This is a genomic window from Gryllotalpicola protaetiae, from assembly GCF_003627055.1.
Classification (GTDB): domain Bacteria; phylum Actinomycetota; class Actinomycetes; order Actinomycetales; family Microbacteriaceae; genus Gryllotalpicola; species Gryllotalpicola protaetiae.
This window is the reverse complement of the sequence record NZ_CP032624.1, coordinates 1,972,064-2,084,092: the sequence shown is the minus strand read 5'-3', so window position 1 is coordinate 2,084,092 and position 112,029 is coordinate 1,972,064. Positions and strand designations below refer to the sequence as shown.

General features: G+C 69.5%; 114 protein-coding genes and 4 tRNA genes (2 of these 118 only partly in view). 46 read left to right on the top strand and 72 right to left on the bottom strand.

What is annotated here, in order from left to right; genetic code table 11:
• Together D7I44_RS10210 and D7I44_RS10205 are read right to left on the bottom strand one after the other, a co-directional pair.
• Window positions 1-703 carry the 5' portion of an RNA polymerase sigma factor gene (locus D7I44_RS10210; protein WP_120789403.1) on the bottom strand. It extends 41 nt beyond the left edge of the window, so the window shows 703 of its 744 coding nt (coding positions 1-703); its start codon is at window positions 701-703; its stop codon lies beyond the left edge, outside the window.
• 426 nt (window positions 704-1,129) lie between these two features.
• Window positions 1,130-1,342, bottom strand: a complete 213-nt coding sequence (locus tag D7I44_RS10205) for a helix-turn-helix transcriptional regulator (RefSeq protein WP_120789402.1) — start codon at window positions 1,340-1,342, stop codon at window positions 1,130-1,132.
• 87 nt (window positions 1,343-1,429) lie between these two features.
• Here D7I44_RS10205 and D7I44_RS10200 point away from each other — a divergent pair, with 87 nt between their 5' ends.
• The 4 genes from D7I44_RS10200 (at window position 1,430) to D7I44_RS10185 (ending at window position 4,404) form a co-directional block, all read left to right on the top strand.
• Window positions 1,430-2,053 carry a helix-turn-helix domain-containing protein gene (locus D7I44_RS10200; RefSeq protein ID WP_120789401.1) on the top strand — a complete coding sequence of 208 codons (624 nt, stop codon included), beginning with the start codon at window positions 1,430-1,432 and terminating at the stop codon, window positions 2,051-2,053.
• 234 nt (window positions 2,054-2,287) lie between these two features.
• Window positions 2,288-3,199 carry a tyrosine-type recombinase/integrase gene (locus D7I44_RS10195; RefSeq protein ID WP_162940195.1) on the top strand — a complete coding sequence of 304 codons (912 nt, stop codon included), beginning with the start codon at window positions 2,288-2,290 and terminating at the stop codon, window positions 3,197-3,199.
• Entirely contained in the window at window positions 3,196-3,564 is a 369-nt protein-coding gene (locus D7I44_RS10190) for a hypothetical protein (protein ID WP_245979525.1), read from the top strand. The genes D7I44_RS10195 and D7I44_RS10190 overlap by 4 nt, the downstream gene beginning before the upstream one ends.
• 57 nt (window positions 3,565-3,621) lie before the next feature.
• Window positions 3,622-4,404 carry a hypothetical protein gene (locus D7I44_RS10185; RefSeq protein ID WP_162940194.1) on the top strand — a complete coding sequence of 261 codons (783 nt, stop codon included), beginning with the start codon at window positions 3,622-3,624 and terminating at the stop codon, window positions 4,402-4,404.
• Between the two features lie 116 nt (window positions 4,405-4,520).
• Here the strand turns inward: D7I44_RS10185 and D7I44_RS10180 are convergent.
• Both D7I44_RS10180 and D7I44_RS10175 read right to left on the bottom strand, forming a co-directional pair.
• Window positions 4,521-4,597: transfer RNA gene (locus D7I44_RS10180), tRNA-Met, on the bottom strand.
• 13 nt (window positions 4,598-4,610) lie between these two features.
• Window positions 4,611-4,682, bottom strand: a tRNA-Thr gene (locus D7I44_RS10175).
• A 162-nt stretch (window positions 4,683-4,844) separates the two neighbouring features.
• Between D7I44_RS10175 and D7I44_RS10170 the strand changes: the two genes are divergently transcribed.
• The gene (locus tag D7I44_RS10170; RefSeq protein WP_120789397.1) at window positions 4,845-6,506 is read left to right on the top strand and encodes a glycoside hydrolase family 13 protein; all 1,662 of its coding nucleotides are present in this window, start codon (window positions 4,845-4,847) and stop codon (window positions 6,504-6,506) included.
• A gap of 104 nt (window positions 6,507-6,610) precedes the next feature.
• Here the strand turns inward: D7I44_RS10170 and D7I44_RS10165 are convergent, their stop codons facing one another.
• The 9 genes from D7I44_RS10165 to D7I44_RS10125 all read right to left on the bottom strand — a co-directional run bounded on the left by D7I44_RS10165 (window position 6,611) and on the right by D7I44_RS10125 (window position 16,242).
• Window positions 6,611-7,954 (bottom strand): MBL fold metallo-hydrolase, encoded by a 1,344-nt coding sequence (locus tag D7I44_RS10165; RefSeq protein ID WP_120789396.1) that lies wholly within the window; start codon window positions 7,952-7,954, stop codon window positions 6,611-6,613.
• Window positions 7,951-8,745, bottom strand: a complete 795-nt coding sequence (locus D7I44_RS10160; protein WP_162940193.1) for a carbohydrate ABC transporter permease — start codon at window positions 8,743-8,745, stop codon at window positions 7,951-7,953. The genes D7I44_RS10165 and D7I44_RS10160 overlap by 4 nt, the downstream gene beginning before the upstream one ends.
• A gap of 52 nt (window positions 8,746-8,797) precedes the next feature.
• Window positions 8,798-10,126: an ABC transporter substrate-binding protein gene (locus tag D7I44_RS10155; RefSeq protein WP_120789394.1), complete on the bottom strand. Its 1,329-nt coding sequence runs from the start codon at window positions 10,124-10,126 to the stop codon at window positions 8,798-8,800.
• Window positions 10,123-11,070 carry a carbohydrate ABC transporter permease gene (locus D7I44_RS10150; RefSeq protein WP_162940192.1) on the bottom strand — a complete coding sequence of 316 codons (948 nt, stop codon included), beginning with the start codon at window positions 11,068-11,070 and terminating at the stop codon, window positions 10,123-10,125. The genes D7I44_RS10155 and D7I44_RS10150 overlap by 4 nt, the downstream gene beginning before the upstream one ends.
• Window positions 11,071-11,205: 135 nt before the next feature.
• Window positions 11,206-12,021: a M23 family metallopeptidase gene (locus D7I44_RS10145; RefSeq protein WP_120789392.1), complete on the bottom strand. Its 816-nt coding sequence runs from the start codon at window positions 12,019-12,021 to the stop codon at window positions 11,206-11,208.
• 112 nt (window positions 12,022-12,133) lie between these two features.
• Entirely contained in the window at window positions 12,134-12,508 is a 375-nt protein-coding gene (locus tag D7I44_RS10140) for a RidA family protein (protein WP_120789391.1), read from the bottom strand.
• Window positions 12,509-12,531: 23 nt separating this feature from the next.
• On the bottom strand, window positions 12,532-13,842 hold the full coding sequence (locus D7I44_RS10135) for a type III PLP-dependent enzyme domain-containing protein (protein ID WP_120789390.1): 1,311 nt from the start codon (window positions 13,840-13,842) through the stop codon (window positions 12,532-12,534).
• Window positions 13,839-15,419, bottom strand: coding sequence for an N-acyl-D-amino-acid deacylase family protein (locus D7I44_RS10130; protein WP_120789389.1), 1,581 nt, complete (start codon window positions 15,417-15,419; stop codon window positions 13,839-13,841). The genes D7I44_RS10135 and D7I44_RS10130 overlap by 4 nt, the downstream gene beginning before the upstream one ends.
• Window positions 15,420-15,426: 7 nt before the next feature.
• Entirely contained in the window at window positions 15,427-16,242 is an 816-nt protein-coding gene (locus tag D7I44_RS10125) for an inositol monophosphatase family protein (RefSeq protein ID WP_120789388.1), read from the bottom strand.
• 310 nt (window positions 16,243-16,552) lie between these two features.
• Between D7I44_RS10125 and D7I44_RS10120 the strand changes: the two genes are divergently transcribed.
• Complete coding sequence (locus tag D7I44_RS10120) at window positions 16,553-17,062, top strand: DUF805 domain-containing protein (protein ID WP_220093754.1); 510 nt, start codon at window positions 16,553-16,555, stop codon at window positions 17,060-17,062.
• A 10-nt stretch (window positions 17,063-17,072) separates the two neighbouring features.
• On the opposite strand, the gene D7I44_RS10115 is transcribed toward D7I44_RS10120, so the two are convergent.
• The gene (locus D7I44_RS10115; protein ID WP_120789387.1) at window positions 17,073-17,342 is read right to left on the bottom strand and encodes a hypothetical protein; all 270 of its coding nucleotides are present in this window, start codon (window positions 17,340-17,342) and stop codon (window positions 17,073-17,075) included.
• Window positions 17,343-17,429: 87 nt separating this feature from the next.
• Window positions 17,430-17,511: transfer RNA gene (locus D7I44_RS10110), tRNA-Tyr, on the bottom strand.
• A 101-nt stretch (window positions 17,512-17,612) separates the two neighbouring features.
• Here D7I44_RS10110 and D7I44_RS10105 point away from each other — a divergent pair.
• Entirely contained in the window at window positions 17,613-18,101 is a 489-nt protein-coding gene (locus tag D7I44_RS10105; protein ID WP_120789386.1) for a YajQ family cyclic di-GMP-binding protein, read from the top strand.
• A 50-nt stretch (window positions 18,102-18,151) separates the two neighbouring features.
• On the opposite strand, the gene D7I44_RS10100 is transcribed toward D7I44_RS10105, so the two are convergent.
• From D7I44_RS10100 to D7I44_RS10090, 3 genes are read right to left on the bottom strand one after another with little or no spacing between them, the layout of a single operon-like run.
• Window positions 18,152-19,510, bottom strand: coding sequence for an FAD-dependent oxidoreductase (locus D7I44_RS10100; protein WP_120789385.1), 1,359 nt, complete (start codon window positions 19,508-19,510; stop codon window positions 18,152-18,154).
• Window positions 19,511-19,524: 14 nt separating this feature from the next.
• Window positions 19,525-20,565 (bottom strand): polyprenyl synthetase family protein, encoded by a 1,041-nt coding sequence (locus D7I44_RS10095; RefSeq protein ID WP_120789384.1) that lies wholly within the window; start codon window positions 20,563-20,565, stop codon window positions 19,525-19,527.
• Entirely contained in the window at window positions 20,562-21,290 is a 729-nt protein-coding gene (locus D7I44_RS10090; RefSeq protein WP_120789383.1) for a class I SAM-dependent methyltransferase, read from the bottom strand. Before D7I44_RS10090 ends, D7I44_RS10095 begins: the two co-directional genes overlap by 4 nt.
• A 111-nt stretch (window positions 21,291-21,401) precedes the next feature.
• Between D7I44_RS10090 and D7I44_RS10085 the strand changes: the two genes are divergently transcribed.
• Window positions 21,402-22,643, top strand: coding sequence for an isochorismate synthase (locus D7I44_RS10085; protein ID WP_245979524.1), 1,242 nt, complete (start codon window positions 21,402-21,404; stop codon window positions 22,641-22,643).
• A gap of 54 nt (window positions 22,644-22,697) precedes the next feature.
• Here the strand turns inward: D7I44_RS10085 and menD are convergent, their stop codons facing one another.
• Entirely contained in the window at window positions 22,698-24,446 is a 1,749-nt protein-coding gene (gene menD, locus D7I44_RS10080; RefSeq protein WP_120789382.1) for a 2-succinyl-5-enolpyruvyl-6-hydroxy-3-cyclohexene-1-carboxylic-acid synthase, read from the bottom strand.
• Window positions 24,439-24,714 (bottom strand): PLDc N-terminal domain-containing protein, encoded by a 276-nt coding sequence (locus D7I44_RS10075; RefSeq protein WP_120789381.1) that lies wholly within the window; start codon window positions 24,712-24,714, stop codon window positions 24,439-24,441. The genes menD and D7I44_RS10075 overlap by 8 nt, the downstream gene beginning before the upstream one ends.
• 90 nt (window positions 24,715-24,804) lie before the next feature.
• On the opposite strand from D7I44_RS10075, the gene D7I44_RS10070 reads away from it, so the two are divergent.
• Window positions 24,805-25,086 (top strand): DUF4229 domain-containing protein, encoded by a 282-nt coding sequence (locus D7I44_RS10070; protein WP_245980246.1) that lies wholly within the window; start codon window positions 24,805-24,807, stop codon window positions 25,084-25,086.
• A 3-nt stretch (window positions 25,087-25,089) separates the two neighbouring features.
• Here the strand turns inward: D7I44_RS10070 and D7I44_RS10065 are convergent, their stop codons facing one another.
• Both D7I44_RS10065 and D7I44_RS10060 read right to left on the bottom strand, forming a co-directional pair.
• Complete coding sequence (locus tag D7I44_RS10065; protein WP_120789379.1) at window positions 25,090-26,028, bottom strand: 1,4-dihydroxy-2-naphthoate polyprenyltransferase; 939 nt, start codon at window positions 26,026-26,028, stop codon at window positions 25,090-25,092.
• 137 nt (window positions 26,029-26,165) lie between these two features.
• Window positions 26,166-26,723, bottom strand: a complete 558-nt coding sequence (locus D7I44_RS10060) for a TetR/AcrR family transcriptional regulator (protein ID WP_120789378.1) — start codon at window positions 26,721-26,723, stop codon at window positions 26,166-26,168.
• 92 nt (window positions 26,724-26,815) lie between these two features.
• Between D7I44_RS10060 and D7I44_RS10055 the strand changes: the two genes are divergently transcribed.
• Window positions 26,816-27,781: an NADP-dependent oxidoreductase gene (locus tag D7I44_RS10055; RefSeq protein WP_120789377.1), complete on the top strand. Its 966-nt coding sequence runs from the start codon at window positions 26,816-26,818 to the stop codon at window positions 27,779-27,781.
• 71 nt (window positions 27,782-27,852) lie between these two features.
• Here the strand turns inward: D7I44_RS10055 and D7I44_RS10050 are convergent, their stop codons facing one another.
• Both D7I44_RS10050 and D7I44_RS10045 read right to left on the bottom strand, forming a co-directional pair.
• Window positions 27,853-29,046: an AMP-binding protein gene (locus D7I44_RS10050; RefSeq protein WP_120789376.1), complete on the bottom strand. Its 1,194-nt coding sequence runs from the start codon at window positions 29,044-29,046 to the stop codon at window positions 27,853-27,855.
• An 82-nt stretch (window positions 29,047-29,128) separates the two neighbouring features.
• Complete coding sequence (locus D7I44_RS10045) at window positions 29,129-30,049, bottom strand: 1,4-dihydroxy-2-naphthoyl-CoA synthase (protein WP_120789375.1); 921 nt, start codon at window positions 30,047-30,049, stop codon at window positions 29,129-29,131.
• An 84-nt stretch (window positions 30,050-30,133) separates the two neighbouring features.
• Here D7I44_RS10045 and D7I44_RS10040 point away from each other — a divergent pair, with 84 nt between their 5' ends.
• Window positions 30,134-31,633 (top strand): LCP family protein, encoded by a 1,500-nt coding sequence (locus D7I44_RS10040; RefSeq protein WP_120789374.1) that lies wholly within the window; start codon window positions 30,134-30,136, stop codon window positions 31,631-31,633.
• A complete protein-coding gene (locus D7I44_RS10035) occupies window positions 31,633-32,649 on the top strand; it encodes an o-succinylbenzoate synthase (RefSeq protein WP_120789373.1) in 1,017 nt (338 codons plus the stop codon). Before D7I44_RS10040 ends, D7I44_RS10035 begins: the two co-directional genes overlap by 1 nt.
• An 83-nt stretch (window positions 32,650-32,732) precedes the next feature.
• On the opposite strand, the gene D7I44_RS10030 is transcribed toward D7I44_RS10035, so the two are convergent.
• Window positions 32,733-33,386 (bottom strand): class I SAM-dependent methyltransferase, encoded by a 654-nt coding sequence (locus D7I44_RS10030; RefSeq protein ID WP_120789372.1) that lies wholly within the window; start codon window positions 33,384-33,386, stop codon window positions 32,733-32,735.
• An 81-nt stretch (window positions 33,387-33,467) separates the two neighbouring features.
• Entirely contained in the window at window positions 33,468-35,018 is a 1,551-nt protein-coding gene (locus D7I44_RS10025; RefSeq protein ID WP_120789371.1) for an amino acid permease, read from the bottom strand.
• 170 nt (window positions 35,019-35,188) lie between these two features.
• On the opposite strand from D7I44_RS10025, the gene D7I44_RS10020 reads away from it, so the two are divergent.
• From D7I44_RS10020 to D7I44_RS10000, 5 genes are all read left to right on the top strand, one after another.
• On the top strand, window positions 35,189-36,562 hold the full coding sequence (locus D7I44_RS10020) for a glutamine synthetase family protein (protein ID WP_120789370.1): 1,374 nt from the start codon (window positions 35,189-35,191) through the stop codon (window positions 36,560-36,562).
• Entirely contained in the window at window positions 36,543-37,352 is an 810-nt protein-coding gene (locus D7I44_RS10015) for a gamma-glutamyl-gamma-aminobutyrate hydrolase family protein (protein ID WP_342768572.1), read from the top strand. The genes D7I44_RS10020 and D7I44_RS10015 overlap by 20 nt, the downstream gene beginning before the upstream one ends.
• Window positions 37,349-38,716 carry an aldehyde dehydrogenase family protein gene (locus tag D7I44_RS10010; protein ID WP_120789369.1) on the top strand — a complete coding sequence of 456 codons (1,368 nt, stop codon included), beginning with the start codon at window positions 37,349-37,351 and terminating at the stop codon, window positions 38,714-38,716. Before D7I44_RS10015 ends, D7I44_RS10010 begins: the two co-directional genes overlap by 4 nt.
• The gene (locus D7I44_RS10005) at window positions 38,716-39,504 is read left to right on the top strand and encodes a 3-oxoacyl-ACP reductase (protein ID WP_245979521.1); all 789 of its coding nucleotides are present in this window, start codon (window positions 38,716-38,718) and stop codon (window positions 39,502-39,504) included. Before D7I44_RS10010 ends, D7I44_RS10005 begins: the two co-directional genes overlap by 1 nt.
• Before the next feature lie 115 nt (window positions 39,505-39,619).
• Entirely contained in the window at window positions 39,620-40,333 is a 714-nt protein-coding gene (locus D7I44_RS10000) for a FadR/GntR family transcriptional regulator (protein ID WP_120789368.1), read from the top strand.
• Between the two features lie 4 nt (window positions 40,334-40,337).
• Here the strand turns inward: D7I44_RS10000 and D7I44_RS09995 are convergent, their stop codons facing one another.
• Window positions 40,338-41,399: a TDT family transporter gene (locus tag D7I44_RS09995; RefSeq protein ID WP_120789367.1), complete on the bottom strand. Its 1,062-nt coding sequence runs from the start codon at window positions 41,397-41,399 to the stop codon at window positions 40,338-40,340.
• Between the two features lie 48 nt (window positions 41,400-41,447).
• Between D7I44_RS09995 and D7I44_RS09990 the strand changes: the two genes are divergently transcribed.
• Window positions 41,448-42,374 carry a LysR family transcriptional regulator gene (locus D7I44_RS09990; RefSeq protein ID WP_120790889.1) on the top strand — a complete coding sequence of 309 codons (927 nt, stop codon included), beginning with the start codon at window positions 41,448-41,450 and terminating at the stop codon, window positions 42,372-42,374.
• Between the two features lie 21 nt (window positions 42,375-42,395).
• Here the strand turns inward: D7I44_RS09990 and D7I44_RS09985 are convergent, their stop codons facing one another.
• From D7I44_RS09985 to D7I44_RS09955, 7 genes are all read right to left on the bottom strand, one after another.
• Window positions 42,396-42,845: a hypothetical protein gene (locus tag D7I44_RS09985; protein ID WP_120789366.1), complete on the bottom strand. Its 450-nt coding sequence runs from the start codon at window positions 42,843-42,845 to the stop codon at window positions 42,396-42,398.
• A gap of 27 nt (window positions 42,846-42,872) precedes the next feature.
• Window positions 42,873-43,889 (bottom strand): c-type cytochrome biogenesis protein CcsB, encoded by a 1,017-nt coding sequence (ccsB, locus tag D7I44_RS09980; RefSeq protein WP_245979519.1) that lies wholly within the window; start codon window positions 43,887-43,889, stop codon window positions 42,873-42,875.
• Window positions 43,890-43,898: 9 nt separating this feature from the next.
• The gene (gene resB, locus D7I44_RS09975; protein ID WP_245979518.1) at window positions 43,899-45,605 is read right to left on the bottom strand and encodes a cytochrome c biogenesis protein ResB; all 1,707 of its coding nucleotides are present in this window, start codon (window positions 45,603-45,605) and stop codon (window positions 43,899-43,901) included.
• Between the two features lie 4 nt (window positions 45,606-45,609).
• Window positions 45,610-46,368: a cytochrome c biogenesis CcdA family protein gene (locus D7I44_RS09970; RefSeq protein WP_120789365.1), complete on the bottom strand. Its 759-nt coding sequence runs from the start codon at window positions 46,366-46,368 to the stop codon at window positions 45,610-45,612.
• Entirely contained in the window at window positions 46,365-47,042 is a 678-nt protein-coding gene (locus D7I44_RS09965; RefSeq protein WP_245979516.1) for a TlpA family protein disulfide reductase, read from the bottom strand. Before D7I44_RS09965 ends, D7I44_RS09970 begins: the two co-directional genes overlap by 4 nt.
• Window positions 47,039-47,692 carry a histidine phosphatase family protein gene (locus tag D7I44_RS09960; protein WP_120789364.1) on the bottom strand — a complete coding sequence of 218 codons (654 nt, stop codon included), beginning with the start codon at window positions 47,690-47,692 and terminating at the stop codon, window positions 47,039-47,041. The genes D7I44_RS09965 and D7I44_RS09960 overlap by 4 nt, the downstream gene beginning before the upstream one ends.
• A 95-nt stretch (window positions 47,693-47,787) precedes the next feature.
• Window positions 47,788-48,699, bottom strand: a complete 912-nt coding sequence (locus D7I44_RS09955; RefSeq protein WP_120789363.1) for an alpha/beta hydrolase — start codon at window positions 48,697-48,699, stop codon at window positions 47,788-47,790.
• Between the two features lie 45 nt (window positions 48,700-48,744).
• Here D7I44_RS09955 and aspS point away from each other — a divergent pair, with 45 nt between their 5' ends.
• Entirely contained in the window at window positions 48,745-50,109 is a 1,365-nt protein-coding gene (gene aspS / locus D7I44_RS09950) for an aspartate--tRNA(Asn) ligase (RefSeq protein ID WP_120789362.1), read from the top strand.
• Between the two features lie 106 nt (window positions 50,110-50,215).
• Here aspS and D7I44_RS09945 read toward each other — a convergent pair whose 3' ends face one another.
• The 4 genes from D7I44_RS09945 to D7I44_RS09930 all read right to left on the bottom strand — a co-directional run bounded on the left by D7I44_RS09945 (window position 50,216) and on the right by D7I44_RS09930 (window position 51,476).
• Window positions 50,216-50,524: a Dabb family protein gene (locus D7I44_RS09945; protein ID WP_120789361.1), complete on the bottom strand. Its 309-nt coding sequence runs from the start codon at window positions 50,522-50,524 to the stop codon at window positions 50,216-50,218.
• Window positions 50,521-50,775 (bottom strand): glutaredoxin family protein, encoded by a 255-nt coding sequence (locus D7I44_RS09940; RefSeq protein WP_120789360.1) that lies wholly within the window; start codon window positions 50,773-50,775, stop codon window positions 50,521-50,523. The genes D7I44_RS09945 and D7I44_RS09940 overlap by 4 nt, the downstream gene beginning before the upstream one ends.
• Window positions 50,776-50,862: 87 nt before the next feature.
• Window positions 50,863-50,961, bottom strand: a complete 99-nt coding sequence (locus D7I44_RS09935; RefSeq protein ID WP_003792170.1) for a 30S ribosomal protein bS22 — start codon at window positions 50,959-50,961, stop codon at window positions 50,863-50,865.
• Window positions 50,962-51,032: 71 nt separating this feature from the next.
• A complete protein-coding gene (locus tag D7I44_RS09930; protein WP_120789359.1) occupies window positions 51,033-51,476 on the bottom strand; it encodes an ArsR/SmtB family transcription factor in 444 nt (147 codons plus the stop codon).
• Between the two features lie 125 nt (window positions 51,477-51,601).
• Between D7I44_RS09930 and D7I44_RS09925 the strand changes: the two genes are divergently transcribed.
• A complete protein-coding gene (locus D7I44_RS09925) occupies window positions 51,602-53,047 on the top strand; it encodes a TrkH family potassium uptake protein (RefSeq protein WP_120789358.1) in 1,446 nt (481 codons plus the stop codon).
• Window positions 53,040-53,711 (top strand): potassium channel family protein, encoded by a 672-nt coding sequence (locus D7I44_RS09920; RefSeq protein ID WP_120789357.1) that lies wholly within the window; start codon window positions 53,040-53,042, stop codon window positions 53,709-53,711. Before D7I44_RS09925 ends, D7I44_RS09920 begins: the two co-directional genes overlap by 8 nt.
• Here D7I44_RS09920 and proC read toward each other — a convergent pair.
• Window positions 53,708-54,562 (bottom strand): pyrroline-5-carboxylate reductase, encoded by an 855-nt coding sequence (gene proC / locus D7I44_RS09915; protein ID WP_120789356.1) that lies wholly within the window; start codon window positions 54,560-54,562, stop codon window positions 53,708-53,710. The two genes, D7I44_RS09920 and proC, sit on opposite strands and share 4 nt — an antisense overlap.
• A 22-nt stretch (window positions 54,563-54,584) precedes the next feature.
• On the opposite strand from proC, the gene D7I44_RS09910 reads away from it, so the two are divergent.
• On the top strand, window positions 54,585-55,541 hold the full coding sequence (locus D7I44_RS09910) for a cation diffusion facilitator family transporter (protein WP_120789355.1): 957 nt from the start codon (window positions 54,585-54,587) through the stop codon (window positions 55,539-55,541).
• On the opposite strand, the gene D7I44_RS09905 is transcribed toward D7I44_RS09910, so the two are convergent.
• Window positions 55,542-55,973 carry a nucleoside deaminase gene (locus D7I44_RS09905; protein ID WP_120789354.1) on the bottom strand — a complete coding sequence of 144 codons (432 nt, stop codon included), beginning with the start codon at window positions 55,971-55,973 and terminating at the stop codon, window positions 55,542-55,544. It abuts the gene before it with no gap.
• A gap of 53 nt (window positions 55,974-56,026) precedes the next feature.
• On the opposite strand from D7I44_RS09905, the gene upp reads away from it, so the two are divergent.
• The 4 genes from upp (at window position 56,027) to D7I44_RS09885 (ending at window position 59,194) form a co-directional block, all read left to right on the top strand.
• A complete protein-coding gene (gene upp / locus D7I44_RS09900) occupies window positions 56,027-56,662 on the top strand; it encodes a uracil phosphoribosyltransferase (protein WP_120789353.1) in 636 nt (211 codons plus the stop codon).
• 310 nt (window positions 56,663-56,972) lie between these two features.
• Window positions 56,973-57,650 (top strand): winged helix-turn-helix domain-containing protein, encoded by a 678-nt coding sequence (locus D7I44_RS09895; protein ID WP_120789352.1) that lies wholly within the window; start codon window positions 56,973-56,975, stop codon window positions 57,648-57,650.
• A 135-nt stretch (window positions 57,651-57,785) separates the two neighbouring features.
• Window positions 57,786-58,439 carry an NAD(P)-dependent oxidoreductase gene (locus D7I44_RS09890; protein ID WP_120789351.1) on the top strand — a complete coding sequence of 218 codons (654 nt, stop codon included), beginning with the start codon at window positions 57,786-57,788 and terminating at the stop codon, window positions 58,437-58,439.
• Window positions 58,440-58,750: 311 nt separating this feature from the next.
• Window positions 58,751-59,194 carry a MarR family winged helix-turn-helix transcriptional regulator gene (locus tag D7I44_RS09885; protein WP_245979514.1) on the top strand — a complete coding sequence of 148 codons (444 nt, stop codon included), beginning with the start codon at window positions 58,751-58,753 and terminating at the stop codon, window positions 59,192-59,194.
• 185 nt (window positions 59,195-59,379) lie between these two features.
• Here the strand turns inward: D7I44_RS09885 and D7I44_RS09880 are convergent, their stop codons facing one another.
• From D7I44_RS09880 to D7I44_RS09870, 3 genes are read right to left on the bottom strand one after another with little or no spacing between them, the layout of a single operon-like run.
• Complete coding sequence (locus D7I44_RS09880; protein WP_120789350.1) at window positions 59,380-60,363, bottom strand: sensor histidine kinase; 984 nt, start codon at window positions 60,361-60,363, stop codon at window positions 59,380-59,382.
• Window positions 60,360-61,025, bottom strand: coding sequence for a response regulator transcription factor (locus D7I44_RS09875; protein WP_120789349.1), 666 nt, complete (start codon window positions 61,023-61,025; stop codon window positions 60,360-60,362). The genes D7I44_RS09880 and D7I44_RS09875 overlap by 4 nt, the downstream gene beginning before the upstream one ends.
• A gap of 49 nt (window positions 61,026-61,074) precedes the next feature.
• Window positions 61,075-62,277, bottom strand: coding sequence for a MarP family serine protease (locus D7I44_RS09870; RefSeq protein WP_162940190.1), 1,203 nt, complete (start codon window positions 62,275-62,277; stop codon window positions 61,075-61,077).
• A gap of 76 nt (window positions 62,278-62,353) precedes the next feature.
• Here D7I44_RS09870 and D7I44_RS09865 point away from each other — a divergent pair, with 76 nt between their 5' ends.
• Entirely contained in the window at window positions 62,354-63,187 is an 834-nt protein-coding gene (locus D7I44_RS09865; protein ID WP_245979512.1) for an LLM class F420-dependent oxidoreductase, read from the top strand.
• A gap of 28 nt (window positions 63,188-63,215) precedes the next feature.
• On the opposite strand, the gene D7I44_RS09860 is transcribed toward D7I44_RS09865, so the two are convergent.
• On the bottom strand, window positions 63,216-64,307 hold the full coding sequence (locus tag D7I44_RS09860; RefSeq protein WP_120789346.1) for a VIT1/CCC1 transporter family protein: 1,092 nt from the start codon (window positions 64,305-64,307) through the stop codon (window positions 63,216-63,218).
• Window positions 64,308-64,448: 141 nt separating this feature from the next.
• On the opposite strand from D7I44_RS09860, the gene D7I44_RS09855 reads away from it, so the two are divergent.
• From D7I44_RS09855 to D7I44_RS09825, 7 genes are all read left to right on the top strand, one after another.
• Window positions 64,449-65,153 (top strand): NUDIX hydrolase, encoded by a 705-nt coding sequence (locus tag D7I44_RS09855; protein WP_120789345.1) that lies wholly within the window; start codon window positions 64,449-64,451, stop codon window positions 65,151-65,153.
• A 14-nt stretch (window positions 65,154-65,167) separates the two neighbouring features.
• The gene (nadA, locus tag D7I44_RS09850) at window positions 65,168-66,481 is read left to right on the top strand and encodes a quinolinate synthase NadA (protein WP_120789344.1); all 1,314 of its coding nucleotides are present in this window, start codon (window positions 65,168-65,170) and stop codon (window positions 66,479-66,481) included.
• Window positions 66,482-66,588: 107 nt separating this feature from the next.
• Entirely contained in the window at window positions 66,589-68,154 is a 1,566-nt protein-coding gene (gene nadB, locus D7I44_RS09845; protein ID WP_120789343.1) for an L-aspartate oxidase, read from the top strand.
• A complete protein-coding gene (gene nadC / locus D7I44_RS09840; RefSeq protein ID WP_120789342.1) occupies window positions 68,148-69,008 on the top strand; it encodes a carboxylating nicotinate-nucleotide diphosphorylase in 861 nt (286 codons plus the stop codon). The genes nadB and nadC overlap by 7 nt, the downstream gene beginning before the upstream one ends.
• Entirely contained in the window at window positions 69,005-70,168 is a 1,164-nt protein-coding gene (locus D7I44_RS09835) for a cysteine desulfurase family protein (RefSeq protein ID WP_120789341.1), read from the top strand. The genes nadC and D7I44_RS09835 overlap by 4 nt, the downstream gene beginning before the upstream one ends.
• 122 nt (window positions 70,169-70,290) lie before the next feature.
• Window positions 70,291-70,656: a PadR family transcriptional regulator gene (locus D7I44_RS09830; protein ID WP_120789340.1), complete on the top strand. Its 366-nt coding sequence runs from the start codon at window positions 70,291-70,293 to the stop codon at window positions 70,654-70,656.
• Window positions 70,656-71,693 carry an HAAS signaling domain-containing protein gene (locus D7I44_RS09825; RefSeq protein ID WP_120789339.1) on the top strand — a complete coding sequence of 346 codons (1,038 nt, stop codon included), beginning with the start codon at window positions 70,656-70,658 and terminating at the stop codon, window positions 71,691-71,693. The genes D7I44_RS09830 and D7I44_RS09825 overlap by 1 nt, the downstream gene beginning before the upstream one ends.
• A gap of 136 nt (window positions 71,694-71,829) precedes the next feature.
• On the opposite strand, the gene D7I44_RS09820 is transcribed toward D7I44_RS09825, so the two are convergent.
• The 7 genes from D7I44_RS09820 to D7I44_RS09790 form a co-directional block, all read right to left on the bottom strand.
• Window positions 71,830-73,173, bottom strand: a complete 1,344-nt coding sequence (locus tag D7I44_RS09820; RefSeq protein ID WP_120789338.1) for a YibE/F family protein — start codon at window positions 73,171-73,173, stop codon at window positions 71,830-71,832.
• Window positions 73,170-74,591, bottom strand: a complete 1,422-nt coding sequence (locus D7I44_RS09815; protein WP_120789337.1) for an MFS transporter — start codon at window positions 74,589-74,591, stop codon at window positions 73,170-73,172. The genes D7I44_RS09820 and D7I44_RS09815 overlap by 4 nt, the downstream gene beginning before the upstream one ends.
• A complete protein-coding gene (locus tag D7I44_RS09810) occupies window positions 74,588-75,592 on the bottom strand; it encodes an alpha/beta fold hydrolase (protein ID WP_162940189.1) in 1,005 nt (334 codons plus the stop codon). The genes D7I44_RS09815 and D7I44_RS09810 overlap by 4 nt, the downstream gene beginning before the upstream one ends.
• Before the next feature lie 2 nt (window positions 75,593-75,594).
• Entirely contained in the window at window positions 75,595-76,425 is an 831-nt protein-coding gene (locus D7I44_RS09805) for a carbohydrate ABC transporter permease (RefSeq protein ID WP_162940188.1), read from the bottom strand.
• A gap of 54 nt (window positions 76,426-76,479) precedes the next feature.
• A complete protein-coding gene (locus D7I44_RS09800; RefSeq protein ID WP_120789334.1) occupies window positions 76,480-77,307 on the bottom strand; it encodes an alpha/beta fold hydrolase in 828 nt (275 codons plus the stop codon).
• Between the two features lie 62 nt (window positions 77,308-77,369).
• Complete coding sequence (locus D7I44_RS09795; RefSeq protein ID WP_120789333.1) at window positions 77,370-78,740, bottom strand: M20/M25/M40 family metallo-hydrolase; 1,371 nt, start codon at window positions 78,738-78,740, stop codon at window positions 77,370-77,372.
• Window positions 78,741-78,751: 11 nt separating this feature from the next.
• On the bottom strand, window positions 78,752-79,882 hold the full coding sequence (locus D7I44_RS09790) for a glutamate--cysteine ligase (RefSeq protein WP_120789332.1): 1,131 nt from the start codon (window positions 79,880-79,882) through the stop codon (window positions 78,752-78,754).
• A 210-nt stretch (window positions 79,883-80,092) separates the two neighbouring features.
• Here D7I44_RS09790 and D7I44_RS09785 point away from each other — a divergent pair, with 210 nt between their 5' ends.
• The gene (locus D7I44_RS09785) at window positions 80,093-81,406 is read left to right on the top strand and encodes an ABC transporter substrate-binding protein (RefSeq protein ID WP_120789331.1); all 1,314 of its coding nucleotides are present in this window, start codon (window positions 80,093-80,095) and stop codon (window positions 81,404-81,406) included.
• Window positions 81,407-81,469: 63 nt separating this feature from the next.
• Here D7I44_RS09785 and D7I44_RS09780 read toward each other — a convergent pair.
• Window positions 81,470-81,542 (bottom strand) — tRNA-Arg (locus D7I44_RS09780).
• Window positions 81,543-81,605: 63 nt separating this feature from the next.
• Here D7I44_RS09780 and D7I44_RS09775 point away from each other — a divergent pair.
• Complete coding sequence (locus tag D7I44_RS09775; protein WP_162940187.1) at window positions 81,606-82,304, top strand: HAD family hydrolase; 699 nt, start codon at window positions 81,606-81,608, stop codon at window positions 82,302-82,304.
• Here D7I44_RS09775 and D7I44_RS09770 read toward each other — a convergent pair.
• Window positions 82,289-83,476 carry a hypothetical protein gene (locus D7I44_RS09770; RefSeq protein WP_120789329.1) on the bottom strand — a complete coding sequence of 396 codons (1,188 nt, stop codon included), beginning with the start codon at window positions 83,474-83,476 and terminating at the stop codon, window positions 82,289-82,291. The two genes, D7I44_RS09775 and D7I44_RS09770, sit on opposite strands and share 16 nt — an antisense overlap.
• A 155-nt stretch (window positions 83,477-83,631) precedes the next feature.
• Here D7I44_RS09770 and D7I44_RS09765 point away from each other — a divergent pair, with 155 nt between their 5' ends.
• A complete protein-coding gene (locus tag D7I44_RS09765) occupies window positions 83,632-84,285 on the top strand; it encodes a DUF1294 domain-containing protein (protein ID WP_162940186.1) in 654 nt (217 codons plus the stop codon).
• A 41-nt stretch (window positions 84,286-84,326) separates the two neighbouring features.
• On the opposite strand, the gene D7I44_RS09760 is transcribed toward D7I44_RS09765, so the two are convergent.
• Entirely contained in the window at window positions 84,327-85,226 is a 900-nt protein-coding gene (locus tag D7I44_RS09760; protein WP_120789327.1) for an Fpg/Nei family DNA glycosylase, read from the bottom strand.
• Window positions 85,227-85,276: 50 nt separating this feature from the next.
• On the opposite strand from D7I44_RS09760, the gene D7I44_RS09755 reads away from it, so the two are divergent.
• The 5 genes from D7I44_RS09755 to D7I44_RS09735 all read left to right on the top strand — a co-directional run bounded on the left by D7I44_RS09755 (window position 85,277) and on the right by D7I44_RS09735 (window position 90,147).
• Window positions 85,277-86,326 carry a ketopantoate reductase family protein gene (locus tag D7I44_RS09755; protein ID WP_120789326.1) on the top strand — a complete coding sequence of 350 codons (1,050 nt, stop codon included), beginning with the start codon at window positions 85,277-85,279 and terminating at the stop codon, window positions 86,324-86,326.
• A 35-nt stretch (window positions 86,327-86,361) separates the two neighbouring features.
• Window positions 86,362-87,933, top strand: a complete 1,572-nt coding sequence (locus D7I44_RS09750) for a phospholipase D-like domain-containing protein (protein WP_162940185.1) — start codon at window positions 86,362-86,364, stop codon at window positions 87,931-87,933.
• Window positions 87,934-88,021: 88 nt separating this feature from the next.
• On the top strand, window positions 88,022-89,374 hold the full coding sequence (locus D7I44_RS09745) for an HNH endonuclease signature motif containing protein (protein ID WP_162940184.1): 1,353 nt from the start codon (window positions 88,022-88,024) through the stop codon (window positions 89,372-89,374).
• Window positions 89,375-89,410: 36 nt separating this feature from the next.
• Window positions 89,411-89,809 (top strand): DMT family transporter, encoded by a 399-nt coding sequence (locus D7I44_RS09740; RefSeq protein WP_120789323.1) that lies wholly within the window; start codon window positions 89,411-89,413, stop codon window positions 89,807-89,809.
• The gene (locus D7I44_RS09735) at window positions 89,806-90,147 is read left to right on the top strand and encodes a DMT family transporter (RefSeq protein WP_120789322.1); all 342 of its coding nucleotides are present in this window, start codon (window positions 89,806-89,808) and stop codon (window positions 90,145-90,147) included. Before D7I44_RS09740 ends, D7I44_RS09735 begins: the two co-directional genes overlap by 4 nt.
• A 7-nt stretch (window positions 90,148-90,154) precedes the next feature.
• Here D7I44_RS09735 and argG read toward each other — a convergent pair whose 3' ends face one another.
• From argG to D7I44_RS09680, 11 genes are all read right to left on the bottom strand, one after another.
• Window positions 90,155-91,597, bottom strand: coding sequence for an argininosuccinate synthase (gene argG, locus D7I44_RS09730; protein ID WP_120789321.1), 1,443 nt, complete (start codon window positions 91,595-91,597; stop codon window positions 90,155-90,157).
• Window positions 91,598-91,642: 45 nt separating this feature from the next.
• Entirely contained in the window at window positions 91,643-91,906 is a 264-nt protein-coding gene (locus D7I44_RS09725; protein ID WP_120789320.1) for a hypothetical protein, read from the bottom strand.
• Window positions 91,907-92,023: 117 nt separating this feature from the next.
• Window positions 92,024-93,109, bottom strand: coding sequence for a Gfo/Idh/MocA family protein (locus D7I44_RS09720; protein WP_120789319.1), 1,086 nt, complete (start codon window positions 93,107-93,109; stop codon window positions 92,024-92,026).
• Window positions 93,106-93,852 (bottom strand): cupin domain-containing protein, encoded by a 747-nt coding sequence (locus D7I44_RS09715; RefSeq protein ID WP_245979510.1) that lies wholly within the window; start codon window positions 93,850-93,852, stop codon window positions 93,106-93,108. Before D7I44_RS09715 ends, D7I44_RS09720 begins: the two co-directional genes overlap by 4 nt.
• On the bottom strand, window positions 93,849-94,823 hold the full coding sequence (locus tag D7I44_RS09710; protein WP_120789318.1) for a DUF6807 domain-containing protein: 975 nt from the start codon (window positions 94,821-94,823) through the stop codon (window positions 93,849-93,851). Before D7I44_RS09710 ends, D7I44_RS09715 begins: the two co-directional genes overlap by 4 nt.
• A complete protein-coding gene (locus D7I44_RS09705; protein WP_120789317.1) occupies window positions 94,823-95,962 on the bottom strand; it encodes a Gfo/Idh/MocA family protein in 1,140 nt (379 codons plus the stop codon). Before D7I44_RS09705 ends, D7I44_RS09710 begins: the two co-directional genes overlap by 1 nt.
• Window positions 95,963-95,992: 30 nt before the next feature.
• Window positions 95,993-96,883: an ABC transporter permease gene (locus D7I44_RS09700; RefSeq protein ID WP_120789316.1), complete on the bottom strand. Its 891-nt coding sequence runs from the start codon at window positions 96,881-96,883 to the stop codon at window positions 95,993-95,995.
• Between the two features lies 1 nt (window position 96,884).
• Window positions 96,885-97,820 carry an ABC transporter permease gene (locus D7I44_RS09695; RefSeq protein WP_120789315.1) on the bottom strand — a complete coding sequence of 312 codons (936 nt, stop codon included), beginning with the start codon at window positions 97,818-97,820 and terminating at the stop codon, window positions 96,885-96,887.
• Complete coding sequence (locus D7I44_RS09690) at window positions 97,804-98,922, bottom strand: ABC transporter ATP-binding protein (protein ID WP_162940183.1); 1,119 nt, start codon at window positions 98,920-98,922, stop codon at window positions 97,804-97,806. Before D7I44_RS09690 ends, D7I44_RS09695 begins: the two co-directional genes overlap by 17 nt.
• The gene (locus tag D7I44_RS09685; protein WP_120789314.1) at window positions 98,919-100,151 is read right to left on the bottom strand and encodes an extracellular solute-binding protein; all 1,233 of its coding nucleotides are present in this window, start codon (window positions 100,149-100,151) and stop codon (window positions 98,919-98,921) included. The genes D7I44_RS09690 and D7I44_RS09685 overlap by 4 nt, the downstream gene beginning before the upstream one ends.
• Before the next feature lie 256 nt (window positions 100,152-100,407).
• The gene (locus D7I44_RS09680) at window positions 100,408-101,883 is read right to left on the bottom strand and encodes an MFS transporter (protein WP_120789313.1); all 1,476 of its coding nucleotides are present in this window, start codon (window positions 101,881-101,883) and stop codon (window positions 100,408-100,410) included.
• A gap of 185 nt (window positions 101,884-102,068) precedes the next feature.
• On the opposite strand from D7I44_RS09680, the gene D7I44_RS09675 reads away from it, so the two are divergent.
• The 4 genes from D7I44_RS09675 (at window position 102,069) to D7I44_RS09660 (ending at window position 106,374) form a co-directional block, all read left to right on the top strand.
• On the top strand, window positions 102,069-103,067 hold the full coding sequence (locus tag D7I44_RS09675; RefSeq protein ID WP_120789312.1) for a zinc-binding metallopeptidase family protein: 999 nt from the start codon (window positions 102,069-102,071) through the stop codon (window positions 103,065-103,067).
• A gap of 100 nt (window positions 103,068-103,167) precedes the next feature.
• A complete protein-coding gene (locus D7I44_RS09670) occupies window positions 103,168-104,661 on the top strand; it encodes a basic amino acid/polyamine antiporter (protein ID WP_120789311.1) in 1,494 nt (497 codons plus the stop codon).
• Between the two features lie 24 nt (window positions 104,662-104,685).
• A complete protein-coding gene (locus D7I44_RS09665; protein WP_120789310.1) occupies window positions 104,686-105,927 on the top strand; it encodes an arginine deiminase in 1,242 nt (413 codons plus the stop codon).
• A gap of 51 nt (window positions 105,928-105,978) precedes the next feature.
• Window positions 105,979-106,374, top strand: coding sequence for an META domain-containing protein (locus tag D7I44_RS09660; RefSeq protein ID WP_120789309.1), 396 nt, complete (start codon window positions 105,979-105,981; stop codon window positions 106,372-106,374).
• Window positions 106,375-106,419: 45 nt separating this feature from the next.
• Here D7I44_RS09660 and D7I44_RS09655 read toward each other — a convergent pair whose 3' ends face one another.
• The 7 genes from D7I44_RS09655 to D7I44_RS09625 form a co-directional block, all read right to left on the bottom strand.
• Complete coding sequence (locus D7I44_RS09655; protein ID WP_162940182.1) at window positions 106,420-106,614, bottom strand: hypothetical protein; 195 nt, start codon at window positions 106,612-106,614, stop codon at window positions 106,420-106,422.
• A gap of 10 nt (window positions 106,615-106,624) precedes the next feature.
• Complete coding sequence (locus tag D7I44_RS09650; protein ID WP_162940181.1) at window positions 106,625-107,617, bottom strand: ABC transporter substrate-binding protein; 993 nt, start codon at window positions 107,615-107,617, stop codon at window positions 106,625-106,627.
• A gap of 33 nt (window positions 107,618-107,650) precedes the next feature.
• Window positions 107,651-108,502, bottom strand: coding sequence for an ABC transporter ATP-binding protein (locus D7I44_RS09645; protein ID WP_120789306.1), 852 nt, complete (start codon window positions 108,500-108,502; stop codon window positions 107,651-107,653).
• The gene (locus tag D7I44_RS09640; RefSeq protein ID WP_120789305.1) at window positions 108,499-109,563 is read right to left on the bottom strand and encodes a FecCD family ABC transporter permease; all 1,065 of its coding nucleotides are present in this window, start codon (window positions 109,561-109,563) and stop codon (window positions 108,499-108,501) included. The genes D7I44_RS09645 and D7I44_RS09640 overlap by 4 nt, the downstream gene beginning before the upstream one ends.
• Window positions 109,560-110,636, bottom strand: a complete 1,077-nt coding sequence (locus tag D7I44_RS18580; RefSeq protein WP_120789304.1) for a FecCD family ABC transporter permease — start codon at window positions 110,634-110,636, stop codon at window positions 109,560-109,562. Before D7I44_RS18580 ends, D7I44_RS09640 begins: the two co-directional genes overlap by 4 nt.
• On the bottom strand, window positions 110,633-111,592 hold the full coding sequence (locus D7I44_RS09630) for an ABC transporter substrate-binding protein (protein WP_120789303.1): 960 nt from the start codon (window positions 111,590-111,592) through the stop codon (window positions 110,633-110,635). The genes D7I44_RS18580 and D7I44_RS09630 overlap by 4 nt, the downstream gene beginning before the upstream one ends.
• A gap of 94 nt (window positions 111,593-111,686) precedes the next feature.
• Window positions 111,687-112,029, bottom strand: partial view of an AraC family transcriptional regulator gene (locus tag D7I44_RS09625; RefSeq protein WP_120789302.1) — the 3' portion only. Its footprint extends 431 nt past the window's final position; the window shows 343 of its 774 coding nt (coding positions 432-774); the start codon falls outside the window, past its right edge; it ends in the stop codon at window positions 111,687-111,689.

Sequence of the window (112,029 nt, the reverse complement as noted above, 5' to 3'; positions counted from 1 at the left end):
TGAGCAGCCGCTTGGCGTTGGCGATCCGGGCCCGAGCCGCGCCAGGGTGGATATGGAGCGTGGCCGCGATCGTGTTGGCATCGGTGCCCATCAATACCGCGACCTCGCGCAAGCCTCCGCGGTCGGGCAGGCAGTGCAGGATCACCGGTCCGGTGATCGGGTCACCCGAGTCTGCTGCGGCCAGTGCGGCCCTCACCGTGTAGGCGGTCAAACTCACCCGGTCGCGGACAGTGCGCAGCGCGCGCGAGGTCAGGCTGTGGCCGGCAAGGATTTCGTCTGCTGCACCGTCGGAGAGCGCGAGCTCGGCGAACAGCGTCCAGTCGTCTTCACCGACGAAGCCGGCCACGAGCGACATCCACCGGTGTGCGTCGAAACGGCGGATCAGAGCGGTGAGCGGGTCGGGTGTCGCCTCGCTCTCGATGTCCTCGGGCACTTCTTCCGAGACTCGGGCCCGGCGGCCCAGGGTGCTGCGCAGGACGTTCCGGGTGATGCCGAACACGAACGCGTTCGGCGTTCCCAGTCGCTCGTCATAGCTGCTGTACCGGTGCCAGACCACTTCGCGCACGTGCTGCAGCACTGGGTCGATGTCGTTCGGCCGGCCACGCAGGCGGCTCCGGACGAACGGGAGCATGTTGTCGACCTCGCGGAGCAGAGCGTTAAGCTGCGCCTCGGGGGTCGCACCGACGTTCACTTCGACAGCCACGCCATCACGACCTTCCTGAGCGACGCGGACGGTTCGTTCTGGAGGCTCGGCCTGGGGCTCGCGAGCCGGTCGAGCGCCGACGCCCCGCGACACGGGTGCGCATGGGGAGATGGCCGCCCCTAGAGATGACGCGGGGCGTCGGTGGATTGGGGTGAGGAGGTGACTGCGACCTTGTGCCAGCGGAGTCTCAGCCACGTCGACTCACCGCCGCCCTGGCTCGGTCCGGCAGTGGAGCGGCGTTGCAAAGAGGGCGAGAACCTGCCTCCTCATGGTTCGGAAAGTAGCCCCCGGTTGGGGGTAGACGATGGATGCCACGCCTGTGTCGGCACGCTGTTTATTCGCAGCAGTCACGGCCGAGCTCTTCCATCGGATCGAGCGGGACAAAATATGGTTCAGCGAGCGAGTCCCGATCGCTCGAAGCCGGAGCTACGCCGTGATCCCGGACATCGCGTGCACTGTCGCTTCGAGCCATGCGATCACTTCCTCTCGCTTGTAGAGAACCGTGCGGGCGGTCGGCTTGTAGAAGCGCGGGCCTCTGTCATCGGAGCGCAGTCGCGCCAGCGCACCGACCGTCAGGCCCATAATCTCCGCCGCCTCGGCGGGCTGAATGAATTCACTAGACATGCCCCACTCCCCCATTCGACAGATTCTGAGTATCGGAGCTGTTGGAATGACAATAGAGTGGTTTCTCTGTTTTGACAACAGATTCGGCGTTACGCTGTCAAAATGACAGATTTTCGCGGCGCTGACGGCATCGGGACTCGCATCAAGCTCGCGCGACGCGAGCGCGGATTTCGCACGACGCGCGAGCTTGCCGAGGCGGTCCCTGACGGAAACGTCTCCCCCGCCGTCCTCGAGAACATCGAGTCGGGCAGAAAAGCAGATATCAGCGTCAGCCAATTGCTGAACATCGCGCGAGCGCTTGACGTGCCGCCCAGCCTGCTTCTTGCGCCGGTTGCCAGGCCGGAGGCGCTGCTAGACCTTCCAAATCTGAGTGCAGACTTCAACGGCATGACGAGCGCCGAGTTCGACTCATGGTTCTCGTCGTCACCGGCTGGCTACTATCGCCCGAGGCTTGCCGCGGAACGAGCCGATATCGAACTCCTCGGCTCATTACGCGAGCTTGGAGTCCTGCGGCGCGAGCTTGAGCGGCTCCAGATCATCAAGGATGTCTCCACCGGTGCTGGTGACGCCGACCTCGTCGCCGGCCTGCCAGCGATCGACAAGCGGATCGAGGCGCTTACGGGGGAAGCGGCTCGCTTGGCCGGGTTGCTGTCCAGCGCGGGAGTCGTTTCCGTCGACGAGACGCCGCTGATCACGGCCCCCGATCAGCCCGAGCCAAGCCAGTAGGTCAAAGTGGTACGACCGCGAACCCCGATTGGCAGTTACGGCGCGATCCGCGTCCAGCAGCTGGACGGCGCCAAATGGCGCGCCAGAACGCGCTACCGCTTCGACGATGGCGTCCTGCGGCAGATCGAGCGGTTCGGACCCAGCAGGGCGAAGGCCCGGAACGCACTTCAGCGAGCCCTCGCCGTCGTCGAGTCGGCTCCGACCGCCCCGCTGAAGCGTGAGACTACTTTGTCAGTGCTCGCTGACGCGTTCTTGGCAACCAAGGCGGACCGTGCCCCTCGCACCGTTGACACCTACAGACAGACCATCGAGCACCTGATTCGACCTGGCATCGGCTCGCTCGCCGTCTCCGAAGCCAGCACCGACCGACTGGGGCGCTTCATCGCCGGCGTTAGCGCCAACAACGGCCCCGGGGCCGCGAAAGCCTGCCGTGCGGTGCTCTCGGGGATGATGGGGCTCGCCGCACGTTCCGACCTCGTTCGCGTCAATCCCATTCGCGAGGTGGACCGGATCACACGGAAGCGCGGCGGAGCGACCGCGGTGCCGCTCGATCAACTGGCGGAACTTCTCTCGGCGGTTACGCACGACGAGCGCCTCCGCGAGCTCGATCAAGCCGATGTGATCCTTTTCCTCGCGAGCACCGGATGCCGACTTGGGGAAGCACTCGCGGTGCGATGGTCGTCGGTTGATCTCGATCGCGGCTTGCTGACGGTCAACGCGAACGTCGTCCGCGCCCATGGCAAGGGCGTACTTCTGCAAGACCACCCGAAGACCGCCGCCGGCGCCCGCACGATCGCCATCCCGCAGACGCTCGTGGAGCTGCTGCGTCAAAGGGAGGAAAGGTTCAGGGTCGCCAACACACACGACCTCGTCTTCCCGACCATCCGCGGGCACATCCGCGATCCGCGGAACTCCACTCGCAGCTGGTCGCAAGAACTCACTCGGCTCGGCTTCCCCGGGGTCACGAGCCACAGTTTCCGCAAGACCGTCGCAACCGCGCTCGACCAGGCCGGCATGACCGCGCGCGAGATCGCCGAATACCTCGGTCACGCAAACCCATCGCTCACGCAGGACGTTTACATGGCCAAGAACACCGGCGGAATTCGCGCCGCCGCAGCGCTCGACAACGTCGTCAGGTCCGCGTGACACTTTCCTCCTTCGCGGACCTTCGGAGATTGCGGAATGGATCGATCTCTGATTGGGTTACCAGCATCTATTGGTACTTTGGTACCGATCCGAGGGAAGACATCATGACAACCATCACTGCACCGATCAAAGTCGACGCCGAAACCGATTCGCGCATCTCGCACGCTGCTCACTTTCTGCAGCAGTCGAAGAAGGACTTTGTCGACGCTGCTGTGCGCGAGTACATCGAGAACCATCGTGCAGACATCGAAGCCGGCGTTCGCGATGCCTTGCTCAAGCTTGACGGCTCGACTCAGAGCGCCGTCGCGCTTGTCACTGGCATGAGCGCCGAAGAGCTCGACGAGCTCGGGGGCTTCGCGAAGTAGCGCCGACAGTAGGGGCCCTACCCACGAGCATCACAGCTCGCAGGTAGGGTCCTTTGTATGTCTGCCCCAGTGCGCCCGACCCGGCGGGCGCTCGCTGATCTCAACGTTCCGATGCCGCCGCTGACAGTAGAACTTGGATCCATCGACGAGCCCCTCGTACGCAAAGCACAACAGGTTCCTGACGAAGTTGAAGCTGGCGGTGCCGAGCGGGTTCTCGCGTTGGACGACCGGACTTGGTTCAAGGTGAAGACCGGTGACGAGCGAGGCGTCGTGGGCGAACTCCCCTCCGTGACCGATGAAGCGGTTCCGTCTGACGGTTGGTGGCTCGCAGCGGCTGGACATCGCAAGGCCGACACCCCGAGCCAGGACTTCTATGGGCGCATTACTGAAGAAGCCGCAAGGCAGGGCAAGGGAACCGGCAAGGTCAGCACCGAGCATCTGCTCCCTACGGACTTCGACTACCGCCGCTGGAAGGCCGAACTGGCAACGCTCAGTATCGAGTCGATCCATCAAGTAGTGCGAGAAGTGATCGCCCGTTCAGCGCTCGACGGCAAACTCTGGACGGCCGGCGTCCCGGGCTACACTATCGGCGCCCAAGTTCGCCGAATCGAGGGCGACAGCTACCTCGCGATCTGCGCCGAGGGCTACTACGACCCGAACATGGTGGCCGTGATTCTCCACTCTGTGCCCGACGTCAACGCGGAGGATTGGCTGCCCGAGCCTGGGGAGGTCCTCGGTATCAAACCGGACCTCGGCCAGATTGTCTTCTCCACGATCATTCCGCCGCGCGCTCTTGCCAGGCTGATTGACGATTTCGAAGACGAGCAAGCTTCGTCCTGAGGTCGCAGCCTGCGACGCTCGCTTCCCGTCGCCAAAACGAAAGTGCGGGGTTTATGCGGGGTCGGCCTCGCTGCCAAGCAAACGAAACCCCCGGAACCGCAGGATTCCGGGGGTCTTGGTAGCTGAGGCGGGACTCGAACCCGCGACCTCACGATTATGAGTCGTGCGCTCTCACCAACTGAGCTACTCAGCCAAGAGAAGAACAGAGCCCCGAGTCAGGATTGAACTGACGACCCCTTCCTTACCATGGAAGTGCTCTACCACTGAGCTATCGGGGCGTTCGCCAGGTTTTCCGCATCAACAGAGCCGCTGGCAACCTGCACGAGCATACCAGAGGCGACTTGCCTCCTTGAAATCGAGACGGGCATGAGCGGATGCGTGAACCGGACGCGCATCGCAAGCCCTCGGCTTCCGCCGCCCTCCCCGATAGCGTGAAAGACATGGCTTCAGAGTGGTGGCGCAGCGCAGTGATCTACCAGGTGTACCCGCGGTCGTTCGCGGACTCCAACGGCGACGGCATCGGCGACCTCCCCGGCATCACGAGCCGGCTCGAAGCGATCGCCGACCTGGGTGCCGACGCGGTGTGGCTGTCGCCGTTCCAGCCGTCTCCGCAGCACGACGCCGGCTACGACGTCGCCGACTACGTCGGGGTGGCCCCGCTGTTCGGGACGCTCGACGACTTCGACGCGCTCGTCGCGCGCGCCAAGGCGCTCACCCTCAAGGTCATCGTCGACCTGGTTCCCAATCACACCTCGAGCGATCACGAGTGGTTCCAGGCTGCGCTCAAGGCGGCCCCCGGCTCTCCAGAGCGCGATCGCTACATGTTCCGCGACGGCAAGGGTGACGGCGGCAGCGAGCCGCCGAACAATTGGGAGTCCGTGTTCGGCGGCGGCGCCTGGACCCGCGTGACCGAGGCCGACGGCACGCCCGGCCAGTGGTACCTCCACCTCTTCGACGTGAGCCAGCCGGACCTCAACTGGCGCTCGCCCGTTGTCAGAGAAGCGTTCCGCGACATCCTGCGCTTCTGGCTGGATCGCGGGGTCGACGGCTTCCGTGTCGACGTCGCGCACGGCCTGATCAAGGCCGACGGCCTGCCCGACTACGACCCGCCGAAGCACCAGGCCTCGATGGGCGGCCACACCGGCGCGGAGGACAAAGAGGACGAGCCCGAGCCCGCGCCCTACTGGGGCCAGGAGGGCGTGCACGAGATCTTCCGCGAATGGCACGCGGTGCTCGCCGAGTACGACGGCGACCGCGCACTGTGCGGCGAGGCATGGGTCGAGCCGCTGTCGAAGCTCGCCAAGTGGGTCCGCCCCGACGAGATGCAGCAGACGTTCAACTTCAGCTATCTGCTCACCGAGTGGCAGGCCGAGGCGCAGCGCGAGGTGATTCAGGAATCCCTCGAGGCGTTCGCGTCGGTCGGCGCTCCGTCGACCTGGGTGCTGTCGAACCACGACGTGCTGCGCCACGCGACCCGGCTCGCGCTCACATTCGAGAGCGCCCAGGGCGCAGGCATCGGCCCGCGCGACCTGCCGAACCTGCCCGAGCGGCACTTCGCCCTGCGCCGCGGGCGTGCAGCCACAGCCCTGATGCTCGCCCTGCCCGGTTCCGCCTACCTCTACCAGGGCGAGGAGCTCGGCCTTCCCGAGGTCGCCGACCTGCCCGACGACGCCCGCCAAGACCCGACCTGGTTCCGCACGGGCGGCGAGAAATATGGGCGGGACGGATGCCGCGTGCCGATCCCCTGGGAGTCGGCGGCCCCCGCCTACGGCTTCAGCCCGACCGGCGCGTCCTGGCTGCCCCAGCCGCCGGAGTGGGCCGAGCTGGCGCGTGACGAGCAGGAATCCGACCCGGGCTCGACTCTCGCCATGTACCGCGAGTTGCTCGCCGTGCGCCGCGAGCACGCCCTCGGGGAAGGCTCGGTCGAGTTCCTCGACGGCTTCGGCGAGGACGTCGTGGCGCTCCGCAACGGCGACGTCACGGTGCTCACGAACCTCGGCGGCTGGGACCTCTACCTGCCCGACGGTCGCGTGATCGCCGCAAGCGCGCCCGTCGGCCGCAACCTGCCGCCGGACACCACCGTCTGGATGGTCTCGGAGTAGGACCGCTTGCACAAAAGCGGCAACACATCGTGCTACGCCGCGCTTCGTACCGGAACCGCCGGACGGGAGCCCCGATTGCCGCTCTTGTGCGTAGGCGTTCCAGCTCAGAGCTCCGCGAGGCGGTACTTCACCCCATATTCCGCGATCACGCGGCGCGTGCCGGCCGGCACCTGCAGGCGCCGCGGGCTGAAGGTGTGGATCGGGAAGACGACGCGCGGCGCGATCTGCTCGACCATGGCGTGCAGGTCGTCGGCGCTCGCATGCCCGCCGGAGCCGGCTGAGCGCAGCTCGACCCCGAGCTGCCCGAGCCAGGCAATGAACGGCCGCCACCACGTGTCGAAGTCGCCGAGCGGCTGCCCGTTCGAGTGCAGCAGCACATCGCCCGGCCCGAGCGGCAGGTCGAGCAGGCTCGGCAGGTCGTGGGGGTCGGGCATGACGACGAAGCGGCCGGGATCGGCGCGCACCGCGTCGATCGAGACGGTCGAGAACCGGAGTCCGTCGCCCTCGGCGCGCGCGATCGCTTCACGATGATCGGATGCCTGCGGGCGACTCGCGTCCCACGTGACGACGTCTTCCCATCCGAGCCGCGCGAACAACGCGGCGATGCGGCCGGGCCACACCAGCCTGCGACCGGCCGCGCGCGCGGCTTCGACGAAGGCCCCCGCGCGCAACGTGTTCCGGGGGTACAGCGCCACGAGCACGAGGCCCCGCGCCTCGTCGAGCGTCGCGTGGAAGCGCGCGACCGCGTCGGATTCGGCGACGGGCGCGGGCAGTGGCTCCCACGAGAGCGTCGTCCCCTCGGTGATGAGCACGTCGACGCCCGCGACGGCCGCGATGAAGTCGCGGCTCAGCCGCGCCTCCTCACCGTGGAAGCGCAGGTCGCCGGTGAAGGCGATGCGGCCGTCGGGGGTCGTGACCAGGAATCCGCACGCGCCGACCACGTCGTGATCGACGGGAAGGGCCTCGACCGTGAGGTCGCCCACCGTCACGGGCGCACCCGGCTCGATCGGCAGCCAATCGGGCTCGGCGCCGAGCACGGGCTCGCCGCTCAGCTGCAGCGCCCGAAGCAGCGCGATGGTCTGCGGGGTGGCGTAGACGGGTACGGCCGGCCGCACAAACCCCGCCAGTCCCATGTGGTCGAGGTGGCCGTGGCTGATGAACAGGGCGTGCTCGCCTGCGGCATCCGTCGTCAGCTCATCGCTTGCAACGTCAGAAGGGAGCCAGCGCGGGTCGTACAGTCCGGGCACACGCGGCGCCGCGCCGATGCGCAACAGGTCGGCGAGCTCACGGCCCGGCCGTGAGCCGAGGCCGACCGGCGCGGCCATCAGATCCTCGCCGTTCGGAATGTCGAGGCCCATGTCGAGCTGCACTCGTGCGTCGCCGTGCGCGATCACGATCTTCGACGAGCCGATGACACCGAGGCCGCCGAAGAATTCAATGGTCGTCAACGAACAGCTCCTGAGGTCGAGTAAAGGCCGGTCACGAAGTATTTCTGCAGGAACAGGAAGAGAACGACGATCGGGATCGTCGTGAAGACGACGGCGGCAGAGAGCGTCGTCCAGTCGGTGCCGTTCACGCCGTAGAACGCGTTCAGCCCGACCTCGATCGGACGGATCGAGTCCTTGGTGGTCATGATGTAGGGCCACACGAACGAGTTCCAGGCCCCCATGAAGGTGTTGAGCCCTACGAGGATCAGTGACGGGCGCGCGAGCGGTCCGGCGATCTGGAACGCCATGCGCACCGGGCCGGCGCCGTCGAGCTGCGCGGCGTCGAAGATCTCCTGCGGGATCGACAGGAAGAACTGCCGCAGCAGGAAGATGCCGAACACCGACGCCCCGAACGGAAGGATCTGGATCCAGTAGGTGTCGAGCAGGTGCAACCGAGACGCGATCACATAGTTGGGGATGATGAGCACCGTCTGCGGCACCATCATCACCGCGAGCACGAGCAGGAACAGCGGCGTGCGCCCGAGGAAGCGCATGCGGGCGAAGGCGAACCCGGCGAGGACAGACGTCACGAGCACCAGGGCGACCGTGCACGCCCCGATGAACACCGTGTTGAGGAAGTACCTCACCCACGGCGCCGCCGACCAGGCGCGGGCGTAGTTGCCCCACTGCCAGTCGGGCCACAGCGCCGGCGGGAAGCGGTAGACGTCGCCGCGGCTCGACAGGCTGGTGATCAGCACCCACAGCAGCGGTGCGAGGAACGCCAGCCCGACGACGACGGCGACGATGGCCACGATCGTGCGGCCCCGCCGGGTTCGCCTTCTTCTCATAGACGGATGCCTGTTCCTACTTGTCCGCCGCCATGGCCTTCTCGGCCTTGTCCTGCGCGTCCTTCAGGGCCGCCTCGGGGGCCGCGTTGCCGGCGAGCGCCGACTGCAGGGCGGCGGCCAAGTCGCCAGAGGCCTCCTCGACCCAGGCGTACGGCGGGGTCGCCGACGAGCTGGCGAGGTCCTTGCTGGCGAAGGTGACATAGGGGTTCTTCGCGATGTAGTCCTTCATGTCGGCAAGCTCGAGGGTCTTCGGGTTCACCGGCAGGTAACCGGTGGCCTGGGCCCACTCGCTCTGCGTCTCAGCCTCTGTGAGGAACTGCATGTACTTCCACGCGGCTGCCTTCTGGTCATCGCTCGCCTTGTTCAAGAGGGCGATGTTAGTGCCGTTGATCTGGTTGACGCGCGTGCCGTCTGCGGCGCTCGGCACCGGCGCGACCGCCAGCTGGAACTTGCCGCCGACCGCCTGCTGGTCGTAGTAGAAGCTCGTCGACGTCGAGATGTCGAACACGCCCTTCTGAGCGCCGAGCGCGGTCTCGCCCGGGTAGTTCGTGCCGGTCTGGACGGCCCCGGCCTTCTTGAGGTCGACGAGGGTCTGCAGCGCCTTCACGACGTCGGGCGAGTCGAACTGCGGAGTGCCGTCGTCCTTGAACACGGGAGTGCCGTTCGCCTGCGCCATGAGCTCGAAGATCGTCGTGCCGCCGGCGGGGCCCGAGGATGAGCCGGGGTCGATCGGCAGCGCGACGACGCCGTCCTTCGACACGGCCTTCGCGACCGTCGCGAAGTCGTCCCACGTCTTCGGCACGTCCTGGCCGGCGGCCTTGAGGATGTCCGGGTTGTAGAAGGTGACCAGGGCGCTCGCGTTGAACGGCCACATGTACAGCGTCTTGTCGATGTAGAGGCTGTCCTTGATGCCCTTGTACAGGCCGTCGGTGGCCGACGGGTCGGCGGCGGCGTAGTCAGTGAGCGGCTCGAGCACCTGAGACTGCGCATAGGCCGCAGCCCAGTCGCCGTACACCTGCGCAATGGTCGGCGGCGCGCCAGCGGTGACGGCCGCGTCGACCTTGGTCTTCAGGGTGCCGTAGTCGGGCTGCGCCTGCAGCTCGACGGTGATGTTCGGGTTCTTCGTCTCGAACTCCTGCGTGACCTTCGCGAGCTCGGTCTTGAGGGCGCCCGAGGCCATGGCCTCGGCGAAGGTGATCGTCACCTTCTTGCTCGGGTCGAGCGTCGGCACCCCCTTCGACGCGTCGGCTTTCGAGGTCGAGGAGCTGCCCGACGAGCAGCCGGTCAGGGCGAGGGCGGCGATCGCCGCGCCCGCGAGGACAGCGGTGATGGTGGTGCGCTTCATGGGTTGGCCTTTCGCAAGGGTCGTGTGGCAGGTCGGGAGTGGGAGCGTGATGGGGCGCCGTCGCCGCCCTGCAGCCGGAGCTGCAGAATGCTGAGCGCGGCGGTGACGAGGAAGAGCACGACCGCGAGCGCGGCCGCATAGCCGGTGTTCGAGAACACGAACGCCTGTTGGTAGAGCTGGAAGCCGAGCGTCGAGGTCGTGTAGCCGGGGCCGCCGCGGGTCAGCACGAAGAACTGCGTGAAGGCCTGCAGGCTGCCGACCGACTCGATGAGCAGCACGAGCGTCACGACCGGTCGGAGCTGCGGGAAGGTGACGTGCCAGAACTCCTGCCAGCCGTTGGCGCCGTCGAGCTTGGCGGCCTCGGAGAGCTCGGTCGAGATCGTGGTGAGGCCTCCGAGGAACACGATGGTCACGAACCCCAACTCGTGCCACAGCGAGTAGATGAGCACGGCGGGCATCGCCCAGTTCGAGTCGCCCAGCCAGTCGATGTTCTTGTGACCCGTCGCGTGCACGACCAGGTTGGCGAGGCCGAACTGCGGGTTGAAGATCCACACCCACACCAGCGACGTGGCGACGATCGGCGTCACGTGCGGCAGGAAGACCATAGTGCGGGCGGATGCCAGGGCGCGACCGCCCCGCGCGAGCAGCAGCGCCAGCGCGAGACCGATGGCCGTGCCGCCGATCACCATGCCGGCGACGAAGTAGAACGAGACGCCGAGCGTCGACCAGAAGCTGGGCGTGCCCTGGCCGGTGAACAGGGTCTGGTAGTTCTCGAGCCCGATGAACTTCGACAGCGCCGGGTTGAACTTGTTCCACTTGAACAGCGAGAGCGCGAAGGTGTAGACCGTCGGCCCGATCGAGAACACAAGGAAGATCAGCAGCGCCGGCAGCACGAAGAGATAGGCGACCGGCGAACGCAGCGTTCCCCAGTTCTTCAATCGCACGACGTACCCCAAGACCGTGGCGGCGGCGCTGGAATGTCGGTGCAGCGCCCCTGGCCCGCGGCCAAGATTCGACCGTACCTTGTGCCCCGTTACGGGCGTAAGGCCGGGCCGTGACTCAGAGGTGAACTCTGCTGCTTACGGCTGGCCCGCGTGCGCGGTCAGCCACGGCAGCGGGTCAACCGCAGTGCCGTCGACGTGCAGTTCGAAGTGCAGGTGCGCGCCCGTCGAGATTCCCGAGATCCCGACGTTGCCGACGATGTCGCCCGCCGAGACGACCTGGCCGTTGCTGACCTTGATCGAGCCGGGCGCCATCTCGCAGTACCAGCTCTCGATGTGGTGGCCGTCGATCACGCCGTTGTCGACCACGACGTGCACACCGAGCGAGTCGCTCGGGTTCGAGACGACCTGCGTCACCTTGCCGGCCGCGATGATCTGAATGGGGACGCCGGCGCCCGGGTCGAAGTCCACGCCCTTGTGGAAGGTCGATGCGCCTTCCATCGGGGCGACCCGCGGGCCGAAGCCGTAGGAGATCGGCGACTTGAACGGGAACGGCCACCTGATGCTGCCGCCCGCGATGAAGGTGCCCGGCTTCGTCGCGGCCGAGTACCCGTCGCGGGATGCCTGGGGCGCGGTGTCCGCGAGGGACGCCTTCCACGCCTGGACCTGCCCGGGCGCCTGCACGCCGGCCGCCGAGGCCGCCGCAGCGGTCGCGCTCTGGCCGAGGGCCAGCATCGGCACGACGCTCGTGATCGCGAGGCCGATGGCGAAGACGAATGCGGCGACCGTGAGCGGCCTGCGCGACTTCCGCTTCAGCTGGGCGACGCGCGGCGTCGCGGCGAGCGCGGGCTTGGGCGCCGCGTGCCCGAGCGCGCGCCGACGCCGGGGCACGCGGACGCGTTCCTGCTCACGCAGGGCGCGCCGCGTCAGCGGCTGGTGGGCGGTCTCGTGCACAGGGGTATCGACTTCTGTCGCAGGGGCTCGGGAGCGGTGTCCGTTCGCCGGGACGAGCGAAAACCGATTTCGTTACCCTACCGTGATGATCCTGGGAAGACGCAACCCCCGGTCAGGGGCGGGCCGCGACGACGTCGATCTCGACCAGGATGCTCGCGAGGTCGCTGCCGACGGTGGTGCGCACAGGGTACGGCGCCGGCATCACACGCTGGTACGCCGCATTGAACCCGGCGAAATCGGCGTCGAGATGCTGCAGGTGCACGGTCGCCTTGACGACATCGGCGAGCGTCAGCCCAACCACAGCCAGGGCGCGTTCGACGTTGCGCAGCACCGCCTCGGTCTGCGCCTCGACTCCGTCGGGCACCGCGCCGGACGCCGGGTCCTGCGGGCCGAATCCCGCTGTGAACACAAGCGTGCCGGTGTCGACGACCTGCGAGTACGGGCCGGCCGGGGTCGGAAGATCGGGGCTGATGTGGGCCTGCTTCATGACGTTCTCCTTTACTGGACGATTCAGAACTGAGTGTGGATGACCCCGCGCACGACGCCGGCATCGTCCGCCAGCGCGGCCAGGCACCACTTGTCGAAGGTCGTGCACGGGTGTGAGATGCCGAGCACCATGCGGTCGCCCGGCTGCAGCCCGCTGCCCTCCGGCAGCGCGAGGAACGCATGCTGGTCATTGAGCGCCGTCACGCGAACGCCCGGCACGGCGACGGCATCGCCGCCATGGCGCTCGGCGCGCAGCACGACGGGAAGGCCCTCGTCGAACGAGACGTCGCGCCGACCTGCCCCGAGCAACGCCAGGCCGGGCTCCGGACGCGAGAGCACCCGAGCGTGCACCTCGAGAGCCGGCCGGAACTCCGGCAGCGCCGCGCCGCGCACGGCTGGGCTGCTCTCGAGGTAGACGCCATGGTCGTGCACGACGTAGCTGCCGCTGCGCACGACGGTCGCCGTGCCCGGCACGGCGCACGCCGCGAACGCGTCGATCACGAGATCGAAGTAGTGGCTGCCGCCCGCGCTCAGCACGAGCGCGACACCGTCGTCGGATGCCTGCGCCAGCAGCCCCTGCGCCGCGATCGCCTCGCCCAGTCCGCGCACCTCGGCGAGGAAGGCACGGACGGAGTCGAGGGTCGCGTCGTCCGCCCCGCCGCCGAGCACGCCCTCGAAGCACGTGGCGCCGGCGACGGCGAGCGTGCCCGTCGCGGCCGCCGCGCGCGCCACGGCGATGCCCTGCTCGCGGGTGCGCACGCCCGCCCGACCGCCCACCGGCCCGAGCTCGACGAGCACGCGCAGCCGCGGCGTCTCGAGCCCCGCCGCGCGCAGCCCGGCGTCGAGCAGCGCCACGCCCCGGGCAGAGTCGATACAGCAGTAGACCGTGAGCGCCGGGTCAGCGGCGAGCAGCGTCGCGAGGCGGCCGACGGCGGCGGCATCCGCCACCTCGTTCGCGATCAGCACACGGCGCGCACCGGCGCGGTAGAAGACCTCTGCCTGCCGCACGTCGGCCGCCGTGATCGCCCAGGCGCCGGCCTCGAGCTGGCGCGCGACGATCTCGGGGCTCATCGTCGTCTTGCCGTGCGGGGCGAACAGCGCGCCGCGATCCGCGAGATACGCGGCCATCACGGCGACGTTGTGCTCGAGCGCGCTCTCGCGCACGACCAGCAACGGCAGCGTGAACGCGCCGTCCGCGAGCGGCAGGCCGACGAGCTCGCGCGCGATCGCGCCTGGCGGCACACCCCCGAAGCCCTTGTCGACGGGGTCGACGGGCGCCTCGGCCCACGCGGCGAGCGCGGCCCCGAGCGCCTCGCGATCGGCTGCAGGTGTCATCCGCCCTCCTTCACGATGCGCGCGAACCCGCGCAGCAGCGGCCGACCCGGCCGCTCGGCGGTGACCTCTCCGTCGCGCAGCGCGAACCGGCCGGCGACGAGCACGTGCGGCACGCCGACCGCCGGGCGTACCGGCGCACCGTAGTCGGCGACGTCGGCCACAACCGCCGGGTCGACCACGGCGAGGTCGGCCATCGTCCCCTGGGTCACGCTGCCGCGATCGGCCAACCCGAATCGCTGGGCCGCGTGTCCGGCGAGGTGCCAGGCCGCTTCGCCCCACGTCCAGTCGCCGAGCTCGCGCACGTGGCGACCGAGCAGGCGTGCGAAGGCCCCCCAGCCACGTGGGTGCGGGTGAGAGCCGAGATAGATCGCGTCAGAGGACGCCAATTGCTCCGGACGCCGCAGCAGGGCTCGCACGTCGCACTCGTCGCGGTCGGCGCCGTTGTCGACGACGCAGCCGACGGCGAGGTCGCTCGCGACGAGCAGCTCGCAGACGAAGTCGGCCAGGTCGGCGCCGTGCGCTCGGGCCGCCTCGGTGAGCGGCATCCCCTCCGCCCAGGCGAAGTCATGGCTCGCGATGTACGCGAGTCGCACGGTAAAGAGCCGCGGATTGGCGGGGAACCAGCGCATGCGCAGTTCATGGCGAACGGATGCCTGACCGAGCCGCGCGACCGTCGCGCCGGGTCCGCCCGCCTGCAGCTCGGGCGGCAGCGCGATCATCGCGAGGATCGTCGCGCCGCGCAGGTACGGGTAGCTGTCGAAGCTGAGCACCGTGCCGCGCTCGGCTGCCGCGTCGAGCAGCGGCTCGACGAGCGCGAACCGGGCGGTGAGGTGCGAGATATGGCCATTCGCACCGGAGCGCTCTGCGATCAGAGCGAGCTCCCCGATGGCATCCGCTATTCGCTCGCTCGCGTAGCCGCGCAGGTGGCTGACGAGCGCGCCGGCCGCCGCCCCCACCGGGTCCGCGAGCGCGACCAGCTCGTCGATGCCGGCGAAGCCGCCAGGCACGTAGTCGAGCCCGGTCGACAGGCCGAGCGCGCCCTCGGCGAGCGCCTGCTCGACCACCCCGACCATCCGCGCCAGCTCGGCGGGCGTCGCGGGCCGGTCATCCAGCCCGATCACGTCGGCGCGCACGGTTCCGGCCGGGACGAGCTGCCCGACGTTGACGGCGCTGCCGCCGGCGAGCGACCGCAACCGCTCGGCGACTCCGTAGCCTTCCCCGCCGACGCGTCCGTTGACGGCCGCGAAGTAGCGCTCGGCGTGACGCAGCCCGCGTGTGCCGGTCGGCGCGAACGAGATGCCGTCCTGCCCGATGATCACCGAGGTGACGCCCTGGCGCAGCAGCGCCTGCTGCACGCGCGGCTCGGGGAGCACGGCGTCGACGTGGGCGTGCACATCGATGAAGCCCGGGAAGACGAGCAGGCCTGTGACGTCGAGTCGCTCCGCCGCATCGGCGCCCGCGAGGTCGCCGACCGCGGTGATGCGGTCGGCGCCGATGCCGACATCGGCGCGCAGCGGCTCTGCACCGCTGCCGTCGACGACGCGGCCACCGGAAAGGATCAGGTCGAAGGCCGGCACCAGCGGTCTAGAACGCCGCGCCGAACTCGTCGAGCAGCGGCGCGAGCTGCGCGAAAAGGCCGGGCTCTGCCGCGAGCGTGAACAGCGACCCGGCGGGGGCGCCGTGCAGACCGCCGACCTGCGCGCCCGCCTCGGCGGCGATCAGGGCGCCTGCCGCGTGGTCCCACGGGTTCAGGCCGCGCTCGTAGTACGCGTCGACCCTGCCCGCAGCGACCGAGCACAGGTCGAGTGCGGCCGAGCCGGCGCGGCGGATGTCGCGGATCAGCGGGATGAGACGGGTGAGGGCGGATGCCTGCCGCTCACGGCGCTCGGCCGTGTAGCTGAACCCTGTGGCCACAAGCGACGTCGCGAGCTGCTTCCCCTGCTGCACCTGCAGTCGCTGCCTGCCCAGGAACGCCCCACCGCCGCGCGTCGCGGCGTAGACCTCGCCGAGCACGGGGTTCACGACGACGCCGGCGAGCGCCGTCCACTCCGCCGGGTCGCTGCCGCCTTCGACCGCGGCGATCGACACCGCGTAGGCGGGGATGTCGTAGAGGTAGTTGACCGTGCCGTCGATCGGGTCGACGACCCAGGTGACACCGGTGGTGGAGGCGTCACCGGCCCCGGACTCCTCGCCGAGGAATCCGTCGCCCGGTCGCGCGTCGGCGAGCAGGGAGCGGATCAGGTCCTCTGACTCGCGGTCGGCCTCGGTGACCACGTCGACCGGCGAGGATTTGAGGGCCGCGACCGCGACACCGGCCGTGCGCTTCGCGCGCACGAGGTCGGCCGCGGCGACGGCGGTGGAACGGGCGATCTCGAGCAGCTCGTCATTCGCGTTCGTCACGACTCGAGCCTATGGCCGCGCGGGGCGGCTGGTCAGGAATCCGCTTAACACCCGATTCATAGGCGGGGGCAAAGCCCCTGCCAGACGCGCGGACCAACGTAGAGGTCGATGTCGGTGTGCGTGACCGATGTTCCTCCATAGCGGGCGGGCCCGGTGAGATGTGCGACTCACTCGGGCCCGCCGTTCTTTGTCACGCCGTGTGTCGCATTCCGCGGAACACGCTCGCGCGCCGCTGCTGCGCGCGGCGCCTGTACCCCTAATCTGGCGCCGAATCCCCCGATCAGCGGGGGTCGCCGATGGAGGTCCCTAGATGTCCGACGTCCCACCGCCGCCTGTGCCGCCGACGCCGCCGCAGCCGCCCGTCCCCCCGATCGCGCCGCCCCCGCCGCCGCCCGGTTACGGCTCGACGCCCGGTTATGGGGCGCCTGGCGCCGGCGAGCCGCCGCTCAACCAGCCGTACTACGGTGCGCCGCTGCCCGCGGCCGTCCGCCGCTTCTTCACGAAGTACGCCGTGTTCTCGGGCCGCGCGAGCCGCGCCGAGTACTGGTGGTGGTACCTGGTCACGATCATCATCAACGGTGTGCTGAGCAGCCTCGGCCGAATCGACGGCGCCACGGGCACGACATTCGACGTGATCAGCTACGTCTGGAGCCTCGCGATTCTCGTGCCGAGCCTCGCACTGCTCTGGCGCCGCCTGCACGACGCCAACCACAGCGGCTGGAACGTCTTCTGGGTGTTCCTGCCGATCATCGGCTGGATCATCCTGTTGGTCTTCGTGATCCAGGGCCCGCGGCCCGAAGGTGCGCGCTTCGATCGCTGACGCGCGGGCGTCAGGCCGGCTCGTCGTCAGAAAGGTACTTGGCGGCGAGCCGCGCCTGCATCGCTTCGATGTCTGCGAAGTCGTCAGACTCGACGATGATCGGCACGCCCGGCGTGATGAGAAGGTCGATGGCAACCTTCTTCTCGTCGGGCCGCGTGATCTCGAACGGATACCACTCGGTCTCGCCCTTGCGCAGGATCGCGCTGACGAGATTCCGGATGGCACCCGCGTGCTGGTCGGTCGCCTGGAAGATGTGCTGCCCGTAACGGATCGTTGCCATGCGGACAGCATCGCAGCCCCAACCGGCAACGAGAAACCCCGGCAGGCAAGCCCCATGAAAAGGGCACCTGACCGGGGTTTTCTCGGGTGGCGAGTGAGGGATTCGAACCCCCGAAGGCTAAGCCGGCTGATTTACAGTCAGATCCCTTTGGCCGCTTGGGTAACTCGCCGTTGACGCTTCCGACCGCGTGTATTCACCCGATCGAAGGCGCCTGCCAATGTTACCTGGGCCGCCGTTTCTCACGAAATCGAGCGGCCTATGCTGGGGCCCATGGCAGATTCTTCCTTCGACATCGTCAGCAAGGTCGACAAGATGGAGGCCGACAACGCGGTCAACCAGGCCAAGAAGGAGATCGAGCAGCGCTACGACTTCAAGGGTGTCGGCGCCTCGGTCGACTGGTCGGGCGATGACCTGCTGCTGAAGGCCAGCTCCGAGGAGCGCGTCGGCGCGGTGCTCGACGTGCTGCAGTCGAAGCTGATCAAGCGCGGGATCTCTTTGAAGTCACTGGATGCCGGCAAGCCGTTCCCGTCCGGCAAGGAATTCCGCATCGAGGCGAAGCTCAAGAACGGCATCGAGCAGGACGCCGCGAAGAAGATCTCGAAGATCATCCGCGACGAGGCGCCCAAGTCGATCAAGAGCCAGATCCAGGGCGACGAGCTGCGCGTCTCGTCGAAGAGCCGCGATGACCTGCAGGCGACCATCGCGCTGCTCAAGGGCAAGGACCTCGAAGTCGACCTGCAGTTCGTGAACTTCCGATAGGTCGATCGTTTCGAGACGCTCGCTTCGCGTGCTCCTCAGCGATCGGGTCGCTACTCGCGGCGACTGACCGCAACCATCTCGTCGCGGTCGACGACCTTGATGCGCGCGCGGCCCTCGGGCTCGCCGAGGGCGATCTCGTGCTCATCGAGCGCATGCCAGCCGTCGAGCGTCGTGTAGCGGATACCGCGCGACTCGAGCAGTTCGACGACCGAGGCCTCCGAGGGCGACGCCGGCGTCCACCAGTTCCCCACGTCGTTGATGACGTGCTCGATCGTCTCCATGGCGTCCGACTTGGTGTGCCCGATCAGGCCGACCGGGCCGCGCTTGATCCACCCCGTCGCATAGACGCCGTATACCTGCTCGTTGTTGTCGGGGTTGATGACCTGGCCCTCATGGTTCGGGATCACACCGTGCTTCTCGTCGAACGGCACCCCGGGCAGCGGCGAGCCGAAGTAGCCGACCGCGCGGTACAGCGCCTGCACCGGAGTCTCACGGAACTCGCCGGTGCCGACGACGCCGCCCTGACCATCCGGGCGGGTGCGCTCGTACTTGAGGGCGGAGACCCGGCCCGAGGCATCCGTCAGCACCTCGACCGGCTTCGCGTAGAAATGCAGGTGCAGCCGGCGGGATGCCTGACCGACCTCGCGCGCCCGCCAGGACTGCAGCACGCGGTCGATGACCATGATCTGCTTGTTGCCGGCGACGGACTCGCGGGCGTGGTCGTCGTAGTCGAAGTCCTCGTCATAGACGACCATGTCGACGTCGCGCAGCTCGCCGAGCTCGCGCAGCTCGAGCGGCGTGAACTTCACGGACGTCGGGCCGCGTCGGCCGAAGACATGCACGTCGGTGACGGGGGATGCCTTGAGACCGTCGTAGACGTTCGCGGGGATCTCGGTGGGCAGCAGATCGTCCGCGTGCTTCGCGAGCATGCGCGCGACGTCGAGGGCGACGTTGCCGTTGCCGACCACCGCGACCGACTCGGCCTCGAGCGGCCACTCGCGCGGGTAGTCGGGGTGACCGTCGAACCAGCTGACGAACTCGGCCGCGCCGTACGAGCCCGCCGCCTCGATGCCGGGGATGCGCAGGTCTGCGTCGTGCACCGCGCCGGTCGCGAAGATGACGGCGTTGTAGTGCTGCTTCAGGTCGTCGAGGGTGAGGTCGGTGCCGAAGCGCACGTTCCCGAAGATGCGGATGTCGCCGCGGTCGAGCACGTCGCGCAGCGCCGTGATGATGCCCTTGATGCGGGGGTGGTCGGGGGCGACGCCGTAGCGCACCAGGCCGTACGGCGCGGGCAGGTGGTCGAACAGGTCGATCGAGACGTCGAAGCTGCGCTCCGCTTTCAGCAGGATGTCCGCCGCGTAGATGCCGGCAGGGCCGGCGCCGACGATGGCAAGGCGCAGCTTGGTCATGCTTTCGATTGCTCCTAGTTGTTGCGGTCGACGACGGAGTCGGCGAAGCGCGTGAGCGCCTTCTTCACCGTGCCGTCGGGGAGGGGGGCGAGCGCGGCGACGGCCTGTGCGGCCCAGTCGCGGGCATCGGCGAGGGTCTCTGCGGTGACGGCGTGCGCGCGCAGGCGTTCGATGCCCTCACTGACGTCGACGTCTTCTGGAGCGCCGATCACGTCGGACTCGAGGTAGGCGAGCAGGGCTGTGGCGGAGGCATCCGTCGCAGCGCTCGCCCTCAGCTTGAGCAGCGGCATCGTGACCACGCCCGCGCGCAGGTCGGTGCCCGCCTGCTTGCCGGTGTCGGCGTCTGCGGCGGAGAGGTCGATGACGTCATCGACGAGCTGGAAGGCGATGCCGATCTTCTCGCCGAACTCAAGAACGGCTGGTTCGTACTCGGCGGGAGCGCCGGAGAACACGACGCCGAACTGGGCGGCGGCCGCGATCAGCGAGCCGGTCTTGTCGGCGAGCACCTTGAGGTAGTGCGCGACGGGGTCCTCGCCGGGCTGTGGGCCGACGGTCTCGTGCAGCTGGCCCATGCAGAGCCGCTCGAAGGTGTCCGCCTGCAGACGGATCGCCCGCTCGCCGAGGTCGGCGATCAGCTGGCTCGCCCGGGCGAACAGCAGGTCGCCGGTGAGCACCGCGACGGCGTTGCCCCACACCAGCTGGGCGGTCGGGACACCACGGCGAAGCGGCGCATCGTCCATCACGTCGTCGTGGTAGAGCGAGGCGAGGTGGGTGATCTCGACGACCTGCGCCGCTTTGATCACCTGGTCGTTCGCGCCGCCCCCGAGCTCGGCGGCGAGCAGCGTCAGCACGGGCCGCACGCGCTTCCCGCCCGCGTCGAGCAGGTAGGTGGCGGTCACGTCGGCGACCTGGTCGGCGAAACGCATCTCGTTCTTGAGGCCGGCCTCGACGCGCTCGAGCGCCGCGTCGAGCTTCTTCACGAGGGCGCGCTCAGCGGCGGAGGAGGTCAGCTTCTCGGTGAGCCCGAACTGGCTCGTGAGAACGGACGACGTCACGAAGTCTTCCCGTCGATGGCGCGGCCGGGCTTGTGCCCGCGGTGCAGCGCGACGATGCCGGCCGTGAGGTTGCGGTACGCGACGCGCTCGTAGCCGGCGTCTCGCAGCCACCCGGCGAGCGTCGGCTGGCTCGGCCAGGCGCGGATCGAGTCCATCAGGTACTCGTACGCCTCGGCGTTCGACGAGGCGAGGCGCGCGACGATCGGCATGCCGAACTGCAGGTAGCCGTAGTACGCGGCGCGCACGGCGGCGAGCGGCGGCGTCGAGAACTCGCAGATCACGACACGGCCGCCCGGCTTCGTCACGCGGAAGAACTCGGCGAGCGCCTTCTTCGGCTGAACGATGTTGCGCAGGCCGAACGAGATGGTCACGGCGTCGAACTCGTCGTCGCCGAACGGCAGGTCCGTGGCATCCGCCTGCACGAATTCGACGCGGGGATTGCCAGCCTGCCTGGCCTTGCCCACCTCGATCATGCCCGCAGAGAAATCGGCGGCGACGACGTGCGCGCCGAAGGTGGCGATCGCCGCGCTGCTCGTGCCGGTGCCCGCCGCCACGTCGAGCACGAGCTCGCCGGGCCGCGGATCGATCGCGCGGGTCGTGGCGATGCGCCAGAGGTGGTCGTTGCCGGCCGAGAGGACCGTGTTCATGCGGTCGTAGTGCGCTGAGACCTCGTCGAACATGGAGGCGACCTCGGCAGGTCGCTTCGTGAGGTCGGCCTTGTTCACGCTCCAAGCCTAGGCGAACCGGCGGCGTGTACGCCGGTTCGCCGTGTCCGCCGGGCGGGGACCGGCGGACCAACAGGTACCGTGCCGGGGCTCAGCGTAAAGTCTGAGTTCGTGACACGAACCGCCGCCACCGTGCAGGCGCTGTCGGTCGAGACCACCCCCCTCGACGACGTGCGCCAGCTCATCCCGTTCCTCGACGCACGCGACCCGCTGCTGTGGCAGCGCCGCGGCGAGGGGATCGCGGGAATCGGCGAGGCGGTGCGGCTCGAGTTCGCGGGGCCGACACGGGTGACGGATGCCGCAGCGGCGTGGCGCCAGATGGCGGCTGCCGCGACCGTGAGCGACCCGCTGCAGGTGCCCGGTTCGGGACTGGTCGCGTTCGGCACCTTCGCCTTCGCGGACGAGTCGGAGCAGGCATCCGTTCTCATCGTCCCGTCCGTCATCGTGGGACGCAGAGCGGGCCGCTCATGGGTCACCACGATCTCCACGACGGATGCTTCACCCGTCGCCGCCCCGAAGCCGACCCCCTTCGGCCCCGAGTTCCGGCTGACCATGGCGTCGGGCGCGCTGTCGGCGGCGGGCTACGGCGATGCCGTGGCGTCCGTCATCTCGCGCATCGCCGCGGGCGACGTGCGCAAGGTCGTGCTCTCGCGCGAGCTGCACGCGCACCTGCCTGCCGGAGCCGATGTGCGCCGGGCTCTCGTCGAGCTCGCCCTCGGCTACTCGGACTGCTGGACCTTCGCCGTCGACGGCTTCGTCGGCGCCTCGCCGGAGACGCTCGTGCGCGTGACCGCGGGCCGCGTCGACGCGCAGGTGCTCGCAGGAACCGCCGCCCGCGGGGCGAACTCCGACACCGATGCGGTGGCCGCCGCCGCGCTGCGTTCGAGCCGCAAGGATCGGGCGGAGCACGCCTTCGCCGTCGACAGCGTGCTCGAATCGCTCGCGCCCCACACGGGCGCGCTCGAGACCAGTGAGCCGTTCACCCTCAAGCTGCCGAACCTCTGGCACCTCGCGACCGACGTCGCGGGACCGCTCGCCGATGGCAGCTCTGCGCTCGACCTCGTCGCGGCGCTGCACCCGACGGCGGCTGTCGCCGGGACGCCGCGGGCGGCCGCTCTTGCGGTGATCGGCGAGCTCGAGCCGTTCGACCGCGGACGCTACGCGGGGCCGGTCGGGTGGATCGGCGCCGATGGGTCCGGCGAGTGGGCCGTCGCCTTGCGCAGCGCGCAGATCGACGAGTCCGGCGACATCACGGCGTACGCCGGCGGCGGCATCGTCGCCGACAGCGACCCCGTGCTCGAGGTCGCCGAGACCACGATGAAGTTCCGCCCGATCGTCGAAGCGTTCGGGTAGCGCCCGCCGCGCGAGCTGTGCTCGCGAGGGATCACATTTTGGGGCCGGGGCGCGTCAGGCGAGTGGCACTTCGATGATCGTCGGCTCCGGTGTGACCGCCGAGAGCGCCTGGTCGAGCTCGCCGCGCGTGGCCGCCCGGCGGTACTGCCAGCCGTACGCCTGCGCGAGCGCCGCGACGTCGACATCGCGCGGGGTCAGCTGCACGCGCTCGAAGGCATCCGGTGCGGCGGATGCCGCGACCTCGAGCCCCTCGAAGATCGTGCCGCCGCGGTCGTTGCCGACGACGATCTGCACGGGCGGAATCCGCTCGCCAGGTGCGCGCAGCAGCGCGCCCACGTCGTGCAGCAGGGTGAGGTCGCCGAGGAGGACGCGGGTCACGCCCGGCGGTGTCGAGACGCCGATGCGCGGATCCTCAGCCTTCGCAGACGCCGCGAGCGCGACGCCGATGCCGGTCGCGACGGTGCCGTCGATGCCGCCGAGCCCGCGGTTCGCGTGCACGGTGATCTTCTTGCCGCCGACGGTGCCGTCGAGCACCCTGATCAGTCGCGACGCCCCCAGCACCAGTCGGTCGCGCGGCCAGGTGAAGCGCCACACCGCGTCGGCGAGCATGCGCCGGGTCACGGACTCGCGCACCGCGGCGAGCTCGCCGCGCAGGTAGGCGGCGCGGGTCGCACTGTCGCTGATGTCGCCGCTCTCGACGGGGGCGCCCCGCTGCGCGGCGAGGTCGACGAGGCGGCGGCTGGTGAAGACCCAGCGGCCGGTCCAGTTGCGCACGTCGGGCTCGTTCGGGTCGACGGATGCCTCCAGCTCGACCTCGCTCACCCGGCGGGCGCCGCGCCCCGGGTCGAAGAACTCCGGCACGTCGGTGTCGTCGACAACGATGACCTCGACGTCGGGCCTGGTGAGCAGCGCCGGGATCTCGCGACTCAGCGTCGGATGGCCGAAGACGATCGCGCGCTCGACGGCGCCGCCGAAGTCGGCGTCATTCAGCAGCTCGCGGTAGGCGACGACCAGGTTCGGCCCGAACCTCGCGCCGCTCGACACCTCGGCGATGAGCGGCCAGCCGCCCGCGCGCGCGAGCTCTTCGGCGGCGGGGCCGGCCTTGTCCCCTGCGATGACGACGGTGCGCGGACCCTGTGCCAGCCGCTCGGTCGTCACAAAGTCACCCGCGACCCCGGCCGAAACGAGACTTTCCGACGACCGGGCGCTGAAGTCGAGAGACGACAGGTCGGGGACCGGAGCCGAGAGAGGGTCTCGCAGGGCGAGGTTCAGATGGACGGGGCCGTGCGCGGCCGAGGCCCACAGCGAGGCGGCGAGGGCCGAGGCGTCCGCCCCGGCATTCGCATCGACGTCGAGCGAGACGCGCGCCGCAGCGCCGAACGCTCCCGGCTGCGTCGTCGTCTGATTCGAGCGGATGCCGCGCAGCTCGACCGGCCGATCGGCGGTGATCACGATCATCGGCACCCGAGCCTCGTGCGCTTCCATCACAGCGGGGTGCACGTTTGCGATCGCGGTGCCGCTCGTCGTCACGACGACAGCCGGAGCGCCTGACTCGAGGGCGAGGCCGAGCGCGAGGAATCCGCCGACGCGCTCGTCGATGCGGACGTGCAACTCGATCGCGCCGATGCGCTCGAGCTCTGCGGCGACGAGGGCGAGCGCCTGCGAGCGCGACCCGGGGGACACGATGACGTGCCGCACGCCGAGGCGCACCAGGGCGGTGAGAAGTTCGATCGAGAAGTCGGTGGCCGGGTTGGAAGTCGCGGGCGATGGTTGCGAGACGCCGCTGTGCGGCCCGTCACCCATCGGATCCGTGGTCGTTCTTCTTCTTGAGGCTGGAGAGGAATTCGACGTCGTCGTCGGGTGCGATCACTCGGCCGCCGCGCCGGCCGTCGACGCGCCCGACCCAGAACCACAGCGCAGCGCCGATGATCGGGAAGATCACGACCACGGCGACCCAGGCGGCCTTCGGCAGGCCGCGCACGCCGAGCCGGTCGGCCAGGCACACGCTCACGATCGAATAGACGTAGAACACTGCGGCGAGAAACCCGATGACGAGCCACAGGCGGAACATGTGCTCATGCTAAGCCCCGGCGGCCGCGGGAGGGCCGGGCGCTGGGCGAGCATACAGAACCGTGACTTTAGGCTTGCAGTTGTGAGACGGATGCCCGCCTGGTTGCGCTACACGATCCTGCGACTGCTGTTCATCGTGGTGCCCCTGGTGATCCTGCTCATCGCGTTCGGACCGCACTACTGGCTGGTCTGGACGGTCGCGTCGGTCATCGCCGGCTTCGCCCTGTCGTACATCTTCCTGAAGGGCCCGCGCGACGCGATGGCGGCCGAGCTCGCCGAGCGACGCGCAGCCAAGCCCGTGGCGAAGGGCGACGATGCCGCTGAGGATGCCGAGATCGAGGCATCCGCTCGTCGTGACGGCGACGAGCTGTAACCCCTAAAAGGCGAAGGCGACGAACAGCACCACCGCGTACGCCAGCGCGGTGAAGCTCGTGAGCTGCAGCGAGAGCACCAGTTCGCGCCCCGTGCGACCGGTAAGCGCGATCAGCGCAGCGGGCGCCGCGAGCAGCAGCACCAGCATGCCGAGCCACGCGATCGGGTAGACGAGCGCGAACATGGCGAGCACGACGAACGGCGCGAACAGGAAGACGCAGTAGATGATCTTCGACCAGCGCCGGCCGACGAGCACGGCGAGGGTGCGCTTGCGGGCGAGCTTGTCGGAGTCGATGTCGCGCAGGTTGTTGACCATCAGCACCGCGCACGCGAGCAGGCCCGCGGCGACGGAGCCGAGCCAGCCCTCCTGGCTCACGGTCTTCACCTGCACGTACTGCGTGCCGGCGGTCGCGGCGACGCCGAAGAAGAGGAAGACGAAGACCTCGCCGAGGCCGTAGTAGCCGTACGGCCGCTTGCCGCCGGTGTAGAACCACGCGGCGACGACCGCGGCAGCGCCGACGGCGAGCAGCCACCACAGCCGCGTGTCGATCACGGTGATGACGCCGACGACCGCGGCGGCGGCGAAGAAGCTGAGCGCGACGATGAGCACGGTGCGCGGCTTGGCCTTGCCCGAGCCGGTGAGCCGGCCGGGGCCGACGCGGTAGGCGTCCGTGCCCCGCACCCCGTCGGAGTAGTCGTTCGAGTAGTTCACGCCGATCTGCAGCAGCAGCGCCACGGCGAGCGCGGCGAGCGCGCGGACCCAGTGCCACTCCCCCGGGTTCGCGACCGTCTGCGCGGCGCCCGTGCCGATGAGCACCGGAGCGATCGCAAGGGGCAGGGTGCGCAGGCGGGCGCCGCCCACCCAGTCGCCGGCGGTGGCGGGCGCGACCTTGGCCGGGTTGCCGCCCGGGCGACGGGTGTTCTTCTTGGCCTTCGTACTCATATCGAGCGGAAGTTTATCGGTGGCGGCTTTGCCCGGGCGCGGCGCCCCGTGCGCGGGAGATAAAGCGCTTCCGCGGGCGTCGTTTCACCCGCCGAAACGACGTTTCACCCGCGCGCGAGAGCTGCGAAGCGCGAATATTAGGCGCTCAGCCCGCGGAGTTCCTCCGTGGCGTGCGCGATGAGGCGCCCGAGTTCGGCGGCAGACGTGCCGCCCCACGCGCGGCTCGCGTGCTCGAACGCCGCGGCGCCGGCGCGCACCGCTAGGCGCGCGGTGGGCTCGGGCACGCCGCGCCCGACCAGCGCGTCGATCACCGCTTGCGCGATCGCCGCGGACTTGGTGTTCGCGCGCTCCTGTAGCGCGCTCGAGCCGGCCATAATCCGCGCACGCCGCTCGGCGACCGGGCGGCCGGCGACGAAGAGCGGGATCGCTGCGATGTAGGCGTCCATAACGAGGTCAAGCGGCGCCCGGTCGGGCGGCGCCACCGCGATCGCGGCGGTCATCGTGTCGCGCAGCTCCACCTCGCCGTCGAACAGCACCTCGCGCTTATCGGCGAAGTGGCGGAAATAGGTCCGCTCGGTAACCCCGGCGTGCTCGGCGATCTGGGCGGTGGTCGTCGCGTCATAGCCGCGCCGCTCGTACAGCTCCAGAGCAGCGGCGCGCAGCCGCGCGCGGGCGGCGGCTCCACTTCTCGGCATCCCCACATCGTACTTGACGTCAGTCACTGTCGGAATAAGGATGGATACTGTCAGTTACTGTCACTACGATTCAATCTGGTTGGAGCCCTGCAATGTCCACTGAGCCGTCCCGCGTCCTTCGCTTCCAGGAGAACGGCGAGCCCCTCGACGTCCTGCTCGACGAGCAGGCCGAGGTCGCCGATCCGCCTTCCGGCAGCATCCGTGTCCACGTCATCGCCACGGGGCTGAACCCCGCCGACTGGGCGCTGACCACTGGATTCCTGCCCGGGCCGCTGCCGCGTGGCGTCGGCTACGACGTGGCCGGCGTTGTCGAGTCGATCGGCGACGGGGTCGCCGCGACGCACGTCGGCGATGTCGTGTTCGGCTCGGCCGACCTCAGCCTGCCGAGCGCCGGCGTCGCCGAGCTCGCGATTCTCAACCATTGGGCGGCCGTACCCACGGGGCTCGACCCGGTGCAGGCGGCCACACTGCCAATGGTCGCGATCACCACGGCGTGGACCCTCGATGTGCTCGACCTGCAGCCGGGCACGACCCTGCTCGTCAACGGCGCAGGCGGAATGGTCGGCTACGCGATGGTCCAGATCGCGCTGCGACGCGGCCTGAAGGTGATCGCCACGGCGGGTCCCGCCTTCACCCGCGACCTCGAGGCCTTCGGCGCTCAGGTCACCGCCTATGGCGACGGCATCGTCGAGCGCGTGCGCGCCATCACCGGCGGCGCAGGCGTCGACTTCGTGCTCGACGCATCACGCGCCAACTCGGGCAGCCTCGGCGACTTCGTCGCGCTGACCGGAGGGGACCCACAGCGCGTGATGACGATCAGCAACCATGCGGGCGCCGATGAGCTGGGCGCGCGCGTCAACCTCAGAGAGCTTCGGACCGCCGCACTCGCCCCGGCGGACGAGGTGTTCGCCGAGTTCGGCGAGCTCGCAGCGCGCGGCGAGTTCCACCTGCCGATCGCCGAGGTGTTCCCGTTCGACCGGTGGCGCGATGCCGTGGAACGCAGCGTGTCCGGGCATCCGCACGGCAAGCTCGTGCTGCTCGCGCCGCCCGCGGCGTAGTGATTTGTCGTCGCGGCGGTCCCCGCCCGCCGCGAGCCGCTGCGCGGTTCGGCGAGCGAGTAGCCGAACCACTATGGCTGGGTTGGCGACGCCAGCCGTGCGAGCGCGAGACGGTCGGGCTTCCCTGAGGCGAGGCGCGGAATGACGTCGACGACCTGCAGCCGCGCGGGCGCGGCGGCACGGCCGAGGGCCGCTGCTGTCGACGAGCGGATGCCGGCGAGTTCCGCCTCGCCCGCGGTCGTGATCACAACCGGAACCTGACCCCACTGCGCGTCGTCGACGGCGACCACGACGGCGTCCGCCAGACCCGGAAGGGACGCGATGTGCCGCTCGACCGCGTCGAGCAACACTTTCTCGCCGCCGGAGATGATGACGTTGTCTGCGCGGCCGAGAACGGTGACGCGGCCGTCTTCGGAGACTTCGCCGAGGTCGCCCGTGCGGTACCAGCGGGTGCCGTCTGCGTCTGTTGTGAAGGCCGCGGCGGTGCGCTCGGGGTCGCCGAGGTAGCCGCCGGCGAGGGTCGGGCCGCTGAGTTCGAGCTGGCCGCCGCTGACCCGGGCGCGGGTCGCGCCGATCGGCATGCCGGCGTACACGCATCCCCCGCTCGTCTCACTCGATCCGTAGGTGCGCACGACGCGGATGCCGAGGGCTTCGGCGCGCTGCCGCAGTTCGGGCCGCAGCGCCTGGCCGCCGACGAGCAGCGCGTCGAAGCGGCGCAGAGCGTCGGCCGTGTCGGCGTCGTCCTCGGCCGCGTCGACGAGACGTGCGAGCTGCACCGGCACGATCGAGGCGTAGCGCTCGGGGGCGCTCAGCCGGGCGGCGTGCGCGACGAAGTTCTCGGCGTCGAAGTGCCCCTCAGGCATCACCACCGGTTCGGTGCCCGCATGGATCGAGCGCACCAGTACATTCGTTCCCGCCACGTAGTGCGCGGGAAGGCAGAGCAGCCACTGGCCGAGCCCGGTGGTCGACTCACGCGTCGCGTGAACAGAGACCCACTCGGCACTCGCGCGTGCGCTCGCGAGCAGCGCCGCCGCAGAGAGGCCGACGCGCTTCGGCGTCCCGGTGGAGCCCGAGGTCTCGATGACGAGGGCGACGTCGTCCTCGACCATTTCGAGACGCGCGGCCTCGCCGCGCTCCGGGGTGGTCGGGTGGGGCAGCGCCGCGAAGGGAAGGACCGCGGCGCCAGAGCCGTCGAGAGCAGTGCGCAGAGCGGACAGAAGTGCCGGAACATCCGAGTCCGGCATCCGCCTCAGTGCTCTGCTCATGCGCACGTCGCCTTCACGGGTGCGAAATGCACGTGCACAAGCGATCGGGCGTCCATTGCGCACCCCTCAATGAGCGGGCGCATCAGAACTGCCACGGGAAGGGTGACCAGTCGGGGGCGCGCTTCTCGAGGAAGGCGTCGCGGCCCTCGACGGCCTCGTCGGTGCCGTAGGCGAGGCGCGTCGCCTCGCCCGCGAACAGCTGCTGGCCGACCAGCCCGTCGTCGACGGCGTTGAACGCGTACTTCAGCATGCGGATCGCGGTCGGCGACTTCCCGAGGATGATGCGCGCCCACTCGAGCGCCGTCGTCTCGATCTCGGCGTGCGGCACGACCGCGTTCACCGCGCCCATCTCGTAGGCGCGCTGGGCGGAGTACTCCTGCGCCAGGAAGAAGACCTCGCGCGCGAGCTTCTGCCCGATCTGGCGCGCGTAATACGCAGAGCCGTAGCCGGCGTCGAAACTGCCGACGTCGGCATCCGTCTGCTTGAACCGCCCGTGCTCGGCGCTCGCGATCGTCAGATCCGCAACGGCATGCAGCGAGTGGCCGCCGCCGGCCGCCCAGCCCGGAACGACCGCGATCACGACCTTGGGCATGAAGCGGATGAGCCGCTGCACCTCCAAGATGTGCAGGCGGCCGGCTCGGGCAGGGTTCGACACGGATGCCTCGGCGTCCGAGTACTTATATCCGTCGCGTCCGCGGATGCGCTGGTCGCCGCCGGAGCAGAACGCCCACCCGCCGTCCTTCGGGCTCGGCCCGTTGCCGGTCAGCAGCACGACGCCGACGCGCGGGTTCGTGCGCGCGTCTTCGAGCGCGGCGTAGAGCTCGTCGACCGTGTGCGGGCGGAACGCGTTGCGCACCTCGGGACGGTTGAACGCGACGCGAGCGACCTGGCCGGCCACGCCCTCGCCTGTCGACAGGTGGTACGTGACATCCGTCAGCGCCTCGAAACCGGGCACCGTCGTCCACTGCGTCTCGTCGAAGATCTCGGACACCCGCTCGGTCATGAAATCAACCTTAAGGCGGAGATTCATTGTTTTTCGGGGTGGTGAGCACCTCCCGCACAGGGGGCCGTGGTTTCCTTGGCGGCGGTGACCCGATACGACGACCTGCCGCTGTACGAGCCGGAGCGCAAGCGCCGGCACTGGTCCGACGGCAGAAAGAAGCGGCTGCGGCGCACCATCTCGTGGCTCGCATTCGGCCTCGCGGTACTGCTCGTCGCCGGTGTCGGCTACGTCGGCTTCACCTACTTCCACTTCGTCAACGGCGTCAACAAGGTGAGCGGAGTCGTCTCGGGCGACTCGAAGCCGGGTGTCGCGCAGAACATCCTGCTGATCGGCAACGACGAGCGTCCGGCGAACATGACCGCCCAGCAGTACCAGGAGCTGTCGACCACGGCCGACGGCGGCAGCTCGAACACCGACACGATGATCCTGCTGCACGTGCCGGCCGACGGGTCGTCGGCGACACTGATCTCCTTCCCGCGCGACTCGTGGGTCTCGATCCCCGGCCACGGCAAGGGCAAGCTCAACGCGGCCTACGTGTACGGCAAGACCGGCGCGAGCGGCACCGACCAGCAGAAAGAAGCAGCGGGGGTGAAACTGCTGATCGACACGATCCAGAACCTCACGGGGCTGACGGTGAACCACTACGTCAAGGTCAGCCTGCTCAGCTTCTACAACATCGCGAACTCGCTGGGGCCGGTCACGGTGTGCCTCAACAACCCGGTGAACGACCCGTACTCCGGGGCGCACTTCCCCGCCGGCGTGCAGAAGCTCGACGCACGACAGGCGCTGCAGTTCGTCCGCCAGCGGCACGGGCTGCCCAACGGCGACCTCGACCGCGCCGCCCGCCAGCAGTACTTCCTGTCGGTCGAGGCGCAGCAGATCCTCTCGGCCGGCACCCTGCTGAACCCCGTGAAGCTCAACAACGTCGTCGGCGCGGTCAGCTCGTCGCTCGAGACCGACGACAAGCTCAACCTCGTCTCGCTCGCGACCCAGCTCAAGGGGCTGCGCAGCGGTGGCATCACGTCGGCGACGATCCCGCTCATGGCAGACCCCTATGGCACGGAAGACGGCCAGTCGGTCGTGCTGATCAACTACGATGCGCTGCCGGACTTCATGGCCACCGTGACGGGCGGGAAGACCGCGGCGCAGCGCGTCGCGGCGACGAAGGCGGCCGATCCGGCATCCGTCACCGTCGACGTGCTGAACGGGGCGGGCACCGCGCGCGGGTCGAGCACGGCGCTTGCGACCCTCAAGTCGCTCGGCTTCCAGACCGGCAAGCCGGCGGATGCGCCCGCCTCGCAGCAGACGACCACCGTCTACTTCCCCAAGGGCGACGAGGCTCAGGCCAAGGCCGTGTCGGCCGCCGTGCCGGGGGCGGCGCTCGCGCAGTCGTCGGACTACAAGAATGTGACCGTGATCCTCGGAACGGACGGGCTCATGCCCAAGGGCGCGGCGGATTCCTCAGGCGGCTCCTCCTCGCAGGCCCCGTCGGCCGGGTCCGGCGGCTCCGGCGGCTCTGCCTCGTCGGCGCCGTCACCCAGTGCGCCCACCACGAACTACAGCAAGACGAGCTGCATCAACTGATGACGACCTCGGTGCACGAGATTCCGCCGCTCGGCGATGTGCTCAGGACCGCGCACGTGGTCGCTTTGCCGATGGTGACGCGCTTCCGCGGCATCACCGTGCGCGAAGCCGCGGTCTTCGAGGGTCCGAACGGGTGGACCGAGTTCAGCCCGTTCGTCGAGTACGGCGACGAGGAGTCGTCGGCCTGGCTGGCTGCCGCGTTCGACTACGGCTGGGCCGAGGCGCCGGCGGCCCTTCGGCCGTCGATTCCGGTGAACGCCACGGTGCCCGCCGTCGCGGCCGCCGACGTTCCCGCCGTGCTTGCCCGCTTCCCGGGCGCCCGCACGGCGAAGGTCAAGGTCGCCGACCCCGGCCAGTCGCTCGCCGACGACGTCGCTCGGGTCGCCGCCGTGCGCGAGGCCCTCGGGTCTGAGGGGCGGATCCGCGTCGACGCCAACGCGCTCTGGAACGTCGACGAGGCCGAGCACGCGATCCGCGCGCTCGAGCAGTTCGACCTCGAGTACGTCGAGCAGCCCGTCGCGACCGTGCCCGAGCTGGCGGAGCTGCGACGGCGCGTGTCGCGCCTCGGCATCCTGATCGCCGCCGATGAGAGCGTGCGCAAGGCGGCCGACCCGCTCGCCGTCGCGCGCGCCGGGGCCGCAGACGTGCTCGTCATCAAGGCGCAGCCGCTCGGCGGGGTTTCCACGGCGCTGTCGATCATGGCGGAGGCGGGCCTGCCGTGCGTGGTCTCGAGCGCGCTCGACACGTCGATCGGGCTCGCGATGGGGGCTGCGCTCGCCGCCGCGCTGCCATCGCTCGAATTCGACTGCGGGCTCGGCACCGCGGCGCTGTTCGAGAGCGATGTGACGGATGCCCCGTTGCTGCCCGTCGACGGCGCGATCCCGGTCAGGCGCGTCGTGCCGTCTGAGTCGCTGCTCGCCTCGAACGCCGCGTCGCCCGAACGGCGGCGGTGGTGGCTCGCGCGCATCGAGCGCTGCCACGGCCTGCTTTCCGCGGCCCGCGCTGCCGCCGAGTAAGGATCCTTCGGCCCGACGCAGGAGCTTTCGTCGGCAAACGGCCTCGCCCCGGCGGGTCCTCCTTCTTTCGGCCGATGTCGACGTCAGTCGACGGGGGCGAGCTCGGCGATGAGGACCCGATCGTCTTCGATGACGCGGAACTCGTAGCGGGTGACGACGAAGCCCGCAGGGGCCGCCGCCGCGGCGAGCGCCTCTGGCGTGGCGAATGCGGCGTGGTTCGGTTCGTAGCCGGGGGCGCCGACCGCCCCAGGCGGGCGCTGCTCGGGCGGGGTGCCCGTGTCGCCGTGCCCGTGGCCTGCCGGCACCTCGGCGAAGGTCGCCGTCACGAGCACGCCCTCAGGGGCGAGCACCCGCGCGAACTCCTCGAACACGGGCAACGGGTCGGCGAAGATGTGCAGCGCGGTCACACAGGTGACGAGGTCGGCTGAGGCATCCGCGACCGGCAGTTCTTCTGCCACTCCCTCGAAGAACACGGCGGACGGCAGTTCGCGGCGCGCGACGGCGAGCATGCCAGGCGAGAGGTCGACGCCCACGAGCTCGAGCCCCGGGTTGCGCGCGGCGAACGCCCGCGCCACGAGGCCGGTGCCGGTCGCGACATCGAGCACGGTGCGGACATCGTCGAGGTCGGCGAACCCGGCGACCGCCGCGGCGAGCTCGCGGTGCATCGTGTTGTCGTCATAGGCATCCGCCCGCCCGTCGAATCGCGCCCGGATCGCCGCGTTGCGCTCGTCGTTCATGCGGCCAACGCTATGCGGTGAAAACCGGCTGGGGCGCACGTTCTCTCAAGAAACGTGCGCCCGAGAGCCGATTCGCCGCGCCTACTCCCCTTTCGCGCCGCTCTGCTCCGCTTCGAGCACGACCTCGTGCTGCAGCGCCGCGATGTCCTCCGTGGCGGGATCGCCGTGGGCGCCGCCCGACAGCGCGTACTCCTCTTCAGGCGACAGGATCAGCTTCTTGCGGCCGAAGAGCGCGAACAGGGCGACGCCGATGAGGAAGACGATCGCGATGGCGATCACCGCGGGCTCGTACGCCGGCACGAACAGCAGCGAGACGAACGCGATCAGGGCGATGAGCCCCGCGTAGATCGCCCCGGGCGAACCCCACGGGCTGCGGTACGGCCGTTTCGCGCCGGGGTGGTTGCGGCGCAGCAGCACGAACGAGGTCATCTGCAGCAGGTACGAGATGACCGCGCCCCACACCGCGATGTTCAGCACGATGTTGCCCGCGTTCGTGTTGCCCGAGTACTGCGCGACGAACAGGAAGACGAATCCGATGGCGCCGCCGACGACGAGGGCGATCCACGGCGTCTGGTTCTTGCCCGTGAGCGAGAGGAACTTCGGGTAGTACCCGGCGCGCGACAGCGAGTACATGTTGCGGCCGTAGGCGTACATGATGCCCTGCAGCGACGCGAGCAGACCGACGAGCGCGAAGATCGCGAGGATGCCGACGATGCCGTCGGCGTTGCTGCCGAACATCTTCTGGAACCCGTCGAGGAGCGGCTGCAGCGAAGCGCCGGTGCCCTTGGCGCCGAGCACGGCGGAGTTGAGGAACAGCACGATCGCGCCGGTCACCATCAGGGTCACGAGCGCCCACAGGCCGCCGCGGGGGATGTCCTTCGTCGGGTTGTGCGACTCCTCCGCCGCCAGCGGCAGCTCCTCGATGCCGAGGTAGAACCAGATCGCGAACGGCAGGGTGGCCAGGATGCCGGTGAAGCCGCCCGGCAGGAATCCGCTGTCCGCGCCCTTCGCCGGCGCGTGCAGCAGCGAGCCGAAGTCGACCGAGCTCGTCGCGACCGCCACGATGCCGAAGAACACGATGATCGCGATCGAGATGATCGACACGATGATCGCGAAGCGGAAGCCGACGGAGGCGCCGAGCGAGTTGAGGCCGATGAAGACCGCGTAGAGGATGATCCACCACAGCCACGGCGGCAGGGTCGCTCCCGTGAGCAGCTTGAGGGCGCTGTCGGCGTATTGCGCGGAGAAGAACACGACCACCGCGGTCGTCATGACGTACTCGATCGTCTCCGCCATGCCGGTGACGAAGCCACCCCACGGCCCCATCGACGCGCGGGCGAACGAGTAGGCGCCACCCGTGTGCGGCATCGCGGCGCTCATCTCGCCGATCGAGTAGAACAGGCCGAAGAACATCAGGGCCACGAACACGGTGGCGACGAGCAGGCCGCCCCAGCCGGCGGTCGGGATGCCGCCGTTCCAGCCGCTGAAGTCCCCCGAGATGACGGCGGCGACCCCGAGGCCCCAGATGCCCCAGACGCCCGCGCTGCGGCGCAGCGTGCGCCTCTCGAAATAGCTCTTGTCGACGGTCGTGTAACTGACGCCGGAGGTGCTCACCTTTTCGGGCGAAGACATGCGCGGTCCTTTCGGGACAGGGGTGACGCAGGGAAGGTTGGCCGACAACATAGCGACGCGAAAGGACGAACGCCATACCTTTGGCTGTAACGGGTGTGTAAACAGAAAGCAGGACAGCACAGGCATCCGTCGTGCTGTAATGGTCGGCAACCAACCATTGGAGTCGTGTGATGACAGAGCCGAGCGGATTCCTCAGCCTGGAGCAGCTCGCATCGTTCGCCGCGGACGGCGTGATCGACACCGTGAGCATCGCCTTCACCGACATGCAGGGCCGGCTCGTCGGCAAGCGCACGACCGCGCGCCTGTTCCTCGAGGAGTACGCGAAGCACGGCGCCGAGTGCTGCAACTACCTGCTCGCCGTCGACGTCGAGATGAACACCGTCGGGGGGTACGAGATCTCGAGCTGGCAGCGCGGCTACGGCGACATGGTGATGAAGCCGGACATCGCGACGCTGCGCGCGGCGCCGTGGCTCGTGAAGACCGCGCTCGTCACCGCCGACCTCGAATGGCTCGACGGCGCGCCCGTCGTGCAGGCGCCGCGCGCGATCCTGCAGCGGCAGCTCGACCGGCTGCGCGAGCTGGGGTTCGAGGCATACGTCGGCACCGAGCTCGAGTTCATCGTCTTCGAGGACTCGTACCGCGAGGCGTGGAAGAAGGGCTACCGAGAGCTCACGCCGGCGACCGACTACAACGTCGACTACGCGCTCGCGGCGTCGACGCGGATGGAGCCGCTGCTGCACGACATCCGCGTCGCGATGGACGGCGCCGGCATGTACTGCGAGGGCGTCAAGGGCGAGTGCAACCTCGGCCAGCAGGAGATCGCGTTCCGCTACAAGACGGCGCTCGAGACGTGCGACAACCACTCGATCTACAAGAACGGCGCGAAGGAGATCGCCGCCGCTCACGGCCAGTCGCTCACCTGCATGGCCAAGTTCAACGAGCGCGAGGGCAACAGCTGCCACATCCACCTCTCGCTGCGCGGGCTCGACGGGTCTGCGGTTTTCGCTGATTCGACGGATGCCTCGGGCCTCGGCCACTCGAAGCTGTTCCGCCACTTCCTGGCCGGCCAGCTCGCGACGCTGCGTGAGCTGACGCTGTTCTACGCACCGAACATCAACTCGTACAAGCGCTACCAGCCCGGCAGCTTCGCGCCGACCGCGGTCGCCTGGGGACTCGACAACCGCACCTGCGCGCTGCGCGTCGTCGGGCACGGGCAGTCGCTGCGCTTCGAGAATCGCACCCCAGGCGGCGACGTCAACCAGTACCTCGCCGTCGCCGCGATGATCGCGGGCGGGCTCTACGGAATCGAGCACGAGCTCGAGCTCGAGGCTCCGTATGCGGGCAATGCCTACGATGCCGATGTGCCCCAGGTTCCCTCGACATTGCGCGAGGCGGCGTCGCTGTTCGCCGGTTCCGAGATCGCCCGGGCCGCCTTCGGCCCCGAGGTCGTCGCGCACTACCTGAACAATGCGCGCGTGGAGCTCGCGGCCTTCGAGGCCGCAGTGACCGATTGGGAGCGGGTGCGTGGCTTCGAACGACTCTGAGGTGCCGGCGGCGGTGTTCCCGAATCCGGGCTCGCGCCCGGATGAGCCGGGGGCCTGTGCCCCGGTCATCGGCATCACCACCTACCTGCAGCGCGCGCAGACCGGCGTCTGGGATGTGCCGGCCTCGTTCCTGCCGAAGACGTATCTCGACGGTGTGACAGATGCCGGCGGCATCGCCGTGCTGCTGCCGCCACAGCCCACGACTCCGGCTTGTGCCGCGAGGGTGCTCTCGCGGCTCGACGGGCTCATCATCGCGGGCGGCGTCGACGTCGACCCCGCGCGCTACGGCCAAGCGGCGCATGAGAAGACGGATGCCCCGCAGACCATGCGCGACACGTGGGACCTCGCCCTCCTCGACGCCGCGATCGCCACCGAGGTGCCGTTCCTCGCGATCTGCCGAGGAGCCCAGGTGCTCAACGTGCTGCGCGGGGGCACCCTGCATCAGCATCTGCCCGACGTGGTGGGATCGCCGCGCTATCAGCTCGGCGGCGGGGCGTTCAACCGGGTGGAGGTCGAGATCACCCCGGGCAGCACGATCGCCAGACTCGTCGGCGAACATTCCGTCGGCAGCATGTATCACCATCAAGCGATCGACGAGGTCGGCGACGGACTTGTCGTAACCGCCCGCAGCGACGACGGAGTGGTCGAGGCAGTCGAGCTGCCGAGCGTGCCGTTCGGCGTCGCGGTGCAGTGGCATCCGGAAGAGGAGACCGACGACCGCCGGCTGTTCGCGGGCCTCGTCGAGGCAGCGAAGGCATATGCCACTGAGCGAATGAAACAAGACGCATGACCGAACTGACGCTGATCAACCCGTCCGACGAAACGGTGATCTCCACCATCCCTGCGACGACCGTCGAAGAGACGGATGCCGCGGTGGCCCGCGCCGTCGTCGCGCAGCGCGCGTGGGCGAGGCTCGCGCCGCTCGATCGGGCGAAGGCGATGCGCCGCTTCGCCGATGCCGTCGACGGCGCGGTCGAGGAGCTCGCTGCGCTCGAGGTGCGCAACTCGGGGCATCCGATCGGCAATGCGCGGTGGGAAGCCGGGCACGTGCGCGACGTGCTCGAGTACTACTCGGCGGCGCCCGAGCGGCTGTTCGGCCGCCAGATCCCGGTGGCGGGCGGCCTCGATGTGACGTTCCATGAGCCGATCGGCGTCGTCGGCGTCATCACGCCGTGGAACTTCCCCATGACGATCGCGTCGTGGGGCTTCGCGCCCGCGCTCGCGGCCGGCAACGCCGTCGTGCTGAAGCCCGCGGAGTGGACACCGCTCACCAGCCTCAGGCTGGCCGAGCTCGCGCTCGAGTCCGGCCTGCCTGAGGGGCTCTTCCAGGTGCTGCCGGGCGAGGGCCGCGTGGTCGGCGACCGACTGGTCGAGCATCCCGACGTGCGCAAGATCGCCTTCACCGGCTCGACCGCGACGGGCACCGCGATCATGGCCAAGGCCGCCGCGAACGTGAAGCAGGTGACCCTCGAGCTCGGTGGTAAGAGCGCAAACGTCGTCTTCGCCGACAGCGACCTCGAGAAGGCCGCGGCGACCGCGCCGTACGGCGTGTTCGACAACTCCGGGCAGGACTGCTGCGCGCGCACCAGGATTCTCGTGCAGCGCTCGGTCTACGAGAGGTTCATGGGGCTGCTCGAGCCCGCCGTGCAGGGCGTGCGCGTCGGCGACCCGAACGATGCCGCGACCGAGATGGGACCGCTCGTGAGCCGCGCACATCACAACAAGGTGGCGTCCTACGTGCCGGACGACGCACCGGTCGCGTTCCGCGGCGCGGCGCCCGACGGCCCCGGCTTCTGGTTCCCGCCGACCGTGCTCACACCGTCGTCGCCCGCCGACCGCACCGTCACCGACGAGATCTTCGGCCCGGTCGTCGTCGTGCTGCCGTTCGAGGACGAGGCCGAGGCGATCGAGCTCGCGAACTCCTCGCGCTTCGGTCTGTCGGGATCGATCTGGACGCGCGACCTGAGCCGCGGCATCCGCGTCTCTCGTGCCATCGAAAGCGGAAATCTCAGCGTGAACTCGCACTCGTCCGTGCGCTACACGACGCCGTTCGGCGGCTACAAGCACTCAGGGGTCGGCCGGGAGCTCGGCCCCGACGCGCCTTTCGCCTTCACCGAGACCAAGAACGTCTTCATCGCAACAGAGGAGAGCTAGTGGCGATCGAGCCCATCAACCTGACCCAGCGCCTGGCGGGGAAGGTCGCCGTGATCACCGGCGGCGCCAGCGGCATCGGCCTCGCGACCGCGAAGCGGTTCGCCGCCGAGGGCGCGAAGGTCGTCATCGGCGACGTCGACCCGGCCGCGGGCGAGGCCGCAGCCGAATCGGTCGACGGCCTGTTCGTGAAGGCCGACGTCACCGATCAGGAGCAGGTGGATGCCCTGTTCGACACGGCGGCCGCGACGTACGGCTCTGTCGACATCGCGTTCAACAACGCCGGCATCTCGCCCCCCGATGACGACTCGATCGAGACCACCGAGCTGCCCGCGTGGCAGAAGGTGCAGGACGTCAACCTGAAGTCGGTGTATCTGTGCTCGCGCGCGGCGCTGCGGCACATGACCGCGCAGGGCAGGGGCTCGATCATCAACACGGCGTCGTTCGTGGCGGTGCTCGGCTCGGCCACTTCGCAGATCTCGTATACGGCGTCGAAGGGCGGCGTGCTCGCGATGACGCGCGAGCTGGGCGTGCAGTTCGCCCGGCAGGGGATCCGCGTGAACGCGCTCTGCCCCGGCCCCGTGAACACCCCGTTGCTGCAGGAGCTCTTCGCCAAGGACCCCGAGCGCGCCCAGCGCCGGCTGGTGCACATTCCGACGGGCCGCTTCGCCGAGCCGGAGGAACTGGCCGCCGCGGTCGCGTTCCTCGCCTCCGACGACGCGTCGTTCATCACCGCCTCGACCTTCCTCGTCGACGGCGGCATTTCCTCGGCATACGTCACCCCACTGTGATGAGACCTCCGATCGTTGAGGAGCCCGCCGCAGGCGCGCGTCTCGAAACGATCCCGCGACTGCGAGTTGGTTTCGAGACGCCCGCTGCGCGGGCCCCTCAACCAACGGAGGACGTATGACCGACGCGCTTCTGCGGCCCGTGCGCGGCGGGAACGCCTTTGAGGAGACTGTGCAGCGGTTGCTGCAGACGATCCGTCTCGGCGCGGTCGGTCCGGGCGAGCGGCTGCCGAGCGAGCGCGAGCTCGCGGTGCGGCTCGGCGTCAGTCGCGACACCCTGCGCGAGGCGATCGCGGCGCTGGCGGATGCCGGCTACCTGATCTCGCGCCGCGGCCGCTACGGCGGCACGTTCGTCGCCGACGAGCTGCCGACGGGCGGTGCGCATGAGGTGACGGATGCCTCCCCGGAACCCCTTTCCCCCGCGGCTGTGGTCGACGCACTGGCGGTTCGAGCCGTGCTCGAGACCGGCGCCGCCCGCCTCGCGGCGGCTCGCGCCCTGACCGCCGAGGAGCGCGAGCGGCTGCAGTCGGCGCTCGAAGAGAGCTCGGGCGCGGCATCCGCCGATTACCGCCGTCTCGACTCGAGGCTGCACCTCGCCATCGCCGAACTCGCGGGCGCGCCGAGCCTGGTGCCGCTCGTCGCCGACGCGCGCACGCGCATCAACAGGCTGCTGGACGAGATCCCGCTCCTGGCGCGCAACATCGCGCACTCCGACGAGCAGCACCAGCGCGTGGTCGGTGCGATCTTGGCCGGCCGCCCCGACGAGGCGGTCGCCGCGATGCAGGAGCACCTCGACGGCACCGAGGCCCTCCTCACGGGCTTCTTGGCCTAGCTCGTCAGGCGGCAAGCGCGAACCCTGTGCTCGCCCGGAAGGTGCGCACCCCGACTGCCGCCCACGCGACGACGAGGAAGGCGAACAGCGCAGCTGACAGCACGGCGACCGCGGTCAGCCCCGTGTGCGCCGCCAGCCCCGCGGTACCCGTGACCACCGTTCCGACGGGGAAGGTGAACGACCACCAGGTCAGCGAGAACGGCAGCCCGCGGCGCGCCGTGCGAATCGTGATCGCCGCCGCGATCGCAAACCACATGAGGGCGAATCCGAGCACGGGCAGCCCGAAGAGGATCGCGAACGTCATGAGCGAGTGGTCGAACGACGTGCCGAACGCGCCGCTCGCATTCCCCGCGAGCAGGTTGACTGCGGTGACCGACTGCCCGAGGGGGCCGAGCACGATCCACAGCGTCGGCACCATGCCCTCAGCGCCCACCTTGTGCACGGCGAGGCGCTGCCAGAGCTGCACGATGATGACGAAGGATGCCAGCAGGCTCAGTCCGAACATGGCGTAGCAGCCGGCCAGCAGAGTCTCTCGCGCCTGGCCCGCCGCTGCATACGGCAGCAGCAGTGCCCCCGTGGCGGCCGACACCATCGGCGGGACGACCGGCATGAGCCAGCCGCCGAACGCCGAATCCGCGCTGTTCTCGTGGCGGGTGAAGGCGAGGTACGGCACGATCACGGCCGCGACCAGCCCGCCGGCCGTGCCGAGCGACCAGAGCACCCAGTCGACCGTGACCGCCGCCGGCAGGCCGATGAGGTCGCGCCCGACGAGCAGCGTTCCTGCTCCCACGGTGAGGAAGGCCATCGGCGGCGCGCCGTAGAAGTGCGCCATCACCGGGTTGAGGTGATGCCCGCGCGCCGTCGCCGGATAGCGCACCCAGTGAATGACGGATGCCACGGTGAAGAACACCAGCAGCGCGCAGGCGATGAGCCAGACGGCGATCGCGCCCTGACGCAGGCCTGGGAATTGAAAGGGCTGGCTCGCGGCCGCGTTCGCCACGATGCCCGTCCCCATGACCGCGGCGAACCAGTTGGGCGTGACATTCGAGAGCGTGAAGCGAGGCATGCCATCAGCGTGCGCCGGCTCGGCTCGGCGCGGTATCGTCGCCTCATTGTGAGACCACAATCCACGGTTGTATCAGAAGCCGACCTGACCTCTCTACGGCTGCTCGCGGCCGTCGCGCGCACAGGCTCCATCTCGGCCGCGGCGAGCGAGCTCGTGATCAGCCAGCAGGCCGCCTCGGTGCGGATGCGGCGGCTCGAGACGTCCGTCGGTGTGCCTCTGCTCACCCGCTCGTCGCGCGGATCGACGCTGACTCCCGCGGGAGTGGCCGCGGCGGCGTGGGCGGCCGAGGTCGCCGACGCCGCGGCGCGCTTCGAGGCGGGCATCGCCGCTCTGCGCGATCACGGCGACGAGCCGATCACCGTCGCATCCAGCCTCACGATCGCCGAGTATCTGCTGCCGCGCTGGCTCATGGCACTGCACGAGACGGATGCCGCCGCGCGCGTCGCCGTGACGGCGACCAACAGTGAACGGGTCGTGGCTCTCGTCGCCGCAGGCGATGCGCGGCTCGGATTCATCGAGTCGCCGCTCGATGCCGGCGAGCTCGGCGATCTTGCGCAGAGCACGATCGCCAGGGACGAGCTCGTCACCGTGGTCTCCCCCACGCATCCGTGGGCCCACCGGCGCGAGATCAGCGTGCCCGCGCTCGCCCGCACGCCGCTCATCACGCGCGAGCGCGGCTCGGGCACCCGACTGGCAGCAGAGCGGATGCTCGCCGAGGCCGGGTGCGTCCCGGTTGCGCCGCTCGCCGAGCTGCCCACGACGGCGGCGATCCGCACCGCGGTCGTCGCCGGCGGGGGCGCGGCGATTCTGAGCATCCTGGCGGTGCGCGACGATCTGGCTGCGGGCCGGCTGGTGCGCGTCCGCGTGCGGGGTGTCCGCTTCGTGCGCGAGTTGCGAGCGGTCTATCGTGACGGCGCAGAGCGCACTGGGACCGGCGCGGCGCTGATGGCCGCGATCGCCCGGAGCGCCGGCTGACCGCCCGCCCCGAGGGAGGATTTATTCGCGAACGGAGGACGTTTTCTGCGGAAACGTCCTCCCCCGGCGCGAAAGTCCTCCGCCCACCGGCGCGTGCATCGACGCCCCCGCCACGGCAGCCCCCAGCGCCGGCACGTAGAACGTGCCGATCGTGAGAAGACCGAGCAGCACAAGCATCCCCAGCACCACGACGCACGTGATCGAAACCGCGCGCCACGCACTGCCCCGCACGAGCACCGGAATCAGACACAGCGCGACAGGTGCCAAGACGTACCAGAGGATGCCGGGCCCGTTCACCGCAAGCACCGAAGCCTGCGCCGCCGGGTGCACCGCACACGCCACCCCAGGCGGGTCGCACGTCGTCGTCCCCGATGAGTACAGCGGCGCGAACAGCACGACAACGGCCGCCGCCGCGGCGAGACCGAGCGCCGCGAGCTGCCAGATCCGCGCCGCGCGCAGCCTCCCGCTCACGGCGCCGACTCTACGCCGCAGAAACTCCTAGCTCGACAGCCCCGAGTAGGAGTGCAGGCCGTGGAAGAAGACGTTCACGACGCCGAAGTTGAACATCACGGCCGAGAACCCGATGATCGCAAGCCACGCCGATCGCGACCCGCGCCAGCCGCGCGTCGCCCGCGCGTGGATGTACCCGGCGTAGATCACCCAGATGATGAACGTCCAGACTTCCTTGGTGTCCCAGCCCCAGTAGCGACCCCAGGCCTTCTCGGCCCAGATCGCGCCGGCGATGAGCGTGAACGTCCAGCAGATGAAGCCGATGATGTTGACGCGGTAGCTGAGGTTCTCGAGCGTCAGCGCGTTCGGCAGCGTCTTGAGGAACGGCAGCACCGGCGGCATCGACAGCGCCTCGCGCCGCTCGCGCCATGCCTGCAGCAGCTGCGCGCCCGCGAGCGCGAAGCCCAGCGCGAAGAACGCGGTGCCCAGGATCGCCACCATGATGTGGATGACCAGCCAGTACGACTGCAGCGCCGGCGGCAGTGGCACGACCGGCACGTAGTAACGGGTCTGCGCGATCATCAGCAGCACACAGACCAGGCCGAGGATGAACGTGCCGATCCAGCGGATGTCCCACCGCAGGTTCGCCAGCAGGAAGATCCCGACGATGACGAGCGTGCCCGTCAGCGAGAACTCCCACATATTGGCCCACGGCACGCGGTGCGCCGCGATTCCCCGGGTCACGACCGAGAGCAGGTGGATGCCCCACGCGATCGTCGTCACCGTCATCGCCGCACGCAGCATCTTCGACGATGCCGGCACCCCCGACGCGGGTCGGGCCGCGTCGGGCGACGGCCGCACCAGGGTCGCGGTGGTCGAGTTGAGAGACCCGGAAGAAACGGATGCCTCGGCCCGGCGCTCCACCGCGCTGCGCACCGCCGCGGGCGCCGCACCCTGCGAGCTGCGCTTCGCGAGATCGAGCACGAACAAGGCGGTCGCGACGACGTACAGCCCCATGACCACGTAGATCGCGATCTCGGAGACGGTGGAGAGGGTGTCGGTCACGTCAGTACGCTACGCCTTCGAGTTGTTGAGTTCGCCTACAGACTCTGCCCGGCCGACCAGTGAAGCCGTGTGAGCGGATGCCAGCTGCTCGACCGCCTCGTCGAGACGCGGGTCCTCGCCCCGGGCAAGGCCGGCGTACTCGAGGGTGACGCCGCCCGCGGCATCCGTCTTCGCCTTCACCCACATGCGCCGTCGTGGCACGAACAGCGACGTGAGCAGCCCGCCCAGGATCAGGATCGCGAACACCAGCACCCAGCCCTGCGTCGGGTCGTGGTGGATGTCGAGCGACGCGAACCGAGCAACGCCGTCGAGTGTCACCGAGCCCATGCCGCCCGGCAGCTGCGCGGTCTGGCCGACGCCGAGGTCGAGCGCGGCGGTCTTCGACGCGGGCCCGGCGATCTGGGTGAGCCCCTTCGGGTCGAGCGCGTAGACCGACTGTGGCTCGCCGTTGTCGAGCCCGAGATCGCCCTTGTAGATCGTGAGGCTGATGCGCGGGTTGCCGAGGTCGGGGAACGTCGAGGCAGGCATCTGCCCCTTCGGCGTGGACGCGGGCGCCGTCGGGAAGAGCAGCGCCATGATGCCGAGCTGGTCAGAGAGGCCGTCGGTCACCTTGATGACGCCCTGCGAGGTCATGTTCGAGTCGAGGAACTGCGGGAACGGCACGGTCTGCGTCGAGACGACCTTGCCGGCCGGATTGCGGAAGGTGAGCGTCGGCGCGTAGCCGTTGCCGAGCAGATACACGCTCGTGCCGTCGATGCGCAGCGGATGGTTGACCTTGATGTGCGTCTGGTACGAGCTGCCGTCCTTGCGGGTGGCTGTGACGCTCGCGTCGTAGTCGAGGGGCAGACCGCGGGAATCCGCCGCGGTGCCCTTGTCGTACTTCACGACGAGCTTGTTGAGCTGCACCGAGTAGGGCGGCAGCTTGTCGCCATCGACGAAGCGGCCCGGGTTGAACGAGTCGAGGTTGACGTTGGTGTCGACGAAGGTCTGGCCGACGGTGACGACGCGCTGAGCCGTCCAGCCGAAGCCGCCGCCGATGCCGACGACGACCAGCACACCGAGCAGCGCGATGTGGAAGATGAGGTTGCCGGTCTCGCGCAGGTAGCCGCGCTCGGCACTGACCGAGGTCTCGCGCGGCCCCTCAAAGACGACCGTGCGGTAGCCCTGCCCCTTGAGCAGCTTCTGGGCGGAGGCGACGGCGGCCGCGGCATCCGTGCCTTCGGGCGCCTCGACGGCCCTGAAGCCGGCCATGCGGTTCAGTCGGAACGGGGTGCGCGGTGGCTTGCTCAGCATCGCGTCGGCGTGGTGCTTGACGCGCGGAATGATGCAGCCCACCAGCGAGACGAACAGCAGCAGGTAGATCGCCGAGAACCAGACGGACGAGTAGGTGTCGAACACCTGCAGCTTGTCGAGCACCGGGTAGAGCACCGGGTGGTCGAGCTTGTACTGCGTGACGCCGTTCGGGTCGCTCAGATGCTGCGGCACCAGCGAGCCGGGCACCGCCGCGAGGGCGAGCAGCAGCAGCAGGAACAGCGCGGTGCGCATGCTGGTCAGCTGGCGCCAGAACCAGCGCGCCCAGCCGATCGGCCCGAGCTTGACGGCGCCGACGGATGCCTCACCCGGCGCCCCCTCGTCGATGGTGTCGATGTGGTCACTCGGCAGCAGGTCGCCGTCGGCGGTGCGGTCGAACTGCGAGGTGCGGGTGGTCCCGCTCACCTCATCAGACTGCTGTCTTGAAATACGGGATCACCTCCTGCAGCTGAAGCATCCATGCGTTCCACAGACCCGACACCATCAGCACGCCGATGACGATCAGCAGGACGCCGCCGATGATGTTCACGAGGCGAATATGCCGCTTGAGGAATGCGACAGCCGAAGTGGCCCAGCCGAGGCCGAGCGCGATCAGCAGGAACGGGATGCCGAGGCCGAGCGCGTAGCAGAACGCGAGGAACGCGCCCTGCCACGGCGAGCCGCCGCCGAACCCGATGCTGTCGATCGCGGCGAGAGTCGGGCCGGTGCAGGGGCTCCAGCCGATCGCGAAGGCGATGCCGAGCAGCGGCGCGCCCGTCAGCCCCGAGCGCCCGCGCCACGACGGCTTCACGATGTTCTGCAGGAACGAGAACTGCCCGACGAACACGAGCCCCAGCAGGATCACGACGACGCCGGCGATGCGGGTGATCAGGTCGCGGTAGACCGCGAGCCAGGTGCCGAGCGCCCCGAACAGGAACCCGCTGACAACGAACACGGCCGCGAAACCGAGGATGAACAGCACGACGCCGAGCGCGAGCCGGCTCTGCCCGCGCCGGTCGCCGCGCGCGGCGGTCGACCGCCCGTCGGTGAAGCCGCCGATGTAGGCGAGATAACCAGGCACGAGCGGCAGGATGCACGGCGACGCGAACGACACCAGCCCGGCGAGCAGCGCGATCGGCACCGCGACGACCAGCTGGCCGCTTGTCACGAGCTCGCCGAACGGGTTCACGAGCCGCCCTCGGCGGTACTTGCGTGCCGGGCCTTGCCCGGCACAGCCGCGCCTTCGGCGCTGGGCGCGCGCTCCCCGCGCGCTGCGTCGATCAGCGTCGACACCGTCGACGGCTGGTCGTTCACCGGGCCCTCGATGCGCGCGGCGACCCGGCCCTGCTTGTCGAGGATGATCGTGGTCGGCGTCGCGTTCGGCCGGTACGTGCCGCTGAACGCGAGCTGGACCCTGCCCTTGCTCGCGTCGAGGATCGACGGGTAGGTCACCCCGAAGGTCTTGTCGTACGAGGCGGCGCTCGCCTTGTCATCCCGCGTGTTCACGCCGACGAAGTCGACGCCCTTGCCCTCGAACTGCACGTTCAGCTTCTGCAGCGACTTCGCCTCGAGCCGGCACGGCGGGCACCCCGCGTACCAGAAGTTCACGACGATCACATCGCCCGCATGGTCGGCCGTCGAGAACGACGTGCCCTGGTCGGTCGTGCCGGAGAACGACACGGGGTCCTTGCGATCAGCGGGCTTGATCTCGGTCACGCCGGTGCCCGAGATGTACCCCTTGTTGTCGCCGTTCTCGTATTGCGACTGCAGCGCGGTCGCCGTGCAGCCGGAGAGTACGGTCACTGCGACGACGACGGAGAGAATGGATGCCGCGAGTCGGCGAGCCTTCAGCAACGAGCTCACACCGCCCCGACGTCGATGGCACCGGGCAGCAGCGCGGCGGCCGGGTCGCTGTAGCCGACCTCGTGGATCACGCCGGCCGCGTTCTGCTCGAAGGTCGTGATGCTCGACAGATCGCAGCGCCGCTGGCGCGGGTCGTGCATGAGCCGCTCGCCGGAGAGCGACAGGTGGGTCACCCAGATCGGCAGCTGGTGGCTGACCATGATGACGTCGCCCGGCTCGTCTTCGGTGAGGCGGGGAAGCGCGAAGGCATCCGTCATCGCCGCCGTCACGCGCGCCACGATCGACCTGTACGGCTCGCCCCACGACGGCCGCGCCGGGTTGATCAGCCACGGCCAGTTGACAGGGTTCTTCACGGCCTTGGCCATGACCTTGCCCTCGAAGTGGTTGCTCGGCTCGATGATGCGCGGGTCGGTGCGCAGGTCGAGCTTGAAGAGCGCAGCATGCGGGGCGGCGGATTCCTGCGCCCGGATCAGCGGCGACGCGATCAGCGCCGCGACGGGCCGCTCGCGCGAGGTCAGCTCGTCTGCGGCGGCCTGCGCCATGCGCCGGCCGAGCTGCGACAGGTGGAACTCGGGAAGTCGGCCATAGAGCACATGGTCGGGGTTGTACACCTCGCCATGGCGCACGAGATGCACCTGCCGACTAGCCACGCCGAAAGTCTACGGAAGCGATTCCCCTGAAACTCCTGCGAACGGAGCCGCTGCCGCGAGGGCCGCCCGTATATGACCCCTGCGCCCCACCGCCTTCACAGGCAGTGGAGAGCCCTCACCAGGAACTCCGCCTGCGCGGCGCTCACCTCGGCGAACAACGGGCTCTCGTCATACAGCAGGCCGAAGTGACCGCCCGCGATCATCCGCTTCTCGGCCGCGCCGCCGGCGAGTGCGAAGCACTTCAGCGCGACGTCGGTCCCCGAGCCGGGCATCTCGTCGTCGTTCGCGATCACCCACAGCGACGGGCAGCGAAGGGCTCCGACCACGGCATCCGTCGTGTAGGGCGGGTCGGTCGCGATCGTCGCGCGACGTGCGGTGGGAAGCCAGCCCGTTCCAACGCGAGGGCCGTATTCGCTGAACCAGCGATATGCGGTGAGCGGCACAAGCTGAGACGGCTGCGTCTCCTGGTCGGGCGAGACCACCGGCAGCTCCTCACCGATGACGGCGTCGACGAGAACGTCCCTGTCGTACAGCAGCTCGCGGGCGAGCTTGAGACCGCGCGCCCGCGAGCCAGCTTCTCCCAGCGCGACGCCGCACGACGGCACTTGCACCACGAGCGCGGCGACCCGCTCGTCGCAGGCGGCGACGGTGAGCGCGACCGAGGCGCTGAAGCTGTCGCCCCACAGCCCGATGCGATCGCGATCGACGGATGCCTGCGCCGAGGCGAACTCCAGCGCGTGCAGGTACCCCCTGCACTGCAGCCAGCGGTTGACGACCGCCCGAGGCTCGCCGCCGCTCAACCCGAAGCCCTCATGGTCGAAGAGCAGAACGGTCAGCCCGGTGTCGTGCAGCACCTCGGCGTAGCGGTCGGCCACCATGCCAGAGATCGTGGCGCTGAAACCATGCGCCATGACCACGGCTGGGCGGGCGCTGTCGTGCCCGTACAGCCGCCCTCGCAGAACAGACCGCTCGCCGTCGAACTCGACGTCGCGGTATGCGGCGCTCATGCGGTCACGATAGCCCTCAGCGGACCCCAAGTAGACTGGCCGATTGTGACCGAACGCACCCTCATCAAGGACCTTTCCGCTCGTCCCGACGGGCCCGTCACCGTCGGCGGCTGGGTCGAGACCGTGCGTGATCAGAAGAAGGTGCAGTTCGTCGTGCTGCGCGACGAGTCCGGGGCGCTGCAGCTCGTGAACCCGGCGACGCGCGAGATCGACGAAGCGACCGCGTCGGACACGGAAGGTGCGGCCGCAGCATCCGCCGCCCTCGCCCTGACCGAGTCGATCTCCGGCCTGTCGCTCGGCACCTTCATCGAGGTCGCCGGCGAGCTGAAGCATGACGAGCGCGTCAAGCTGGGCGGTCTCGAGGTCAAGGTCGGCACGCTCGACGTCGCGGGCGTGAGCCTGCCCGAGGCGCCGATCGCCGCCGACTCGAGCCTCGACAAGCGCCTCGACTACCGCTGGCTCGACCTGCGCCAGCCGAAGAACGCGCTCATCTTCCGTATTCAGACGACGCTCGAGCACGCGTGGCGCACCTGGTGGGTCGAGAACGGATTCGTCGAGATCCACACCCCCAAGCTGATGGAGTCCCCGTCCGAGTCGCGCGCCGAGCTGTTCCAGCTCGACTACTTCGAGCTCGGCACCGCGTACCTCGCGCAGAGCCCGCAGCACTTCAAGCAGATGGCGCAGGCCGCCGGCTTCGGAAAGGTCTTCGAGATCTCGCCCGTGTTCCGCGCCGACCCGTCGTTCACCTCGCGGCACGCCACCGAGTTCATCTCGGTCGACGCCGAGATCTCGTGGATCGACTCGTACGAAGACGTCATGTCCATGCAGGAGCAGCTGCTCGCCGCCGGCTTCGCCGCCGTGAAGGAGAAGCACGGCGACGAGATCCGCGAGCTGTTCGGCATCGAGGTCGAGGTGCCCCAGGTCCCGTTCCCGCGCCTTCCGCTCGCCGAGGTGCACAAGGTCTTGAAGGAGGCGCGCGGCTACACCGTGCCCCGCGAAGACGGCGACCTCGACCCCGAGGGCGAGCGCCAGATCAGCGCATACGTGAAGGGCGAGTTCGGGCACGACTTCGTGTTCGTGACGGACTACCCCACGGGCATCCGCCCGTACTACCACATGCGCGATGCCGAGACCGGGCTGACCAAATCGTACGACCTGATCTACAACGGCACCGAGATCACGACCGGCGCGCAGCGCGAGCACCGCATCGACGAGCTGCTCGCGAACGCCGTCGACAAGGGACTCGACCCTGCCGGCATCGGCGAGTACCTCGAGTTCTTCAAGTACGGGATCCCCCCGCACGGCGGCTTCGGAATGGGCCTCGCGCGCGTGCTGATGCTGCTGCTCGGCGAGCAGTCGATCCGCGAGACGACGCTCCTCTTCCGCGGCCCGACCCGCCTCGCGCCGTAGCGCGCACAGCGCTCATCCGCGCGCTACGAACATCTCGGCGCGCTGCGTCCGCACGTATCGCGCGGGCGTGACCGTAGCGCGCGGATGAGACGACGGCGGCCCGGAGCTACAGCGCGCCGTCGACTGCGAGGCGCGACTCGACGTTGACGACCGTGCGGATCCAGGCGGCTGCCTCCTGGTGGACGGGGTGCACGACGTACTCCTCGAGGCCCGCCGCGTCGGCGAAGTCGGCGACGACCGCGACCGAGTTGGTCGTGCGCTCGTCGACCTCGTCGATGATCACGACGATCGACTGGATCGACCCCACCACGCCCTCGAGCGCGAGCAGTCGCGAGCGCACCCCCTCGGCATCTGCTCGACGCTGCGCCGCGTCGTCCGACTTGAGGGTCCACGAGACGATGTGACGCAGGGTCATGAGAGCTCCTTGAGTGCCTTCTCGAGACGCGCCGGGTCGACGCGCCAATAGGTGTGCATCTTCCCGTCGATGAGAACGACGGGGATCTCCTCACCGTACCGAGTCTGCAGAGCCGGGTCACCGAGGATGTCGATCTCTTCGACCGACACAGAGATGGATGCCTCAAGCCGGCCGACCACGTCGTCGACGACGCTCCTCGCGTCTTCGCACAGATGGCAGCCGGGCTTGGAGTACAGCGTGATGCGGGGCACGCCTTCAGCGTAAGCATCCGTGCGCACGCTCCGTGCATACAAAAAAGCGTCAGGGCATAGCCCTGACGCTTTCTGCAGTAGGAAGACCTACTTCTTGTTGCGACGCTGGTGGCGCGTCTTGCGAAGAAGCTTGCGGTGCTTCTTCTTCGCCATGCGCTTGCGGCGCTTCTTGATGACAGAACCCACGGAAACCTCACAAAGATCGGGGATGCCGCACACCTAGCGCGACACAAAGAGCCATCTTACCAGCCCGAACCTCAGCGCTTGACGCGTGAGGCGAGAGCGGCCGCCCGCGCGGCCGCCCCGGCGGCGACCTTTCCGACCGAGGCGGCGAACTCCTTCTGCGAGTCCGACAGGCCCGTGGCGCCGAAGCCGACCGACGAGGCGGCGCCGATGGCCGTGGCATCCGCCTGGCCCTCATCTTCCGCGGCCCCGAGGAACGGCAGCAGCCACTCGTCGACCTCTTCGAGGGGCGACGAGTCGAGGTGGTAGTAGCGGTGCTGGCCCTCTTCGCGCACACGCACGAGGCCGGAGTCGCGCAGCACCTTGAGGTGCTTCGACACCGTTGGCTGCGACAGCTCGAGCGCCTGCACGATCTGCGACACCGCGACCTCGCCGCTGCCCGAGGCCTGAGCTTCCAGCAGAACCTGCAGAATCTCTCGCCTGGTCGAGTCGGCAACGATGTCAAAGATGTCGGCCATAGGGGCAAGAGTAGCCAGTCTGTGTCTCTGGCGCGCCGGTCGCCGTCCGGCGCGCGCCGCAACGCGGCTCAGATATATGCGGCGGGCGGGCGAGCGCGGCAGGATGGGCGCGTGGAGGTCGGGGGATGTCGGTGACCGCGACCAGCGCACGAAGCGCACGACGTGCCCCGCGGCGCTTCCGCGAGCGCTTCTCGGACTTCGCCGCCGCGAGCCCCAGCCGCTTCGCGCTCATCGTCTTCGCCGCACTCGTGCTGCTCTGGACCGGCCTCCTCGCGCTTCCCGCCTCGAGCGCCGCGCACACGGCGACCGATTTCGCCGACGCCCTCTTCACGGCCGTCTCGGTCGTCTGCGTCACGGGCCTGTCGACGGTCGACATGACGACCCACTGGTCGGCGTTCGGCGAGGTCGTCATCTATGTCGGCGTGCAGATCGGCGGCATCGGCGTGCTGACGCTGGCCAGCACGCTCGGCCTCATCATCAGCCGCCACCTCGGCCTGCGCGCCCGGCTGATCGCCGCGGGCGACACCAACCCGCTGCGTTCGCACAAGGGCCCGGTCGCCGAGAGCCAGGCGGTGCGGCTCGGCGAGGTCGGCGGCCTGCTGCTCACCATCGCGATCAGCGTCGTCACGATCGAGGCGGCGGCCGCCGTCATCCTCTTCCCACTGCTGCTCGGCCACGGCTTCGCGCTCGGCGAGGCGGCGCGCGACGCCGTCTACTACTCGGCGATGGCCTTCACCAACACCGGATTCTCCCCCAACAACAACGGCCTGTTCCCGTTCGCGCACGACTACGTGTTCCTCACGACGATCGCGGTGACGGTCATGCTGGGGGCGATCGGATTCCCCGTCATCTACGCTCTCGCGCGCGTCATCCGACACCCGGCGCAGCGCCGCCGCATCGTCTCGCTGCACGTGAAGCTCACGATCGTCGGCTACCTCGTGCTGTTCGTCATCGGCGGCGGCCTGTACTGGCTGCTCGAGCATCGCAACCCCGAGACCTTCGGCCGGCTCGGCGCGGGCGACGGCGTCTTCCAGAGCTTCTTCCTGTCCGCCATGGCCCGCTCGGGCGGATTCTCGACCTTCGACATCGCCCACCTGCACAACTCGAGCCTGCTCGTCACCGACATGCTGATGTTCATCGGCGGCGGCTCGGCCTCGACCGCCGGCGGCATCAAGGTGACGACCCTGATGGTGCTGTTCCTCGCGGCCGTCGCCGAGGCGAAGGGCGTCGAGAGCATGGAGGCGTTCCACCGCCGCATCCCCGGGGACGTGCTGCGCGTCGCCGTCTCGGTCGTGCTGTGGGGCGCGACGATCGTGGCGGTGGCATCCGTCACCGTGCTCGCGATCACCCGCGACTCGCTCGACCACGTGCTCTTCGATGTGATCAGCGCCTTCGCGACCTGCGGGCTGTCGACCGGCCTCACCATGGGCGCGCCGACGCCCGCGGTCTACGTGCTCGCCATCACCATGTTCTTGGGGCGCATCGGCAGCATCACGCTCGCCGCCGCGCTCGCCCAGAGCCAGCAGCGCCGGCTCTACGCCCACCCGGAAGAGAGGCCCATCGTTGGCTAGCTCCATTCGTCACGACGCGCCCGTGCTGCTCATCGGCCTCGGACGCTTCGGCGCGGCGGCCGCCGCCGAGCTCGACCTGCTCGGCCGCGAGGTGCTCGCGGTCGACAGCAGCGCGGCACTGGTGCAGGAATGGGCGGACCAGGTCACGCACACCGTGCAGGCGGATGCCACCCAGCTCGACGCCCTGCGGCAGATCGGCGCCGAGGAATTCCAGATCGCGATCGTCGCCGTGGGGTCGCAGATCGAGGCATCCGTTCTCATCACCGCGAATCTCGTCGAGCTCGGCGTCGCCCAGATCTGGTCGAAGGCGGTGTCGCCGTCGCACGGGAAGATCCTGTCGCGCATCGGAGCGCACCACGTGATCTACCCCGAGGCGGAGGCCGGCGAGCGCATCGCACGGCTGGTGAGCGGGCGGATGCTGGATTTCATCCAGTTCGACGACGACTTCGTGCTCGTGAAGATGCACGCGCCGCGCGCGATCTGCGGCAAGACCCTCACCGACTCCGGCGTGCGCACCGTGCACAAGGTGACGGTCGTCGGCATCAAGCGGCCGGGCGAGCCCTTCACCCATGCGACGGAGGAGACCGTTGTGCATGAGGGGGACATCATCGTCGTCTCCGGCGGCGAGGCCGACGTGCAGAAGTTCGCCTCGCTGGACGATTAGCCCTTCGCGAGCTCCTGGGCACGAGCCAGCGCCGCGTCGGTGGCGCGGTCGAACAGGGTGCTCAGGCTCGCGCCTTGCAGCACCTCGACGGCCTTCTCGGTCGTGCCCTTCGGGCTCGTGACGCGACGGCGCAGCTCCGCCGGATCCTCACCGGTCGCGGCGAGCAGCTCGCTCGCGCCCAGGAAGGTCTGCTCGACGAGCAGCGTCGCCTGCTCCGCAGAGAAGCCCTTGGCGATCGCGGTCTTCACGAACTCCTCGATCAGCAGGAACACGTAGGCGGGCCCAGAGCCCGAGATGGTGGAGAGCGCGTCGAGCTGCGACTCCGGCACCTCGACGACCGCGCCGACGGTCTCGAACAGCTCGCGCACGAGCGCCACGTCGGCCTCACTCGCGCGCGACCCGGCGCTCACGCCCGTCACGCCGCGACCGACCTGGGCCGGCGTGTTCGGCATGGTGCGGATGACGGCGACGGATGCCGGCACCGCGGCCTCCATCGTGGCGACGGTCACCCCCGCGGCGACGCTCACGACGACGGCGTCGGGCTCGAGATCGCCCGCAACGTCGGCCAGCACCTCGGGCACGAGGTACGGCTTGACGGCGAGCACGACCAGCTTCGCGCCGCGGACGGCCTCGCGGTTGGCATCCGCCCTGCTCTCGGTCGCGAACGCCGTGACCCCCGCGGTCTCTGCGAAACCCGCCGCCTTCTCGGCCGTGCGCGAGGTGACGCGGATGCCGCCGGTCACGCTCACGACGGGCGAGAGCAGCCCGTTCAGGATCGCCCCGGCCATCGAGCCGGCGCCGAGGAAGGCGATGGTGGGCAGGGTCGTCGTTCGAGCCTCGGTCGTGGTCATACCCCAACCCTAGGATGTGCCTATGACCGATGCCCCGGCCACCCGAGAGACCGAGCACGCCCCCGAGTCGCACGGCGGCGCCGCGATCTACGCAGCCCTGGGCGCCAACGTCGGCATCGCGATCGTCAAGTTCCTCGCGTTCCTGTTCTCGGGCTCGAGCTCGCTGCTCGCGGAATCCGTGCACTCGCTCGCCGACTCGGGCAACCAGCTGCTGCTGCTCATCGGCGGCCGCCGCGCGAAGAAGCAGGCCGACCGCGAGCATCCGTTCGGCTACGGCCGCGAGCGCTACGTCTACGCGTTCGTCGTCGCGATCATCCTGTTCTCGGTCGGCGGCGTGTTCTCGATCTACGAGGGCGTGCACAAGCTGCAGGAAGCCGACCACTACGTGCGCCCGCACCTGTGGTGGCTGCCGCTCGCGGTGCTCCTCGTCTCGATCGTGCTCGAGGGCTTCTCGCTGCGCACCGGCCTCGCCGAGTCTCGGCCGCACAAGGGCGCCGGCACGTGGGTGCAGTTCATCCGGCGCGCGAAGAACCCTGAGCTTCCCGCGGTGCTCCTCGAAGACGTCGCCGCGCTCACCGGCCTGGTACTCGCCCTGATCGGCGTGGGCCTCGCGCTCATCACCGGAAACGGATTCTTCGACGCGGCCGGCTCGATCGCGATCGGCGTGCTGCTCGTGCTCGTCGCGATCGTGCTCGGCATGGAGGTCAAGAGCCTGCTCGTCGGCGAGGGCGCCAACGAGGCCGAGCTGCAGAAGATCGAGCAGGCGATCCTGGCCGGCCCTGAGACCGACCGCATCATCCACCTGCGCACCCTCTATCTCGGGCCGGAGGAACTGCTCGTGGCGGCGAAGATCGCGATGCCCGGGTCGCGGACGGTTGCGGATGCCTCGACCGCGACCGACCTCGTCGAGGCGCGCATCCGCTCGGCGGTCCCCGTCGCGCGCCTGATCTACCTCGAGGCCGACGTGTTCCGCGGCTAGTTAGCGGCGTACGTCGAAGAACTCGCGCAACAGAGCCGCGGATTCCTCGGCGCGCACCCCCGCATACACCGTCGCGCTCTGCGGCAGCCTCCGGTCGCGCAGCAGATCGTAGACCGAGCCGGCTGCCCCGGCCTTCTCGTCCCACGCGCCGAACACCACGGTCGGCACCCGGGCCGACAGGATCGCCCCGGCGCACATCGCGCACGGCTCGAGGGTGACGACGAGCGTGGCATCCGTCAGCTGCCAATCGCCGGTGGCGAGGGATGCCTGGCGCAGCGCCTCGACCTCCGCGTGGGCCGTCGGGTCCTGCCGCGCCTCGCGTGCGTTGCGGCCACGGCCGAGCACCGTTCCGTCGGCCGCCACCACGACCGCCCCGACCGGCACGTCGCCGGTCCCGCGAGCGGCGCGGGCCTCGGCGAGCGCGAGCCCCATCCACTCGTCGTACTGCGGGGGCGGAGGAATCAGCGTTTCGATAGCCTGAGCCTATGCGAGTGCACGTTGCAGACCACCCGCTCATCACCCACAAGCTGACGGTGCTGCGCGATCGGGAGACCCCCAGCCCGCAGTTCCGCTCGCTCGTCGCCGAGCTGATCACCCTGCTGAGCTACGAGGCGACTCGCGAGGTGCGCGTCGAGCCGGTGACGGTGCAGACTCCCGTCGCGCCGTACAGCGGTCTTGCGCTCTCGAAGCCCGTTCCGCTCGTCGTGCCGATCCTGCGCGCGGGCCTCGGCATGCTCGACGGCATGATGGCCGTGCTCCCGAACGCCGAGGTGGGATTCCTCGGCATGGCGCGCAATGAAGAGACGCTCGAGCCGACCACCTATGCCGAGCGCCTGCCGGAAGACCTGTCCGGGCGGCAATGCTTCGTGCTCGACCCGATGCTCGCCACGGGCGGGTCTCTCGGGGCGGCGCTCGAGTTCCTCTTCCAGCGCGGCGCATCCGACGTCACGGCGATCTGCATCCTCGGGGCGCCGGAGGGTCTCGCCCGCCTCGAGAAGGAGACGGAGGGGCGCGACGTGCGCCTCGTGCTCGGCGCGCTCGACGAGCGCCTCAACGAAGTGGGCTACATCGTGCCGGGGCTCGGCGACGCCGGCGACCGCCTCTACGGCCTGGCGCAGTAGAGCATCCTGTCGATTCATTCGCGCTTGTCATGTTTGACATAACGCGACGTTTTATGTTTTGCTTTGTGACATGACTGAGACCGTGAGCCTTCGTTCCGCCCTCGAGGTGAGCGAGACCGCCGGCATGATGATGGCCGGCCGCGGTGTCATGATCTGTCGAATGTGTGCGTAATCCTCGCCCGTCGACTCATCGCCCCGGTGCCACCCGCACCACGCCTGCCTCGCTGACGAGGCGCACCCCGACTGGGCCGCTCACACGCGCGAATCCGCGCCGGCCCGCAGCGACATCATCACAAAGGTTCTGATTCCCATGACTTTCACGCTTCCCGAGTCCTCTCTGACCTCCGCTACCGCCACGGCTCCCGCCGCGCGCATCGCCCCCGCGGGAACTGCCCGCGGCTTCGCCCTCTACGTCGGCCTCGACGAGGCCAAGGCCGCCGCCGCAGGCACCGATCTCGGCACCATCGTCGCCGCGCTCAAGAAGGTGCTCGCCGAGGTCGCCCCAGGCGCCGAGTCGTTCGCATCCGTGGCGCTCGCCCCCGAGGGTGCGGGTGGCCGCGATGTCGACGTCGTGCGCCTCGCGCTGCGCGACCCCGCGGCCGTCGCCAAGCAGCGCCCCGCCGGCTCGCGCACCGACGACAACGCGGACAAGACCGGCGTCACGATCGATGTGACCCGCCGCCACCTGCTGCTCGACGGCGACCGCGTCTCGCTCACCTTCAAGGAGTTCGAGCTGCTGCAGTACCTCGTTCTTCGCGAGGGCCGCACCATCGAGCGCACCGAGCTCATCGAGTCGCTGTGGTCGAACGCCACCGACGAGGAGATCCCGAACGAGCGCACCATCGACGTGCACGTGCGCCGACTGCGCGCGAAGCTCGGTCGCTACGAGGACATCGTGCGCACCGTGCGCGGCGTCGGCTACCGCTTCGACCGGCACGCCGACGTGGTCATCCGCCAGTCGCACGCACCCTCGCCTGATCGGTTCTGAGCCGGGGAGAGGGCTTCATCGGATGGGGAGGACGATTCTGCGGAATCCGTCCTCCCCATCCGCGTTTGTCCTCCCGTAATCCGTAACAAATGACCTGGTTGGAATAGCACCGGGCGCCGACCGGCTGAACCCGACATGACTTCTATTGCGATCATCGGTGGCACGGGGTACTCGGGCGGCAACATCGCCGCTGAGGCGGTCAAGCGCGGCATCAGCGTCACCGCCGTTTCACGACATGCGCCGGATGCCCAGGCCGACGGCGTCTCGTATGTCCAGGGCGACATCGCCGACCGCTCGTTCACCGACGCTCTGGCGGCGGACCACGACGTGGTCGTCGTGGCCATCCACGCCGTCGACGGCGACAACAACCCGGTCCTTCCGCAGCTCGTGGAAGGCCTCGCCGAGGGCGCGATCGCGGGCGGCGCTCGTCTCGCTTTCGTGGGCGGCGCGGGGTCGACGCACGAAGGCGTCGGCGGCCCGAGGCTGTTCGACAAGCCTGAGTTCGTCGAGGCCTACAAGCCCGAGGCGCTCGCGCACGCGGGCGTGCTCGACTGGCTGCGCAGTGACGCGACGCCTAACGGCCTGCAGTGGTTCTACGTCAGCCCCGCCGAGACGTACGGCGGCTACAACCCGGGCACGGCGATCGGCGGCTACCGCACGAGCGCCGACACCGTGCTGCGCGATGCAGAGGGCAAGTCGGAGATCTCGGGGGCGGACTTCGCCCTCGCTTTCGTCGATGAGATCGAGACCCCGACGCACGTGAACCAGCGCTTCGTGGTCGGTTACTAGGCGAGCCGCCTCACCGAGAAGTGCCATGATGTCGTCTCGACTCGGCCGGAAGGACATCACGGCACTTCTCGGCGCGCGATGCTTGAGCGCACTGCTCATCGCCCCAAATGAAACTCGCAGAAAAATCACGAAACGATAACTAGACAGCGTTATCGTCCCGTTATATCTTCATAGAGCGTTAGTTGTTTGCTGTGGCAGCCAGCGCGGAATGTGATTGCAGGACACTCTTGGTGCAAGGGAGAGGCCCGGCAGCCGAAAGGCTCCGGGCCTCTACTTTTTTGCCCGCCTGCGGGAATCCCTAGGCTGATCACGTGAGTGATGAGGCACGCGCCGTCGCCGCGTGGGAGGCCCTGTTCCGCGCCCAGGTCGCGATCATGCGCCGGCTCGGCGCCGACTTCCCGAGCGAGGAGATCTCGTTCAACGAGTACGACGTGCTCTACACCCTCAGCCGCGCGCAGGGCCGCAGACTGCGGCTGCGCGACCTCAACCAGTCGATCCTGCTGACGCAGCCGAGCGTGAGCCGGCTGATCGACCGCCTGGCCACCCGTGGACTGGTCGAGAAGCTGCCGGACGCGCGTGATGCTCGTGGCACGGTCATCAGGCTGACGGATGCCGGCTACGACGCGTTCTACCGCGTCGCGCACGTGCACGGTGCGTCGATCCACCGCGTCGTCGGCGACGCCCTCGAGTCCGACGAGCTCGCGACGCTCACAGCGCTCTGCAACAAGCTGCGCACCAACCTTCCGGCGGCGTGATCGGACTGTGCCGTTCCTGAGACGGCACCGGCGATGGTGGCTTCTGGAAGGGAACGAAGCCCATGCCTGTCCTGCTCATCGCCGTGAGCTGCGTCGCCGCGGTGTCACTCGCGGCGATGATCGCGGTGCTCACGATGCTGCTGCTCGTGGCACACGTCGACGACGACGACGAGAGCTGAGCGCGCCTACGCGCGCGGCAGCTCGAGCACGAAGCTCGTGCCGTCGGGCCCGGTGTGATCGACGCGCACCGTGCCGCCGTTGCGGGCCGCGACGTCACGAACCAGCGCGAGGCCGATGCCGAAGCCACGGCGGCGAGGCAGGCCGTCGGCGTCGACCGGGTCGGAATGGGCGAAGCGCTCGAACACGCGCTCGGGCGCGATGCCCCGGATGCCCGGGCCGTGGTCCGATACGGTGAGCGCCACCACGTCGCCGATCGCGGCCAGCTCGACCTCGACCCGGCCGCCGTCGGGCGTGTGCGCGAGCGCGTTGTCGACGAGCGCCGTCACGCATCTGCGGAATCCGACAGTCGGCATCGCGACGCGCACCGCGCTCGGAGGGCTGAACACGATGGCGACGTCGCGCTCGGCGGCGAGCAGCCGCAGCGACGCCACGACGGAGGCGGCGTCGGCCGCAGCATCCGCCGCCCGCTCTCCATCATCTGGTTCACCGCCGGCCGCTGCGAGCAGCTCGCTGACGATCCCGATGAGCGCCGCCGCATCGCCGCGCAACTCGGCGACCGTCGCGGCACTCGGGTCGTCGGCCGTGAGCCGCCGCTGCAGCAGCTGCAGCCGGGCGTCGAGCACGGCGAGTGGAGTGCGCAGCTCGTGCGAGGCGTCCGCCACGAACGCGCGCTGCAGCGCCAGCGCCTGACCGAGCGGCCGCACCGCGCGCCGAGCGATCAGGAAGCTGATCACCGCCGCGAACACGATCGCGCCGACCCCGATCACCGCGAGCGCGACGAGCACGGCGCCCGCGTCGATGTAGATCTTGTCCTCGCCGGGTGCCTGCTTCTCAGCGAGCTCGCTCGGCTGCGACTGCCAGATCACGAAGATCACGGCCATGATCACGATGAGGACGACCAGCGCGACCGTAGCGATCGAGATCTGACGGGTGACGGATGCCGCGGCCTTGCGCACCGCGACGGTGTCGCTGTCGCGCGCCCTGGTCACAGAGACCCCAGTCGGTAGCCCTTGCCGCGCACGGTGAGGACCACCGTCTCCTCCGTCTTCCGGCGCAGGTAGTGCACATAGGTGTCGACGGTGCCGGGCAGATCGGTAGGCGAGAACACCGCCTGCAGGATCTGCCCCCGGCTGAAGGTGCGCTGCGGGTTCATGGCGAGCAGCCGCAGCAGCTCGGTCTCCTTCGGGGTGAGCGCCACTGGGCCGATGTAGGGCGACTCGATGATGCGGTCCTCTGGGAAGAAGTCCCATGTGCCGATCGCGAGCGAGCTCTCGTTCGAGGTGTACGTGCGCCGCAGCGCCCGCAGGCGCGCCAGCAGCTCGGCGAAGTCGAACGGCTTCACGAGGTAGTCGTTCGCGCCGGCGTCGAGCCCCTCGACCCTGTCGTCGACCGCGCCGAGGGCCGTGAGCATGATGATCGGGGTGCCGATGTGGGCACGGCGGATGCCCTGCACCAGACTCACCCCGTCGAGGCGGGGCAGCCGGCGGTCGACGACCATCACATCGAATTCGCCGGCGAGGGCCGTCTGCAGCGCCTCCGCGCCGTCGGCACGATGGGTGACCTCGTAGGTCTCGCCGAGGTACTCGACGACGATCGGGGCGAGGCGCTCGTCGTCTTCGACGAGCAGCAGGCGCGGCATCCGCTCGCTCATGCCTTCATCATCCGCGAGTCGGCGCCAAGAATCCGCACAGAATCTCGGCTCACCCGGCTGGGCAGGCGCCCGTCGAGACGGGCTGGCTGAGCGACGGGGCCTTGGCGAGCATCGGCTGGACCTGCGCCACCGTGAGGGCGTAGCCCGTCTCGGCGTCCGTCGTCGACATCGCGAACACGACACCCGCGACGTGCCCCTTCGCATCGAGCAGGGGGCCGCCCGAGTCGCCGGGGCGCACGACAGCGCGCAGCGAGTAGACCTGGCGGGTCACGGTCTTGTCGTCGTAGATGTCCTTGCCGATCGCGTTCACCGGGGTGCGGATGCGTCCGGGCGCGACGGTGTACGACCCGCCACCCGGGTAGCCAGCGGCGAACACCGCGGCGCCCTTGGCCTGCTCGGCGGGGTCGACGGCGAGCGATTTCGCATCGAGCCCCGGCACGTCGAGGACCGCGAGGTCGGTCTCGGGGTCGTAGCCGACGACGGTCGCGCGCAGCCGCTCGGACTTGCCGTCGACCAGCACGGCGGTCGTGGTCGAACCGGCGACGACGTGCGCGTTGGTGATGATGCGCTCCGGCGAGACGACCCAGCCGCTGCCCGACGAGTCGGTGCCGCACTTCGGCTCGTCGGCGACGACCTCGACGATCGACGGGGCCGCGGCATCGACAGCGTCCGGCACGGAGGCCGGCGGCGCCGCAACGGTCGGGATCTGCTCCTTGCCGGTCTCGAACACCTTCGGCAGGCCTGCGGCCGCGATCGTGTCGTCGACCTGGGCGAACACCCGGACCGCCGGCACGGGGGCGTAGGAGTCAAGGGCGGCGACGATGCGCGATGACTCGACCAGCTGGGCGGCCGGGCGAAAACCCGTGCTCGTGATGAACCCCGCGGCGAGCCACACGACGACGGCCCAGGCGAGCGCACCGAACACGGCGCCGAGGACGGCGTCGAGGCCGCCAGCTACGGGAAGCGGCCGAACCGCACGCCGCACGAGGTTGCCGATCGTGATGACGATGATCGCGCAGACGGCGGCGATGACCAGAACGACCGCGAGGACGACCAGGTTGCGCTGCCAGGTCTGGAGCGCGGGGAACGAGCCGACCGCATCGATGAGGGCCGGTGTCAGCTGCAACGCGATCCAGAAACCGAGCACCCACCCGACCAGCGCGGCGACACCCGTGATCACGCCACGCCTCGCGTAGCGGATCACGGTGAGCACACCCACCGCGGCGAGCACCAGATCGATGATCAGCTGCATGTCATCCACTCTTCCATCCGCGGCTGAGCATCCGGCGTAGCGTGACGACATGGATCTCGGCTTTCATCTTGCGCAGTTGACATTCGATTCGGGCCCCGCCCAGCTGGGACCGACCGTCGCCCGCATGGCCCGCGACGCGGAGGACGGCGGCATCGCGCGTCTCACCGTCATGGACCACTTCTGGCAGATCAGCGCCTACGGGCCGCCCGAGCGCGACATGCTCGAGGCGTACACCTTCCTCGGCTTCCTCGCCGCGAACACGTCGAAGGTGCTGCTGCACACGATGGTCACCGGCGTCGTCTACCGCGAGCCCGGATTGCTCGCGAAGGCGGTCTCGACCCTCGACGTCCTCTCCGGCGGCCGCGCCGGGCTCGGCATCGGCGCCGCATGGAACGACGAGGAGGCGAACGGCCTGGGGCTGCCGTTCCCGTCGCAGCGCGAGCGGTTCGAGCGGCTCGAAGAGGCGATCCAGATCGCGCTGCAGATGTGGAGCGACTCCGACGAGCCCTACGAGGGCCGGCACTATCACCTCGGCCGCACCCTCTCGGTGCCGAAGACGCTGTCGCAGCCCCGGCCCTACCTCATCATCGGGGGCGTCGGCGAGCGCAAGACGCTGCGGCTCGTCGCGCAGTACGCGGACGCCTCGAACTGGTTCGCGAACGCCGACTTCCCCCACCTGATCGACGTCCTGAAGGGCCACTGCGACACCGTCGGGCGCGATTTCGACACCATCGAGAAGACGGCGCAGGGCCGCATCGACGCGTCGACGACGCGCGACGCGCTGCTCGCCGAGCTCGAGCGGCTGCGCGGCTTCGGCGTGCGGGCGGTGTACTTCTCGAGCCCGCTCAGCGACCCGCATCGCGCGATCGAGCTGCTCACGTCCGTCACGGGCGAGGTCGAGGACTGGTGACGCGGATGCCTCGGCCGAGGCATCCGCCCTACCCCGCTGCGACCCCGAAGAGCAGGCCGAGCAGATAGGTGACGGCGGCCGCGCCGTAGCCGATGGCCAGTTGCCGCAGCGCTCGCCACAGCGGCGACGAGCCGGAGAGCAGGCCGACGACCGCCCCGGTGCCGACGAGCGCGATGCCGACGAGGCCGGCCGAGAGCGCGACCGCGCCGAGGCCGCTCATGCCGAACAGGTAGGGGATGACCGGCACGATCGCGCCGGACGCGAAGAAGCAGAAGCTCGACAGGGCGGCGCCCATGCCGGTGCCGATCGCCTCGTGGTCGTCGGTCGCTCCCCCTGCCGCCAGCGCGGCCGTCTCGGTGTGCATGCCCCAGATCAAGCGGGCCGCGCTCGTCTGCGCCTGCTGCTCGGTCATGCCGCGGCTGCGGAACACGAGGGCGAGCTCGTTCTGGTTGACGTCAAGGTTCGCGATGGCGGCGCCCACCTCGGGGTTGGGGGTCGAGGCCGCGAGCAGCTCGCGCTGCGAGTGCACCGACACGAACTCGCCAGCGCCCATCGAGAGCGCGCCGGCCAGCAGCCCCGCGACGCCGGTCAGGAGGATGACGTGGTTCGAGACGCCGCTCGCCCCGACGCCGAGGACGAGCGAGAGGTTGCTGACGAGGCCGTCGTTCGCGCCGAACACGGCGGCGCGGAAGGTGCCGGAGAGCCGGTTGCGGCCGCGCTCGGCGAGCGCGCGCACGACCTCCTCGTGGATCTGCTCGTCGGCGGCCATCTCTAGCGTGGCATCCGGATCGTCGGCATACGGCGAGCGCGACTCCGCGCGCTGCACGAGCGCGAGCACGAACACCGAGCCGAGGCGGCGGGCGAGCCAGCCGAGCACGCGGCTGCGGGCTCCCGGGCGCAGCGGCTTGCCGACGTGCGGGCCGAGCAGGTCGAGCCAGTGCTGCTCGTGGCGCGACTCGGCATCGGCGAGGGCGGTGAGGATGTCGCGCTCCTCGCCCTCGCGGCGCTTGGCGAGATCGCGGTAGACGGATGCCTCGGCGCGCTCGTCCGCGAGGTAGCGCCGCCAGCGGCGCAGGGTGCGCTCGTCCGGTGTGTCGGGGGCCGGCTGTGTCGTGGTCATCGGGTGACAAGCATTCCACGCGAGCGCGCCGGCGCGACAGGCGGGCGTACAGGGTTCAGCATCGCCGAACTCGGTTACGGTCTTTTGTACTTTAACTCGCTGTAGAGGTTATGGTGTGAATGACTTGAAGAAGGAGTGTCGATGGCCGAGGTCTCGCTCGCGGTATCCACCGTGATCTTCGCGCTGCGCTCCTCCGGGCGGTTCGGCGACGACGAGGGGCAGCGCAGGCTGTGGCTGCCGCTCGTGCGCCGCATCCGCGAGCCGTTCGACGGCAGGTGGGCGCTGCCGGGCGGCCCGCTTGGTTCAGACGAGGGGCTCGCCGAGGCGGCGACGTCGACACTCGCGAAGACCACCGGGCTCGCGCCGCGCTATCTCGAGCAGCTGTACGCGTTCGGCGACCCGGGTCGCTCGGGGGAGGACGCCTCGCGGGTGGTCTCGGTCGTCTACTGGGCGCTCGTCGGCGACGACGAGGCGAAGGCCGCCCGCGTCGGGCAGAACGTACGCTGGTTCCCCGCCGACGAGCTGCCGCCGCTCGCGTTCGACCACCAGCTCGTCGTCGAGTACGCACTGTGGCGCCTGCGGAACAAGGTCGAGTACAGCCGCATCGCGAGCGCCTTCCTGGGCGCCGCGTTCACCCTGGCGCAGCTGCGCGAGGTGTACGAGGCGGTGCTCGGCCGCGCGCTCGACCCCGCGAACTTCCGACGCCAGATCGAGGCGAGCGGTGCCGTCGAGGACACCGGCGAGGTGCTCACCGGGGTGCGCCACCGGCCGCCGCGGCTGTACCGGTACAACTCCACGGTCGATCTCGCCGACCAGGGGCCGCTCGGGCGGCTCGCCCAGAAGTAGCTGTAGGAGAAACGATGACTCTGATCGACGACCGCGCACCGGCATCCGTCGCCCGCACTATCGCCGGCATCTCGAACGGCGAGCTGTCGGGCTCGACCTGCGCGCCCGAGCTGACCGAGGGGCCGTGGGCGTTCGACCTCGGCATGCCGGGGTACGGGCCAGGGGCGTCGCAGGGCGACCTGTTGCCTGCAGGCTCGGCCGCCCAGGGCGAGTTGCCCGAGCGGTATCGGCGCGCGTCGGGCGAGGAGCTCTCGTCGTGGATCGCGTCGGCCAAGGCATCCCTCGGCTCGCGCGTCGCGGTGATGGGGCACTTCTATCAGCGCGACGAGGTCGTGCAGTACGCGGACTTCGTCGGCGACTCGTTCCAGCTGGCGCGGGCGGCGCGCGAGCTGCCCGACGCCGAGGCGATCGTGTTCTGTGGCGTGCACTTCATGGCCGAGACGGCGGACATCCTCACCGGCCCCTCGCAGGCCGTGATCCTGCCGAACCTCGCGGCCGGGTGCTCGATGGCCGACATGGCCGACATCGACTCAGTGGAGGAGTGCTGGGCGGAGCTCGAGGCGCGGTTCGGGACCTCGCCCGACGAATCGGGTCGCGTGCCCGTCACCCCCGTGACGTACATGAACTCGTCGGCGGCGCTGAAAGCGTTCTGCGGCGAGCACGGCGGCATCGTGTGCACGTCGTCGAACGCGTCCACCGTGCTCGAGTGGGCGTTCGAGCGCGGGCAGCGTGTGCTCTTCTTCCCGGACCAGCACCTGGGCCGCAACACCGCGAAGGCGATGGGCGTGCCGCTTTCGACGATGCCTCTGTGGAACCCGGCGAAGGCGGGCGGCGGGCTGAGCGGCGAGGCGCTGGATGCTTCACGGGTCATCCTCTGGAACGGGTTCTGCTCGGTGCACAAGCGGTTCACTGTGTCGCAGATCTCGGCTGCGCGGGCGGCGCACCCTGGCGTGCGCGTGATCGTGCACCCCGAGTGCCCGATGGAGGTCGTGGACGCCGCTGACAGCGCCGGCTCGACGGACTACATCGTGAAGGCGATCGCGGCGGCGCCCGCCGGCTCGGTGTTCGCGATCGGCACCGAGATCAATCTCGTGCAGCGGCTCGCGGCGGACTACCCGCAGCACGAGATCTTCTGCCTCGACTCGGTCGTCTGCCCGTGCTCGACGATGTACCGCATTCACCCCGCCTACCTCGCGTGGGTGTTGGAAGAGCTCGTCGCGGGGCGCGTCGTGAACCAGATCTCGGTGCCCTCGCGGGTGGCGGCAGGGGCTCGCGTGGCGCTCGAGCGCATGCTCGCCGCGCGCCCCGACACGACGATGGCGGCGTAGCCCGTGCGCAAAAGCGGAAATCCTGGGCGTCGCGACGCCGATGCCGCACTTTGGAGCGAGTGTCGCCGAGAATCTCCACTCGTGTGCGGCCACGCGGCGGTGACCGCATGCGCGTGATCGTCGTCGGGTCCGGGCTCGCCGGGCTGCTGACCGCACGCGAGGCAGTGGATGCCGGCGCCGAGGTGCTGCTCGTCACCAAAGGCGCCCTCGCCGACGCGAACACCACCCACGCTCAAGGCGGCATCGCGGCGGCACTGTGGGCCGACGACTCGGTCGCGGCGCATGTGGCGGACACGATGGCGGCCGGCGCGGGGCTGTGCGACCGCGCGGCGGTAGAGGTGCTGTGCGCAGAGGGACCCGACCGGGTGCGCGAGCTGATCCGGCTGGGGGTGCGGTTCGACCGGGCAGGCGGCGGCCTCGCGCGCGGGCTCGAGGCGGCGCACTCGGCGCCGCGCATCCTGCACGCAGGCGGCGATGCGACGGGAGCCGAGATCGAGCGGGCGCTCATCGCGGCGGTGGTCGGCGAAGGGCGTCGGGTCGAGGTGCGCGAGCACACTGCGCTGGCCGAGCTGGTGATCGATGACGGCAGGGTCGTCGGGGTCGAGCTGGGCGACGGCACGATCGAGGTCGCCGACGCCGTCGTGCTCGCGACCGGCGGGGCCGGCCGGCTCTACGCCCACACGACCAATCCGGCGGTCGCCACCGGCGACGGCGTCGCGGCGGCCTGGCGCGCGGGCGCCGAGCTCGCGGATGCCGAGTTCTACCAGTTCCATCCGACGGCCCTCGCGGCGCCCGGCTCCTTCCTGATCTCCGAGGCCGTGCGCGGCGAGGGCGCCGTGCTGCGCAACGCTCGCGGCGAGCGCTTCATGCTCGACGTGCACCCCGATGCCGAGCTCGCGCCGCGCGACGTCGTCGCGCGAGGGATCGCCACCGAGATGGCGGCTCAGGGCGGCGAACCGGTTGTGCTCGACGCGACCTCGCTCGGGGCATCCGCCCTTGCTCGCCGCTTCCCGACCATTGATCGCGCGACCCGCGCCGCGGGGTTCGCCTGGGGGCGCGAGCCGATCCCGGTCACGCCCGCCGCGCACTACTGGATGGGCGGGATAGCGACGGATGCTTCGGGCCGCACCAGCCTGCCCGGCCTCTGGGCCGTGGGCGAGTGCGCGTCGACGGGGGTGCACGGCGCGAACCGGCTGGCGTCGAACTCGCTGCTCGAGGCGGCGGTCTTCGCGCACAGGGCTGCGCAGGACTTCATGCGCCCGGTCGTCGAAAACTCCCCGTCAGGCGCGCAAACCGGCGACAAAGTGACGACCGAGGCGACGGGTCTCGTGACCGGTCGTCAGAAAGTCGCATCGGCGAGCGCTGGAGGACGACGAAGTGACGACCGAGGCGACGGCGCCTTCGACCGCATCGCGCTGCAGGAGCTCATGTGGCAGCACGCCGGGGTGCAGCGCTCGGGCGAGGGGCTCGCGCATGCGGCATCCGTTCTCGCCGCCTGGAGCACGACCGAACTCGAAGACCGCAACCTGCTCGATCTCGCCCGTGTCGTCGTCGACGCGGCGCTCGCGCGCGAGGAATCGCGCGGCGCGCACTACCGCACCGACTTCCCCACCGCCCGACCCGAATTCGCGCAGCGGCGCCGCCGCGCCCGAGAAGGAGCCCCCGTATGCTGACCAGCCAGATCATCGACCGCGCCGTCGCAGCCGCTCTCGCCGAGGACGCCCCGTGGGGCGATGCGACGAGTGAGGCGGTGATCCCGGCGGGCGCGACCGCCTCCGCACAGCTCATCGCCCGCGAGTCGGGCGTGCTGAGCGGCGGCGCGGTGTTCGCGGCGGCGATGCGGCTCACCGATCCGGCCATCGCAACGACGCTGACGCAGCCGGACGGGGCCTTCTTCGCCGCCGGCGCGGTACTCGCCGAGGTGAGCGGCCCGGCCAGATCGGTGCTCACCGCCGAGCGCGTGGCCCTCAACTTCGCCCAGCGCATGAGCGGTGTCGCGACGCTCACCGCACGCTACGTCGGGGCCGTCACCGGAACGCGGGCGCGCATCGTCGACACCCGCAAGACGACCCCGGGGCTGCGGCCCTTCGAGCGGCACGCGGTCGTGAACGGTGGCGGCCACAACCACCGCTACTCGCTCAGCGACGCCGTCCTCGTGAAGGACAACCACCTCGCGGTTCTCACTGCAGGCGGCCTCTCGGTGACCGACGCTCTGCGGCAGGTGCGCGCGAGCATCGGACACACCGTGCACCTCGAGGTCGAGGTCGACCGTCTTGACCAGATCGAGGCGGTGCTCGCCGCGGGGGTCGACACGATCATGCTCGACAACTTCTCGCTCGACGAGCTGCGTCAGGGCGTCGCGCTCGTGCACGACCGCGCGAACATCGAGGCGTCGGGCGGCGTCGCCCTTGAGACCGTCAGAGCGATCGCGGAGACCGGCGTCGACCTGATCTCGGTCGGCGCGCTCACGCACTCGACCCGTGCGCTCGACCTCGGGCTCGACGTGGTGCTGTCGGGGGCCGCGTGATCCTGCTCGACGCCGCCGCGACGACGCCCGTGCGTCGATCGGCACTCGAGGCCGCGTGGCCGTACCTCACCGGGGTGTTCGGCAACCCGTCGAGTGTGCACGAGCCGGGTCTCGCCGCGGCGCGCGGGCTGACCGCCGCGCGCGAGGGCGTGGCCGAGTTCCTCGGCTGCCGCCCCGCTGAGGTGATCTTCACGTCAGGAGGCACCGAGGGCGCGAACCTCTGCATCAAGGGGCTCGCGCTGGCTTCCCCGCGCGGGCGCCACCTCGTCACAACGCGCATCGAGCATGAGGCGGTGCTCGAGTCGGTCGCGTACCTCAAGCGTGCGCACGGCTTCACGGTCGGCTACGTCGAAACGGATGCCACCGGCCTGGTCTCTGCCGACGCATTGCGTTCCGCGCTGCACCCTGACACCGCGCTGGTCTCGATCGGGTGGGCCAACAACGAGGTGGGCACGGTGCAGGACATCACGGAACTGGCATCCGTCGCCCATGAATTCGGCGCGCTCTTCCATACGGATGCCGTGCAGGCCGTCGCCGCGCTGCCGGTCGACGTGCGCGCGCTCGGCGTCGACGCGCTGTCGTTCTCGGGGCACAAGCTCGGGGCGCCGAAGGGGTCCGGAGCCGTGTTCGCGCGGGCGGGGCTGCCGCTCGAGCCGCTGCTGCACGGCGGCGGCCAGGAGCGCGGCCGCCGCTCGGGCACCGAGAACGTGGCGTGGGCGGTGGCGCTGCGTGCCGCGCTGAGCGACGACGACCCTGTGGCTCGTCGTACGCGGGACGCCGGGCGAGCTGTGCTCGCGAGGGGTGGCTCTGACGGTGACGACGGCTTCGAGACGCTGCTGCGCAGCTCCTCAGCCATGGGAGGGGTCCTCACCGGCCACCCGACGCAGCGGCTCCCCCGGCATGCGTCGTTCGTGTTCCCCGGGATCAACGGCGAGACCGTGCTGCTCGAGCTCGAGCGGCGCGGCATCGTCGCCTCGGCGGGCTCGGCCTGCGCGGCCGGCCGAACGGAGCCGTCGCACGTGCTGCTCGCGCTCGGGTACACGCCCGACGAGGCGTCCGCCGCCCTTAGATTCACCTGGACCGCAGACATCACGGCAGAGCAGCTGCGTGAGGCGTCCGTCGCCCTCGCCGAGTCCGTGGCCGCCGTCCGGCGACAGTAGACACGGGAATCCCGCGCTCTTTCCACCATCTTCGGTCGCCTCGCAACACACCACTAGGTGCTCTTGCACACTAGTGCGGCATGCGTAGTAGTGTGTGAGCCACACCACCGGCAGGAGGCCAGATGGATTCCACCCAGCTGCTCAAAGGCGTGCTCGACATGGCGGTGCTCGCCGTCGTGCAGGATGAGGACGGGTACGGCTACGACATCGTGCGCCGGCTGCGTGACTCGGGCCTCGAGGGCGTCGGCGACGCCTCGGTCTACGGCACGCTGCGCCGGCTTTACGCCGCCGGCGCCCTCTCGACCTACGTCGTGCCGTCCGAGGACGGCCCGCACCGCAAGTACTACGGCATCAACAACGAGGGTCGCGCACTGCTGACGCGACAGAAATCCACGTGGTCGCAGTTCGCCGCGACCGTCTCAGAACTCGTCGGCGCGGCGCGGCCCGCGCCGATGGCGAGAACCGCCCGCGCGATTGGAGCGAAGTGATGATCACCGCCGACGGCACCCGCGAGTCGGTGCACGAGTTCGCGCAGGCCGTGCGCGACGCCCTCTCAGACCTGCCCGCCGACGAGATCGACGAGCTCACCGACGGCCTCGAGGCCGACCTCTTCGAGCGCGCGGCCGAGGGCGGCGGCACGGATGCCTTCGGGGACCCCGTCGTCTACGCTGCCGAGCTGCGCACCTCGGCCGGCCTCCCCGAGCGGCCGGCGCAGCCGCGGCGCTTCACGCCAGCTGAGCAGTTCGGCGCCTCGGCCGCCGCCAAGTGGAAGGCGGCGGTGAGCGCCGTGCGCGGCAACGCGTTCGGCGCGTGGCTGATCGACCTTGCGGTGGCCCTGCGCCCGGTGTGGTGGGTGCTGCGCGGCTGGGTCGTGTGGCAGGTCGTGACCATCCTGTTGTGGGACCAGAGTTACGGATTCCTGCCGATCAGCCACGCCTCGGACTTCAACTTCTGGCCGTGGCTCCTATTGCTCGGCCTCGTGCTGATCAGCGTGCAGTGGGGGCGGGGGCGTTGGATGCGTGGTCGCTGGGCACGCGGCCTGCTCCTTCTGATCAGCATCGTCGCCGCCGTCGCGCTACTGCCGGTGTTGACGTTCGCGATCAACGCGACCTGGTCGCAGTCCAGCGTCGACGAGATGACGAGCGTGCCCACCTCCAGCGACGGCATGTTCGACAACGGCCGCCAGGTCTACAACATCTACGCATACGACTCCGACGGCAAGCTGCTGCAGAACGTGCGGCTCTACGACCAGGATGGGAAGCAGCTGATCACCGCGCCGGATGAGACCTACCCCGACTACGGCGCTCAGAACCACTATGGCGAGAGCTTCACGGTCACCCCGAACCCGCTCGGCAGCGGGGCGACCGGGTGGTCGATCTACCCGTTGCCGACGAAGGCGGCCGTGCAGTACCCGCCGTTCCCGCAGCTCGGGCCGCTCGCGCCGGCGAGCGAGACCATGACGCCGGGCGCCTCCGCCCCCACCCCCACGCCGGTCCCGACTCCGTCGGCCACGCCCGCGAGCTGAACCATGCCCATCGACCCAGCCGCCCTCGAACTGCCGCCGACGCGGCCGGTCGACCTCACCCCGCTCAACGAGGAACTGCTCGCTCAGGCATCCGTTCTCAACTGATGACCAAACCTCCCAAGGGCCCGCAGTAACGTCAGTCGGGGGCCCAGGGGTTGTCGGGCAGACGCAACGGGTCGTCCGAGGCGGCGGTGCGCTCGATGGTGACCCGAGGGACGCCCGCACGCCCCTCTGCGCGCGACGCGGCGACGCGACCCCCTCCCCCGGTGTCCGACCTCGTCACCGCCCCCGCGACCACGAGCGCGCCGATCGCGGTCGTGACGGGCATCGCCAGCACCAGTGCGAGGCCGCCGACGAGGGCGCGCACGATCTCCTGCGCGACGTCCTCAGCGGTGAGGAAGTCACCGGCCGTGCCCCCGAACAGCTGCACGGCCACGATCAGCACGAGCGCCGTGCCGAGGTAGGCGAACACGAGCGTGTAGACCGTCGACGCGACATGGTCGCGGCCGATGCGCATCGCGCGCCAGAACAGCTCCCACCTGGTCATTCCGGGCGACGCGTCGCGCAGCTCCCAGAGCGCGGACGCCTGGGTCACCGTCACGTCGTTCAGCGTCCCGAGGCCGGCCAGGATGACGGAGGCCACGACGAGCTGCTGCACGTCGACCCAGGGCGCGTTCGCGAGCAGCAGCCCGGCTTGCTCGTCGCCCACGTCGGCGAGCCGCCAGCCCGTGACTGCGGACCACGCGAACAGCGTCGAGAGCCCGACGCCCACCAGTGCGCCGGTGAGCGCGACCGAGGTGCGCATCGAGAAGCCGTGGGTGAGGTACAGCATCACGATCAAAATGAGCACCGAGGCGGCGAGCGTCACGGGCACGGCCGGCTGCCCGCTCAGCAGCGCGGGCAAGAGGAAGCCGACGACGGCCACGCCGGCGAACCCCAGGCTGACGAGGGCCATGACGCCGCGTCGCCAGGCGACCAGCACCACGACGACCGCGAACAGGATCGCGAACCACAGCATCGACGACCCGCGGTCGGCGCGGTAGTACGAGAGCGGCAGCTTCGAGTCGCCCTTGACGTCGGTCGAGTCCAGCAGCAGCACCCGGTCGCCCGGCTCGATGCCGGTCGCGATGATGTCCGGGGTCAGGCTGATCTTCATGGTGCGGCCCGCGTTCGGCCCGTCGAGTACGTGCACGGATGAGTCGCCGCACACCGCCGCGGTGCTGGCGTCGCCCGAGCACGCGAGCTCGACGGTGAGCATGTCGCCGTGCACGACCTTCGCGCCGCTCACCGCGAACGGCACCTCGCCGCGCACGCTGTCGATGCGCTGCCCGTCCGGCCACCAGTGCAGCACGCCGAACACGGCAGCCAGCCCGCACAGTGCGATGACCCCCACGATCGCGATCGCCGCTCCGCGGGCCAGCCGCAACCGCGAGGCCGACACCTCGGAATGCGCGTGGGAGTGCCGGTGCCCGCTGCTCATACGGTCAAGATAGGCACGGATTCCTCGGTGTGCCGCTCAATCGCCGCGATGACCTCGCGGTCGTCGTAGAACGCGAACAGCGCGAGCGCGGCGGCGATGAAGACACCTGAGACGAGCGCGGTGAGCTGCACGCCGTCGACGGTCGCCCTCCCGTCCGTCGATCCGAGCGAGATCAGCCCCGGAACGACCAGCAGGACCACCGTCTGGCTGAGCGAGGTCACGAAGTTCCGCGCGGCGAAGAACATGCCCGCACGGTTCTGCCCCGTTCGAATGGTGTCGAACTGGGTGAGATCGGCGAAGGCCGCCGGCGGGATGATGTTGGTGATCGAGATCGGAACGCCGATGAGCAGGCCGATCAGGATCGCGAACAGCGCGCCGGGCACGGCGCCCTCGAGCGTGTAGCGGTACAGGTAGATCGCGAAGTAGATGACGACGTACGTGACGCAGGCGGCGACCATCAGCGGGCGCTTCCCGACGCGGCGTGCGAGCCAGTTCACCAGCGGATACGACGAGACGCCGACGACGATCGCGAGCACCGGAACGATGGTCGCGAACAGCTGCGGCTGCCCGACGAGCATCGTGATGTAGTACAGCAGCGTCGCGTTGAAGAGCGAGAACGCCACCTGCATGACGAAGGTCGCGCCCACGAGCACGCGGAAGCCGCGGTAGCGGAAGGTGGCGGCGAACGACGCGAGCAGCGGCGTGTGCGCAGCCTCGGCGTGAACGTACCGGCGCTCGTCGATCGTGAAGGCGGGGACGACAGCCGCGAGGAATCCGATCGCTCCGAACAGCGCGAATGCGAACCGCCAGGCCGCGAGCTCACTGAACCCGGCACCGACCAGCAGCGACTGGAGGGTCGGCGTGACGAACACGATCGCGCTCCCGATCACGAAGAACAGCGTGTTGATCGTGTAGAACCACACGCGCCGGCGCACCTCGGTGACCAGCTCGGCGACGAGCGCGAAATACGGTACGAGGAAGAAGGTGCCCGCGATGTAGTACAGCGAGAGGAACACGGCGACCCACAGCGTGTTCCAGCCGCTCGAGCGGTCGAACGGGGTGAAGACGACGAGCGCCGTTGTCACGGCCCACGGCAGCGCGGCCCAGCGCAACATGACGGTGCGGCGGCCGCCGCGCGCCCGGATGCGATCGCTCCAGCTTGCGACGAGCGGGTTGAGGAACGCGTCGAGCCCGCTGCCGATGCCGCGCACGAGCGCGAACGTGAGCGCAGCCGCGGGCAGGAGCACGGGGAGCGAGCTGTGCGCCTGTGGCACGAAGACGACGAGCACGTAGCTCGTGATGAGCCCGGTCAGCACGGCCTGCGCGAAGTCGCCGAGGCCGAAGCGGACGAGCACGCGGGTCGGGGCGCGCTCGGGGCGCGGTGCCGCGCGGCCGGCGGCGGCTGAGGTCGCGGTCACGCGGTCTTCCTCTCGGTGGCGGGCAGCTTGTCGTCAGGCAGCAGAGCAGTGCGCAGCTCGCGGATGAACTTGGCCGTCTCGGTCGACGACGGGCCGTGGCCGGATTCCTCGAACCAGACGAGCCTGACCGAAGGAGCACGCAGCACGGCGGCGTATTCCTCGACCAGCACTGATGGGGTGGTCAGATCGTACCTGCCCTGCAGGAAGGTGACGGGCACCGCGAGCTCGGCCGCATCGCGCGTGAAGTCGTAGTCGATCACCGCGGGCCACAGCTCGGCGAGCGACCGCGTCGCGCCGCGCGCGTAGCCCCAGCGGTCGCGCCCCGAGTACTCGGAGTTCGTCAGGATGCCGCCAGCGAGGCTCTGCACCCACCCCTGCTTCACGCCCGCACGCAGCGGGTGGTGCCGGGCGGCGACCTGCCGCTGCGTGATCAGCCCGCGCACGACCGGGCGGTACTGCCCGGCGACCGGCGGCCCGACGCGCTCGAGCGCTGCGACGCCTTTCGCATCGCCGGCCTCCCGAGCGGCGGCGAGCGCGGTCGCGTACCCGATCTCCTCGTTGCGGATTCCATCGACCGCCTGCCCGCTGCCGACATACGCCGCGTACAGTTCGGGGTGGCGCTGGATGAGACGGATGCCGAGCTCGGTGCCCCACGAGAAGCCGAGCACACTCACCGAGTCCAGCGAGTGGCGCTCACGGACGAGGGTCGTGAGCGCCGCGGCATCCGCCACCAGTCGATCAAGCGTGAGCGCGCCCTGCGTGCGCGGGCGGTAGCTGCCGCCCACGCCGCGCTGGTCCCACAGGATCAGGAAGAAGTCCCGCGCGAGCTCACGCAGCCGCCCTGTGAACGCGTGCCGGTTCGGCACGCCGGGGCCGCCGTGCAGCACGAGCAGGCCGGGCAGACCCGGGCGGTCGGCGATCAGGTGGATGCGCTGCCGCGTGCCGTTCAGCTCGATCAGGTCTTTCCGATCGATCGCAGCCTTCTGGGCGATGACGCCCACCGTCACCGGCCCGTGAGCGACCCGGCGATGCCGCCGAGGCTGAAGTAACGGTTCAGCACCGCGAAGATCAGCACGGGCGGCAGCGCGACGAGCAGCGCGAGGATCTGCGAATGGCCTGCGGCCTGCAGGCCGATGCCGACCGTGTAGTTCGGATCCGAGCGGATGAAGGTGAACGCCGCGACGTAGTCGTTCCAGACGAACAGGAAGGTGTAGATCGCGGTCGTGAGCACAGCGGGCAGCGAGTTGCGCAGGATGACGCGGAAGAACCCGCCCATCACCGAGCAGCCGTCGAGCCATGCTGCTTCCTCGAGCTCGATCGGCACGGTGGCGATGTAGGCGGAGAACATCCAGATCGACACGGCGAGCGACAGCCCGACGTAGACGAGACCGAGGCCGAACAGGTCGTCGACGAGATGCACCTTCGCGAGCAGCAGGAAGAGCGGCACGAGCAGCAGCACCGACGGGAACGACTGCAGCAGGAAGATGACCATCGCGAGGGTCGAGACGGCGCGATCGCGGCCGCGCGCGAGCACATAGCCCGCCGGCGCACCGACGACGATGCACACGATGGCGGTGGCGAAGGCGAGAGCGAGGCTGTTCTCGAACCAGAGCGTCGCCTGCCCCTGCATCGTGAACTGCACCGCCTGAATGACGCTGCTCGCCCACGACAGGCCCGTGCCGGCGAACTGCATGTTGCTCAGGCCGAGCGCGCTCGAGACGGTGCCGCCGAGCGGCACGAGGGTGAGCACGGTGATCACGAGAACGATGGCGAACCGCCACCAGCGGCCGTCTTCCTTGGCCGGCCGCAGCCCGGTCGTCATTGACGTGGTCACGGGCGTCAGTCTAGTTGGTTGCTTTGAGCACCAAATCGAGGCGGATGCCTGGGCTCACGACGCCCGCTCGAGATCGTCGCTCGCCGTGATCTCGAGCACCTCGGCGACGACGCGCTCGGGGTCGCTGCGGTGGATCGAGTGGCCGGAGCCCGTCGCGACCGCGTAGCCCACGTTCGGGTGCACGGCGAGGCGTTCGCCGAGCGCCGCCGAGACGGCGGCGTCGGGGAATGCGGGGTCGGCGCCGAGCACGGTCACGGGCACGGCGATGCGCTCGAACTGCGACTCGACGTCCCACCGGGCGGTGTCGCCGAGGACTCCCTCGACCGTGTGCCGGCTGGTCTGCTGAGCGGCGCGCACCTTGAGCTGCACGTCCTCTGCGTGCCAGTCAGGGTGCGCGGCCCCGATTTCGGCGGCGTCGGGTTGCTCGACCTCGGCGATCGCCGCCGTGACGAACGCGTCGAACGCCACGGGGTTGTCGGCGCGCAGATTCCGCAGCGCCGGGTCGACGAGCACGGCGGTCCTCGCCCAGCTCGGGTAGTGCGCGAGGGCGAGAACGGCGATCGCCCCGCCCAGCGAGTGGGCGACGACCACGTTCCACGGGGTGCCGTCGGCCGCGGCGCCCGGGCGCAGCCGCAGCACGTCGGCGGCGAGCGCGCCGAGCGGATATCTCAGCGTGCGCGGCGCATCGCCGTGGCCGCGAAGATCGGGGGAGACGACACGGAAGCCGCGCGCCGCAAGCAGATCGGCGACGCGCCACCACACGGCGCCGGCCGACGACAGGCCGTGCAGCAGCAGGGCGGTGCGCGGGGCATCCGCTGCGCCCCATTCGCGCCAGGGCAGCGCGACGGAAGTCGCCTCATCGATCTCGAGACCGGTCGTCATGGCTCTACGGTAGGCGGCACGGGCGGGGAGCCCGCACCGCACCGCAATCCGCCGTCACAGCATCAGCCCGAACGGCCCGGGCTCAAGACTCGCCGCACCACGCGCTCGATCGCGTGCACGGCGAGGCCGACGCTCTCGACGTCGATGCGCTCGTCGACGCTGTGCACAAGGTTGCGGAAGTCGGCATGCCGCCACCGCGGCGAGAACATGCCGAACCCGTAGGCCGGGATGCCGCGGTTCCGGAAGTACCGGCTGTCGGCCGCCCCCGGGGCGATCACCGGAACGGCGCGCGCCCCGGGGTAGGCGGCGGCCACCGCCTCGTCCAGCGCGGCGTAGAGCGGGGTGTCGAGCGGCGAGCGGCTCGCCGGGTTCTGGCCGCCGAGCGGCTCGATCACCACGACCGCGGCGAGAGGGCCGAGCGCTTCGCGCAGCTGCGCGTCGACGTCGGCGCCGGTGACGCCGGGCAGGGTGCGGATGTCGAGGTCGACGTGCGCGCTCTGCGCGACGATGTTCAGCTTGTCGCCGCCGCGCACGAGGTCGGGCGAGTAGGTCGTGTGCGTCACGGCGTGCGCCAGCCCGGCGATCGGCCCGAGCTGCGGCAGCGCCGCGTCGATGCGCGACGGGTCGACGAGCGCCGCGCGCACGTCAGCCGGCAGATCGAGAGCGGCGACGTAGTGCGGCCACAGGTCGTCGATCTGCGCGAAGCCGGTGTGTTCGGCGATCCGCGCGATGGCGGCCGCCGCGGTCACGATGGCGTTGTCGGCGCCCCACGGCGTCGAGGCATGGCGCGGATGCCCGGCGAAGCGCACGCGTCTGCCGGACATGCCCTTCTCCCCCACCGTCACTGTGACGCCGCGCACCTGGCCGCCCGTCGCGAGCGGGATGCCTCCGGTCTCGCTCAGCACCCCGTCGACATCGACGAGCTCCGGCCGGTTGGCGACGATCCACTCGGCGCCGAGGTGTCCACCGGATTCCTCGTCGGCGACCGCGGCGAAGACGAGCCGCCCCGGCATCCGCTCACCGCTCAGCGCCAGCGTGCGCATGACGACCGCGTAGGCCGCCGTCAGGTGCAGCATGTCGAGCGCGCCGCGCCCCCACACCCAGGTCGCGCTCTCGCCGGCCACCAGTTCGCCGCCGAACGGGTCATGCGTCCAACCGCGTCCGGGCGGAACCACGTCGGTGTGGCCGAGCAGCAGCAGGCTGGGCGCGTCGGGGTCGGTGCCCGGCAGCTCGGCGACGAGCGAGACCCGGCCGGGGTGCGGCTCGACGAGCTCGACTGAGGCGCCCGTGCCAGCGAAGAAGTGCTGCAACGTCGCGGCGCTGCGCTCTTCGCCACCGGAGTCCGCAGAGCCGTCTGCCACGCATGCGTTCCGGATCAGCTCGCGCAGCAGCTCGACGGTCTCGGTCGTCAGGTCGTCGGTCGGCTCGGTCATGTCCGGCCAAGCTATCGCACGGGCAGCGGCCGCTCGGCGTCGAATTCCGCGATCAGGTGCTTCACGACCGCGGTGAGGTCGCCGTCGCGGCGCTGCGCGACCTGCAGCTGGCGCTGGTACCCGGCACCCAGATCGAGGATCGTGTGGATGCCGGCGAGCTCTGCCCGGCATCCCAGGTCGTCGGCGATCGGCTCGAGCGCCGGCAGCAGCTCGGCCAGGTGATCGCGCACGTGCAGCTCGCGGCCGTCGCGGTCCACGATCAGCTCGACGTCCATGCCGTAGCGGGCCGCGCGCCATTTGTTCTCGCGGTGGAACCACGGCTGCAGCTGTGCGAACTCCTCGCCCGCGTCGAGGCGCCGAGAGCACCACTCGACGAGGCACTGCGCGAACGCGGCGATCGCGGCGAACTCGAACAGGTTGCTCGCCGCGTCGCAGGCGCGCACCTCGATGGTTCCCCAGCGCGGTGCCGGGCGCACGTCCCATCTCACCTCGGTGACCTCGGCGAGCACCCCGGTGCGCACGAGGTCGTCGACGTAGCCCTCGAACCCTTCCCAGTCGGCCAGCTGCCACGGCAGGCCAGCGGTCGGCAGCTGCTGGAAGACGAGGGCGCGATTCGACGCGTACCCCGTCTGGTCGCCCGCCCAGAACGGGCTCGACGCGCTGAGCGCCTGCAGGTGGGGCAGGTACTTCGTCAACTCGGAGACGATCGGGATCACCTTGCGTCGGTCATCGACGCCGACATGCATGTGGATGCCCCAGATCATCAGGTTCCGCCCCCACCACTGCGCCCGGTCGATGAGGGTGCGGTAGCGGCTCTTCTCCGTGATGTTCTGGTCCTGCCACTTCGCGAACGGGTGGCTTCCCGACGACAGCAGAGCGACCCCGTGGCGTTCGGCCTCGGCGCGCACGAGCTCGACCCTGCTGCGGATGTCGCCGATGGCGTCGCCCACCCGCTCACGCGGGTCGCTGGTGACCTCCACCGTGTTCGTCAGCAGCTCTGCCGTGATCTTCTCACCGCCGTCGAGGACCTGCAGGATGCCGGGCGCAGCAGGCACCAGCTCGCCGCTGTCCTGGTCTGCGAGCATCAGCTCCCACTCGAGGCCCACGGAGGAGCGCGGGGATTGTGCGAACGGGATCTCCATGCCAGCAGAGTGTGGCAGGCATCGGCCCGCGCCGGCAGTGCTTGCGCCCGGGGTGACGCATCGCGTACGCACACTGAGGCATTCCCCCTGTTCGGGTGCCATTCGCGCAGCATCCGTGTCATTGTTGTCGCCAAGATTCCGCATGGGAATCCGATCACTGGTTCAAAGACGAGCACAGCCCCGCCCGTGGCGGGGCGGAGAGATCGACAGATGGCACAGCAGTCGGGCGCCGCATTCACGCGCCGCACTTTCATCGGAGTCGCAGGCGGGGTGGCGGCGAGCACGCTGCTCGCGGCCTGCTCGCGGGGCGGCGCATCGACCGCCGCCGGCGGCAAGACCCTGAAGTTCTGGAACATGCCGTGGGGTCCCCCCGCGTTCCTCACCGAGGACAAGAAGATCGTCGCCGGCTTCTCGAAGGGCGGCTACACGGCGAGATACCAGCAGATCCAGTGGGCGAACTTCACCACGCAGTTCGCGACGGGAGCCTCGTCGAACACCGGGCCCGCGGTGAGCTCCGGCGGCGGCACGCAGGCGTTCCAATACGCCGCGCAGGGGAAGATCCAATATGCGGACGACCTGATCGACTCGTGGGCCGACAACGGACTCAAGGACGACTTCCTCGACGGCCTGCTCGACGCCATGAAGACCGACAAGGGCTACGCGGCCGTTCCGTACAACCTCGACGTGCGCGTCGCCTGGTACAACACGGCGATGTTCGACCAGTGGGGCCTCGACGTGCCGACCACCTGGGACGAGTACAAGACGGTCTGCGCAGGTCTCAAGAGCCACGGCGTCTACGGCTTCGGGATCGGAGCGGGTGCAGGCAACAACACCGGATTCCACACGATCACCGCGTTCCTGATCAACAACGGCGGCGGCTGGTTCAACGAGAAGCAGGAGCCGGATGCCGTCACCGACCGCAACGAGGAGGCCCTGGAATACGTGCTCGAACTCGTGAAGAACGGGTATTCAGACCCGGCGGCGGTCGGCTACACCAGCGCGAACATCTACACGCAGTTCCAGCAGCGCAAGTTCGGGTATGCCGTGAGCACGGCGGGCCTTCCGCAGAACGTCGGCGGCGACGTGGCCAAGGAGCTCGCCGTGGCCGAGCCGCTGACCGGCCCGCACGGCGACTCAGGCGGGCTCTACTTCCCGAACAACATCATGATGTGGACGAACACGCCGTCGAAGAAGGCCAGCGAGGACTTCACGACGTACTACTACCAGAACATGCAGCCGCTGTGGACGAAGAAGACCGGCATCGGCCTGCCGCCGCTCACCTCGATCACGAAGACGCCCGAGTTCGCCTCTGACGCCAACAACGTCAAGATCGTGAAGGACTGGATCCCGATCTTCAAGACGTGGGCGGCCCCCGGCGGCTCCGGCCTGTTCGCCAACGTCGCGAACACCGTCGACGGCACCGCGCCCTCGTTCACCTTCGCTCAGACGGTGCTGACGGGCAAGACCACGGCGAAGGCCGCGCTGCAGGCGTTCCAGAACACGCTGGAAGGGCTGATGAAGTAGGGCCGAGACAAGCCGAAGGCCCGGTCAGCCGACCGGGCCTTCGTAACTGTCTCAACCAGTGTGTGCGCTCGAAGGGACTCGAACCCCCAACCTTCTGATCCGTAGTCAGATGCTCTATCCATTGAGCTACGAGCGCGGGCGCAACCAGGTAAGCCTAACAGGGGTCACGCGTGCCTCCCAAATCGGGAAAGCTTGTGCTGTGAGCAACGCGAGCCAGGCATCCGACCGCATTGTCGTCCTCTGGGACATCGACGGCACCCTCGTGCACGAGACCCGCGGCGAAGGGTCGCGCATGCAGATGCGGGCAATCCGCGACGTGCTAGGCGTCGACCTCGAGCGGCCAGGGTTCGGTGCGGGCGCGACCGAGCGCATGGTGTGGACGCGACTGTTCGAGAACGCGGGGATTCCCGTGCCCGACGATCTCACACCCCTCGAAGACGCGATCGACCGGCTCTACGTCGATCACTTCCTCGAGGCGCCGCGCGTCGCGATTCCCGGTGCGGCCGAGGCGACCCGCGCCGTCGCCGAGGCGGGCCTCGTCAACTCCGTGCTCACCGGCAACGGCCGCCCTGTCTCGCGCATGAAGCTCGAGTCCGCGGGTCTCGACGTCACGCTCTTCGACTGGGATTCCGCCTTCTTCGGCCGCGAATGGAGCGACCGCGTCGAGATGGCGAAAGCGGCCAGGCTGAGGCATCCGGTCGCCGTCATCGTCGGCGACACCGTGAACGACGGGGCCTGCGCGGTCGGCTCAGGCATCCCGTGGGTGGCGGTCGGCACGGGCGGGCACCCGCGCGAGGATCTCGAGCAGTTCACCCCGGTCGCGTGGTTCGACGACCTGGTCGGGCGCGAGGGCGAGCTGACCGAGACGATCCGCGCCGCGGTTCACGGGTTGGCGTAGAACCAGAGCACCGCGACGCACACCGGCTGCGCGGCGATCGCGAAGCCGAGCACGAGCCGCCGCAGCCACGTGCGCCCGGCGATGCCGGGGTCGCCCATCAGCGGCGCGAGCGGCGCCGCGACGCGGAAGACGCTCTGCTGCGGCATGAACACGGCGAGCAGGTAGAGCGCGTACGACGCGGCCGTCGCGATGATCTCCGTGCCGAGCGGTCGGATGCCGCGGCGGCCCACCCACAGCCCGAAGAGCACGACGACCAGCACGACGATGAGCACCCCGCCGACTCCGAGGAAGCGCCACGACAGCTCGAACCACGCGGTGAACGGCTGGAAGTCCGTGTGGCCGAGGAAGCCGTAGCGCCACGACAGCTCGGTGGCCGTGTAGGCGTTCATCGCCCCGGTGACGGCCCACGCGATCGCGGGCCACGCGAGGCCGGCGAGGCCGGTGACAAGGGCGGCGATGGCCAGTTTCACGCGCTCGGGCTTCGGGAAGGCGTCCGCGCCACGTCGCGCTGAGCGCCACCGCACCACGAAGACGACGGCCAGCGCGAGCGCCAGCGCCAGGGCGCCGGGCCGGGTGAACGCGGCGACGACGGCGGGCGCAAGCATCCAGCCGTACTGCCGCCGCTGCATCAGGTAGAGCGCGGCGAAGAACAGGAAGAAGAACAGGCTCTCGGCATACGCGAGCTGCAGCACGAACGCCAGGGGCCCGAATGCGAACAGCGTCGCCGTGAACCACGCAGGGCGGAAGCCGACGCGGTCGCGCACCACGAGGTACAGCATCACCGTCGCCGCACCGCCGAACAGCAGCGACACGACGACGCCCGTCGCCGCGAACCCGGTGCCGAGCAGCCACTGCATCGCACCCACGAGCAGCGGGTAGACGGGCAGGAAGGCCCAGCTGTTCGGCTCGATCTGCCCGCTCGCCGAGCGCGGCAGCACTGTCGGGTAGCCCGATTGCGCGATGCGGTCGTAGTGCGCGCTGTCCCACATGGCCGAGATGTCGGCGAAGCTCGGCAGGTGCGGCGACCAGCCGCGAGCGGTGAGCTCGTACGACGGCGTGGTGGTCAACCACGGCAGGTGCCAGCCGTGCCAGACGACGACGAGCATGCCGATGCCGAGCAGCAGGGTGGAGAACACCCGGGATGCCGCGTAGAGCGCGACGACCTCGAGCACCTGCCGCCCTAGTGGGCGACGGGAGAGCTCGATTCTGGATTCGGGGTCGCTCTGAGACAGAGAAGTCGTCGAGCTCTGAGCACGCATCGTCTTCTCACGTTACGCTCGCCCCTCGCCCGGGTCGCACGCAAGACACGCCAGCTAGGCTCGACGGCATGCCTCCGCGCCCGTCGCCACTGCGCGGGACGCTCGCCGATTGGAACGACGCCCGCGGGTTCGGCTTCATCGAGCCGGCGGGCGGCGGCGCCCGGGTCTTCGTGCACATCTCGGCGTTCACCTCGCCGGCGCCGCGACCGGACGACGGCGACATCGTCGGGTATTCGCTGGGCGCAGGGCCCGATGGGCGGCCGCGTGCGCGTGCGGCATCCGTTCTGCAGGCGCATTCAGCACAGGTGAAGCGGATGCCTGCGCCACCCGCGCACCACCGCGGCCGGCCGGCGGCGCTGCCCTTCGTGCCCGTTCTCGTGTTCGCCGTGTTCCTCGTGCTGGCGGTCGCCGCGTGGGGCGCATCGGTGTGGTTCGCGTCGATCTACATCGGCATGAGCGCGATCGCGTTCGGGGTCTATGCGTGGGACAAGCAGGCGGCGATCGACGGCGCCTGGCGCACGCGCGAGAGCACGCTGCAGGCGCTCGCGCTGCTCGGCGGGTGGCCGGGGGCGGTGTTCGCGCAGCAGCTCCTGAGGCACAAGAACCGGAAGGTGAGCTTCCAGCTCGTGTTCTGGCTGCTCGTGATCATCAATGTCGGCGCGTTCGTGGCGCTCGTGTGGCGGCCGGCGCTGATCGAGCAGCTCTCGAGCCTGTCCGGCTGAGCCGAACCGGCGCGACCCGGCCCACGGGCTCGTCGGCCGCCTTACTTCAGCAGTCGCGACAGCACCCGGTCCGCCAGGATCTTCCCGCCGGTCTGACACCCGGGGCAGTACTGCAGGCTCGAGTCGTGGAAGGTCACCTGACGGATCGTCGAACCGCACACCGGGCAGGCCTCGCCCGCACGCCCGTGCACCCTGAGGCCCTCATGCTTCTCCGCTTTGAGCTCACTCGCGGCGAGCCCTTCTGAGCGGTCGACCGCGTCGCGCAGAGTCGACTGCAGCGCGGCGTAGAGACGATCGATCTCGGCATCCGTCATCGCCGCCGCTTTGAACGGCGACATCTTCGCCGCCCACAGGATCTCGTCGCTGTAGGCGTTGCCGATGCCCGCGATGGTCGCCTGATCGCGCAGCACGCCCTTGATCTGCGAACGGCCTGCTGACTTGAGGATGCCGGCGAAGACCTCACGTGTGAAGGCGGGCTCGAGCGGCTCTGGGCCGAGGGTGCGCACGCGCTCGATCTCGAGCGGGTCGCGCACCAGGTGCAGTTGCAGGCTCTTCTTCGTGCCGGCCTCGGTGATGTCGAGACCGGCGCCGTCCGGCTCGAGCAGCAGGCGCGCGGCGAGCGGATTCCTCGGCGCGCGCCCCGGGCGGGCGCTGGTCTTCGGCTCTGCGGCGCGCCACCGCACCCATCCCGCGCGGGCGAGGTGCAGGACGAGATGGATCTCGTCTTCGCCGCCGTCGACGGCGGGTTCTCGGGCTGCGATGTCCAAGAACTTCCCGTGACGGGTCACGCCGGTGATCGTCTTGCCCCTCAGCGCCTCCGGCGGGACCGCGAACGTCTTGAGCGCCGCGATCGCGAGGACGTCGAGCCTCCGGATCGTGCGCCCGGTGAGCCGCGCGCCGAGATCGACGGCGAGCGCATGCACCTCGGGCAGTTCCGGCATGGGAAATTCCTAACGCCACCCGCCGACATCGGCAACCTAAGGTGAGAGAGATGAGATACGTCATCGTCGGCGCGGGCGCCATCGGCGGCACGCTCTCGGCGCGCCTCGCGCAGCATCTCGAGACTCCCCCACTGGTGATCGCACGCGGAGACAACGCCGAGGCGATCCGTGCCCGCGGCCTGCTGCTGCGGTCACCGGACGACGAGGTCCGCGTCGATGCGCCCGTGGCGACCGACCCGCGCGAGGCCGAGCTCACGACCGACGACGTGCTGGTCTTCGCGACCAAGACGCATCAGGTGCAGAGCGCGCTGCTCGAATGGGTCGACGAGCCGGTGCGCGACGCCGCCGGAGAGGTCGTCGGCACCGCGGGCGAGCTGCTGCCCGTGCTGACCGCGCTCAACGGGGTGGAGTCCGAGCGACTCGCGCTGCGCTACTTCCGCCGGGTCTTCGGGGTCTGCGTCTGGCTGCCCGCCGTGCACCTCGCCCCCGGGGAGTTCACGGTGCGCATCGCGCCGCAGAGCGGCGTGTTCATCGTCGGGCGCTATGGGCTGGCCGGCGAGGCGGATGCCGCTGCCGACGCCTTGCTTCTCGGGACCGTCCAGTCCGACTGGGAGCGCGCGACCTTCCGGGTGCACGTCGTCGACGAGGTCATGCCGTGGAAGTACCGCAAGCTCGTGAGCAATCTCGGAAACGCGGTCCAGGCCCTGATCGGCACCGGCGATGAGGCGTCCAGCCCGACCGCGGGCGAGCTGTACTCGCTGGCGCGCGAGGAGGGCCTCGCGGTATATGCCGCTGCGGGCATAGGCATTCCGTCGGACGACGATGAGGAGCGCTGGCGCGGTGGCGCGTTCGACGTCCGCCCTGTGACCGGCGCCGACGGACCGCTCGGCGGCTCGACCTGGCAGTCGCTCGCGCGCGGGTCGGGGTCGATCGAGACCGACTATCTGAACGGCGAGATCGTTCGACTCGCGCGGCTCGCCGGCGTGCCGGCGCCGGTCAACGAGGGGCTGCAGCGCCTCGCACGGCAGGCTGCGGCCGAGCACCGACCACCGGCATCCGTCTCACCCGATGAGCTGAAGCGGATTCTGCTCGGCGGCTGACCTCGATGTCACCCGTGCGGGGTAGGGTCGCCGCCGTGACCGACACCACGCCGTTCCCGCCCATCTCCGCCCTCATCGCGCGCCGGCTCGACACGTTCAAGCTGCCCGGCGTGCTGAGTGTGCGGCCCGGCTTTCAGCTCGTCGACGGCTGGGTGACGGCGACCCCCGCGATCGTCGTCACCGTCGAAGCCGAGCGGCCACCCGGGCTCCCATCAGAGGTGGGCGGCTTCCCCATCGATGTGCGCGTCGCCTCGCCGCGGAAGCGCACGGCGCTGCTCGAGCCGGCGCGCTTCGCAGCGAGCGGGGCCGCCGCGCCCGACGAGGGCAAGGTGCCGGAATTCGCCGACGAGGTGGTGGTCGCGGCGCGGCCGGCCGAGGCATCCGTCGCGCCGTCGCCCGATGTCGTGACGGACGCCGCCAAGAAGCCGCAATTGCCATATTCGCCGCCCGTCGGCGTGCCGCTGTCGCCGGTCAGCGGCGAGCTCACCGTTCAGCTTGCCGCGTCACCCGATGCCGGCTGGGAGCAGCTCTCGGCCTTCCTCGATGCGACCGAGAGCGAGCTGGTGATCGGGCTCTACGACTTCACCTCGGCGCACGTGCTGGCGGCGTTCGAGAAGGCGGCTGCGGGCAAGAAGGTCACGCTGACGCTCGACCACCCGTCGAAGAATCCGACGGCCGATCAGACCGACGAGCAGACGGTCGCGGCGCTCAAGAAGGCGCTCGGTGCTGAATTCGAACAGGCGTGGGCGCTTTCCGGAATGGACCCGAAGGCGACCGTCACCGTGTTCCAGACGGCGTACCACATCAAGGTCGCCGCGCAGGATTCGACAGCCGTGTGGGTGTCGAGCGGCAACTGGAACAACTCGAATCAGCCCGCCATCGACCCGGTGAATGTGAAAGCCGACGCGGAGGCCGCGCGCAGCGGCGACCGGGACTGGCACGTCGTCGTGCGCAGTCCAGAGCTGACGACGACGTTCGCTGCATACCTCGCGCACGATTTCGACGTCGCATCGCAGCACAACCAGACGTCGGCCGCCGTCATGCAGCCCGAGTTGCTGCAGCCCGCGGTCAAGACGCCGCCGTTCGCGCAGTTCTTCGCGGCGACGACGATCACCGACCAGATGACGATCACTCCGGTGCTCACCCCCGACACCGGCGTGTACGTCGACGCCGTGAAGTCGCTCATCACGAGCGCGACGAAGACCCTGCACCTGCAGTTCCAGTACATCGAGCTGCCGAAGACGACGGATGCCACGAATCAGGCTTTCGTCGACCTGGTGGCCGCCGTCATCGATCGCCAGAAGGTCGGCGTCGAAGTACGCATCATCATGAGCGAGTACGAGACCGCCGGCTATCTCGAACAACTGCAAGCTGCTGGGCTCGACGTCGCGAACAACGTGAAACTGCAGAACAACGTGCACAACAAGGGGGTGATCGTCGACGGGCGCGCAGCATTGGTGTCGAGTCAGAACTGGTCGAGCGCGGGGGCCCTGCGCAATCGCGACGCCGGCGTGATCATCGAGAACACGCAGGTCGCTGAATACTTCGAGCAGCTGTTCGAGCACGACTGGGAGCACCTCGCGGCGAAACAGGTAGCTGAAGATTAGTTCGTAGTTCTGGCCTCTTATTTTCACTTTTGTCCCATTGAGTATCGAATGTTTGATACACTGATCGCACGCGATCGGGGGTGGGTCAGTGACAGCAGTCGGCGAGGGTCTAGGGGCGGCGTTCCATCGCGTCGAACCTTCGCTTCCCCTGTGCCTCCCCGCGCTGACGGATGATCAGCTGGTCGGCTTCGCGCAGGACGCCGAAGAGGTGCTGCGGCAGGCGGAGGCGATCACGCTCGCCGTCGCCAGGGAGTTCGACTGCCGGTCCGACGAGTCGCTCGGGGAGGACTCTTTGGCGCGCAAGCTCGGGTCGAAGAAGCCCTGGGGTGCGATCGAGACCGTCACCCGCACCTCGGCGGAGGATGCCCGCAGGCGCGTGCTGGAATCGCGGGCGCTGGCGAAGCTGCCCGTCCTCGAAGACGCCGTCTCTTCCGGGGCGCTCTCCCGGGCCCAGGCGGAAGTGATCGGCGCGCCGATCCTGAAGACCGTTCCCGTCGCCGACCCTGCCGCTGTCGATATCGCCTGCACAGAGCTCGTGGAGCTGTCCGCTGCCCTGCCGGCCTCCGCCGTGGCGGACGCGGCGAGAGTGTGGGCGGCGGTTCTGGACCCCGACGGCGTCGCACCCGTCGAGAAGGCCGCGATCGAGAAACGCTTCCTCACCCTCGGGCCTGCCCGCAACGGCCTGGTGAAGCTCACCGGGCTCCTGCCGATCGAGCAGGCCGCCGCCATCCGCGCCGTCCTCGACGCGCATGTGAATCCGCGCGCCGGCGCCGAGGTGCGCTTCACCCCAAGCCCCGACGTGCTCGGCGACGCCGACCCCGACGACACAAAACCGCTGCTGACGGGAACGCTCGATCTGCCGCCCGTCGACACCCGCTCGGCGAAACAGAAACGCGCCGACATCCTCCACGCCGTTTTCGTCGCCGCAGCCCGGACCCCGCAGACCCCGACCATGGGCGGCGCGCACCCCACCATCCTCGTCACCACAACGAAAGACGAGCTCGAGACCGGCCACGGCGTGGCATGGGTCGATGGCGAAAACGAGCCCATCAGCGCCCATGCCGCGAAGCGCATCGCCGACGCCGGCGGCTACCAGGAAGTCGACCTCTCCCCCACCGGCGAGATCCTGAACCTCGGCCGCACCCAACGCTGCTTCACCCCGCAACAGCGCAGAGCCCTCGCCGCCCGAGACAAAGGCTGCATCATCCCCGGCTGCACCACACCCGCCCGATGGTGCGAAACCCACCACCTCACACCCTGGAAAGACGGCGGCAAAACCAATGTCATCAACGCCGCACTCCTGTGCTGGTGGCACCACCACCTCATCGACGACGGCCCCTACCAACTCCGCACCAGCAAAGACGGCACACCCGAAATCAGATGGGTCTACGGCTCCCACGCCTCACCCTGGGTACCAGCCATCCACCGACCCGCACGCTGAACCGCGAGGCAGAACTCTGCCCGGTAGCGTTGAGCCGTGAGTCGATGGCTGCTGCTGGCCGGCGCGATCGTCAGCGAGGTCTCCGGCTCGCTCAGCCTTGAGGGAGCGATCCGGCACCCCTGGCTGTACGCCGTCGTGGCCGTCGGCTATCTGCTGTCGTTCTGGCTGTTCGGCCGCGTGCTGCGCGCCGGGATGCCGGTCGGCGTCGGCTACGCGATCTGGGGTGCCATCGGCGTCGCCCTCACTGCGGTGTTCTCAGCCGTCCTGTTCGACGAGCAGCTCACGCTCCTCACCATCGCGGGCATGGTCGTGGTCATCGGCGGTGTCGTGCTCGTGAACCTGGGCGGCGGCCACGGCACCAGCGCTGACGGCGGCAACAGCGATCGAGGCGCGGCCGATTCCGGCAGCGCCGTGACCACTGAGGATGCGTCGTGAGCTGGGTCGTTCTCGCGATCGCGATCCTGTGCGAGGTCGGCGCAACGCTCTCGCTGCGCATGGCGAGCACGCCGCACGAGGGCAGGGCGCCGTCGCGCCGCTGGTACCTCGCCGTCGTCGCGGGCTACGCCGCGTCGTTCGTGCTGTTCTCGCTCGTGCTGCGCATGGGCATCGGGCTCGCGATCAGCTACGGCATCTGGACGGCCGCCGGCGTCGCGCTCACGGCGATCGCCGGGCGTGTGTTCTTCACGGAGCCGTTCACCCGGGTCATGGTCGCCGGCACCCTGCTCATCATGCTGGGCGTCGTGCTGATCGAACTCGGGCAGGCGGCGTCGTAGAACGGGCTCAGTCGGTGCCGGAGTCGAAGGCGGCGCCCTCGGACGCGGCATCCGTCGCACGCTCGAGCTCTTCGGCCGTCGCCGAAAGCGACTCGACGCCGCCGAGGATCTCCTCTGCGCGGCCGGACTCGAGCGACCCGACGAGCTCGGCGGTCGGGCCGCCGATGAGGCCCAGCGTCGCGTACTGCTCGAGACGCGCGCGCGAGTCGGCGATGTCGAGGTTGCGCATGGTGAGCTGGCCGATGCGGTCGTCAGGGCCGAAGGCGGAATCGCCGACGCGCTCCATCGAGAGCTTCGCGCCCGAATAGCTGAGCGCCGGGCCCGTCGTGTCGAGGATCGTGTAGTCGTCTCCGCGGCGCAGGCGCAGGGTGACCTCGCCCGTGACGGCCGAGCCGACCCAGCGCTGCAGCGACTCGCGCAGCATCAGCGACTGCGGGTCGAGCCAGCGGCCCTCGTACATCAGGCGGCCGAGACGGCGGCCCTCAATGTGATAGTTCGCGACGGTGTCCTCGTTGTGGATCGCATTGAGCAGTCGCTCGTAGGCGATGTGCAGCAGCGCCATGCCCGGCGCCTCGTAGATGCCGCGGGACTTCGCCTCGATGATGCGGTTTTCGATCTGATCGGAGACGCCGAGGCCGTGGCGGCCGCCGATGGCGTTCGCCTCGAGCACGAGCGCCACCGCGTCGGTGAACTCGACGCCGTTGATCGCGACGGGACGGCCCGCCTCGAAGCGCACCGACACCTCTTCGGTGGCGACCTCGACGTCGTCGCGCCAGGCGGCGACGCCCATGATCGGCTCGACGATGTCGAGGCCCGCGTCGAGGTCCTCGAGGCGCTTCGCCTCGTGGGTCGCACCCCAGATGTTGGCGTCGGTCGAGTACGCCTTCTCGGTCGAGTCGCGGTACGGGAAGCCGTGGGCGACGAGCCACTGGCTCATCTCGGTGCGGCCGCCGAGCTGGCTGACGAAGTTCACGTCGAGCCACGGCTTGTAGACCCGCAGGGCGGGGTTCGCCATCAGGCCGTAGCGATAGAACCGCTCGATGTCGTTGCCCTTGTAGGTCGAGCCGTCGCCCCAGATGTCGACGCCGTCCTCCTTCATCGCGCGCACGAGCAGCGTGCCCGTCACCGCGCGGCCGAGAGGCGTCGTGTTGAAGTAGGTCTTGCCGCCTGAACGGATGTGGAAGGCACCGCACTGCAGCGCCACCAGGCCCTCTTCGACGAGCGCGGCCTTCGCATCGACGAGACGCGCGAGCTCAGCGCCGTACTGTCCTGCACGGCCCGGAACGGCGGCGATGTCAGGCTCGTCGTACTGCCCGATGTCGGCGGTGTAGGTGCACGGAATCGCGCCGTTCTCACGCATCCACGCGACCGCGCAGGAGGTGTCGAGCCCCCCGGAGAAGGCGATGCCGACACGCTCGCCGACGGGAAGGGAGCTCAGAACCTTGGACACGCCATCGATTTTACGGGGGCGCCGAGCTCGGCTGTGACACGAGGATCAGTGACGGATGCCTGCCAGGATGCCTTCCACCTCGTCTGCCGGCGGCCGCAGCACCTCGACCGCATCGTCGAGCGTGCTCGCCACGATCGCGTCACCCGGCCTTCCGATCACGCACACCTCGAAGACCGGCCCCGCCGTCGTCACGAAGCCGAGCAACGCGAACGGATTCGCGCGGTCGGCGCCCTGAATGCTCACCCGCCACCCGTCTTCGCCGACGGGGATGACGTCGAGCTCGACCTTCGAAGTCTCAAGCTGCTGCACGACTCTGCCCCCTTGCATGATTCGATCTTCACCCCGACCGCCGACACTCACCCCGGGGCTTGACAATGAATCCGATCAGCGTTCCTGGGAGCACCGCTCGAGCGGGCACCCGCAGATTCAGACCGCCCACGACTGCGTCGACGAGCGCGCGGGGCGCCCCGAGCGCAGCGACTGCTCGAGCACCGTCTGCAGGTAGACGTCCTGCGCGGCCTCGGCCACCGAGTACAGCTCGGGGCCGCCGCCGGCGACGTACGCCGCCATTCCGGCGAGGGCGCCGGCGATGCCGAGCTCCTCGTCCGACAGCCTTGCTCGCAGGAATCCGTTCGCCCACACACGCCGCCCCTCGAACACGTAGGCGCGCGCGAACAGCCCCTCGTGATTGCCCGCGCCGCCCGCAGCGAGCCGCTCGATGCGCGAGGTGACGGGTTGGTTGTCGGCGTCGACGTAGCGCACCACGTCGTCGCGCAGCTCGCCGCGCGTGCCACGTATCGTGAGCGTCGGCGTGCGGATGAACGACCGGTACTGCTGGTCGTCGAAGTCATACGTGCCGCGCAAGCCGCCCTCGAAGTCGAGCCAGGCGGTCGTGCGGATGCCGGTGGTGAGCCGCGCCTCTTCCGGGTCGCTGTACCGGCTCGGCCCGAGCTGCACGCTCTCGTCGAAGCGGCGCGCGGTGACCGTCGCATTGCGGAAGCCCGCGCCGAGCGCCCGGCGCAGCACGCTGAAGCCGTGGTAGTCGTGCGCGACCGACACGAAGGCCTCACCGACCTCGCCGAGCAGCCCGGAGTGCGCGATCACGAGCTGCGCCGAGACGAGCGGCTCGAGGTGGTACTGCTCGGCGACCTGGATGCGCGCACCCTGCCGCACGAGTTCGCTGAGCCGTTCGAGACCCGGCCGGTCGGGCGCGACCGGCGTCTCGGTGAGCACCGCGTGCCCTGCGGCGGTCAGCTGCTCGATGATGCCGACCGCGGCTCCCGCCGACGCCGCGTTGACGACGAAGTCGAGTGAGTCGGGGCCGCGCAGCTCGCTGAGATCGGCGACGGATGCCACGCTCCAGCGCGCCTCGAGCTCTCGGGCCCGCTCGGGCCGCCGCGCGACCACCACCACCGCCTCGAAGCGGTCGGGTGCCGCGGCCGCGACGCGAAGAAACGCCTCGGCGCGGAACCCCGAGCCCACCACCGCCAGCCGGGTCGGCGCATCGCTCATCTCAGTTGAACCTCTCCTGCCTCGCGGATGGGATCGTAGGCACGCAACGTGCCGCACATCCCATAACTGTGCCCGCTCGGCGCCGGGATCCGCGCGATCATCGCGTCTTCGAGGTACGCGGTCTCGCCGTCCGCGAGCTCGTCGAGGCGGTCGAGCGACGCGGCCGCCTGCGCGAGCGGACCCTCGGTCACGAGCCGGCGCCACGCTTCGATCCTCGGGGCGACCAGGGCGGCGGCCGCGCGGTAGAACGCGAGCAGCGGCTGCCTGTCGCCCTTTTCGAGCGCGGACTTGAGGCGGTCGAACCCGGTCATCGCGAGATCACGGCGGGCGCGAGCCGACTGCTCGACGGTGTGCGAGGGCGTAGGGGCGAGGGATGCCGCAGCCGAATACGCCTCCGGCGAGGTGAGCGCCGCCGCCGGGAACGTCATCACGGCGTCGCCCGCCTCCGGCAGCCCGCTGTTCTGCATCACCGCGATGACCTTCAGATCGCCGCTGTTGATCGAACGGTGGACGACACCTGGCGTGTACCAGACGACATCGCCCTCCTCGAGGGGCGTGACCGCCGCGCCGGCCGGGGACAGCGTCTCGACCGCCCCCGTGCCGGCGACGACGACGTATGCCTCAGCGCACAGCAGGTGCATGTGCGGCGAGCCGCCGTGCACGCCGTCGGCGGCGGGCCAGTGGTAGACGCTGAGCTCGGTGATCCCCGTCGCTCCTGGGAAGAGCGGAGCGCGCAGCGTCACAGCGGGTGCCGCTCGCGGTACGCCTCGATGCGCTCGGCGTCCCACCGTCCGGTCGCGATGGTGAGTCGGTAACGCCGCGAGAACGACTCCCCCGGCTGCAGCACCAGCTCGTCGTAGAACGCGATCGACGGGTTGACCACGGCGTACGGCACGCGGCGCACGAACCAGTACGCCGGGGCATCCGCATTGTCCGGGTCCTGATCGAACAGCATCGTCGACGAGTTCTCGCCGAGGTCGTGCTTGCCGATGAACGCGAGCCAGTCGGCGCGCTGCCCCATGATCTCGGGGCCGCTCAAGCCCCCGGAGGCCAGGATCTCTCCACCCGTGTACTCCCCGGCGAACTCGCGCGGGCCGCGCCAGAAGAATCCGGCGTACCCCGCCTGCTCACGGCCGAACACCGTTGGCGAGCCGAAGCGCAGCTCCTCGCCGCGCACGTTCGTGATCGTCGTCGCGAACTCGATCGACCATGAGGCGTCGGAAGGGTCGAAGTCACGCAGCACGATGGCGCGCGACTCGTCGACCCAGTGCTCACCGGCCTGGGTGATCCAGTCGATGTCCTCGGTGAAGCTCACTTGGTCGACGCCGACCTCGAGCGCGTCGAAGCCCCGGTGCTGCAGCGTGCCGACGTTGGGCAGTTTGACGTAACCGACGCCGGGCGCCCCCGGCCGATAGCTGCCGCCGCCCCAGAAGTTCTGCTCTGAGACGTGCGAGGCCGTCATCGACAGCCCCTTGTGCCAGCGGTGATCGTGCGGCCGGTTGTGCGTCACGAGGTCGCCGGCGAGCGAACGCAGCGGGTGGAAGTACGGCATCGGGCACTCGAACTGGTCGATGTCGCTCTGATATACGTACCGCGCCAGCTGCACGCCGTCGTACTCGACGTCGATCGCCGAACCGATCTCGTGAGTCACCTTGAGCGGGCCGCTGCCCACTCCGGCCGACGTCGCCACCGCTTCTTCCAGAGTGTCGGTCATCACGCCACCGCCGCTTCCTCGAGTCCGGCGCGGGGCTCGGCAAGGCCCTCGCCCCAGCCGAAGCGACCCGCGTTCATGCTGTCGTAGTAAGGCGAGCCGGGCGCCAGCTCGCCGCGCCGCACCACCCGCCCGGTGAACGCCGACTGGTAGATGCCTGCGATCAGCTCGAGCGCCTGACGGCCCGCCTGGCCGGTCACCGGCGGCACCTCGCCCGCGAGGTACGCGTCGACCACGGCGCGGAACTGCAAGGCGTGCGAGCTGCGCTCGTCGCCGGCCGGCTGCGACCAGGCGGCGACCCGTGCGGCATCCGTCACATGCGGAGCAGCCGTATAGCTCCAGTTCGAGTTCTCGTAGCCGTAGGTGTGCGAGAGCTCCACCGTGGCATCCGTCGTATCGATTCTGATGTAGCTCTCCTCACGCGGCGACAGGATGCTGTTGACGATCGACGCCATCGTGCCGTTCTCGAAGACGACGCTCGCCATCGTGACGTCCTCGGTCTCGATGTCGCGGTCGAGGCGGCCGGCGAGCGCCGTGACCTCTTTCCAGTCGCCGAGCAGGGCGAGCAGCAGATCCATCTGATGGATGCCGTGACCCATGGTCGGGCCGCCGCCCTCCGTCTGCCAGCGCCCGCGCCACGGCAGGTCGTAGTACGACGGCGCGCGGTACCAGAGCGTGTTGCACACGGCGACGAGCGGACGCCCGAGCTCGCCGGAGGCCAGCAGCTGTGCCGCGTGCACGCCGCCCGAGCCGAAGCGGTGCTGGAAGACGACGCTGAACTGCGCGCCCCCTGCTCGCGCCGCAGCCTCGATGCGGTCGTACTCGGCGAGCGTCAGGCACGGCGGCTTCTCGACGAGAACCCACACGCCCGCGCGCAGAACCTGCTCGGCGAGCGCCACGTGCGTCGACGGCGGCGTGCAGATGTGCACGATCTGCGGTCGGCCGCTCTCGAGCAGCTCCTCGACGGAGGAATACACGCCCGGAATCCCGCTGCGTTGCGCGCTGTCCTCGGCGCGCTGCCGGTCGATGTCCATCACCCCCACGATCTCGACCTTGTCGCCCAGCTGCCGCAGCGAAGGGATGTGCCGCGCCTCGGCGATGCCCCCCGTTCCGATGATCCCGATGCGCACTTTCTCACTCACTTGTCCGGTATTCCTCTCACTCAGCTGGGGTCACCGCCCGAGGCGTTGGAACGCCTGCGCGGGGTTGGCGAAGCGCAGGCTCACGGCGAGGCCGATGAACGCCACGACGACGTAGAACATGCTCATCGCGCCGGCGAGGCCGACGGGCACGCCGCCGGGCGCCGACAGCGCGGCGAAGATCGTGACCACGAGGGTCTCCGACCGCTGGCTCGACACGAAGAAGGTCAGATCGAAGGCGCCGAGCACGCGCACGAGACACAGGATCGCCGCCGCGACGATGCCCGGAGCCATGATCGGCACCAGCACCCGGCCGAACAGCCGCGGCCCGTTCGCGCCGAACACGCGCGCTGCGTTCTCGACCTCGGGCGAGACCTGCTCGACGAAGGGCACCGTGATCAGGATCACGAAGGGCAGCGCGGGCACGACATTGACCAGGATCACGGCGAGAACCGAACCGCCGATGCCGAGCCGGTACATCAGCGCCGCGAGCTGCACCGCGTAGGTCAGCGGCGGCAGCGTGGCCGGCAGCAGCAGGAGCAGCAGCACGACGGACTTGAACGGGAACGACTTGCGCGCCATCACATAGGCGCAGGGGATGCCTGCGAGCAGGGCGACCGCAACCGACGCGAACGCCACCTCGAAGGTCGTCAGAAGCGAGCGCGGCACACCCGTCTGGGTCCAGGCCTGTGCGTACCACTTCGTCGTGAACCCCTGCGGCCACCAGCCCGTGCGCCACGTCACGCCGAACGAGGCGACGATGACCGACACCAGGATCGCGATGACCAGCAGCACGAACACGATGCCCGCGAACCAGGTGATGATCGCGGTCAGGTTGAGGCGTGTGTACCAACCCGGTGCACCGCCGTCGCGCGCATCGGCGCGGCCCGTCGCCGGGCGGCCGGGGAGTGCGGATGTCGACATGTCAGCCCTTCCCGCCGCTGGCCGGCCCGCGGTAGAGCCGCCCGCGCACCCACAGCAGCACCCCGAGGATGATCAGCTCGATGAGCGTCAGCACGATCGCGATCGCGGCGGCCTGCGTGTAGTCGGATTTCTGGTTCGCCGCCTCATAGATCGGCAGCGTCAGCACGCGCGTGGAGTTCGCGGGGTCGCCGACGAGGATCGCCGACGGGAAGATCGCGAAGGTCTCGACCGTGGCGAGCATGAACGCGGTCACGAGGCCCGGGGCGGCGAGCGGCAGGATGACCCGCCAGAATCGCGTCGTCGGCGAGGCGCCCAGCGTGGAGGCGGCGTCTTCGATGCTCGGGTCGATCGACCCGAAGAACCCCATCATCAGGAGGAAGAGGAACGGCACTGTGCCGACCACCGACGAGATGAACGTGCCCGTGTAGTTGTAGAGCAGGTTGCCCCGTGGCAGTCCCATCCCGGTGAGGATCAGGTTGACCCAGCCGTACTGCGCGAGCACGCGGGTGAGGCCCTGCGCCATCAGCACGCTGCCGAAGGTGAGCGGCAGCATGATCACGAGGGTCAGCGCCTGCCTGCCTCGGAAGTTACGGCGGGCACGGTAGGCGATCGGCGTCGCGATGATGAGGCTGACGACCGCGACCGGGATGGCGAGCCGCAGCGTCTTCCAGATCGAGCTGCGCTGGTACGAGCTCGTGAAGAAGTCGATGTAGTTCTGCAGCGGGTTGCCGCCGGCCAGCGGCTGGAACGAGATCATCACGCCGTAGATGAAGGGGTAGATGAACAGCCCCACCGTGATGATGAGCGCCGGCGCGAGCAGCCAGAGCGTCTTGTCGACCCCCTTCGCGGCCCATCGCCTGCGCCGCTCCTCTCGCCGGTCCTCGGCGCTGCCACCGTTCGGCCCGCGCCGCGGCAGGAGCTCACTTGCCGTCGTCATCGAGCTCCTCCTCCGTCGGCGCCGCCGAGCTGTCGGCGGGGAAGACGAGCACCCGCTCGGGCGGCACGGTGAGTCGCACCCGATCGCCCGCGGCGACCCGCTTCGAGGTCTTCAGGTCGATGGCGAAGCCGCCGTCGACGACGGCTCGCACAGCCACTTCGCGGCCGTGGTACTCGACGACCTCGGCGAGCGCTCCGATCGCGTTGGGCGCGGAAGGCGTGTCCGCGATCTCGACGTCCTCGGGTCTGATGGCGACGGTCACGGCGTCGCCGGATCGCAGGGTCTCGGCATCCGTCACCCCGATCAGTTCGATGACGGATGCCGCGACCTTGACCAGCCCCTCCCCCGCGCTGCCGACCACACGTGCAGGGAAGAGGTTGCGGTACCCCATGAATCCCGCGACGTACGGGCTGGCCGGTCGGGCGTAGAGCTCTTCGGGGGTACCGGTCTGCTCGAGGCGCCCGTGCCGCAGCACGGCCATGCGGGTCGCGAGCGACAGCGCCTCCTCCTGATCGTGGGTGACGTAGATCACCGAGAGGCCGCGCTCCTGATAGAGGCGCTTGATCTCGGTGCGCATCTCGATGCGCAGCGCGGCGTCGAGGTTCGAGAGCGGTTCGTCCATGAGCACGATCTCGGGCTCGATCGCGAGCGCCCGGGCGATCGCGACGCGCTGCTGCTGACCGCCGGAGAGCTGCGACGGCAGCTTCTGCGCGTGGTCGGACAGCTGCACGAGCTTCAGGGCGTCGATCGCGCGCTTCTCGCGCTCGGCCTTGTGGACGCCCCGCATCGACAGTCCGAACTCCACGTTGCGCTGCACCGAGAGGTGCGGGAACAGGGCGTAGCTCTGGAACACCATGCCGAAGCCGCGGCGGTGCGCCGGCAGGCGGTCGACCCGCGTGCCGTCGCGCCAGATGGAGCCGCCGCTGAGCGGCTGCAGCCCCGCGATGCAGGCGAGGGCCGTCGACTTGCCGCACCCCGACGGGCCGAGCAGCGTGACGAACTCGCCGCGGTCCAGCGAGAGGCTGAGTTCCGAGAGGGCGGGGGCGGCCGCGCCGCCGTAGCTGCGCGACACCCCCCGCATCTCGAGTCGTTCGAACGTCACTGGGCGGCACCGCCGATCTTCTCGTTCCAGATGTCGAACGCCTTCGCGAGCTCTGCGGCCGACAGCGTCGCGACGGTCTTGCCCTGGGTGAACGCCTTCGGGTAGAAGTCCGGGCGGCCCCACTTCTGGATTCCCGCCTGAGCTGCGGCCGGGGCGTCCGAGATCGTCACGTTCTTGTTCGCTGTCGTGAGCTCGCCGTTCTCGGCAGACATCGTGGCCGCCTGCTCCTTGTCGGTCATCATGTACTTCTCGAGGGCGAGGTCGACGTAGAGCACCTGGGGCGAGACGCCCTTCGGGATCATCCAGTAATGGCCGTCACCCAGCCACACCTGCGGCTTGAAGGTGGTCACCGCGCTGTTCGGCGGCACCGTTCCGTTCTGCCTGGTCACGATGTCGATTCCGACGATCTGCGGCATGAGCGTGATCTGGCCCGAGCCGAACTGCTGCCCGATGATCGTCGAGCTCGCCGGGTAGGGCGCCGTGTACTTGTTGAGCTCGGCGAGATAGGCCCAGGTCTTGGACCAGCCGTTCACAGGGTCGCTCGGGTCCTTGTCGCCGAGCAGGTATGGCAGGCCCTGCAGGAAGATCCAACCGGAGCCGGAGTTCGGCGGCTGCGCGTAGCTGAACTGCTTCGGATGCGCCTTAGCCCACGCGAGCAGCTCCTGCGGCGTGGTGGGCGGATCGCTCACCTTGTCGGGGTTGTATTCGAGCAGCGGACCCGACGGACCCCAGCGGTTCATGACGCCGTAGCCCATCGACAGGTCCTGAAGCTCCTGCCGTGGCTTGTCGAAGACCTTGCTCAAGTCGGGCAGGTCCGACTGGTAGTCGGGGTACTGCTTGACGAGCAGGTTCTGGGCGACGGCCGGACCGACGACGCCGGTGCCGCCGAGCACCATCGTGATCGTGACGTTGCCGCCGAGCGACTGAGCCTTGAGCTTGCCGGTGACGTCGGGCGCACCGGCCGTCTCGTAGCTGATGTTGCCGACCCAGTCGGGGTGGGCCTTCTTGAACGACTCGAACACCTGCTTCGTGCCGAGCAGGTCGCCCGCCGCGTCGAGGATGTCGAGGTCGACAGGCTTCGTCGGCTTGATCGGCTTCACGATCTTGCTGTCGCTCTTGTCTTGGGATTGGGCTGCACCCGGTGCGGTGCACGCGCTGAGAACCAGGGCGGATAGCACGGCGGTCGCAGTGACGATCGCGCGCGTCCGCCTCCTCATTGGAGTCGACATTGACTTCCTTCTTCAGAGTAAACAGGTCGAAACATTTCTCAACCTGTTGTTGATGTTTGAAAGCTAGAACGTCACTTTCGCCTCTGTCAATGGTTTGGCAAGCGTTTTCCGTATTGACTTTTGAAATCGTTGTATTCAAGTCGCAGGAAAGTACTGCGAAACATTTCCTCCGTGTGGAAAACCCTCCACGCACGGAAAACGGCCCGGTCCGCAGACCGGGCCGTGCGACTCCTCAACCGTCAGAACCGCTGAATCACTAGACGGCGACCGCCGACTCCACGGCCGGCGGGACCGCCGCCGCGGCGCTGTCGCGGCGGCGTCGGAACAGGAAAGCGGCAAGCAGGCCGCCACCCGCGAACACCGCAGCGGTGACCCAGTACACGGTCGTGTAGCTGTGGATCGTCGCGAGCGCCACCGTCGCCGCCGTCGGCGGGTGGTGCGCAGCCAGATAGGCGGTGACGGCGCTCGCGGCGATGGTGTTCAGCAGCGACGTCCCGATCGACCCGCCGACCTGCTGGCTCGTGTTGACCAGGGCGGAGGCGACGCCGGCGACGTGCCTGTCGACGCCGAGCGTCGCCGTCTGGATCGACGGCGGCATGATCGAGCCCATGCCTGCGCCCATCACCAGCAGAGGGGGCAGCACGTCGGCCGCATAGGTGCTGTGGATTCCGAGGCGCGTCAGCAGCACCATGCCGAAAGCGACGACGAACATGCCGATCGGCACCAGGACCTTCGGGCCGAACCGCGGGTTGAAGAAATTGGTGCCGAACTGCGCGCTCAGGATCAGCATTCCGATCATCGGCAGGAAGGCGACGCCAGTCTTGATCGGGTCGTAGCCGAGCGAGCTCTGCAGGTAGTAGGTGAGGAAGAGGAACAGCGCGAAGGTCCCAGACCCGACGATGAGGATCGACAGGTACGAGGCGCCGCGGTTGCGGTCGAGCACGACCGCGAGCGGCAGCAGCGGGTGCGAGGCGCGTAGCTGCCACAGCACGAAGGCGATGAGCAGGATGCCGCAGGCGACCAGCAGGCTCCAGGTCTGGAACGCGCTCCAGCCGTCGGTCTCGGCGTTCGAGAAGCCGAGGACGAGGGCGAACAGGCCGCCGCTGATCAGTGCGGCCCCGGGCACGTCCAGCTTCGGCCGCGCCTCCGTGCTCGCGGGGGTGCGCACGAACAGCGCGGCGCCGACCACCGCGACGACCGCGAACACGACGTTGACGTAGAGGCTCCACCGCCAGTTGAGGTCCTGCGTCAGGAATCCGCCCAGCAAGAGCCCGACCGCACCGCCTGCGCCCGCGATCGCGCCGAACACGCCGAACGCGCGCGCCCGCTCTTTCGGCACGGTGAAGGTCGTGGTCAGCACGGCGAGCGCAGTCGGTGCGAGCACGGCGCCGAACGCGCCCTGGATCGCTCGCGCAGCGACCAGCATGCCGAAGCTCGCGGCCGCGCCGCCGAGAGCAGAGGCGCCGGCGAAGCCGATGAGCCCGACGATGAAGGTGATCTTCCGGCCGATGATGTCGGAGAGCCTGCCGCCGAGCAGCAGCAGGCTGCCGAACGCCAGCGAATAGGCCGTCACGACCCACTGCCGGTCGCCGTTCGTGAAGCCGAGGTCCTTCTGAGCGGACGGCAGGGCGATGTTCACCACCGAGTTGTCCAGCACGACCATCAGCTGGGCGATGGCGACGGTGGCGAGCACCCACCATCGCAGAGAGCTTGGAGCAGGCGTCACGGACATCGCGGTCCTCCTGGCTCATGTGACCTGGTGGTCACGACCGAAGAAATGGGCCGCGTCGTCGTCGGCACCTCATTGTCACGCAACGCATCGACCGCCGCACCCATTCCGGGTGGCGAAACGGTGCGAGCGCGTAGCGTGATGCCGCGACCGTCACCGCGCCGCGCTGCCCGCACTGCAGGCACTTCGTGTTCCTCGATCAGCTGCAGTGCCCCGGTTGCGGCGCTGAGCTCGCCTTCGATGCCGTAGGACGGCAGTTCCACGGGGTGCGCGATCGCAAGGCCGCCGATGGCAGCACCACCTGGTACACCTGCTCGAACCGGCAATGGGGCTGCAACTGGCTGGTCGACGAGGACGCAGAGGCCGGTCGCTGCCTCTCGTGCCGGCTCACGAGAGCCCGGCCGGATGCCGGTGACACGATCGCCCTCGAGAAGCTCGTCCACGTCGAGCAGGCCAAGCGGCGGCTCGTGCTCCAGCTGCTCGACCTGGGCCTGCCGATCGAGCCGTGGTACGCGCACGACGGCGGCCTCGGTTTCGATCTGCTGTCGAGCCTGAGCTCCGGCACGCCCGTGATGATCGGCCACGCGGGCGGCATCGTCACCCTCGATCTCGCCGAGAGTCTTGACGACCGGCGCGAGGCGCTGCGCGTCGCGCTCGGCGAGCCCTACCGCACCATCCTCGGGCACCTGCGGCATGAGGTCGGGCACTACTACCAAGGCGTGCTCGTCGACGAGCAGAGCTGGGCCGGATGTCGGGAGATCTTCGGCGATGAGCGGGCCGACTACCAGGCCGCCGTGGACCGCCACTACCGCAGGGGCGCTCCGAGCGACTGGCACACCTCGTACATCTCGCAGTACGCGACCATGCACCCGTGGGAGGACTTCGCCGAGACCTTCGCGCACTACCTGCACATCAGCGGGACGCTCGCGACCGCGGCCGCGATCGGCATCCAACTCGACGCGAGCGCGACCAACCTGCGCGACATCGATGTCGTGCCGCTCGACGACTACCGCGAGCAGCCCGTGCAACGCCTGCTCGCGGACTGGGACTGGATGTCGCAGGCGTTCAATCGCATCAACCGCTCGATGGGCTACGGCGACCTCTACCCGTTCGAGATCGCGCGGCCCGTGCGGCGCAAGCTCGCGTTCGTGCATGACCTCGTCGCGACGACCGCTCTGTCTACCTAGCTACGGCGGTAGACAACCGCTAGAAGTGAGGGAGGCAGCGGTCGCGGCGGCAGAGTAGAAATGGGTCGCGATCACACGCACCGGATCGGGGGGTTCCACAGTGTCCGAGCAAACCGAGACCGCGACACGAAAGCTCAGCCTGCCCACCCTGACGGCCATGGTCGTCGGCTCGATGGTGGGCGCGGGGGTGTTCCAGCTTCCGTCGCGGTTCGCGAGCCAGACCGGGGTATACGGCGCCATCATCGCGTGGGCGATCGCCGGCACCGGCATGCTGATGCTGGCGTTCGTCTTCCAGAATCTCGCCAACCGCAAGCCGCAACTCGACAACGGCGTCTATGTGTACGCCCGCGAGGGTTTCGGGGTGTTCCCCGGCTTCATCTCGGCCGTGGGCTTCTGGGCCTCGGCCTGCGCGGGCAACGCCTTCTACTGGGTCCTCATCATGACGACCCTGTCGCAGCTGTTCCCGCCGCTGGAACCGGTGCTCGGTCAAGGCGACACCTGGTGGGCGTTCCTCATCTCGGTGGCCGCCGTGTGGGCGTTCTTCCTGCTCATCCGCCAGGGCGTCAAAGAGGCCGCCTGGATCAACGCCATCGTCACCGCCGCGAAGCTCGTGCCGCTGCTGCTCTTCCTCGTCCTCGTGATCTTCTTCTTCAAACCGCACGTGTTCGCCGCGAATCTCACGGGCGGCTACGACGTGCCCGGTGGAGACGCGCTGTTCGCCCAGGTGCAGGGCACCATGCTGATCACGGTGTTCGTGTTCCTCGGCATCGAGGGCGCCAGCGTGTACTCGCGCTATGCGAAGAAGCGCTCGCACGTCGGCACGGCGACGGTGATCGGATTCCTGTCCGTGCTCGCCCTCTTCGCGAGCATCTCGATCCTGTCCTATGGAATCCTGCCGAAGGAGCAGATCGCGCAGCTGCAGCAGCCGTCGATCGGCGGCGTGCTCGAGTCGGTGACCGGGCCATGGGGCGGCAACTTCATCCGCGTCGGCCTGATCATCTCCGTCCTCGGCGCGTATCTCGCCTGGCAGCTGCTGGCCGCCGACGTGGTCTATGCCGCGGCGAGGGACAAGGACTTCCCCAGCTACTTCGGGAAGGTCAACAAGCACGATGCGCCGGCGAACGCCGTGCTGTGGACCTCGGTGCTGGTGTCGCTGGTCCTCTTCGCCGTCCAGTTCCTCGGCAACGCGCTCGACTTCACACTCGACTTGACGGCGGCCCTCGCGCTGGCGCCGTTCGCACTGGCATCCGCCTATGCCGTCAAGATCGCAATCACCAAAGACGGCTATCAGGGCGAGAAGGGGCGAACGCGCGATCTGGTCATCGCCGTGATCTCGACGGCGTACACGCTGTTCCTGCTGTGGGCCGCCGGCTACGTCTTCCTGTTCCTGTCCTGCCTGCTCATCGCACCCGCCACGCTGCTCTACTACTTCGCGCGGCGAGAGGCCCGCGCGAAGGTGTTCACCCGGGCGGGTCTCGTGGTGTTCATCGTCATCGTGATCGGCGCCATCGTCGGAATCGTGCTGCTCGCCACCGGCGTGGTCCACATCGAGCCGCCTGCCCCGGCCGAACCGCCCTACCTTCCGCACGAATGATCCCAAGCGAATGAGGAGAACGACGTGACCAGCCACACGCCCTACGGCGCCTATTCAGAGGTCGGAAAGCTCAACAAGGTGCTCGTGTGCCGCCCCGGTCTCGGCCACGAGCGGCTGACGCCGAGCAACAACGACGATCTCCTCTTCGACGACGTGCTGTGGGTCGAGAACGCCAAGCGCGACCATGCCGAGTTCGTGACGAATCTGACCGATCGGGGCGTCGAAGTCGTCGAGCTCCACGATCTGCTCGCCGAGACGCTCGCGGTTCCCGGCGCCAAGGACTGGCTCCTCGACCGCAAGATCATCGCGAACGAGGTCGGACTCGGCCTCCTCGACGACACCCGCGCCTTCCTCACGTCACTGCCCGACACCGAGCTGGCCGAGTACCTGATCGGCGGCCTGTCCACCCGCGAGCTCCCCAGCGACTTCCGCCCCGCCTACCTCGCCCTGGCGCGCGAGTCCACCGGGGTCAACGAGTACCTCATGCCGCCGCTGCCGAACACGCTGTACACCCGCGACACCACGTGCTGGATCTTCGGCGGTCTGACCCTCAATCCGTTGTACTGGCCGGCACGTCACGATGAGACGCTGCTGATGAAGGCGATCTACCAGTTCCACCCTGACTTCACCGGCAACACCGTCTGGTGGGGCGACCCCGAGCAGGACTGGGGCCAGGCCACCCTCGAAGGCGGCGACGTCATGCCCGTCGGCAACGGGACGGTCCTCATCGGCATGAGCGAGCGCTCGAGCCGGCAGGCGATCACCCAGGTCGCCGCCGCGCTCTTCCAGGCCGAGGCCGCCGAACGCGTGCTTGTCGCAGGCATGCCCAAGCTGCGCGCCGCGATGCACCTCGACACCGTCTTCACGTTCGCCGATCGCGACCTCGTCACCTATTACCCCGACATCGTCGACGGAATCCACCCCTTCGAGCTGCGTCCGAGCGACAGGGGCGACATCGAGGTGGTGGATCTGAACGGCACCCACTGGATCGACGCTGTCGGCACCGCGCTCGGCACGCCACTGCGACGCGTCGAGCCCGGCGGCGGCTGGTACGCCGGCGAACGGCAGCAATGGGACAGCGGCAACAACGTCGTCGCCGTCGAGCCCGGCGTCGTGTTCGCCTACGACCGGAACACCCATACCAATGAGCTGCTGCGCAACGAGGGCGTCGAGGTCATCGAGATCGTCGGCGCGGAGCTCGGCCGCGGCCGCGGCGGCGGGCACTGCATGACCTGCCCGATCTCACGCGACCCGATCGACTTCTAGGCATCGCCCATCGCCCATCGCCCATCGCCCATCGAGCAGAGGAGCAGCGCCATGGCTCACGTCGCCCGCACGCTCGGTCTGGCCGCCGCAGCGGCGGCCGCGCTCACGCTCACGCTCTCTGCCTGCTCGAATCAGAACGCGAACACCGCCGCATCGGCGGGAGCGCACGGCTTCGCCGCGTCGTGGGGCACGGCCGGCCCGGGAATGCCCTCGCTGACCATCGCCCCTGATGGTTCGTTCAACGGCACGGACGGGTGCAACTCGCTCATCGGCAAAGGGACGATCTCGGGTCAGACGTTCCACTTCGGCCACTTCGCCACCACGCTGATGGCCTGCCCCGATGTCGACACCTGGCTGTCGCGGGCTTCGACGGCCACGATCTCCGGCACGACGCTCACCGTCAAGGACGCCGACGGCACGCGGATCGGCACCCTCGACGCGCGCTGAGCCCCACCGCGGAGCCGCCGAGCAGGCGAAAGGCTCCGCGCGAGTTCAGTCCGCGTCGATCGGGCCGCCGGCACGCCAGTAGCCGACGAGCTCGAGGCGGTCGCGACGGTGACCCGGCAGGTGGTCGCCAGTGTCACGCACCATCCGGCCGGTGATCTCGCGGATGCCGGTGACCTGGGTGTCGTGCCATCGCATTGGCGGGAGCGACGCCTCGCGCTCCCGCCGATCGGCGATGGTCATCGCGCCGCCGTCACTGCGCGGCATCCTTCTTCAGGGCGTCCGTGATCGAGCCGAGCAGCCCGAGCGCGTCGGAGTAGGAGCCGGGCAGGAAGTCGGGGGTGCCGACCGTGTGGCCGGCTTTCACCGCGGGCAGGTTCTGGTAGCCCTGCAGCGCGAACAGCTTGTCGATGTCGTTTGCGGGGGTGCCGTCGTTGTTCGTGTAGTAGATGATCTCGTCCGCGTCGGCGAGCAGATCGGTCTTCTCGTACGAGACGGAGTTCTGGCCGCCCGGCTTCACCGCGGCGGTCGCGCTCGCGAACTGGGCGCCGAGCTGGGTCAGCACCGAGCCGACGGGCGACGTGGTGCTGTAGATCCAGTAGTTACCGGCGTCGAACCCGCCCTGCACGACATCCCACTTGATCGAGGCGAGCTGGGGCGCGTACTCGGTCTTGGCTGCGGCGACCGCGCTGTCGTACTTCTTCTTGAGTGCAGCGAGCTTCGCGTTCGCGCCGACGTAGTCCGCGGTGTAGGTCGGGTAGTCCTGCCAGGTCTGGTCGTCGCCGAAGGGCGCGAGCACGGTCGGCGCGATCGCCGACAGCTTCGCGTAGTCCTTCTTCAGATAGGGCACGTCGACGCCGACGATGAGGTCGGGCTTGAGCGCCGCGATCTTCTCGAAGTCGACGGTGGCCCCCTGGGCGACTTTGTCGATCTTGGTCCAGCGCGCCAGGTAGCGCTGCGGGACGTACTCGGCGCCGCTGTCCTCGACGCCGAGCGGCGTGACTCCCAGGTCGAGCAGCGACTCGGTGGTCCAGGAGTGCACCGAGACGACGCGCAGCGGGTGCGACGGCACGGTGACCTTCCCTTCCGGCGTGCTCACCGTGCGCGTGCTCGCGGTGGTGCTGGTCTTCTCGGCGACAGGCGCGCTGTCGCTGCTGCACGCGGCGACGGTCAGCGCGAGTCCGGCCGCGAGCGCGGCGGCGAGAAGCCCGCGCAGGCGGCGGGAGTGGAGGTATGCGTGGGTCACGTCGGGTGGTTCCTTTCTGAGGGCGTGACGGATTCAGGCGATGCCGACGGATGCCCGCGCCGGCCTTCCGGCAGGTGCGAAGACCTGGCCGGGCGCGCCGAGCGGCACGACCAGCGGGCTGCCGGTGACGGGGTCGGGAAGCACGTGCGCGGGCAGGCCGAAGACACGATCGACCAGCTCAGCGGTCACGACGGCCGCCGGGGCGCCGTGGGCGACGATGCGGCCCTCCGACATCGCGATGACGTCGGTGGCGTAGCGGCTCGCCTGGTTGAGGTCGTGCAGCACCGCGACGAGCGTGCGGCCCTGGCCGTGCAGCTCGCGGAACAGCTCGAGCAGCTCGTACTGATGGGCGATGTCGAGGAAGGTCGTGGGCTCGTCGAGCAGCAGGACGCCGGTCTCCTGCGCGAGCGCCATCGCGACCCAGACCCGCTGGCGCTGGCCGCCGGAGAGCTCGTCGACGCGGCGCCCGGACAGCGCCGTGATGCCGGTGGCATCCAGCGCCGTCTGCACGGCGTTCTCGTCCGCGCGGGACCACTGCTGGAACGCGGACTGATGCGGATGCCGGCCACGGGCGACCAGGTCGGCGACGGTGATGCCGTCGGGCGCGATGGACGACTGGGGCAGCAGCCCGAGCCGCCGCGCGACGTCCTTCGTGCGGCATTCGTGGATGTCGCGCCCATCGAGCAGCACCTGCCCGGACTGCGGCTTGAGCAGGCGGGCGAGCGCACGCAGCAGGGTCGACTTGCCGCACGCGTTCGGGCCGACGATCACGGTGAACGATCCATCCTCGATCACCGCGTCGAGGTGCTCGGTGATCACGCGGCCGTCATAGCCGAGGGTGAGATCGGATGCCTGCAGCGGCGCACTCTGAGGGGTGAGGGTCATCGGCGACGTCCTTCCGCGATCAGGAGCCAGATGAAGTACCCGCCGCCGAGCGTCACGGTGACGAGTCCGGTCGGGATCGTCACGGGCAGGGCGTGCTGCGCCACCCAGTCGGAGGCGAGCAGCAGGAGTGCGCCGACGGCCGCCGACGAGGTCAGCCCGATCCCGGCGGAACGGGTGAGCCGCCGTGCGATCTGCGGTGCGGCGAGCGCGATGAATGCGATCGGGCCGGCGAGCGCCGTCGAGGTGGCCGAGAGGGCGACGCCGGTGATGACGAGCAGCAGGCGGGTGCGCTCGGCGTTCACACCGAGTTGCCGCGCGGCGTCGTCGCCGAGCTCGAGCACGTGCATGCCCCGCGACAGCACGGCGGCAGCCGGGAACAGCACGGCGAACGCGATCGCCGCGGGCACGAGCTGCGAGTAGCCGGCGTTCTCGAGCGAGCCGGCGCCCCAGAACGAGGCGCTGATCGCGTCCTGGGTCTGCGCGCGCAGCAGTAGCCAGGTGTTGAACGAGGTCAGCATGGCGGTGACGCCGATGCCGGCGATGATGAGCCGGAAGCCCTGCACGCCGCGCCGCCACGCGAACAGATAGACGATCGCTGCTGTCAGCAGACCGCCCGCGATCGCGGCGATCGTGACCGAGTATGTGCCGCTGAGGCGCAGCACGAGCATAACGAGCAGCGCGCCGGTGTAGGCGCCGGTGTCGAAACCGATGATGTCGGGGCTGCCGAGGGGGTTCCGGGTGAGCGACTGGAAGACCGCGCCGGAGAGGCCGAGTGCGAGCCCGAAGAGGATCGCGATGAGCACACGCGGCAGCCGCCAGTCCAGCACGATCGTCGAGACGATACCGGTCTCGCGGCCGGTCAGCCCGGCGATGACCTGGCCGAGCGTGAGCGAGTACGAGCCCGTGGCGAGCGAGATCACGGCGACGGCCACGGTGATGATCGCCACCGCGGCGACGACGGCTGCGGCGCGACGCGAGAGGCGCAGCGAGAGGCGGCGCCGACGCACGACCAGTTGCCGGCGGCCGAAGTCGAGCGGGTTCGCGACGAGCGGCCGCGTCACAGCGCGCTCGCCTTCGTGCGGCGGACGAGGATGATCAGCACCGGAGCGCCGACGAAGGCGGTCACGATGCCGACGGGCAGCTCCGCCGGGCGCATCGCGATGCGCCCCAGCACGTCGGAGGCGAGCAGCAGGCACGGCCCGAGCACGACGGTGTATGCGAAGATCCAGCGCTGATCGGGGCCGGTGATCCACCGGGCGAGGTGCGGGATCATCAGTCCGACGAATCCGATCGGGCCGGCGGCCGCGGTCGCAGCGCCGCTCAGCAGAGTCACGGCGATCACCGCCGCCGTGCGTGTGACGCGGGCGCGGCTGCCGAGCGCGGCGGCGAGGTCGTCGCCGAGCGCGAGCGCGTTCAGGGGGCGGGTGATGGCCGCGCCGATGATGAGGCCCGCGCCGACGAACGGGGCGATGATCGCCACGGTGCCGAGCGGAGGCCCGGTGAGCGAGCCGGCCGACCATGACAGCATGCTTTGGAAGGTCGTCGGGTTGCTCAGCGTGATGCCGGTGGTGATGCCGCCGAGCACGGCGGCGAGCCCGACACCGGCCAAGGTCATGCGCACGGGGCTCGCGCCGGTGCGGCTTGCGGCGCCGATGATGTACACCGCCAGCGTCGCGGCGGCGGCGCCGGCCAGCGCGAGCCACAGATACTGTCCGATGCTCGTCAGCCCGAGGAATCCGACACCCAGCGTCACGGCGAAGGCCGAGCCCGCGTTCACTCCGAGGATTCCCGGGTCCGCCAGCGGATTGCGCGTGAACGCCTGGATGATCGCGCCGGCACCGCCGAGGGCGGCGCCGACGAGGATGCCGAGCAGCGTGCGCGGCACGCGCAGCCCCGTGACGACGAGGTCGTCGTCGCTGCGGCCGCCGTGCAAGAGTGCGCTCGCCACGTCATGCAACGGGATGACCTTCGCGCCGAAGGCGATGCTGGCCAGCACCAGGAGCACAAGAAGGACGACCGCGGCCACCAGACCGGTTGCCCGGACGCTCACCGGGCGGGTGCGCGGAGCGGGCCGCGCCGCGGCCGGCGCCGGCACGTCGAGCGACTCGACCGCCGCGGTCGCGCCGTGGGTCACCGGGCCTTCTTGAGGACGTCGGCGAAGTCGTCGAGCAGTGCGTCGGCGATGCGGTAGCTGCTCGGGAAGAAGTACGACGTCGTGTAGACGTTCCCGTCCTTGGCGGCGGGCAGCGCTGCGAAGACCGGGTTGTCGGTCACCGGCTTCGCCGCGGCGGCATCGGCGGCGGAGATGATGAGGATGTCTGACTTCGACAGGTCGCTGTATTTCTCGGGCGAGTACTGCACGAAGCCGTCCTTCTGGTCGGCGGCTGCGGCGAAGCGCGCGCCGGCCGCTGCGAGCACCTTTCCGTGCGAGGACTCCGGGCCGTAGAGGAACCAGGTGCTCGCCGTGCCGCTGATCAGGTCGACGCTGTGCGTGGAGAGCTCGTCGGCGTACGTCTTCTTGATGTCGGCGGCCTTCGCCTCGTACGCCGACTTGAGCTTGTCGAGCTGGGCGGTCTTCCCGACGGCCTGCGCCGTGCCGGCGGCATCGGCGGGCCAGTTGCCCGCGGCCTGCGTCCACTTGAGGATCACGGTCGGGGCGATGGCGGAGAGCTTCTGGTACAGCCCGCGGTTCTTCTCGACGTCGGTCTCGAACTCGTCGCCGACGATGAGGTCCGGCTTGAGCGCGGCGATCTTCTCGAGATCGGGAAGGCCGGATGCGTCGGTGATGACGGGAAGGCCCTTGAAGAAGCTCGTGTAGGCAGGCAGCGCCGGCGTGTAACCGCCGATGCCGACGGGCTTGATGCCGAGATCGGCGAGCGCCGTCGCCTCGGGGAAGTCGAACGCGACGATGCGCTTGGCGCCGGCCGGAACGGAGACGTCGCCGTACAGCGTGCTCACGGTGTTTGAGGACGCCGTCGTCTTCGGCGCATCGGCGGCGGCGCCGCTCCCTGTGCACGCAGCCAGGGCGAATACGGCGGACGCTGCAAGGGCGGTGGCGGACAGGATTCGACGCGGACGAATCGGGCGCATGGGGATCAGTGCTCCTCGCGAGTGCGGGTTAGGTAAGGCTTACCAAAGTGGTGCCGCACTCAGAGTAGGCAGGAGTCCGAGCCCTCGTCTGTCGCTAGACGGCCAACTCGTGCCGCTGATCGGCCAGCTGCACGACCCGCGCGAAGTAGGCACCGGGCGTGACGCCCATCAGCTCACTGAACGCCGCGATGAACGCGCTCGTCGATCCGAAGCCGACGAGCATCGCGGTCGCACCCACGCTCTCGCCCTCGGCCAGGTAGGCGAGAGATGCCCGCAGCCGCAGCCGCGACCGCCACTGGGCGAATCCGAGCCCGGTCTCCGCCGCGAAGATCCGCGAAAGGGTGCGCGTGCTCGCACCGACGTGGCGCCCCCATTCGCCGAGGTCGCGCCCGTCGCCGGGGTCCAGCAGCAGCTCCTCGGCGATGCGTACGGCCCTC

Bases quoted from the DNA above. Each gene is read 5' to 3' on its own strand.
- D7I44_RS10205 (WP_120789402.1), bottom strand. From the start codon at position 1,342: ATGGGGGAGTGGGGCATGTCTAGTGAATTCATTCAGCCCGCCGAGGCG.
- D7I44_RS10200 (WP_120789401.1), top strand. From the start codon at position 1,430: ATGACAGATTTTCGCGGCGCTGACGGCATCGGGACTCGCATCAAGCTC.
- D7I44_RS10185 (WP_162940194.1), top strand. From the start codon at position 3,622: ATGTCTGCCCCAGTGCGCCCGACCCGGCGGGCGCTCGCTGATCTCAAC.
- D7I44_RS10170 (WP_120789397.1), top strand. From the start codon at position 4,845: ATGGCTTCAGAGTGGTGGCGCAGCGCAGTGATCTACCAGGTGTACCCG.
- D7I44_RS10155 (WP_120789394.1), bottom strand. From the start codon at position 10,126: ATGAAGCGCACCACCATCACCGCTGTCCTCGCGGGCGCGGCGATCGCC.
- D7I44_RS10140 (WP_120789391.1), bottom strand. From the start codon at position 12,508: ATGAAGCAGGCCCACATCAGCCCCGATCTTCCGACCCCGGCCGGCCCG.
- D7I44_RS10135 (WP_120789390.1), bottom strand. From the start codon at position 13,842: ATGACACCTGCAGCCGATCGCGAGGCGCTCGGGGCCGCGCTCGCCGCG.
- D7I44_RS10120 (WP_220093754.1), top strand. From the start codon at position 16,553: ATGTCCGACGTCCCACCGCCGCCTGTGCCGCCGACGCCGCCGCAGCCG.
- D7I44_RS10115 (WP_120789387.1), bottom strand. From the start codon at position 17,342: ATGGCAACGATCCGTTACGGGCAGCACATCTTCCAGGCGACCGACCAG.
- D7I44_RS10105 (WP_120789386.1), top strand. From the start codon at position 17,613: ATGGCAGATTCTTCCTTCGACATCGTCAGCAAGGTCGACAAGATGGAG.
- D7I44_RS10100 (WP_120789385.1), bottom strand. From the start codon at position 19,510: ATGACCAAGCTGCGCCTTGCCATCGTCGGCGCCGGCCCTGCCGGCATC.
- menD (WP_120789382.1), bottom strand. From the start codon at position 24,446: ATGGGTGACGGGCCGCACAGCGGCGTCTCGCAACCATCGCCCGCGACT.
- D7I44_RS10075 (WP_120789381.1), bottom strand. From the start codon at position 24,714: ATGTTCCGCCTGTGGCTCGTCATCGGGTTTCTCGCCGCAGTGTTCTAC.
- D7I44_RS10070 (WP_245980246.1), top strand. From the start codon at position 24,805: ATGCCCGCCTGGTTGCGCTACACGATCCTGCGACTGCTGTTCATCGTG.
- D7I44_RS10065 (WP_120789379.1), bottom strand. From the start codon at position 26,028: ATGAGTACGAAGGCCAAGAAGAACACCCGTCGCCCGGGCGGCAACCCG.
- D7I44_RS10060 (WP_120789378.1), bottom strand. From the start codon at position 26,723: ATGCCGAGAAGTGGAGCCGCCGCCCGCGCGCGGCTGCGCGCCGCTGCT.
- D7I44_RS10055 (WP_120789377.1), top strand. From the start codon at position 26,816: ATGTCCACTGAGCCGTCCCGCGTCCTTCGCTTCCAGGAGAACGGCGAG.
- D7I44_RS10050 (WP_120789376.1), bottom strand. From the start codon at position 29,046: ATGAGCAGAGCACTGAGGCGGATGCCGGACTCGGATGTTCCGGCACTT.
- D7I44_RS10045 (WP_120789375.1), bottom strand. From the start codon at position 30,049: ATGACCGAGCGGGTGTCCGAGATCTTCGACGAGACGCAGTGGACGACG.
- D7I44_RS10035 (WP_120789373.1), top strand. From the start codon at position 31,633: ATGACGACCTCGGTGCACGAGATTCCGCCGCTCGGCGATGTGCTCAGG.
- D7I44_RS10030 (WP_120789372.1), bottom strand. From the start codon at position 33,386: ATGAACGACGAGCGCAACGCGGCGATCCGGGCGCGATTCGACGGGCGG.
- D7I44_RS10025 (WP_120789371.1), bottom strand. From the start codon at position 35,018: ATGTCTTCGCCCGAAAAGGTGAGCACCTCCGGCGTCAGTTACACGACC.
- D7I44_RS10020 (WP_120789370.1), top strand. From the start codon at position 35,189: ATGACAGAGCCGAGCGGATTCCTCAGCCTGGAGCAGCTCGCATCGTTC.
- D7I44_RS10010 (WP_120789369.1), top strand. From the start codon at position 37,349: ATGACCGAACTGACGCTGATCAACCCGTCCGACGAAACGGTGATCTCC.
- D7I44_RS10000 (WP_120789368.1), top strand. From the start codon at position 39,620: ATGACCGACGCGCTTCTGCGGCCCGTGCGCGGCGGGAACGCCTTTGAG.
- D7I44_RS09995 (WP_120789367.1), bottom strand. From the start codon at position 41,399: ATGCCTCGCTTCACGCTCTCGAATGTCACGCCCAACTGGTTCGCCGCG.
- D7I44_RS09955 (WP_120789363.1), bottom strand. From the start codon at position 48,699: ATGAGCGCCGCATACCGCGACGTCGAGTTCGACGGCGAGCGGTCTGTT.
- D7I44_RS09945 (WP_120789361.1), bottom strand. From the start codon at position 50,524: ATGACCCTGCGTCACATCGTCTCGTGGACCCTCAAGTCGGACGACGCG.
- D7I44_RS09930 (WP_120789359.1), bottom strand. From the start codon at position 51,476: ATGGCCGACATCTTTGACATCGTTGCCGACTCGACCAGGCGAGAGATT.
- D7I44_RS09925 (WP_120789358.1), top strand. From the start codon at position 51,602: ATGTCGGTGACCGCGACCAGCGCACGAAGCGCACGACGTGCCCCGCGG.
- proC (WP_120789356.1), bottom strand. From the start codon at position 54,562: ATGACCACGACCGAGGCTCGAACGACGACCCTGCCCACCATCGCCTTC.
- D7I44_RS09910 (WP_120789355.1), top strand. From the start codon at position 54,585: ATGACCGATGCCCCGGCCACCCGAGAGACCGAGCACGCCCCCGAGTCG.
- D7I44_RS09905 (WP_120789354.1), bottom strand. From the start codon at position 55,973: ATGGGGCTCGCGCTCGCCGAGGCCCGCGCCGCTCGCGGGACCGGCGAC.
- upp (WP_120789353.1), top strand. From the start codon at position 56,027: ATGCGAGTGCACGTTGCAGACCACCCGCTCATCACCCACAAGCTGACG.
- D7I44_RS09895 (WP_120789352.1), top strand. From the start codon at position 56,973: ATGACTTTCACGCTTCCCGAGTCCTCTCTGACCTCCGCTACCGCCACG.
- D7I44_RS09890 (WP_120789351.1), top strand. From the start codon at position 57,786: ATGACTTCTATTGCGATCATCGGTGGCACGGGGTACTCGGGCGGCAAC.
- D7I44_RS09875 (WP_120789349.1), bottom strand. From the start codon at position 61,025: ATGAGCGAGCGGATGCCGCGCCTGCTGCTCGTCGAAGACGACGAGCGC.
- D7I44_RS09870 (WP_162940190.1), bottom strand. From the start codon at position 62,277: ATGCAGCTGATCATCGATCTGGTGCTCGCCGCGGTGGGTGTGCTCACC.
- D7I44_RS09860 (WP_120789346.1), bottom strand. From the start codon at position 64,307: ATGACCACGACACAGCCGGCCCCCGACACACCGGACGAGCGCACCCTG.
- D7I44_RS09855 (WP_120789345.1), top strand. From the start codon at position 64,449: ATGGCCGAGGTCTCGCTCGCGGTATCCACCGTGATCTTCGCGCTGCGC.
- nadA (WP_120789344.1), top strand. From the start codon at position 65,168: ATGACTCTGATCGACGACCGCGCACCGGCATCCGTCGCCCGCACTATC.
- nadB (WP_120789343.1), top strand. From the start codon at position 66,589: ATGCGCGTGATCGTCGTCGGGTCCGGGCTCGCCGGGCTGCTGACCGCA.
- nadC (WP_120789342.1), top strand. From the start codon at position 68,148: ATGCTGACCAGCCAGATCATCGACCGCGCCGTCGCAGCCGCTCTCGCC.
- D7I44_RS09830 (WP_120789340.1), top strand. From the start codon at position 70,291: ATGGATTCCACCCAGCTGCTCAAAGGCGTGCTCGACATGGCGGTGCTC.
- D7I44_RS09825 (WP_120789339.1), top strand. From the start codon at position 70,656: ATGATCACCGCCGACGGCACCCGCGAGTCGGTGCACGAGTTCGCGCAG.
- D7I44_RS09820 (WP_120789338.1), bottom strand. From the start codon at position 73,173: ATGAGCAGCGGGCACCGGCACTCCCACGCGCATTCCGAGGTGTCGGCC.
- D7I44_RS09800 (WP_120789334.1), bottom strand. From the start codon at position 77,307: ATGACGACCGGTCTCGAGATCGATGAGGCGACTTCCGTCGCGCTGCCC.
- D7I44_RS09795 (WP_120789333.1), bottom strand. From the start codon at position 78,740: ATGACCGAGCCGACCGACGACCTGACGACCGAGACCGTCGAGCTGCTG.
- D7I44_RS09790 (WP_120789332.1), bottom strand. From the start codon at position 79,882: ATGGAGATCCCGTTCGCACAATCCCCGCGCTCCTCCGTGGGCCTCGAG.
- D7I44_RS09785 (WP_120789331.1), top strand. From the start codon at position 80,093: ATGGCACAGCAGTCGGGCGCCGCATTCACGCGCCGCACTTTCATCGGA.
- D7I44_RS09765 (WP_162940186.1), top strand. From the start codon at position 83,632: ATGCCTCCGCGCCCGTCGCCACTGCGCGGGACGCTCGCCGATTGGAAC.
- D7I44_RS09760 (WP_120789327.1), bottom strand. From the start codon at position 85,226: ATGCCGGAACTGCCCGAGGTGCATGCGCTCGCCGTCGATCTCGGCGCG.
- D7I44_RS09755 (WP_120789326.1), top strand. From the start codon at position 85,277: ATGAGATACGTCATCGTCGGCGCGGGCGCCATCGGCGGCACGCTCTCG.
- D7I44_RS09720 (WP_120789319.1), bottom strand. From the start codon at position 93,109: ATGAGCGATGCGCCGACCCGGCTGGCGGTGGTGGGCTCGGGGTTCCGC.
- D7I44_RS09710 (WP_120789318.1), bottom strand. From the start codon at position 94,823: ATGACCGACACTCTGGAAGAAGCGGTGGCGACGTCGGCCGGAGTGGGC.
- D7I44_RS09700 (WP_120789316.1), bottom strand. From the start codon at position 96,883: ATGTCGACATCCGCACTCCCCGGCCGCCCGGCGACGGGCCGCGCCGAT.
- D7I44_RS09695 (WP_120789315.1), bottom strand. From the start codon at position 97,820: ATGACGACGGCAAGTGAGCTCCTGCCGCGGCGCGGGCCGAACGGTGGC.
- D7I44_RS09685 (WP_120789314.1), bottom strand. From the start codon at position 100,151: ATGTCGACTCCAATGAGGAGGCGGACGCGCGCGATCGTCACTGCGACC.
- D7I44_RS09680 (WP_120789313.1), bottom strand. From the start codon at position 101,883: ATGTCCGTGACGCCTGCTCCAAGCTCTCTGCGATGGTGGGTGCTCGCC.
- D7I44_RS09660 (WP_120789309.1), top strand. From the start codon at position 105,979: ATGGCTCACGTCGCCCGCACGCTCGGTCTGGCCGCCGCAGCGGCGGCC.
- D7I44_RS09655 (WP_162940182.1), bottom strand. From the start codon at position 106,614: ATGACCATCGCCGATCGGCGGGAGCGCGAGGCGTCGCTCCCGCCAATG.
- D7I44_RS09645 (WP_120789306.1), bottom strand. From the start codon at position 108,502: ATGACCCTCACCCCTCAGAGTGCGCCGCTGCAGGCATCCGATCTCACC.
- D7I44_RS09630 (WP_120789303.1), bottom strand. From the start codon at position 111,592: ATGCGCCCGATTCGTCCGCGTCGAATCCTGTCCGCCACCGCCCTTGCA.